The 111525-nt window shown below is 70.5% G+C and carries 106 protein-coding genes and 1 pseudogene (2 of these 107 only partly in view); 62 read left to right on the plus strand and 45 right to left on the minus strand.

The window, feature by feature from the left end; translation table 11 throughout:
* Positions 1 to 1067, plus strand: partial view of a hypothetical protein gene (locus ACIOD2_RS10005; protein ID WP_400536437.1) — the 3' portion only. The gene continues 28 nt to the left of window position 1, outside the view; only the last 1067 of its 1095 coding nucleotides appear in the window; the start codon falls outside the window, past its left edge; the stop codon is at positions 1065 to 1067.
* A gap of 31 nt (positions 1068 to 1098) precedes the next feature.
* Positions 1099 to 2328 carry a mannose-6-phosphate isomerase, class I gene (manA, locus tag ACIOD2_RS10010; RefSeq protein ID WP_400537977.1) on the plus strand — a complete coding sequence of 410 codons (1230 nt, stop codon included), beginning with the start codon at positions 1099 to 1101 and terminating at the stop codon, positions 2326 to 2328.
* Between the two features lie 406 nt (positions 2329 to 2734).
* Here manA and ACIOD2_RS10015 read toward each other — a convergent pair whose 3' ends face one another.
* The gene (locus ACIOD2_RS10015) at positions 2735 to 5704 is read right to left on the minus strand and encodes a BTAD domain-containing putative transcriptional regulator (RefSeq protein WP_400536438.1); all 2970 of its coding nucleotides are present in this window, start codon (positions 5702 to 5704) and stop codon (positions 2735 to 2737) included.
* A 201-nt stretch (positions 5705 to 5905) separates the two neighbouring features.
* Here ACIOD2_RS10015 and ACIOD2_RS10020 point away from each other — a divergent pair, with 201 nt between their 5' ends.
* From ACIOD2_RS10020 to ACIOD2_RS10030, 3 genes are all read left to right on the plus strand, one after another.
* Positions 5906 to 6823 carry a cation diffusion facilitator family transporter gene (locus ACIOD2_RS10020; RefSeq protein ID WP_400536439.1) on the plus strand — a complete coding sequence of 306 codons (918 nt, stop codon included), beginning with the start codon at positions 5906 to 5908 and terminating at the stop codon, positions 6821 to 6823.
* 95 nt (positions 6824 to 6918) lie between these two features.
* Entirely contained in the window at positions 6919 to 8445 is a 1527-nt protein-coding gene (locus tag ACIOD2_RS10025; protein WP_400536440.1) for an amino acid permease, read from the plus strand.
* Between the two features lie 267 nt (positions 8446 to 8712).
* Positions 8713 to 9408, plus strand: a complete 696-nt coding sequence (locus ACIOD2_RS10030) for an LPXTG cell wall anchor domain-containing protein (protein ID WP_400536441.1) — start codon at positions 8713 to 8715, stop codon at positions 9406 to 9408.
* A 70-nt stretch (positions 9409 to 9478) separates the two neighbouring features.
* Here the strand turns inward: ACIOD2_RS10030 and ACIOD2_RS10035 are convergent, their stop codons facing one another.
* Positions 9479 to 11737 (minus strand): hypothetical protein, encoded by a 2259-nt coding sequence (locus tag ACIOD2_RS10035; protein ID WP_400537979.1) that lies wholly within the window; start codon positions 11735 to 11737, stop codon positions 9479 to 9481.
* Positions 11738 to 11828: 91 nt separating this feature from the next.
* Between ACIOD2_RS10035 and ahcY the strand changes: the two genes are divergently transcribed.
* The 3 genes from ahcY (at position 11829) to ACIOD2_RS10050 (ending at position 14133) form a co-directional block, all read left to right on the plus strand.
* Positions 11829 to 13301: an adenosylhomocysteinase gene (gene ahcY / locus ACIOD2_RS10040; RefSeq protein WP_400536442.1), complete on the plus strand. Its 1473-nt coding sequence runs from the start codon at positions 11829 to 11831 to the stop codon at positions 13299 to 13301.
* Between the two features lie 101 nt (positions 13302 to 13402).
* Complete coding sequence (locus tag ACIOD2_RS10045; protein ID WP_400536443.1) at positions 13403 to 13690, plus strand: FitA-like ribbon-helix-helix domain-containing protein; 288 nt, start codon at positions 13403 to 13405, stop codon at positions 13688 to 13690.
* The gene (locus tag ACIOD2_RS10050) at positions 13687 to 14133 is read left to right on the plus strand and encodes a type II toxin-antitoxin system VapC family toxin (RefSeq protein ID WP_400536444.1); all 447 of its coding nucleotides are present in this window, start codon (positions 13687 to 13689) and stop codon (positions 14131 to 14133) included. The genes ACIOD2_RS10045 and ACIOD2_RS10050 overlap by 4 nt, the downstream gene beginning before the upstream one ends.
* Before the next feature lie 193 nt (positions 14134 to 14326).
* On the opposite strand, the gene ACIOD2_RS10055 is transcribed toward ACIOD2_RS10050, so the two are convergent.
* The gene (locus tag ACIOD2_RS10055; RefSeq protein WP_392773833.1) at positions 14327 to 15325 is read right to left on the minus strand and encodes a hypothetical protein; all 999 of its coding nucleotides are present in this window, start codon (positions 15323 to 15325) and stop codon (positions 14327 to 14329) included.
* Positions 15326 to 15572: 247 nt separating this feature from the next.
* On the opposite strand from ACIOD2_RS10055, the gene ACIOD2_RS10060 reads away from it, so the two are divergent.
* From ACIOD2_RS10060 to ACIOD2_RS10070, 3 genes are all read left to right on the plus strand, one after another.
* Positions 15573 to 16148 (plus strand): papain-like cysteine protease family protein, encoded by a 576-nt coding sequence (locus tag ACIOD2_RS10060; RefSeq protein ID WP_400536445.1) that lies wholly within the window; start codon positions 15573 to 15575, stop codon positions 16146 to 16148.
* The gene (locus ACIOD2_RS10065) at positions 16145 to 16912 is read left to right on the plus strand and encodes a hypothetical protein (RefSeq protein ID WP_400536446.1); all 768 of its coding nucleotides are present in this window, start codon (positions 16145 to 16147) and stop codon (positions 16910 to 16912) included. Before ACIOD2_RS10060 ends, ACIOD2_RS10065 begins: the two co-directional genes overlap by 4 nt.
* Before the next feature lie 171 nt (positions 16913 to 17083).
* Positions 17084 to 17725: a dTMP kinase gene (locus ACIOD2_RS10070; RefSeq protein ID WP_400536447.1), complete on the plus strand. Its 642-nt coding sequence runs from the start codon at positions 17084 to 17086 to the stop codon at positions 17723 to 17725.
* On the opposite strand, the gene solA is transcribed toward ACIOD2_RS10070, so the two are convergent.
* From solA to ACIOD2_RS10085, 3 genes are all read right to left on the minus strand, one after another.
* Complete coding sequence (gene solA / locus ACIOD2_RS10075) at positions 17722 to 18864, minus strand: N-methyl-L-tryptophan oxidase (RefSeq protein ID WP_400536448.1); 1143 nt, start codon at positions 18862 to 18864, stop codon at positions 17722 to 17724. The two genes, ACIOD2_RS10070 and solA, sit on opposite strands and share 4 nt — an antisense overlap.
* Positions 18861 to 21044 carry an FAD-dependent oxidoreductase gene (locus ACIOD2_RS10080; RefSeq protein WP_400536449.1) on the minus strand — a complete coding sequence of 728 codons (2184 nt, stop codon included), beginning with the start codon at positions 21042 to 21044 and terminating at the stop codon, positions 18861 to 18863. The genes solA and ACIOD2_RS10080 overlap by 4 nt, the downstream gene beginning before the upstream one ends.
* 87 nt (positions 21045 to 21131) lie before the next feature.
* A complete protein-coding gene (locus ACIOD2_RS10085) occupies positions 21132 to 21581 on the minus strand; it encodes a hypothetical protein (RefSeq protein ID WP_400536450.1) in 450 nt (149 codons plus the stop codon).
* A 64-nt stretch (positions 21582 to 21645) separates the two neighbouring features.
* Between ACIOD2_RS10085 and ACIOD2_RS10090 the strand changes: the two genes are divergently transcribed.
* On the plus strand, positions 21646 to 22608 hold the full coding sequence (locus tag ACIOD2_RS10090) for a helix-turn-helix transcriptional regulator (protein WP_400536451.1): 963 nt from the start codon (positions 21646 to 21648) through the stop codon (positions 22606 to 22608).
* 6 nt (positions 22609 to 22614) lie between these two features.
* On the opposite strand, the gene ACIOD2_RS10095 is transcribed toward ACIOD2_RS10090, so the two are convergent.
* Positions 22615 to 23400 (minus strand): IclR family transcriptional regulator, encoded by a 786-nt coding sequence (locus ACIOD2_RS10095; protein WP_400536452.1) that lies wholly within the window; start codon positions 23398 to 23400, stop codon positions 22615 to 22617.
* 164 nt (positions 23401 to 23564) lie between these two features.
* Between ACIOD2_RS10095 and ACIOD2_RS10100 the strand changes: the two genes are divergently transcribed.
* The 8 genes from ACIOD2_RS10100 (at position 23565) to ACIOD2_RS10135 (ending at position 35309) form a co-directional block, all read left to right on the plus strand.
* Entirely contained in the window at positions 23565 to 23882 is a 318-nt protein-coding gene (locus ACIOD2_RS10100; RefSeq protein ID WP_323323265.1) for a bifunctional 3-phenylpropionate/cinnamic acid dioxygenase ferredoxin subunit, read from the plus strand.
* 178 nt (positions 23883 to 24060) lie between these two features.
* Positions 24061 to 24738 (plus strand): MtrAB system response regulator MtrA, encoded by a 678-nt coding sequence (mtrA, locus tag ACIOD2_RS10105; protein WP_005150760.1) that lies wholly within the window; start codon positions 24061 to 24063, stop codon positions 24736 to 24738.
* A 7-nt stretch (positions 24739 to 24745) separates the two neighbouring features.
* Positions 24746 to 26470, plus strand: a complete 1725-nt coding sequence (gene mtrB / locus ACIOD2_RS10110) for an MtrAB system histidine kinase MtrB (protein ID WP_400536453.1) — start codon at positions 24746 to 24748, stop codon at positions 26468 to 26470.
* A complete protein-coding gene (locus ACIOD2_RS10115; RefSeq protein WP_400536454.1) occupies positions 26467 to 28179 on the plus strand; it encodes an LpqB family beta-propeller domain-containing protein in 1713 nt (570 codons plus the stop codon). The genes mtrB and ACIOD2_RS10115 overlap by 4 nt, the downstream gene beginning before the upstream one ends.
* An 897-nt stretch (positions 28180 to 29076) precedes the next feature.
* Positions 29077 to 29400: a hypothetical protein gene (locus ACIOD2_RS10120; RefSeq protein WP_400536455.1), complete on the plus strand. Its 324-nt coding sequence runs from the start codon at positions 29077 to 29079 to the stop codon at positions 29398 to 29400.
* 839 nt (positions 29401 to 30239) lie between these two features.
* Positions 30240 to 30926, plus strand: a complete 687-nt coding sequence (gene hpf, locus ACIOD2_RS10125; RefSeq protein ID WP_400536456.1) for a ribosome hibernation-promoting factor, HPF/YfiA family — start codon at positions 30240 to 30242, stop codon at positions 30924 to 30926.
* A 205-nt stretch (positions 30927 to 31131) separates the two neighbouring features.
* A complete protein-coding gene (gene secA / locus ACIOD2_RS10130) occupies positions 31132 to 34017 on the plus strand; it encodes a preprotein translocase subunit SecA (RefSeq protein WP_400536457.1) in 2886 nt (961 codons plus the stop codon).
* A gap of 92 nt (positions 34018 to 34109) precedes the next feature.
* The gene (locus ACIOD2_RS10135; RefSeq protein ID WP_400536458.1) at positions 34110 to 35309 is read left to right on the plus strand and encodes a cytochrome P450; all 1200 of its coding nucleotides are present in this window, start codon (positions 34110 to 34112) and stop codon (positions 35307 to 35309) included.
* Positions 35310 to 35410: 101 nt separating this feature from the next.
* Here the strand turns inward: ACIOD2_RS10135 and ACIOD2_RS10140 are convergent, their stop codons facing one another.
* Positions 35411 to 35872 carry an Rv3235 family protein gene (locus ACIOD2_RS10140; RefSeq protein WP_392773781.1) on the minus strand — a complete coding sequence of 154 codons (462 nt, stop codon included), beginning with the start codon at positions 35870 to 35872 and terminating at the stop codon, positions 35411 to 35413.
* Between the two features lie 211 nt (positions 35873 to 36083).
* Between ACIOD2_RS10140 and ACIOD2_RS10145 the strand changes: the two genes are divergently transcribed.
* Positions 36084 to 36458, plus strand: coding sequence for an HAD-IA family hydrolase (locus ACIOD2_RS10145; protein ID WP_400537981.1), 375 nt, complete (start codon positions 36084 to 36086; stop codon positions 36456 to 36458).
* On the opposite strand, the gene ACIOD2_RS10150 is transcribed toward ACIOD2_RS10145, so the two are convergent.
* Complete coding sequence (locus ACIOD2_RS10150) at positions 36452 to 37219, minus strand: TrmH family RNA methyltransferase (protein ID WP_400536459.1); 768 nt, start codon at positions 37217 to 37219, stop codon at positions 36452 to 36454. The two genes, ACIOD2_RS10145 and ACIOD2_RS10150, sit on opposite strands and share 7 nt — an antisense overlap.
* A 34-nt stretch (positions 37220 to 37253) precedes the next feature.
* On the opposite strand from ACIOD2_RS10150, the gene ACIOD2_RS10155 reads away from it, so the two are divergent.
* Together ACIOD2_RS10155 and ACIOD2_RS10160 are read left to right on the plus strand one after the other, a co-directional pair.
* A complete protein-coding gene (locus ACIOD2_RS10155) occupies positions 37254 to 38660 on the plus strand; it encodes a wax ester/triacylglycerol synthase family O-acyltransferase (protein WP_400536460.1) in 1407 nt (468 codons plus the stop codon).
* Positions 38657 to 39148, plus strand: coding sequence for a DUF6912 family protein (locus ACIOD2_RS10160; RefSeq protein ID WP_400536461.1), 492 nt, complete (start codon positions 38657 to 38659; stop codon positions 39146 to 39148). The genes ACIOD2_RS10155 and ACIOD2_RS10160 overlap by 4 nt, the downstream gene beginning before the upstream one ends.
* A gap of 575 nt (positions 39149 to 39723) precedes the next feature.
* Here ACIOD2_RS10160 and ACIOD2_RS10165 read toward each other — a convergent pair.
* The 4 genes from ACIOD2_RS10165 to rsgA form a co-directional block, all read right to left on the minus strand.
* Positions 39724 to 40587: an NAD-dependent epimerase/dehydratase family protein gene (locus tag ACIOD2_RS10165; RefSeq protein ID WP_400536462.1), complete on the minus strand. Its 864-nt coding sequence runs from the start codon at positions 40585 to 40587 to the stop codon at positions 39724 to 39726.
* Between the two features lie 52 nt (positions 40588 to 40639).
* Positions 40640 to 41404: a hypothetical protein gene (locus ACIOD2_RS10170; RefSeq protein ID WP_400536463.1), complete on the minus strand. Its 765-nt coding sequence runs from the start codon at positions 41402 to 41404 to the stop codon at positions 40640 to 40642.
* Between the two features lie 70 nt (positions 41405 to 41474).
* Positions 41475 to 42371, minus strand: coding sequence for a hypothetical protein (locus ACIOD2_RS10175; RefSeq protein WP_400536464.1), 897 nt, complete (start codon positions 42369 to 42371; stop codon positions 41475 to 41477).
* A gap of 101 nt (positions 42372 to 42472) precedes the next feature.
* On the minus strand, positions 42473 to 43495 hold the full coding sequence (gene rsgA / locus ACIOD2_RS10180) for a ribosome small subunit-dependent GTPase A (protein WP_400536465.1): 1023 nt from the start codon (positions 43493 to 43495) through the stop codon (positions 42473 to 42475).
* Between the two features lie 175 nt (positions 43496 to 43670).
* Between rsgA and ACIOD2_RS10185 the strand changes: the two genes are divergently transcribed.
* The 3 genes from ACIOD2_RS10185 to ACIOD2_RS10195 are packed head-to-tail and all read left to right on the plus strand — an operon-like array spanning position 43671 to position 45803.
* Positions 43671 to 44429, plus strand: a complete 759-nt coding sequence (locus ACIOD2_RS10185) for an SOS response-associated peptidase (protein ID WP_400536466.1) — start codon at positions 43671 to 43673, stop codon at positions 44427 to 44429.
* Positions 44426 to 45034, plus strand: a complete 609-nt coding sequence (locus tag ACIOD2_RS10190) for an alpha/beta family hydrolase (protein WP_400536467.1) — start codon at positions 44426 to 44428, stop codon at positions 45032 to 45034. The genes ACIOD2_RS10185 and ACIOD2_RS10190 overlap by 4 nt, the downstream gene beginning before the upstream one ends.
* A gap of 10 nt (positions 45035 to 45044) precedes the next feature.
* Positions 45045 to 45803, plus strand: coding sequence for a phosphotransferase (locus tag ACIOD2_RS10195; RefSeq protein WP_400536468.1), 759 nt, complete (start codon positions 45045 to 45047; stop codon positions 45801 to 45803).
* Between the two features lie 18 nt (positions 45804 to 45821).
* Here ACIOD2_RS10195 and ybaK read toward each other — a convergent pair whose 3' ends face one another.
* The gene (gene ybaK, locus ACIOD2_RS10200; RefSeq protein ID WP_400536469.1) at positions 45822 to 46298 is read right to left on the minus strand and encodes a Cys-tRNA(Pro) deacylase; all 477 of its coding nucleotides are present in this window, start codon (positions 46296 to 46298) and stop codon (positions 45822 to 45824) included.
* Between the two features lie 194 nt (positions 46299 to 46492).
* Here ybaK and ACIOD2_RS10205 point away from each other — a divergent pair, with 194 nt between their 5' ends.
* Together ACIOD2_RS10205 and rsrA are read left to right on the plus strand one after the other, a co-directional pair.
* Complete coding sequence (locus ACIOD2_RS10205) at positions 46493 to 47116, plus strand: sigma-70 family RNA polymerase sigma factor (protein ID WP_400537983.1); 624 nt, start codon at positions 46493 to 46495, stop codon at positions 47114 to 47116.
* Complete coding sequence (rsrA, locus tag ACIOD2_RS10210; RefSeq protein WP_323323223.1) at positions 47113 to 47433, plus strand: mycothiol system anti-sigma-R factor; 321 nt, start codon at positions 47113 to 47115, stop codon at positions 47431 to 47433. Before ACIOD2_RS10205 ends, rsrA begins: the two co-directional genes overlap by 4 nt.
* Before the next feature lie 65 nt (positions 47434 to 47498).
* Here the strand turns inward: rsrA and ACIOD2_RS10215 are convergent, their stop codons facing one another.
* Positions 47499 to 47573, minus strand: a complete 75-nt coding sequence (locus ACIOD2_RS10215; RefSeq protein ID WP_371827656.1) for a 50S ribosomal protein bL37 — start codon at positions 47571 to 47573, stop codon at positions 47499 to 47501.
* Between the two features lie 138 nt (positions 47574 to 47711).
* Here ACIOD2_RS10215 and ACIOD2_RS10220 point away from each other — a divergent pair, with 138 nt between their 5' ends.
* Both ACIOD2_RS10220 and ACIOD2_RS10225 read left to right on the plus strand, forming a co-directional pair.
* Positions 47712 to 47924 (plus strand): biotin/lipoyl-binding carrier protein, encoded by a 213-nt coding sequence (locus tag ACIOD2_RS10220; RefSeq protein WP_392758676.1) that lies wholly within the window; start codon positions 47712 to 47714, stop codon positions 47922 to 47924.
* A 2-nt stretch (positions 47925 to 47926) separates the two neighbouring features.
* The gene (locus ACIOD2_RS10225) at positions 47927 to 49447 is read left to right on the plus strand and encodes a sensor histidine kinase (RefSeq protein WP_400536470.1); all 1521 of its coding nucleotides are present in this window, start codon (positions 47927 to 47929) and stop codon (positions 49445 to 49447) included.
* 305 nt (positions 49448 to 49752) lie between these two features.
* On the opposite strand, the gene ACIOD2_RS10230 is transcribed toward ACIOD2_RS10225, so the two are convergent.
* Positions 49753 to 50007, minus strand: a complete 255-nt coding sequence (locus ACIOD2_RS10230; RefSeq protein ID WP_247057443.1) for a WhiB family transcriptional regulator — start codon at positions 50005 to 50007, stop codon at positions 49753 to 49755.
* Between the two features lie 275 nt (positions 50008 to 50282).
* Positions 50283 to 51209, minus strand: coding sequence for a diacylglycerol/lipid kinase family protein (locus ACIOD2_RS10235; protein WP_400536471.1), 927 nt, complete (start codon positions 51207 to 51209; stop codon positions 50283 to 50285).
* A gap of 337 nt (positions 51210 to 51546) precedes the next feature.
* On the opposite strand from ACIOD2_RS10235, the gene ACIOD2_RS10240 reads away from it, so the two are divergent.
* Positions 51547 to 52017 (plus strand): hypothetical protein, encoded by a 471-nt coding sequence (locus tag ACIOD2_RS10240; RefSeq protein ID WP_400536472.1) that lies wholly within the window; start codon positions 51547 to 51549, stop codon positions 52015 to 52017.
* A 387-nt stretch (positions 52018 to 52404) separates the two neighbouring features.
* Here the strand turns inward: ACIOD2_RS10240 and ACIOD2_RS10245 are convergent, their stop codons facing one another.
* Together ACIOD2_RS10245 and ACIOD2_RS10250 are read right to left on the minus strand one after the other, a co-directional pair.
* Entirely contained in the window at positions 52405 to 52887 is a 483-nt protein-coding gene (locus ACIOD2_RS10245; RefSeq protein WP_400536473.1) for a GNAT family N-acetyltransferase, read from the minus strand.
* A gap of 1 nt (position 52888) precedes the next feature.
* Positions 52889 to 53479 (minus strand): acid phosphatase, encoded by a 591-nt coding sequence (locus tag ACIOD2_RS10250; protein WP_400536474.1) that lies wholly within the window; start codon positions 53477 to 53479, stop codon positions 52889 to 52891.
* Positions 53480 to 53559: 80 nt separating this feature from the next.
* On the opposite strand from ACIOD2_RS10250, the gene ACIOD2_RS10255 reads away from it, so the two are divergent.
* Positions 53560 to 54033, plus strand: coding sequence for a hotdog fold domain-containing protein (locus ACIOD2_RS10255; protein WP_400536475.1), 474 nt, complete (start codon positions 53560 to 53562; stop codon positions 54031 to 54033).
* Here ACIOD2_RS10255 and ACIOD2_RS10260 read toward each other — a convergent pair.
* Positions 54030 to 54707, minus strand: a complete 678-nt coding sequence (locus ACIOD2_RS10260; protein WP_400536476.1) for a hypothetical protein — start codon at positions 54705 to 54707, stop codon at positions 54030 to 54032. The two genes, ACIOD2_RS10255 and ACIOD2_RS10260, sit on opposite strands and share 4 nt — an antisense overlap.
* Positions 54708 to 54842: 135 nt before the next feature.
* Between ACIOD2_RS10260 and ACIOD2_RS10265 the strand changes: the two genes are divergently transcribed.
* Complete coding sequence (locus tag ACIOD2_RS10265; RefSeq protein ID WP_400536477.1) at positions 54843 to 56453, plus strand: GMC oxidoreductase; 1611 nt, start codon at positions 54843 to 54845, stop codon at positions 56451 to 56453.
* Here ACIOD2_RS10265 and ACIOD2_RS10270 read toward each other — a convergent pair.
* The 3 genes from ACIOD2_RS10270 to rfbC form a co-directional block, all read right to left on the minus strand.
* Complete coding sequence (locus ACIOD2_RS10270) at positions 56443 to 56877, minus strand: MarR family winged helix-turn-helix transcriptional regulator (RefSeq protein WP_400536478.1); 435 nt, start codon at positions 56875 to 56877, stop codon at positions 56443 to 56445. The two genes, ACIOD2_RS10265 and ACIOD2_RS10270, sit on opposite strands and share 11 nt — an antisense overlap.
* Positions 56874 to 57284, minus strand: a complete 411-nt coding sequence (locus ACIOD2_RS10275; RefSeq protein ID WP_400536479.1) for an SRPBCC family protein — start codon at positions 57282 to 57284, stop codon at positions 56874 to 56876. The genes ACIOD2_RS10270 and ACIOD2_RS10275 overlap by 4 nt, the downstream gene beginning before the upstream one ends.
* A 65-nt stretch (positions 57285 to 57349) precedes the next feature.
* A complete protein-coding gene (rfbC, locus tag ACIOD2_RS10280) occupies positions 57350 to 57955 on the minus strand; it encodes a dTDP-4-dehydrorhamnose 3,5-epimerase (protein ID WP_400536480.1) in 606 nt (201 codons plus the stop codon).
* Positions 57956 to 58325: 370 nt separating this feature from the next.
* On the opposite strand from rfbC, the gene ACIOD2_RS10285 reads away from it, so the two are divergent.
* Positions 58326 to 59507 (plus strand): NADP-dependent malic enzyme, encoded by a 1182-nt coding sequence (locus tag ACIOD2_RS10285; RefSeq protein ID WP_400536481.1) that lies wholly within the window; start codon positions 58326 to 58328, stop codon positions 59505 to 59507.
* A 52-nt stretch (positions 59508 to 59559) separates the two neighbouring features.
* On the opposite strand, the gene ACIOD2_RS10290 is transcribed toward ACIOD2_RS10285, so the two are convergent.
* Entirely contained in the window at positions 59560 to 60972 is a 1413-nt protein-coding gene (locus ACIOD2_RS10290) for a bis-aminopropyl spermidine synthase family protein (RefSeq protein ID WP_400536482.1), read from the minus strand.
* 93 nt (positions 60973 to 61065) lie between these two features.
* Here ACIOD2_RS10290 and ACIOD2_RS10295 point away from each other — a divergent pair, with 93 nt between their 5' ends.
* From ACIOD2_RS10295 to ACIOD2_RS10310, 4 genes are read left to right on the plus strand one after another with little or no spacing between them, the layout of a single operon-like run.
* Positions 61066 to 62151: an ABC transporter ATP-binding protein gene (locus tag ACIOD2_RS10295; protein ID WP_400536483.1), complete on the plus strand. Its 1086-nt coding sequence runs from the start codon at positions 61066 to 61068 to the stop codon at positions 62149 to 62151.
* Complete coding sequence (locus tag ACIOD2_RS10300) at positions 62148 to 62831, plus strand: ABC transporter permease (RefSeq protein ID WP_400536484.1); 684 nt, start codon at positions 62148 to 62150, stop codon at positions 62829 to 62831. The genes ACIOD2_RS10295 and ACIOD2_RS10300 overlap by 4 nt, the downstream gene beginning before the upstream one ends.
* The gene (locus tag ACIOD2_RS10305; RefSeq protein ID WP_392758703.1) at positions 62828 to 63520 is read left to right on the plus strand and encodes an ABC transporter permease; all 693 of its coding nucleotides are present in this window, start codon (positions 62828 to 62830) and stop codon (positions 63518 to 63520) included. The genes ACIOD2_RS10300 and ACIOD2_RS10305 overlap by 4 nt, the downstream gene beginning before the upstream one ends.
* Complete coding sequence (locus ACIOD2_RS10310) at positions 63517 to 64404, plus strand: ABC transporter substrate-binding protein (protein ID WP_400536485.1); 888 nt, start codon at positions 63517 to 63519, stop codon at positions 64402 to 64404. Before ACIOD2_RS10305 ends, ACIOD2_RS10310 begins: the two co-directional genes overlap by 4 nt.
* On the opposite strand, the gene ACIOD2_RS10315 is transcribed toward ACIOD2_RS10310, so the two are convergent.
* Together ACIOD2_RS10315 and ACIOD2_RS10320 are read right to left on the minus strand one after the other, a co-directional pair.
* Positions 64394 to 65692 carry an erythromycin esterase family protein gene (locus ACIOD2_RS10315; protein WP_400536486.1) on the minus strand — a complete coding sequence of 433 codons (1299 nt, stop codon included), beginning with the start codon at positions 65690 to 65692 and terminating at the stop codon, positions 64394 to 64396. The genes ACIOD2_RS10310 and ACIOD2_RS10315 overlap by 11 nt on opposite strands.
* A gap of 145 nt (positions 65693 to 65837) precedes the next feature.
* Entirely contained in the window at positions 65838 to 66770 is a 933-nt protein-coding gene (locus ACIOD2_RS10320; protein WP_400536487.1) for an NADP-dependent oxidoreductase, read from the minus strand.
* A gap of 91 nt (positions 66771 to 66861) precedes the next feature.
* On the opposite strand from ACIOD2_RS10320, the gene ACIOD2_RS10325 reads away from it, so the two are divergent.
* The gene (locus tag ACIOD2_RS10325; protein ID WP_400536488.1) at positions 66862 to 67437 is read left to right on the plus strand and encodes a TetR/AcrR family transcriptional regulator; all 576 of its coding nucleotides are present in this window, start codon (positions 66862 to 66864) and stop codon (positions 67435 to 67437) included.
* Here the strand turns inward: ACIOD2_RS10325 and ACIOD2_RS10330 are convergent.
* A complete protein-coding gene (locus ACIOD2_RS10330; RefSeq protein ID WP_400536489.1) occupies positions 67434 to 68411 on the minus strand; it encodes an LLM class flavin-dependent oxidoreductase in 978 nt (325 codons plus the stop codon). The two genes, ACIOD2_RS10325 and ACIOD2_RS10330, sit on opposite strands and share 4 nt — an antisense overlap.
* A 14-nt stretch (positions 68412 to 68425) precedes the next feature.
* The gene (locus tag ACIOD2_RS10335) at positions 68426 to 68944 is read right to left on the minus strand and encodes a GNAT family N-acetyltransferase (RefSeq protein ID WP_400536490.1); all 519 of its coding nucleotides are present in this window, start codon (positions 68942 to 68944) and stop codon (positions 68426 to 68428) included.
* A gap of 120 nt (positions 68945 to 69064) precedes the next feature.
* Here ACIOD2_RS10335 and ACIOD2_RS10340 point away from each other — a divergent pair, with 120 nt between their 5' ends.
* Complete coding sequence (locus ACIOD2_RS10340; RefSeq protein ID WP_400536491.1) at positions 69065 to 69766, plus strand: hypothetical protein; 702 nt, start codon at positions 69065 to 69067, stop codon at positions 69764 to 69766.
* A gap of 54 nt (positions 69767 to 69820) precedes the next feature.
* Here the strand turns inward: ACIOD2_RS10340 and ACIOD2_RS10345 are convergent, their stop codons facing one another.
* Entirely contained in the window at positions 69821 to 73537 is a 3717-nt protein-coding gene (locus ACIOD2_RS10345; protein WP_400536492.1) for a multifunctional oxoglutarate decarboxylase/oxoglutarate dehydrogenase thiamine pyrophosphate-binding subunit/dihydrolipoyllysine-residue succinyltransferase subunit, read from the minus strand.
* A gap of 258 nt (positions 73538 to 73795) precedes the next feature.
* On the opposite strand from ACIOD2_RS10345, the gene ACIOD2_RS10350 reads away from it, so the two are divergent.
* The gene (locus ACIOD2_RS10350; protein ID WP_400536493.1) at positions 73796 to 74068 is read left to right on the plus strand and encodes a hypothetical protein; all 273 of its coding nucleotides are present in this window, start codon (positions 73796 to 73798) and stop codon (positions 74066 to 74068) included.
* On the opposite strand, the gene ACIOD2_RS10355 is transcribed toward ACIOD2_RS10350, so the two are convergent.
* The 5 genes from ACIOD2_RS10355 to ald all read right to left on the minus strand — a co-directional run bounded on the left by ACIOD2_RS10355 (position 74065) and on the right by ald (position 82571).
* Positions 74065 to 74670 carry a DUF4291 domain-containing protein gene (locus ACIOD2_RS10355; RefSeq protein WP_400536494.1) on the minus strand — a complete coding sequence of 202 codons (606 nt, stop codon included), beginning with the start codon at positions 74668 to 74670 and terminating at the stop codon, positions 74065 to 74067. The two genes, ACIOD2_RS10350 and ACIOD2_RS10355, sit on opposite strands and share 4 nt — an antisense overlap.
* A 255-nt stretch (positions 74671 to 74925) precedes the next feature.
* Complete coding sequence (locus ACIOD2_RS10360; protein WP_400536495.1) at positions 74926 to 78669, minus strand: ABC transporter ATP-binding protein; 3744 nt, start codon at positions 78667 to 78669, stop codon at positions 74926 to 74928.
* A gap of 96 nt (positions 78670 to 78765) precedes the next feature.
* Positions 78766 to 79647 carry an ABC transporter permease gene (locus ACIOD2_RS10365; RefSeq protein WP_400536496.1) on the minus strand — a complete coding sequence of 294 codons (882 nt, stop codon included), beginning with the start codon at positions 79645 to 79647 and terminating at the stop codon, positions 78766 to 78768.
* Positions 79647 to 80741, minus strand: a complete 1095-nt coding sequence (locus tag ACIOD2_RS10370; RefSeq protein WP_400536497.1) for an ABC transporter ATP-binding protein — start codon at positions 80739 to 80741, stop codon at positions 79647 to 79649. The genes ACIOD2_RS10365 and ACIOD2_RS10370 overlap by 1 nt, the downstream gene beginning before the upstream one ends.
* Before the next feature lie 714 nt (positions 80742 to 81455).
* The gene (gene ald, locus ACIOD2_RS10375; RefSeq protein WP_400536498.1) at positions 81456 to 82571 is read right to left on the minus strand and encodes an alanine dehydrogenase; all 1116 of its coding nucleotides are present in this window, start codon (positions 82569 to 82571) and stop codon (positions 81456 to 81458) included.
* Positions 82572 to 82743: 172 nt separating this feature from the next.
* Here ald and ACIOD2_RS10380 point away from each other — a divergent pair, with 172 nt between their 5' ends.
* On the plus strand, positions 82744 to 83676 hold the full coding sequence (locus ACIOD2_RS10380) for a zinc-binding dehydrogenase (RefSeq protein WP_400536499.1): 933 nt from the start codon (positions 82744 to 82746) through the stop codon (positions 83674 to 83676).
* Positions 83677 to 83751: 75 nt separating this feature from the next.
* On the opposite strand, the gene ACIOD2_RS10385 is transcribed toward ACIOD2_RS10380, so the two are convergent.
* Entirely contained in the window at positions 83752 to 84651 is a 900-nt protein-coding gene (locus ACIOD2_RS10385; protein WP_400536500.1) for a zinc metalloprotease, read from the minus strand.
* Positions 84652 to 84799: 148 nt separating this feature from the next.
* The gene (locus ACIOD2_RS10390) at positions 84800 to 86350 is read right to left on the minus strand and encodes a PucR family transcriptional regulator (protein WP_400536501.1); all 1551 of its coding nucleotides are present in this window, start codon (positions 86348 to 86350) and stop codon (positions 84800 to 84802) included.
* A gap of 50 nt (positions 86351 to 86400) precedes the next feature.
* On the opposite strand from ACIOD2_RS10390, the gene ACIOD2_RS10395 reads away from it, so the two are divergent.
* Positions 86401 to 87021 (plus strand): class I SAM-dependent methyltransferase, encoded by a 621-nt coding sequence (locus tag ACIOD2_RS10395; RefSeq protein WP_400536502.1) that lies wholly within the window; start codon positions 86401 to 86403, stop codon positions 87019 to 87021.
* Here ACIOD2_RS10395 and rdmE read toward each other — a convergent pair.
* Entirely contained in the window at positions 87018 to 88541 is a 1524-nt protein-coding gene (gene rdmE / locus ACIOD2_RS10400; RefSeq protein WP_400536503.1) for an aklavinone 12-hydroxylase RdmE, read from the minus strand. The genes ACIOD2_RS10395 and rdmE overlap by 4 nt on opposite strands.
* Before the next feature lie 191 nt (positions 88542 to 88732).
* On the opposite strand from rdmE, the gene ACIOD2_RS10405 reads away from it, so the two are divergent.
* Together ACIOD2_RS10405 and ACIOD2_RS10410 are read left to right on the plus strand one after the other, a co-directional pair.
* Positions 88733 to 90043 carry a bifunctional o-acetylhomoserine/o-acetylserine sulfhydrylase gene (locus tag ACIOD2_RS10405; RefSeq protein ID WP_400536504.1) on the plus strand — a complete coding sequence of 437 codons (1311 nt, stop codon included), beginning with the start codon at positions 88733 to 88735 and terminating at the stop codon, positions 90041 to 90043.
* A complete protein-coding gene (locus ACIOD2_RS10410; RefSeq protein WP_400536505.1) occupies positions 90040 to 91155 on the plus strand; it encodes a homoserine O-acetyltransferase in 1116 nt (371 codons plus the stop codon). Before ACIOD2_RS10405 ends, ACIOD2_RS10410 begins: the two co-directional genes overlap by 4 nt.
* On the opposite strand, the gene ACIOD2_RS10415 is transcribed toward ACIOD2_RS10410, so the two are convergent.
* Both ACIOD2_RS10415 and ACIOD2_RS10420 read right to left on the minus strand, forming a co-directional pair.
* Positions 91106 to 91363, minus strand: a complete 258-nt coding sequence (locus tag ACIOD2_RS10415; protein WP_400536506.1) for a hypothetical protein — start codon at positions 91361 to 91363, stop codon at positions 91106 to 91108. The genes ACIOD2_RS10410 and ACIOD2_RS10415 overlap by 50 nt on opposite strands.
* Positions 91364 to 91377: 14 nt before the next feature.
* Positions 91378 to 92256 (minus strand): diiron oxygenase, encoded by an 879-nt coding sequence (locus tag ACIOD2_RS10420; protein WP_400536507.1) that lies wholly within the window; start codon positions 92254 to 92256, stop codon positions 91378 to 91380.
* Between the two features lie 80 nt (positions 92257 to 92336).
* Here ACIOD2_RS10420 and ACIOD2_RS10425 point away from each other — a divergent pair, with 80 nt between their 5' ends.
* Positions 92337 to 92963: a TetR/AcrR family transcriptional regulator gene (locus tag ACIOD2_RS10425; protein ID WP_400536508.1), complete on the plus strand. Its 627-nt coding sequence runs from the start codon at positions 92337 to 92339 to the stop codon at positions 92961 to 92963.
* A gap of 7 nt (positions 92964 to 92970) precedes the next feature.
* On the opposite strand, the gene ACIOD2_RS10430 is transcribed toward ACIOD2_RS10425, so the two are convergent.
* Entirely contained in the window at positions 92971 to 93468 is a 498-nt protein-coding gene (locus tag ACIOD2_RS10430) for a hypothetical protein (protein WP_400536509.1), read from the minus strand.
* A 46-nt stretch (positions 93469 to 93514) separates the two neighbouring features.
* A complete protein-coding gene (locus ACIOD2_RS10435) occupies positions 93515 to 94105 on the minus strand; it encodes a TetR/AcrR family transcriptional regulator (RefSeq protein ID WP_400536510.1) in 591 nt (196 codons plus the stop codon).
* A 188-nt stretch (positions 94106 to 94293) separates the two neighbouring features.
* Here ACIOD2_RS10435 and ACIOD2_RS10440 point away from each other — a divergent pair, with 188 nt between their 5' ends.
* The 8 genes and pseudogenes from ACIOD2_RS10440 to ACIOD2_RS10475 all read left to right on the plus strand — a co-directional run bounded on the left by ACIOD2_RS10440 (position 94294) and on the right by ACIOD2_RS10475 (position 102851).
* Entirely contained in the window at positions 94294 to 95106 is an 813-nt protein-coding gene (locus ACIOD2_RS10440) for an SGNH/GDSL hydrolase family protein (protein WP_400536511.1), read from the plus strand.
* Between the two features lie 138 nt (positions 95107 to 95244).
* The gene (locus ACIOD2_RS10445) at positions 95245 to 96858 is read left to right on the plus strand and encodes a carboxyl transferase domain-containing protein (protein ID WP_400536512.1); all 1614 of its coding nucleotides are present in this window, start codon (positions 95245 to 95247) and stop codon (positions 96856 to 96858) included.
* 2 nt (positions 96859 to 96860) lie between these two features.
* On the plus strand, positions 96861 to 98846 hold the full coding sequence (locus ACIOD2_RS10450) for an acetyl-CoA carboxylase biotin carboxylase subunit (RefSeq protein WP_400536513.1): 1986 nt from the start codon (positions 96861 to 96863) through the stop codon (positions 98844 to 98846).
* Positions 98843 to 99997, plus strand: a complete 1155-nt coding sequence (locus ACIOD2_RS10455; protein WP_400536514.1) for an acyl-CoA dehydrogenase family protein — start codon at positions 98843 to 98845, stop codon at positions 99995 to 99997. Before ACIOD2_RS10450 ends, ACIOD2_RS10455 begins: the two co-directional genes overlap by 4 nt.
* Before the next feature lie 101 nt (positions 99998 to 100098).
* Entirely contained in the window at positions 100099 to 100275 is a 177-nt protein-coding gene (locus tag ACIOD2_RS10460; protein WP_400536515.1) for a hypothetical protein, read from the plus strand.
* A gap of 57 nt (positions 100276 to 100332) precedes the next feature.
* Complete coding sequence (locus ACIOD2_RS10465; protein ID WP_323323130.1) at positions 100333 to 100845, plus strand: GNAT family N-acetyltransferase; 513 nt, start codon at positions 100333 to 100335, stop codon at positions 100843 to 100845.
* A gap of 87 nt (positions 100846 to 100932) precedes the next feature.
* Positions 100933 to 101647, plus strand: a pseudogene (locus ACIOD2_RS10470) (SDR family NAD(P)-dependent oxidoreductase).
* Between the two features lie 133 nt (positions 101648 to 101780).
* On the plus strand, positions 101781 to 102851 hold the full coding sequence (locus ACIOD2_RS10475) for an alpha/beta fold hydrolase (RefSeq protein WP_400536516.1): 1071 nt from the start codon (positions 101781 to 101783) through the stop codon (positions 102849 to 102851).
* Here the strand turns inward: ACIOD2_RS10475 and ACIOD2_RS10480 are convergent.
* Both ACIOD2_RS10480 and ACIOD2_RS10485 read right to left on the minus strand, forming a co-directional pair.
* Entirely contained in the window at positions 102840 to 103703 is an 864-nt protein-coding gene (locus ACIOD2_RS10480) for an N-acetylmuramoyl-L-alanine amidase (RefSeq protein WP_400536517.1), read from the minus strand. The genes ACIOD2_RS10475 and ACIOD2_RS10480 overlap by 12 nt on opposite strands.
* Positions 103704 to 103705: 2 nt before the next feature.
* Entirely contained in the window at positions 103706 to 103927 is a 222-nt protein-coding gene (locus ACIOD2_RS10485) for a hypothetical protein (protein WP_400536518.1), read from the minus strand.
* A 743-nt stretch (positions 103928 to 104670) separates the two neighbouring features.
* On the opposite strand from ACIOD2_RS10485, the gene ACIOD2_RS10490 reads away from it, so the two are divergent.
* A complete protein-coding gene (locus ACIOD2_RS10490) occupies positions 104671 to 106065 on the plus strand; it encodes a hypothetical protein (RefSeq protein WP_400536519.1) in 1395 nt (464 codons plus the stop codon).
* Between the two features lie 147 nt (positions 106066 to 106212).
* Here ACIOD2_RS10490 and ACIOD2_RS10495 read toward each other — a convergent pair whose 3' ends face one another.
* Both ACIOD2_RS10495 and ACIOD2_RS10500 read right to left on the minus strand, forming a co-directional pair.
* Positions 106213 to 106683, minus strand: a complete 471-nt coding sequence (locus ACIOD2_RS10495; protein WP_400536520.1) for an NUDIX hydrolase — start codon at positions 106681 to 106683, stop codon at positions 106213 to 106215.
* An 8-nt stretch (positions 106684 to 106691) separates the two neighbouring features.
* A complete protein-coding gene (locus ACIOD2_RS10500; protein WP_400536521.1) occupies positions 106692 to 107435 on the minus strand; it encodes a DUF5919 domain-containing protein in 744 nt (247 codons plus the stop codon).
* Between the two features lie 236 nt (positions 107436 to 107671).
* On the opposite strand from ACIOD2_RS10500, the gene ACIOD2_RS10505 reads away from it, so the two are divergent.
* The 7 genes from ACIOD2_RS10505 to ACIOD2_RS10535 all read left to right on the plus strand — a co-directional run.
* A complete protein-coding gene (locus ACIOD2_RS10505; RefSeq protein WP_400536522.1) occupies positions 107672 to 107896 on the plus strand; it encodes a hypothetical protein in 225 nt (74 codons plus the stop codon).
* Between the two features lie 22 nt (positions 107897 to 107918).
* Positions 107919 to 108365 (plus strand): hypothetical protein, encoded by a 447-nt coding sequence (locus tag ACIOD2_RS10510; protein ID WP_392767775.1) that lies wholly within the window; start codon positions 107919 to 107921, stop codon positions 108363 to 108365.
* Positions 108366 to 108611: 246 nt separating this feature from the next.
* Positions 108612 to 108878: a hypothetical protein gene (locus ACIOD2_RS10515; protein ID WP_400536523.1), complete on the plus strand. Its 267-nt coding sequence runs from the start codon at positions 108612 to 108614 to the stop codon at positions 108876 to 108878.
* A complete protein-coding gene (locus ACIOD2_RS10520; protein ID WP_400536524.1) occupies positions 108859 to 109110 on the plus strand; it encodes an AMED_5909 family protein in 252 nt (83 codons plus the stop codon). The genes ACIOD2_RS10515 and ACIOD2_RS10520 overlap by 20 nt, the downstream gene beginning before the upstream one ends.
* A 334-nt stretch (positions 109111 to 109444) precedes the next feature.
* The gene (locus ACIOD2_RS10525) at positions 109445 to 110998 is read left to right on the plus strand and encodes an FtsK/SpoIIIE domain-containing protein (protein ID WP_400536525.1); all 1554 of its coding nucleotides are present in this window, start codon (positions 109445 to 109447) and stop codon (positions 110996 to 110998) included.
* Positions 110995 to 111381 carry a hypothetical protein gene (locus ACIOD2_RS10530; RefSeq protein ID WP_400536526.1) on the plus strand — a complete coding sequence of 129 codons (387 nt, stop codon included), beginning with the start codon at positions 110995 to 110997 and terminating at the stop codon, positions 111379 to 111381. The genes ACIOD2_RS10525 and ACIOD2_RS10530 overlap by 4 nt, the downstream gene beginning before the upstream one ends.
* On the plus strand, positions 111381 to 111525 hold the 5' portion of the coding sequence (locus ACIOD2_RS10535; RefSeq protein ID WP_400536527.1) for a replication initiator. It continues 1451 nt past the right edge of the window; only the first 145 of its 1596 coding nucleotides appear in the window; the start codon lies at positions 111381 to 111383; its stop codon lies off the right edge, out of view. The genes ACIOD2_RS10530 and ACIOD2_RS10535 overlap by 1 nt, the downstream gene beginning before the upstream one ends.

Raw genomic sequence — 111525 nt, forward strand, 5'->3', positions numbered from 1 at the left:
TCGACGACCCCGCGCGCCTGGCCGAGGCCGACAGCGCGGGGCTGCTCCGCGCCGCCGCGATGGCGGGCGCCCAGGTGCGGGCGGCCGCCGAGCTCGCGGCCGAGCTGGGCCTGGCCGACCGCCTCGACGTGGGCCGGCCGCGCGCCGTCGTGCTGATCGACCGGCCGGGGGTGAGCCGGACGCTCACGCGGCTGCTGGCGGCGCTGCTGGCGCCGTCGTGCCCGGTGCCGGTGGTCGTCGCCGAGGTGGTGCCGAGCTGGATCGGCGCGCTCGACGTCGTCTTCGCGCACACCGACGACCCCGGCGACCGCGAACTCGCCGCGTCGCTGGAGCGCGCCGCGCGCTTCGGCGCGGCCGTGGTGCTCTCCGCGCCGGCCGAGGGCCCGGTGGCGGCCGCCGTGGCCGGCAAGGGCGTGCTGCTCGCGCCGCGGATCCCGGTGCCGCCCGAGCTGGCGTTCCCGCGCGGCCTGGCCGCCGGCCTGCTCACCGCGAACGCGCTGGGCCTGCTGGTGGCCGACGTCGAGGTGCTGGCCGACCAGCTCGACCTGGAAGCCGAAAAGGACTACCTGGCCCGCGACTCCTTCGCGAACCCGGCCAAAGCGCTCGCGCTGCGGGTCGCCGACCGCGTGCCGCTGCTGTGGGGGCTGGACCCGGTCGCGGTCGCCGTCGGCGAGCACGCTGCGCACGCGTTCGCCGCCCACGCTGCTACTGTCTGTGACGTCGAGGATTACCGTCAGGCGTTGGCGCGCCCCGCATTGCGGCGGGCGGCGATATCAGGTGGCGCGGAGCGTGACATCTTCGCCGATCCGGACGATCCATCAGGTGACATCCCTACTCGGGTGCTGCTTCTCTCGGTGCGAACCGGTCCGGCCACGGACGCGGCGCGCTTCCAAGCCGAGGATCTGCTGCCGGGTGCGGACGTCATCGCCCCGGCCGAGGAGTTCGAGGCGGACGAAATCGTGCGGGCCGCGGTGCTGGCGCTGCGGTTCGAACTGGCGGCGGTCTATCTCGGGCTGGCGGCGGGCAGCATCGGCGGCGCGGGCCGCTTCGAGCCCGTGACGGCCTGAGAGCCGCCGAAGGAGTGGAGTTGAGGTGACAGTGGAGCTGCTGCGCAACGCGGTGCGGCCCTACGCCTGGGGATCGCGGACGGCGATCCCCGAGCTGCTGGGCCGCCCGATCCCCGCGCCGCACCCCGAGGCCGAGCTGTGGATGGGTGCCCACCCGGGTGACCCGTCGCACGTCATCGGTCCCGACGGGACCGAGCGAAGCCTCCTCGAGCTGGTCGAAGCCGACCCGGTGAACCAGCTCGGCGAGCGCTGCGCGAAGCGGTGGGGCGGGCGGCTGCCGTTCCTGCTGAAGATCCTCGCCGCGGAGGAGCCGCTGTCGATGCAGGCGCACCCGTCGGCGGCGCAGGCCGCGGAGGGGCACGCCCGCGAGGAGCGGCTGCGCATCCCGCGGGACGCGGCGAACCGCAACTACCCGGACCCGACGGCGAAACCGGAGCTGGTCTGCGCGCTGACGGAGTTCCACGCGCTGGCCGGGTTCCGTGAGCCGGAGCGCACGGTCAAGCTGCTGAAGGCGATCGAGACGCCGGGGCTGGGCAAGTACACCGGGCTGCTCGAGGCGCAGCTGGACCCCTCGGGGCTGCGCGCGCTGTTCACGACGTGGATCACGCTGCCGCAGTCGTCGCTCGACTCGCTGCTGCCGGAGGTGCTGGACGCCTGCGTCCGGCACGTCCAGGAGCACGGCGAGTTCGCGGTCGAGTGCCGGACGATCCTGGAGCTGGGCGAGGCGCACCCGCGTGACGCCGGGGTGCTGGCGGCGCTGCTGCTCAACCGCCTGACGCTGCGCGCGGGCGAGGCGATCTACCTGCCGGCCGGCAACCTGCACCTGTACCTGCACGGCACGGCCGTGGAGATCCTGGCCAACTCGGACAACATCCTGCGCTGCGGGCTGACGCCGAAGCACGTGGACGTCCCGGAGCTGCTGCGGGTCGTCGACTTCGCGTACGGCGAGATGCCCGTCCAGTGCGGCGACGCGGGCGACCGCATGGCGATCTACCGCACGGACGCGCCGGAGTTCGAGCTGTCGCGCGTCGAGTGGACCGAAGGCCAGGACGACGAGGTGACGGTCGACAGCGTCGGCCCCCAGATCCTGCTCTGTACCTCGGGTGACCTGCTGGTGACGGCCGACGACGGCGAGAAGGTGGAGCTGCGCCGCGGCCAGTCGGTGTGGCTGCCCGCCGCGGACCCGCCGGTGAAGATCCGCCCGCTCGACGGGTCCGGCGCCCAGCTGTTCCGCGCGACCGCCGGCACCTGCGAAGACTGACACCCGCACCCGGACGGTCGGCCTGCGTACCCGGACGGTCGGCTCGCGTACCCAGGCAGTCGGTTCGCGTACCCGGACGGTCGGCCCGCGTACCCAGGGAGTCGGCTCGCGTACCCGGACGGTCGGTTCGTGAGCCGACCCTTCAGGTACGTGAGCCGACTGTGCAGGTACGTGAGCCGACCCTTCGGGCACAGCCGTGCGTGCGGCGTTCTGTGTGCGTTCCGTGTGGTGCCTTCCGACACGATCCTCACCAGGGGGTGACCCTGGTGCGCTGGTGCGCGCCGCCGGCCTGCTGGGGGTGGCGCCGGTCGTTCCGCGCCCGGCGTCCGTGGGCTCGAGGGGGCTCAGGGGGGCTCGAGGGGGGGCTCGGGGTGGTGTCGCGAGGGGGCGGCACCACCCCGCTTTGTCAGGCCGGCTCGGTGAGCGCCAGCAGAGCCCGGCGGAGGGCGGCCGCGCTGGCGTCGCGCGGGTCGGCGAGCTCCGCCGTCTCCGCGGCCGCTTCGGCCGCCGCGGCGGTGTCGCCGACGGCTTCGTAAGCCCGCTGCAATACCAGCGACGTGAGGCTCGTCGCGGGCCGCCCGCCCATCTCGCGGAACTCGTCGAGGCACGCGCGCAGCACCGGGATCGCCTGCGCCGCACGGCCTTCGCCGATCCAGCTCGCGGCGATGGCGCGGGTGCACGACAGCTCGCGGGGCCGCTCGTCCAGCTCCTGCGCGAGGTCACGGGCCTGGCCGAACGCCTCGACGGCCTGCTGTCTTCGACCCCGGAACGCCTCGATCGCGCCCAGCGTGCGCAGGGACTTCGCCAGCGCCGAACGCGCCGGTGTCGTCCGCAGCAGCGTCACCGATTCGGTGATCGCCGTCGCGGCTTCGGCGGCCCGCGCACTGAGCAGCAACGACCACGCGACGCCGTGAAGCGCGATCCCCAGCTGCCGTGGATCGCCGGATTTCCGGGCCAGCACCACGGTTTCCTCGTCGACGGCCAGTGCGTCGCCGACCCGGCCCAGCCGGTGCAGGGCGGCCGACTCCGCCGCCCGCACCCAGTGCAGCTCCGCCGCTTCACCGTCCACAGTGAACAGTTCGCGCGCGTCCGCGGCGGTCTGCAGCGCCTCTTCCGCGCGGCCGAGCCCGATCAGGCAGTGCGCCAGGTTCGCCGAAACCCACGCGTGCGTCCGGCGATCGCCGTAGGACTCCAGCTCCTTCGCGCATTCGCGGTAGCGGACGGCGGCTTCTTCGTACTGGCCGCGGGCGTGCCGCAACAGCGTCAGGTTGGCCTCGGCGACCGCCGCCAGCGGCCGGTCTTCGCCCGCGGCCGCCAGCACCGTCTCGTACGCCGCGCGCATGTCCGCGTAGTGCCCTTGCAGGTACAGGTGGCCGCTGAGCCTGTCGAGCAGCAGGAGCGCGTCGTGTTTGCGGCCCAGCTCGCACAGCGTGCCGACGAGCAGGAGCAGGTTCGCGCGCTCGGCGGCGAACCACCTCTCCGGCCGGGCCAGCAGCCGCTCGACGAGCTCACCCGGCAACGGCTGCGCGGGTGCTTCCCGCGCCAGCGCGGGCATCGGCACCGTGCGCGGCAGCCGCGCCGCCGCGGTGTCGGCCAGCGCGAGGGTCGCGGCCAGCACCGTGCGCAGGCCGCCGCCGTCGGGCGCTTCCAGCTCCGTCGCGTAGAGCCGGACGAGGTCGTGCAGCCGGTAGCGGCCTTCGCCGGTCTCGTCAGGACCGCCGGACTCCAGCAGGCTGGCCTCGACCAGCTCCTCGACGGCTTCGTCGGCTCCCGGGTCGTCGATCAGCGCGGTGACGGCCCAGGCGGGCAGGTCGAGGTTGTGGCAGCGGCCGATCAGCCGGAACGCGCGCCGGGTGAGGGGGCGCAGGCCGTCGTAGCTGAGCGCGATGCTGCCGCGGACACCCAGGTCGCTCACGGTCAGCTCGTCGAGCCGGCGGACCTCGTCCTCCAGCCGGCCGGCCAGCTCGGCGAGCCGCAGGTGCGGGCGGATCGCCAAGCGGCTGCCCGCGATCCGCAGCGCCAGCGGCAGGTGGTCGCACGCCGCGACGATGCGCGCCGCGTCGGCGGGCTCGCGCGCCACCCGGTCGCCCGCGAGCCGGGTCAGCAACCGCGTCGCGTCCGCGTCCGGCAGCGGCCCGAGGGCCAGCCGGTGCGCGCCCGCGAGGCCGCTGAGCCGGCGCCGGCTCGTGACCAGGACGGCGCAGCCCGGCGTGCCCGGCAGCAGCGTGCGGACGTGCTCGGGATCGGTGGCGTCGTCGAGCACCACCAGCACCCGGCGGTCGGTGAGCCGCCCGCGGAACACCGCCGCGCGGGCGTGGACGTCGTCCGGGATGGCCGGGCCGGTGACGCCGAGCGCGCGCAGCAGGTCGGCCAGGACGTCACCGAGGTCGCGCGGGCCGGACGGGACGTACAGCTGACCGTCCGGGAACCGCGCCCGCAGCCGGTGGGCGGCGCGCACGGCCACGGTGCTCTTGCCCGCGCCCGGCTCGCCGCTGAGCACCGCGACCGGGACGCCGGAGCCGCTGCCCAGCACCTCGGTGAGCTCGGCGAGCTCGGCGTCGCGGCCGGTGAAGTCCGCGGTGTCCGGCGGCAGCTGGCACACCGGCCAGACCGGCGCGGGCGCGGCGGGCAGCCGCGGCACCGGGTCCTCGCCGCGCAGCACGGCCGCGTGCACCCGGCGGGCCTCGGCGCCCGGTTCGACGCCGAGCTCGTCGATCAGCGTGGTCCGCAGTCGCCGGTAGGCCTCGAGCGAATCACCCTGCCGCCCGGCCCGGTGCAGCGCGATCATCAGCTGCGCGGCCGGCCGTTCGCGCAGCGGGTGTGCGGTGACCATGGCCTGCAGCTCGCCGATCAGCTCCCCGTGCCGCCCGGCGGTGAGTTCGGCGTCGACGCAGTCCTCGAAGACGGCGAGCCGCTCGGACTCCAGCCGCGCGACGTCGGCGTCGAGCCGCGGCACGTGCAGCCCGGCCAGCACCGGCCCCCGCCACTGCGCGAGCGCCCGCCGGTAGTGCCACGACGCGGTGACGGCGTCCCCCGCCCGCGCGGCGACCTGCCCCTCGGCGGCGGCGGACCGGAAGACGAGCAGGTCCAGCTCGTCCGGCTCGGCCCGCAGCCGGTAGCCGAGCGGCCCGTGCTCGACACGCAGGCCGTCGATCCGCTCGCGCAGCCGCGAGAGGTAGGTGTGCAGGTTCGAGGCGTACGACTTCGGCGGCACGTCCGGCCACAGCGCTTCGACCAGCACGTCCGCGTGGACGTGCTGGTTGGCGTTCAGCAGCAGCACGGCCAGCAGGGTGCGCTGCCGTGCTCCGCGCAGCACGGCCCACCGCCCCGGCGGGCTTTCGACCGCGAGCGTCCCGAGCACGGCGAAGTGCGCCATGTCACCTTCCCAGACCGGCGAGCAGGGAGGGCCACGGTAGCGGAGGGCACCGACAGAAACGGGCGCGATCGCGCGGATCGACTGGGCCGGGCACGCATCGGCCGGGACGCCGTCCGATCGAATTTCCGGCCGGTGGCGACCCGGCGCGACCCGGCCTATTACGCTCCACCCGGACATTCAGGACCTACCCGGGGAGCGGTCGTGTCAGCTGGAGGCGGAACCAAGGCGATCATCGCCGCGCTCGGAGCCAATGCCGGGATCGCGGCCGCGAAGTTCGTCGGCTTCCTCGTCACCGGGTCGTCGTCGATGCTGGCGGAGTCGGTGCACTCGCTGGCCGACACCACGAACCAGGGCCTGCTGCTGCTCGGCCAGAAGACGTCGAAGCGCGAGGCGGACCAGGACCACCCGTTCGGCTACGGCCGCGACCGGTACTTCTACTCCTTCATCGTCGCGCTGCTGCTGTTCACCCTCGGCTCCGCCTTCGCGATCTACGAAGGCATCCACAAGATCGGCGAGCCGGAGCCGCTGGAGTCGCCGATCGTCGCCGTGGTCATCCTGCTCGTCGCGGTGGGCCTGGAGGGCTACAGCTTCTACACCGCCGTCGGCGAGTCGAAGAAGATCAAGGGTGACGTCAGCTGGTGGGGCTTCATCCGCCAGGCCAAGGAGCCGGAGCTGCCGGTCGTCCTGCTGGAGGACGCCGGCGCGCTGCTCGGCCTCGTGCTCGCGCTGCTGGGCGTCGGGCTGTCGGTGGTCACCGGCGACCCGGTCTGGGACGGCGTCGGCACCCTCGGCATCGGCCTGCTGCTCGGGGTCATCGCGATCATCCTGATCGTCGAGATGAAGAGCCTGCTCATCGGCGAAGGGGCCAACCCGGGCGTCCTCGCGACGATCGTCGACGAGCTGGCCGCGGGCAAGGTCGAGCGCGTCATCCACATCCGCACCCAGTACCTCGGCCCGGACGAGCTGCTCGTCGCGGCGAAGCTGGCGCTGGTGCCCGGCCTCGACACCGCGCAGGTGGCGACGGCCATCGACGACGCCGAGGCGCGTGTGCGCTCGAAGGTGCCCGTCGCGAAGCTCATCTACCTCGAGCCGGACCTGGACCGCAGCCTCGCCCGATGACCGGCTGCCACGTTTCTGGCAAGCCGACCAGTCCCTGACCCGTTAGGGTGACCTACTGCGATGCATGCAGGCCAGCCAGCCGCAGGAGGTCAACGGTGCCCGGAACGGGATTGTGGCGCACTAAATCCATCGAGCAGTCCATTTCGGACACTGACGAGCCGGATACCAAGCTCCGGCGCAACCTGAGCGCCTGGGACCTCACGGTCTTCGGCGTCGCGGTCGTCATCGGCGCGGGCATCTTCACGCTCACCGCGCGCGCGGCCGGTGACTACGCCGGCCCGTCGGTCTCGCTCGCGTTCGTGTTCGCCGCGATCGCGTGCGCGCTGGCGGCGCTGTGTTACGCCGAGTTCGCCTCGACCGTGCCGGTCGCGGGCAGCGCGTACACGTTCTCCTACGCCACCTTCGGCGAGTTCATGGCGTGGATCATCGGCTGGGACCTGATCCTCGAGCTCGCCGTCGGCGCCGCCGCCGTGTCCAAGGGCTGGTCGGTGTACCTGGAAACGGTGCTGGGCTACCTGTTCGGCAAGGGCGCGAAGACGACGTTCGACATCGGCAGCGTCACGGTCGACTGGGGCGCGCTGGTCGTCGTCGCGATCCTGACGACGCTGCTGGCCGTCGGCACCAAGCTTTCGTCGCGGGTCTCGATGGTGATCACCGGCATCAAGGTCGCCGTGGTGCTGTTCGTGATCATCCTCGGCATCTTCTACATCAAGGGCGCCAACTACTCGCCGTACATCCCGCCGGGCTCGACCGGCGGCGCCGGCGAGACCGGGGTCGACCAGTCGCTGTTCTCGCTGATCGCGGGCGGCGCGAGCAGCTCGTACGGCGTCTTCGGGCTGCTGGCCGGTGCCTCGCTGGTGTTCTTCGCGTTCATCGGCTTCGACATCGTGGCGACCACCGCCGAGGAGACGAAGAACCCGCAGAAGTCCGTGCCGCGCGGCATCTTCGGCTCGCTGATCATCGTCACCGTGCTCTACGTCGCGGTCTCGCTCGTGGTCGTCGGCATGACGTCCTACAAGGACCTGGCCACCGATGCCGGCGACGGCAGCCACAAGACGCTCGCCACGGCGTTCTCCGCCAACGGCGTCGACTGGGCGGCCAACCTCATCTCCTTCGGCGCGCTGGCCGGCCTGACCACCGTCGTCATGGTGCTGATGCTCGGCCAGGTCCGGATCATCTACGCCATGTCCCGCGACGGCCTGATGCCGCGCGGCCTGGCCAAGACCGGCGAGAACGGCACGCCCAAGCGCGCCACGATCATCGTCGGCGGCCTGGTCGCCCTCGCGGCGACGTTCTTCCCGGCCGACAAGCTCGAAGAGATGGTCAACGTCGGCACGCTCTTCGCGTTCGTGCTGGTCTCGGCGGGCGTCCTGGTGCTGCGCAAGACCCGGCCCGACCTGCCCCGCGCGTTCAAGGTGCCGCTGGTGCCGCTCATCCCGATCCTGGCCATCCTGGCCTGCCTCTGGCTGATGCTGAACCTGACCGTGCTGACCTGGCTGCGGTTCATCGTGTGGATGGTGATCGGCGTGGTCCTCTACTTCGCCTACAGCCGCCGGCACTCGCTGCTCGGCAAGCGCCAGTCGGGCGAACTGGAAGATACGGTCAATTCGCCCAAGGAGTGAGGTCACCCACTCGATCGTGTACGCCCCGCCGACCTGCTTTCCGCAGGTCGGCGGGGTTTTTTTGAAGCTTCGCGGAACGGGCACCGCGAGACGATCTTGCCGATCGTGCCCAAAAGGGGACCCGGTGTAGCGGGCCGAGTGACGTGCGATACCTTTCGATCCTTCGTGTGCCACTGACGGGTGAATTACAGCAGTGCGATTTGCACGCTTAGTGGTGCCGCGATCACAGATTTCAAGGTGTCTCCCCGCCTGGCACAGGAGTTTTGAATGCGTAGTCGTACCCTCCGCGGCTCGGCCGCGATCATCGCCCTCACCACCGCCGCTCTCATCGGCACCGCCGGTTCCGCGCTGGCCTGCTACAGCGACGACCACCGCTCCAACCCGGTTCCGGACCGCAACCACAGCAAGTGCGCCGACAACCAGGTCAAGATCACCCCGAAGGACAACCTCGTCGACTTCACCGGCGGCGTCGGTGAAAAGACCCTGACGATCAACAAGGTCCACGACGGTGTGACCGTGAAGCGCATCATCGTCATCGGTGGCGACGACGGCTTCAACGAGTACGTCCCGGGCAAGAGCGGCCAGAACGGCCCGAAGCTGTCCGAGACCGCGCCGTGGAAGGACCTGCAGGCGACCCTGACCTTCGGGCACAAGCAGCCGAAGATCGACGACTGGTACATCTGCGGCACCAAGAGCACCAAGCCGACCGAGACCGCGCCGACGACCAAGCCGACCGAGACCTCGAAGCCGACCTCGAGCTCCCCGGCCCCGTCGGAGACCGTGAAGCCGACCAGCACCACGTCCGCGGCCCCGGTGCCGGCGGGCAACGAGTCGGGCACCGGTGGCGGCCTGGCCAACACCGGTTTCGACAACATGTGGCTGGTGTGGATCGCCGCGCTGCTGCTGCTCGGTGGTGGCGGCCTGCTCGCGCTGCTGAAGTTCCGCCGCAAGGCTTCCGAGTGAAGCTGAGCTAGCTAGCTCGAAGTGCTCGTGAGGGGCACCTTCAAGGAGTTCAAGTCCTTGAAGGTGCCCCTCACGCTTTTCCCGGGAAGTCCCCGAAGAGCAGGCCCTGTTCACCGCCGGACGGCTTGCCCAGCCCGGCCGCCATCGCGACGGCGTGGTCCCACTCCGCGTCGACGACGTAGTCCTGGTGCCTGAGCACCCCCGGCGCCCAGCGGTGCCGGCCGGTCGGGCCGCGCAGCGGGTCCGGCAGCCAGTGGTCGCCGCCGAGGATCAGGACGCCGTTCTCGTCGGCCTTCGCCTTCAGCGGACCGCAGCCGCCTTCGGGCAGGAACCCGACGCCGTAGAGCTGCCGGTCGGAGACCTCGTGCCGCCACGTCGTCACGCCTCCGCCGAAGATGTCGGTGCCCCGGCACAGCGCGCGCCACCGGCCGTCGAGGCTTTCGAAGAGCTGCTCCAGCGACTCCTGGGGCAGCAGCGCGGGGAACGCCCGCTGGTAGCCCCACTGCAGGGGTGACCCGGCGGTCAGCACGCCGACGCGCTCGAGGTCCGTCTTCGGCAGCTCGGCCGAGAGCCGCGCGGCGGCCATGACCGTCAGCAGGCTGCCGAGGCTGTACCCGGACAGCACCACCCGCGTCCCCGGCTCGGCGAGGTGCTCGCGGACCCGCGCGGTCAGCTCGGGGACGACCTTCAGCGCGTAACACGGCGGCACGGTCGGGTGCGCCGCTCGCGGCCAGAAGCAGACCAGGTCGGCCAGCGCGCCGAGGTGCCGGCTGCGCTGCGGGGTGCGCGCGGCCGTGTAGACCACCCGCAGCAGCCCCGCGGCCAGCGCGCCGAGCGCGAAGACACCGATCGCGGACAGCGGCCCGAACCAGCCGGGCGCCAGCCCGAAGCCGAACCGCAGCACCAGCAGCGCCGCCCCGCCCGCCGACATCGCCGACGCGACCGTGAGGGCCAGGTGGTGCAGGTGCCGCCGTTCCCACGCCGAGCGGGCCCACGCCGCCGCGGCCTGGGCCTCCTGCTGCTCGTCGTGCTCCATCAGCCCGACGATCGCCGGGACGCCCCGGCGCAGCCGCCGGATCGGGACGGCGACCGCGAAGCCCAGCAGGGACAGCACCGCGGCCAGCGCCAGCCCGGCGCCCCACAACACCGTGACCAGCAGGTACGTGTCGGGCACCTGCAGGTGGTCGGCGCCGGAAAGCCGTCGGACGGCTTCGGCCAGGCCGGCGCCGAACCCGCCGCCGAGCAGCCCCGCGAGCGCGAGCACCGGCGCGGCCGCCCAGCCGCCCGCCCACGGCCGCAGCCGCCGCGGCTTGTGCTTCCAGGCGGGCCGGGCCAGCAGCGCGGCCGGGGCCAGGAACACCGCGAACAGCACGGTGACCGCGACCAGCGACGCGCCGAGCCCTTCGACGACGCCGTTGGTGCCCGGCAGCCGGCCCGGGCCGGGGCGCAGCCGCACCGCGGCCACGACGACCAGCAGCGCGGCGAACCCGATCAGGCCGCGGCGGGCGATCCGGCCGGCGTCCGTGCCGATGGCCGCGGCGACGATCGCGGCGAGCACCAGCGCCAGCGTGGCGATCCAGACGACCAGGTCGAAGACGGTCCCCGGCACCCGGAACGGACCGCCGAGCAGCAGCAGCGCGACCGACGCGAGCGCCGCGACGGTGTGCAGGCCGCGCAGGGACGGCGTCCCGGAACCGGTGCGCATCCGCAGCGGGCCTTCGACCCGGTCGCTCTCGGCGTGCACCGCCCAGCTCGCCGAGGAGATCCGGTGCAGCACGAAGATCACCAGCAGCAGCGGGAGGACGCCGACCGTGACGCGCGCGGGCACCGTGCGGAGGCCGTCGGGGATCGACGGGAGGCAGCCCGAGCCGGGCGCGAGGCACTGCGCGGCGAACAGGTCGAGCGCGATCGCCGCCAGCTGCCCCATCAGCAGCATGGTCAGCAGCAGGGCCGCGACGCGCAGCAGGCCGCGGCACACCGCGCCGAGGACCCGGGGGAGGCGGCGGCCCGGCGGCACCGGCGGCAGCATCCAGAACGCGACGTTGGCCAGCGAGAACGGGAACAGCAGCGCCCAGGTGGCCTTCGCGGCACCCCCGGACGTCATGCCGTGCCAGAGGTAGCCTTCGAGGGTCCGCGGGATCGACCGGCCCAGCGCCGGCAGCACCGGACCCGGCGCCGGCCGCCGCAGCCGGTCGGCCGGGCGGACCACGCGGCCCAGCCCGTCGCCGGCGACGTCGACGGTCGCGACGGCGTCGAGCAGCGTCTCGCCGCTGGTGCCGACCAGCCCGGCGACGCGGATTTCGACGACGCGGGTGTCCGGGCCGGGCATGGGCACGGTGAGGGCCTCCTGCGCTTCTAGGGAAGGTCGAGCGGACAACGGTAGTGTTCGGAAGTCATCGAGCCTTGGAGGAATCGCCACTATGACCCCCGAAAGCGTTGCCAAGCGGCACGAGACCCGCAACGGCATCGAGTTCGCCGTCGCCGACCTCGAGGCCGCCGAGTTCGGCCGCAAGGAGATCCGCCTCGCCGAGCACGAGATGCCGGGACTGATGGCCCTGCGACGCGAATACGCGGAGGTCTACCCCCTGCGCGGGGCGCGGGTCTCCGGTTCGCTGCACATGACCGTCCAGACGGCCGTGCTCATCGAGACGCTCGTCTCGCTGGGTGCGGAGGTGCGCTGGGCGTCCTGCAACATCTTCTCGACGCAGGACCACGCGGCGGCCGCGGTCGTCGTCGGCCCGCACGGGAGCACCGAGGAGCCCAAGGGCGTCCCGGTCTTCGCGTGGAAGGGCGAGTCGCTCGAGGAGTACTGGTGGTGCACCGAGCGGATGCTCACCTGGGACGGCGAGGGTCCCAACATGATCCTCGACGACGGCGGCGACGCCACCATGCTGGTCCACAAGGGCACCGAGTTCGAGAAGTCCGGCGTCGTGCCGACCCCGGACGAGAACACCTCGGACGAGTTCCGCGTGTTCCTCGAGCTGCTGCGCGCTTCGGTCGCTTCGGACACCGGCAAGTGGACGAAGATCGGCGAGGGTATCCGCGGCGTCACCGAGGAGACCACCACCGGCGTGCTGCGGCTGTACCAGCTGGCCGCGGCCGGTGAGCTGCTGTTCCCGGCGATCAACGTCAACGACGCGGTGACGAAGTCGAAGTTCGACAACCGCTACGGCATCCGCCACTCCCTGATCGACGGCATCAACCGCGGCACCGACGTCCTCATCGGCGGCAAGGTCGCGGTCGTCTGCGGCTACGGCGACGTCGGCAAGGGCGCGGCGGAGTCGCTGCGCGGCCAGGGCGCCCGCGTGGTCGTCACCGAGATCGACCCGATCTGCGCGCTGCAGGCCGCGATGGACGGCTACCAGGTCCGCACGCTGAAGAACGCGCTGCCCGAGGCCGACATCGTGATCACGACGACCGGCAACAAGGACGTCGTGCTGGTCGAGGACATGGCGAAGATGAAGCACCAGGCGATCCTGGGCAACATCGGCCACTTCGACAACGAGCTCGACATGGCCGGTCTGCAGCGCTACCCGGGCATCAAGCGCATCAACATCAAGCCGCAGGTCGACGAGTGGATCTTCCCGAACGGCAACACGATCATCGTGCTGTCCGAGGGCCGCCTGCTGAACCTGGGCAACGCGACCGGCCACCCGTCGTTCGTGATGTCGAACAGCTTCTCCAACCAGGTGATCGCGCAGGTCGAGCTGTTCACCAAGCACGAGGAGTACGACAACGAGGTCTTCCGCCTCCCGAAGAAGCTCGACGAGAAGGTCGCCAAGATCCACCTCGACGCGCTGGGTGGCGAGCTGACCAAGCTCACCAAGGAGCAGGCCGAGTACATCGACGTCGACGTCGAAGGCCCGTTCAAGGCGGACCACTACCGCTACTGAGTCTTCGCAGGTCAGGCCGCCCCGGACGAGTCCGGGGCGGCCTTTCTGTTTTGCTCCGCGGACAGTGATAGCACGAATGGGTGAAGTGCTATCATGGTGAAGTGAAGCAACTGATCACCCGGATCGACGACGAGCTGCACGCCCGGCTGAAGGCGAGAGCCGAGGCCGAGGGGCGCAGCATGAACGACCTGGTCACCGAGGCCCTGCTGGAGGTGGTGGCGCACACCGAAAGCCATGCGGACTGGAAACAGCGCCTGATCCTCGACGGCCGGATCGCGCACGTCGAGCCACCCGAAGGCGTCCCGACCCTCGACGAGATCGAGGAGCTGTCCCGGGGCTGGGGCACCACGGTCACCGAGGCGCTCGACTGGACGCGGGGCGAGCGGTGACCGCGTTCTACGCCGACACCAGCGCACTCGTCACGGCGTACCTGCACGACGAACCGGGGCACGGCAAGCTCCGGGAGCTGCTGCTCGAAGGGGACGACCTCGTGCTCAGCAGCGACCTCACCCGGATCGAGTTCGCCAGTGCGTTCACGGCCGCGAGGCGGACCGGGCGCATTCCCGACCCGGCTCCGGTGCTCGCGCACTTCGACCACCTCGCCTCGCCACGGGGTGCGCTGGCCCTCATCCCGTTCGACGCGAAGAGCGTGATCCCGGCGGCGCGGCGGCTCGTGATCGAGAACTACCCGCTTCGCACCCTCGACGCGATCCACATCGCCGTCGCGATGCACGGCGTCGCCGAGGTGACCGGCGGCGCGCCGGTCACCTTCGTGACCAGGGACGACCGCCAGGCGGAAGCCGCCAAGGCCAACGGGTTCGAGGTGCTGTGACGGCCGGCCCCTGTGCCGGGATCACCCGTGCCGACCCTTGAATCACGAGAGTCGGCTCGCCGATCACAGGTGTCGGCCCGCCAATCACGCGAACCCGGGTTCGAACCGGCGATCACCCGTGATCAGGTCGGCGTCTCACGTGATGGGGGAGCCGACACGTGTGATCGGGGCGACGACACGCGGCGACGGCCCCTCAGTTCCACTCCACCGCGACCCCGGCCAGCCCCGGCCCGGCGTCGTTGAAGAAGGCGCTGCTCACGCCGCCCATGTCGCACGCCAGCTCCTCCGCCACCACCGGCAGGGCGTCGTCGCGGGCGCGGACCTGGCGGGTGCAGCGGGCCGGGAGGGCGTTGCGGTCGAAGCGGAGCTGCACGAGGTAGCTCGCGCAGCGGTCGCGCAGCATCCGGTAGTACCCCGGGGACGCCGAGCCGGAGTCGTCGCGGACCTCGTAGCAGAACACGTGGATGTCGCCCTCGGCGAGCTTGCGGTCGAACAGCAGCTCCGTCGCCATCGTGTCCGCGTCGGGGTTGCGGCGCATCCGGCCGATCCGGCAGCCCTCGTCGGTGATCAGCTCGACGTCGTCGATGCGGCAGCCCGGGTCGCCGTTGTAGACCGTCAGGTAACGATCCGGGCCGTGCCGCCGGGCGCGGGTCACCAGCCGCGTCCGGAGGCTGACTTGGCGGTGTTCGGCGTCGAACGTGATCGTGTCGTGCACCGACAGCAGTTCGAGGTCGGCGTTGTAGTGGTTCGACGACGGGTACGCGCCGAGCTCGGCGAGCAGGTCCTCGACGATCGACCCCATGTCACCGGAACGCAGGTCGTGGAACGACGCCGCCGGCTGGTGCCCGCGGCGGACCAGTCGCGGTCCGATCAGCACCACCAGGGCGTCCGCGGGCAGCTGGAGGACCGATTCCAGGGCCCGGACCGCCGGGAGCGCCTTGGGCACCTCGGGCTGCCGGAGCCCGCGCTGCCAGTAACTCAGCGTCGACTGTCCGATTTGGACGCCGCGCAGGGCCAAGTGGGCGCGAAGCCGCGCCAGAGAGAGGCCGCGGTAGGCGATCGCCAGTCTCAGGGCGTGGTGGAACTCGCCGGTCCGGAGCGCTTCTGTCAGCTCTTTCGGCAGTTCGGCGACCGATGCCCGCGTCGCGCGGGCGCCATCGATGATCAGTGGGAGGTTCCCGTCTTGTACCACCGCTCGTCCCTTCACCCGACCAGTGTGTGCGCTGGGCGTGAACACCGCGGAACGTTCACGTTAGCAGCGTAGATGGGACGTGCCGACCCCCGTTCAGGGTGGTTGGCCACGTGATGCTGACTGTTCCGCGTTCCGGCTGTCCCCCGGAACGGTCCGTTCCTCCAGATGGCGTTCTTGCTCCTTGTGACCGGGTTGTTCACCGTTGTGACCACCGCTGGTTCGCCCACGTTCGAGCAGGAGGCCGTCCGTGCTGGTGAAGTCGAGCAGGGTCCACGCCGTACTGGCCGTGAGCCTGATGTTGTGCCTGGTCGCGCCGGCCACCGCCGGAGCCGCGTCCGGCGCGCCGTCGAGCTTCCGGAACCCGATCTCGATGCAGGCCCAGCAGCGGAACCAGTGGTGCTGGGCGGCTTCGGGCAACACCATCGCGGCCTACCACGGCGTCACCGTCAGCCAGACCCGTTTCTGTCAGCTCGCTCACAACTCGGCCGGGACCGACTGCGCGAACCTGCCGGGCACGCTCGCCGATCCGCAGCGCGCCTTCGCCCGCCTCGGCTTCACCTCACCCGGCCAATACCTCGACAGCCGGATCACCTACGCCGCCATCCGGACGCAGACCACGGCGAACCGGCCGGTCGAGACCCGGGTCGGCTACCGCGCGGGCGGCGGCCACACGCACGTCCTCTACGGCTACGACACCAGTGGCGACTGGGTGTACTGGGGCGACCCGGGACCGGCCAAGCGCTACAACTGGTCGACCTACGGCTACTACACGCACAACTCGTCCTTCACCTGGACGCACACGCTCACGGGGGTCTCCCGATGAGCAGGCGAGTGCTGGCCCTCGCCGTGCTGACCGGCGCGGCGCTGCTGATGACGGCACCGGTGTCAGGCGCGGCCCAGGCCGCCGGCATCAGCAGCGCCGACGCCGTGGCGGCCCGGAGCGCGGCCGCCGCGCCCGGTCTCCAGGACACGCTGGTCAAGTTCTTCGCCCAGGCGCCGGGCGCCGCGGGAGCTCCGGTGTCCGTCCGGATCGCGCCGGAGGCCTACCCCGTCTACGACCTGTCCGCGGACTTCGTCGTCGGCAAGCCGGGCGCCGCACCGGGCGAGTTCTCCTACTTCGCCGTGCCCGTCCAGGCTTCCGACGGCCGGACCGCGACCCTCTGGTCGGTCCGCGGTGACGACGGCGCCTGGCAGGTCGGCAACATCGCCTCGGGCGACGTCGAGACGGCCTACGCCCGCAAGCTCCCCGCCGGGGCCCAGCTACTGCACGAGCCGCAGGTCGACGCCTGGTACGCGGTCGGCGACGGCCGCGTCACCCCGCTCGCCGGCGGTGCGGCGGTCACCGTCGCCGACTACCAGCGGACGGTCCAGGGGAAGTACGCCGACAAGCTCCCGGGTTCGGCCTACGACCGCGACGGCGAGGCCGGCGGTTACGGCGCGACCGGGGCGGTCATGCCCCGCGGCGACGGCAGCCCGGCGCCCTCCAGCAACGACACCGGCTGGATCCCGCTGCTGATCCTGGCCGGCGTCCTGCTGGTCAGCGGCGCGGGTTACTACGTGCTGCACCTGCGGCGGACGACCGCCTAGACGTACCGGCGGGCTCGGCGTCGATCCCTTCCACCGAGCCCGCCGGTCCACCACCATTACTGTGCCGTTCGTTACTAATCCGACCACAGTCACGGCCGATGGCCTCGTAGCAACGGTCACTTGTCGCTCGAGGGTCGGCCTGCTTTTGGCCGGATTAGTACTGTGTGCCGCATGGGGCGACTCGTGGTCATCGAAGGGCTCGACGGCGCGGGCAAGCGCACGCTGACCGAAGGGCTGACGAACGCGTTGCGCGCGAAGGGCGCGAGCGTGGCGAAGCTGGCTTTCCCGCGCTACGGCGAGAGCGTGCACGCGGACCTCGTCAAGGAGGCGCTGCACCGCGGCCACGGCGACCTCGCCGACTCGGTCTACGGCATGGCCGTGCTCTACGCGCTGGACCGCAGCGGTGCCGCCGACGAGATCCGCGCGCTGCGTGACGCGCACGACGTCGTCCTGCTCGACCGCTACGTCGCGTCCAACGCCGCGTACGCGGCCGCGCGCCTGCGCCAGGACGCGGCCGGCGACGTCGTGAAGTGGGTGTGGGAGCTGGAGGTCGGCCGCTTCGGCCTGCCCCGCCCGGACGCGCACCTGCTGCTGCGGGTCGCCGCGTCGGTCGCGGCGGAGCGCGCCGAACGCCGGGCGGCGGCCGAGACCGACCGCGAGCGCGACGCGTTCGAGACCGACGACGGCCTGCAGCGGCGCTGCGCGGCGGTGTACGACGAGCTGGCCGCCACGGGCTGGCTCGCGCCGTGGCACGTCCTGGACGGCGTCGCGGGCGTCGACCAGGAGTCCCTCGCCGCGACGCTGCTCGGCTAAGCGCTCTTCGGCTGGGAGAGCCGCGCCGGGTCGAACTGCGCGATCGGGTGCGCGGTGGCGCCGTCGACCACCAGGTCCGCGACGATCTCCCCGACGACGGGCGCGAACTTGAAACCGTGGCCGGAGAAGCCGCACGCCAGCACGACCCGGTCCTCGGCCGGGTGCGGGGCCAGCACGAAGCTCTCGTCCGCCGTGTCGGTGTACATGCAGGTCACCGCGCGCAGGAATCCGCCGGGCAGGGTCGGCAGGTGGCGCTTGACGACGGTGGCGATCTCGTGGACCTCGTCGTCGGACACCGTCCGGTCGACGCCGTCGGGTGCGCACGTCCGGCCGCCGCTGTGGAACGCCACCTTCACGCCGTCACCGGGCGCGTTGTGCGCCGGGAAGCCGTAGAACGTGTAGCCGTCGCCTTCCCAGATGTAGACGGGGTGCCGTCGGAACGGCTCGACCCCGCCTGAAGGCGCGAACCAGAACTGCACCTGCCGGCGCACGGTGAACTCGACGCCGAGATCGCCCAGCAGCTCGGCGGCCCACGCGCCGGGGCACAGCACGAGCCGGTCGGCCGTGTAGTAGTTGTGCGACGTCCCGACGCGCACGCCACCGGCCATGGTGCTCCAGGTGAACACCTTCTCCTCGTGGTGCAGTTCGGCGCCGCACCGCGCGGCGAGCTGCAGGTGCGCGGCGACGCTGCCCTCGGGCGACACCAGCCCGGCGCCCGGCTCGTGGAGCGCGACTTCGTCGGAGGCGGGGGAGGTCGTCGGGAACCGGCGGCGCAGCTCGCGGGCGTCGAGCAGCTCGTGCGGGATGCCGAACGCCTTCGCGGACGCGACGCTGCCGGTGATCGTCCGCGACTCCGCCGTGCCGACCATGAGCCCGCCGCAGCGGGTGAACAGCCGGCGTCCGCTGTCGCGCTCGAGACCGTCCCAGAGTTCGTGCGCACGCAGCAGCAGCGGGACGTACTCGGGGCCTTCGAGGTAGGCCTGGCGCGTGATCCGCGAACCGCCGTGGCTCGACCCGCGGTTGTGCACGGGCGCGAACTGGTCGAGGCCGAGCACCCGCTGCCCGCGCTGGGCCAGCCGGTACGCGGCGGCGCTGCCCATCCCGCCGAGGCCGAGCACGATCACGTCGTAGTGCGTCAAACGACCCTCCCCGGGACCCGCGTGCCGAAGTACTCGATCTCCACCGCGATCCCCGGCACGCTGTACTCGACCGGCAGCCAGGCGTGGGCCAGCCCGTCGGCGGCGCTGGTGACGTGCCCGGCCGCGTGCCCCCGGACGTACACGGGTTCCTTGCCCAGCACGACGCCGTCGACGCTCAGCCGGGTCAACCGGCGGCCGGTGAGGGCGTCGCTACGACCGGCGAGGGCGTCGCGGCCGAGGAAGTAACCCTTGTCGAGCCGGACGAGGGACCCGAGCCCGGCTTCGTACGGATCGTGCTCGGCGGTGACGTCGACCCCCGGCACGGGGACCCCGGCCTCCAGCCGCAGGGCGGTGTACGCCTGATGTCCGGCGGCGGCGATCCCGCGTGCCCGCAGCGTTTCCCACAGGCGACGGCCCAAGTCCGCGGTGGTTTGGATTTCCCAGGACACAGTGGACAGTCGCAACGCGACGACCGGGACGTCTCCCACGTACGTCTCTTCGGCCGAGTAGTCCGTTGTGGACAGTTCGGGTAGGACGTCGTCGGCCAGCGGTCCCCGGACGTCGACGCAGCACGTCCCGGGGGTGGTCTCGTGGACCTGCACCGCCCCGTCGCCCGGCAGGTGCCGCCGCAGCCAGTCGAAGTCCAGCCGGCTGCCGGCGCCGACGTGGAACCGCTCGTCGCCCAGCCGGGCCACGGTCAGGGCGCCGCGCACCCCGCCGTCCTCGCCGAGCAGCAGCGTGCGGGTGACCGAGCCCGGCGGCTTCGCCAGGTCGTTGGTCGTCATGGCCTGCAGGAACGGCAGCGCGCCCGGGCCGGTGACGGCCAGGCGCGCCGCGGCGGTCAGGTCGAACATCGCGACGCGCTCGCGGGCCACGAGGGCCTCCGCGGTCCCGATCGGCGACCAGTGCCGCGCGGCCCAGCCGTCGCGGGCCGAGATGACGGGCAGGCTCTCGTTCGCCTGGTACCACTGCGGCCGCGCCCAGCCGTCCGACGGCAGGAAGCACGCGCCGAGAGCCGTCTGCTGCTCGAAAAACGGACCGTTCCGCAGTGGCTGTTCGCGGGGTGCCAGCGGGTGGACGATCTCGTGGGCCTCCGCGAACGGGCGGCCCCGCGCGGAAACGCGGTCGAACCGGGCCAGGTCGCAGCCGTGGACGGCGAGCGACGGCTGCCCGTCGACGAGCCAGCGCGCCAGCTCGCGCGCGACCCCGGCGGAGTGCTCGTGCCGGACGGCCTCGGCCACCCAGAAACCCTCGAGGTCCGGATGCTCGCCCAGCAGCGGCCGGCCGTCCGGGGTGCCCGGGAGCACCACGGTCGTCACGGTCTCGGCCTTGGCGTCGCGCAGCGCGGGCAGCAGGATGGCCGCCGCCTCCCACGCCGGTTCGAAGTCCTCCGAGCTGACCTCGAGCGCCCCGACGCCGAGCCGGTCGACGTGCTCGCGGACGTACAGCGCGCGGTCGTGGTGGCGCAGCACGGGCTTGCCCGCCTGCGCGTGGTCGTCGTTGTCCCCGGCCAGCTCGGCCAGCGGCGACGTCTGCGCGTACCGATGGGGCAGCGGCGTGTGCGGCACCGCCAGGCCGACGAGCCCGCCGGCCCCGGCGCACGACACGACGACGTCGGCGCGCAGCCGCCCGGAAGCCGTGACGACGCCGGTGACCCGCCCGCCGGCCCGGTCGATCGCCACGACGTCCTCGTCGAGGAACTTCGCGCCCCGCCCGGCGGCCCGCCGGGCCTGCGCTTCGGCCGCGTTGCGCGGGTCGGCGAGCCCGTCACCCGGGACGTGGAACCCGCCCAGGACCCGGGTTTCGTCGAGGAGGGGGTGCAGGTCCGCGCATTCGCGGGGCGTGCGCGGGAAGCCGCGCACGCCCCACGACGTCGCCCAGCCGTGCCGCCGCTTCAGGTCCTCGAGCCGCTCGGGTGTTGTCGCGATCTCCAGGCTGCCCACCGGGTTGAAGCACCACCGGCCGTCGACCGTCAGGCCGCTGTACTTCGCGACGGTGTACTTCGCGAACTCCGTCAGCGTGCGGTCCGCGTCCGTCCGGAACACCAGCCCGGGTGAGCCGGGCGCCTCGCCGCCGCCCAGCACGGTGACGTCGGTCCAGCCACGCTCGGTCAGCTCGTCGGCGAGCGCGCAGCCGACGAGGCCGGCGCCGAGGACGACCACCCGGGGCGGTGCGGCCATCGCGGGATCCCTCCGGGCGAAGTTGCGTCTTCGGCAACAACGTGCGTCATGCGCGACTTGCTGTCAAGCGCCCGAAAAGGTGCCGGTTCAGGCCCGGGTGAACTCCATGACCCAGTTGGATTCCCAGGTCTTCCCGCCGTCGGCGGAGAACTCCTGCTCCCATCGCGGCGACGGCCCGGTGGTGCCCGACCAGATGTAGTGCGCCCGGATGGGCCGCCCCTCGTGGGTGTCGTCGCCGTAGAAGTCACCGCGGTTGTCGGCGAACGTGCCGACGACCGGTGGCTGGAGCAGTCCGGTGCGGTCGTTGGCCCAGTAGATCGACCACTCCTTCCGGTCGACGTCGAACAGGCGGAGCGTGAAGCCGCGGAAGCCCCGGTCGGGGAAGAGGATCTCTTCGGTGTTGCCGCCGCCTTCGAAGATCGGCGCGCAGGTGGTGGTGCCGGGGAAGACGTCCCAGTCGTCGCCGCCGGCGAAGACGGTGCGAAGCCGCCGGCTGACGACGGTCCAGGAGCCGTGGAGGAAGTCGAAGTCGTTCATGCAGGTGATCCTGGGCCGTGATCACTGACACCTTCTGTCAGTGGTGGCTGGCAGACTTCGCCGCGTGCGTGCGAGCCGGCTGGTGTCCCTGCTTCTGCTGCTGCAGAACCACGGCCGGATGAGCGCGTCCCGGCTGGCCGCCGAGCTGGGCGTGACCGCCCGGACCGTCTACCGCGACGTCGAGGCGCTGGCCGCCGCGGGCGTCCCGATCTACGCCGAACCGGGCCCGGCCGGCGGCTACCAGCTGGTGGACGGCTACCGCACCCGGCTGACCGGCCTGACCGCCGACGAGGCCGAGTCGCTGTTCCTCACCGGCATGCCGCAGCCCGCCGCCGAGCTGGGGCTCGGCGCCCAGGTGGCCGCGGCCGAGCTGAAGCTGATGGCGGCGCTGCCGACGCCGTACCGGGACGCGTCGACGCGCATCCGGCAGCGCTTCCACCTCGACGCGCCCGGCTGGTACCGCGAAGCGGACCCGGTGCCGCAGCTGCTCGCCGCCGCGGAAGCCCTGTGGCAGGACCGGGTCGTCGAGGTCCGCTACCGCCGCTGGTCACCGCGCCCGGGTGTCGTGACGCGGCGGCTGCACCCGCTCGGCCTGGTCCTCAAGGCCGGCGTCTGGTACCTCGTCGCGTCCGGCCGGACCTACCGCGTCACGAACATCGAGGCGCTGACCCCGCTCGACGAGACGTTCACCCGGCCCGCCGGCTTCGACCTCGCGGAGTTCTGGCGGGAACACGTCGAGCGGTACGAGGAAGCGGACCTCGACGGGACGGCCGCCGTGCGGCTCTCACCGGCGGGAATCGCGGCCCTGCCGGACATCCTCGGCCCGAAGGCCGCCCGGCTCGTCTCGCGCACCCTCGAACCCGCGGACGCCGACGGCTGGCGGCGCGCGGCCGTCCCGCTGGAGAACGTGCCGCACGCCGCCGCCGGCCTGCTGCGGCTCGGCGCGGACGCGAAGGTGCTGGCGCCCCCGGAACTGGTGGCGCACATGGGAAGGACGATCCGGGCGATGGCCCGGCTCTACGACTAGTCCCGTTCAGTCCCGGAAGTAGCCCAGCTGCGCGGAAAGGTCGTCCGCCGCCTCGGTCATCGGCCGGACGATCTGCTTCACCCGCTGCTTCGAAAGCCGGTACGACGGCCCGGACGCGCTCATCGCGGCGACGACGTCGCCGCCCGGCCCGTGGATCGGCACCGCCACCGCGTGCATGCCGAGCTCGAACTCCTCGTAGCAGGCCGCGAAGCCGTCTTCGAGGATCCGTTCGAGCTCGGTCATCAGCTCGTCGGGCTCGACCGTCGTGCGCGGCGTGTACTGCTCCAGCTTCCGCTTCAGCACGCGCTTGCGTTCGGCTTCGGCCATGTAGGCCAAGAGGATCTTGCCGCTGGAGGTCGCGTGCAGCGGCGTCCGCTGGCCCGTCCAGTTCTGGGTGGTGATCGCGGCGGCCCCGCGGGCCTGGCTGATGTTGATCGCGACGCCGTCGTCGGCGATGGCGATGTTCACGGTCTCGCCGAGCTCCTCGGCGAGGCTCAGGCAGCTGGCGCGGCCGAGCTTGGCCAGGTCCATCCGCCCGGTCGCGGCGCCCGCCAGCCGCACGATGCCGAAGCCGATCGCGTACTTCCCGCGTTCCCCGAGCTGTTCGACCAGGCCTCTCGACTCCAGGACGCTGAGCAGGCGTGACGCCGTGGACTTGTGCACGCCCAGTTCGCCCGCGATCTCGGTGATGCCGGTTTCGCCGTTGCGGGCGAGCAGCTCCAGCACGCTGATCGCACGGTCGACCGACTGCACCTGGCTCTGAGTTGCGTTGCCCGAGTCCTGGTTCCGCATAGCGCAACACTATCCGTTTTGCGCCCTCCCTATCGGCTGGTCGGGCGAATCTCTTGACGCGACCGCCCGTCGAACCGGATTGTTGCGCAGGAAGCGCAGCGTCGCGCCATGCGCAACTTTCACCAACCGTCCCGGTTTCCTGTCATCCGTTCCCGGAGGCCCCGATGATCCGAGCCTGCGCCGTCGCCGACCTGCCCGAGGGGGAGTCCCTCCGCCTCGACGGGCCCGTCCCCATCGCCGTGTTCCACACCGAAGCCGGTTTCTTCGCCGTCGACGACACCTGCACCCACCAGGACGCATCCCTGGCCGACGGCTGGCTGGAGGGCTGCTTCGTCGAGTGCCCGCTGCACGCCGCGCAGTTCGACCTGCGCACCGGCGCGCCGACCTGCCTGCCGGCCAAGAAGGCCGTGCGCACGCACCGGGTGGCCGTCACCGACGGCGTCGTCTACGTGGACGCGCCCGTCCCCGCCGTGGCTCCCTGAGCCCTTCTCCCAGGTCCGTGAAGGCCACCTTGAGGGACTCAGAGTCCCTGAACGTGGCCTTCACGGACCGCCCAGCGGCACCCGGATGGAGCAGGGACCGGTGCGGATCTTGATCTTTCTGGTGGTCAAACACGCGGGTCGCGCGTCCGGCCGCCGGAACTAGTGCGAATATGTGGTCATGAAGGCACGTGTTCTCGTGGTCGACGACGACCCTGCACTCGCGGAGATGCTCACCATCGTGCTCCGTGGGGAGGGGTTCGACACGGCGGTGGTCGCCGACGGCTCACGCGCGCTTCCCGCGCTGCGTGAACTGAAGCCCGACCTCGTCCTGCTCGACCTGATGCTGCCCGGGATGAACGGGATCGACGTCTGCAAGGCGATCCGCGCCGAGTCCGGGGTGCCGATCGTCATGCTCACCGCCAAGAGCGACACCGTCGACATCGTCCTCGGCCTGGAGTCCGGCGCCGACGACTACGTCGTCAAGCCGTTCAAGCCGAAGGAACTGGTCGCCCGGGTTCGCGCCCGGATGCGCCGCACCGAGGCCGAGCCGGCGGAGTCGCTCACGATCGGCGACCTGGCGATCGACGTGCCGGGCCACGAGGTCACCCGTGAGGGCAAGGCCATCCCGCTGACCCCGCTGGAGTTCGACCTGCTGGTGGCGCTGGCCCGCAAGCCGCGTCAGGTGTTCACCCGCGAGGTGCTGCTCGAGCAGGTCTGGGGCTACCGGCACGCGGCCGACACCCGCCTGGTGAACGTGCACGTCCAGCGGCTCCGCTCGAAGGTCGAGAAGGACCCGGAACACCCCGAGGTGGTGTTGACCGTTCGTGGCGTCGGGTACAAGGCCGGACCGCCGTGATGGCTCCATGACGACGGAGACCGGCAGACGGCTCCCCGCGTTCGCGCGTTCGACGGCACGCCTGGTGCGGCGTGTCGTCGTTTTCACGCGCCGTCGCGCGGTCGCGTTCAACGAGCTGTGGAAGCACTCGCTCCAGTTCCGCGTGACCGTCTCGACGCTCGCGCTGTCCTCGGCCGTGGTGTTCGTGCTGGGCATGGTCCTGCAGAACCAGATCACCGAACGGCTGCTGGACACCAAGCGCGACGCCGCCACCGCGCAGACCCGCGCGGCCGCGGAGACCGCCGCCGGTGAGCTGGTCGGCCTCGGCGGCGAGACGCCGGACGCGATGCGCAACCGCCTCGAAAACGCGTTGAAGAAGATCGCGATCACGCCGACCAGCCAGGACGCGGCGGGTTCGGCGGCGGGCACGTTCATCCCCGTGCTCGCCAGCGGCGGCCACGACCAGTCCCGCGACGAGCCCTCGTTCGCCGGGCCGTTCGAGAACGTGCCGCCCCGGCTGCGGCAGTTCGTCGAGGCCGAGCAGACGAGCTACCTCGAGCACACCGTCCCGGACGCGAACGGCGGGCGCACGACGTACCTGATCGTCGGCACGCCGCTCAAGACCGTCGCGGTCCCGCTGCAGCTGTACCTGCTGTTCCCGTTGACGACCGAGCAGAACACCGTCTCGACCGTGCAGAACACGCTGCTGGTCGGCGGCCTCGTCCTGCTGCTCCTGCTGGCCGGCATCACGAACCTGGTGGTGCGGCAGGTGGTGCGGCCGGTCCGGTCGGCCGCCGCGGCGGCGGAGCAGTTCGCCGGCGGCGACCTCGACCAGCGCCTGGCCGTGATCGGCGAGGACGACCTGGCCAAGCTCGCCGGGTCCTACAACGGCATGGCCGCCAGCATCCAGCGCCAGATCCGCCAGCTCGAGGAGTTCGGCGGGCTGCAGCGCCGGTTCACCTCCGACGTCTCGCACGAGCTGCGGACCCCGCTGACCACCGTCCGGATGGCCGCCGACGTGCTGCACGCCTCCCGCGAGCAGTTCCCGGCCGGCCTCGCGCGGTCCACCGAGCTGCTGGTCGACGAGCTCGACCGGTTCGAGGCCCTGCTCGGCGACCTGCTCGAGATCAGCAGGCTCGACGCCGGCGTCGAAGAGCTGTCGGCGGAGTTCATCGACGTCCGCCCGATCGCCACCCGCGCGGTCGAGCAGGTGCGGGTCATCGCCGGCAACGCGGGCAGCTCGGTCGAGCTCGTGCTGCCCGACGAGGACGTGCCCGCCGAGGTCGACTCGCGGCGCGTCGAGCGGATCCTGCGCAACCTGCTCGGCAACGCCGTCGACCACAGCGAGGGCAAGCCGGTGGTGCTCACCGTCGCGGCCGACGAAACCACCGTCGCCATCACGGTCCGGGACCACGGCGTCGGCCTGCGGACCGGCGAGGAGGGCCTGGTGTTCAACAGGTTCTGGCGCGCCGACCCGTCACGCAACCGGCGCACCGGCGGCACCGGGCTCGGCCTGGCCATCAGCCTGGAGGACGCGCGCCTGCACGGCGGCGAGCTCGACGCGTGGGGCGCGCCCGGCCGGGGCGCCTGTTTCCGGTTCACGTTCCCGCGTCACCAGGACATCCCCGCCGGGGAGCCGCCGCTGGCCCTGCCACCGCCGGACCACATCCCGGGCGAGGTGCCGCTCGGGATCATCGAGGTGACGCCGGCGCCGGAGGCGATCTTCGCCGAACGTGAGGAAGTCGGTCAGTGAAACGGGTTCTGCTCGCAGTGTTGTGCCTGGTGGTGCTGGCGGGCTGCGCCAACGTGCCGCTCGAGTCCCAGCCCGTCGTCGTCTCGGGGGAGCGCCAGGGCCAGGGCCAGAACGCCGAGGCGCCCGAACCCGAGCAGGGCATCGACTCGCTGACGCTGGTGCGCGAGTTCATCCGCGCCACGCTCAAGCCGGGCCAGAACAACGCGGCCGCCCGCGCCTACCTGGACGACCAGGGCCGGGCGAACTGGCGGCCCAGCCGCAGCCTGACGATCATCCAGGACACCTTCGGCACGGTCTACGACACCGAGCCGCAGCCGGACCCGAACACCCAGGTCGTCAACGTGCGCGGGATCGACATCGGCACGCTGGACCAGAACAGCTCGTTCGTGCCGGACTACAGCTCGGCGCTGCTCCACGTGAAGGTGCGCAAGCAGCAGAACGGCCAGTGGCGGATCGTCGACCCGCCCACCGACCTGTACGCGACCGAGGCCGACTTCAGCGAGAACTACACCGCGGTGCCGATCAGCTTCTACTCGGAGTCGTCCAACGCCTTCGTCCCGGACCGGCGCTACGTCGTGGCGAAACCGCAGTCCGGGCTGCCGGGCCGGGTGATGGACCTGCTGGTCGACGGCCCGTCCACGAGCCTGGCCGGGACGGTGAAGAACCTGCTCGGCGAGCCGGTGGAGATCGACACCAACGTCAAGAGCCTCGACGACGGGACGCTCGTGGTGCCCTTGACCGGGCTCACCGGCGTCGGCGAGAACATCCGGAACCTGATCGCCGCGCAGATCGTGCTTTCGCTGCAGTACGTGACGTCGGCGCGGATCCGGATCCTCGCCGACGGCGCCCCGCTGGTGCCGAACCACCCGGACTGGCGGCTGAACGAACTGCCCGCGTACGGCGCGTCGCTCTCGCTGAGCCTGGACCTGCCGGGGCTGATGACGGTCGACGGCCGCGTCCGCTCCCTGGGTGACGGCGCCCCGGTGCCCGGCCCGGTCGGCAACGGCGGCTACGACGTCGTCAGCGCGGCCCAGTCGACCGACGGCAAGCGCCTCGCGGTGGTCGACCGCACCGGCGGCCAGGTCCACCTGCGCATCGGCGACCTGGGCCGCGACCTGCCCCTGGTCAGCCTGGCCGGCAACACCCTGAGCCGCCCGACGTGGCGCCCCGGCGCGTCCGAGGTGTGGACGGTGGCCGACCAGCTGACGGTGGCCAGGATGGTGCTGACCCCGAACGGCCAGTGGACCCCCCTGACGGTCAACGCCACCGACCTGACCCAGCAGGGCGGCATCTCCGAGCTGCGCTTCTCCCGCGACGGCGCCCGCGTCGCCGCGGTGATCGCCGGCCAGCTGTGGGTGGCGTCGGTGGTCGGCGGCACCGGCGATTCGATCGCCCTGCGCGAGCCGCGGCACCTGCAGCCCCACGACCTCCAGAACGTCGTCGACGTCGACTGGCTGTCCCAGGACACGCTGGTCGCGGTGACGACGTCGACGTCCCAGCCGGTGATCAAGGTGACGGTGGACGGCCAGCGGATGGACGCGTTCAACAGCTCGAACCTGACACCCCCGGTCCACGGCGTCACGGCGGCCCCCAGCCGCCAGATCGTGGTGGCCGACGCGAGCGGCCTGTGGATCGCCTCGGTGCTGGGCGAGGTGTGGCGCCCGCAGAACCATTCGGCGAAGGACGCGGACCCCTTCTACCCGGGCTGATCACACTTTCGGGTGACCGGGTTCGACTGCGGCCCGGAAACTGTCGGTGGTGATGGGGACACTTTCCGTGTGTTCATCAAAGCGCTTCTCGAACTGCTGATCCCCAGCCGCTGCGCCGCCTGCGGAGCCCGCGGGGCGCCGTGCTGTGCTAGTTGTGCGGGCGTCTGGGGCGCGGCGAGGGAGGTCGTCCGCATGCCCACGGCGGGGTTGGTGCGGGTGTTCGCCCTGTCCCGATACCGCGGAGTGGGGCGGAGGTTGCTGATCGCGTACAAGGAGCGGGGGCGGCGAGATCTGGCGCCGTCGCTCGGGTGGGCTTTGGCGGAGGCGTTGGCGGTGTTGCCGTTGCAGGAAGCCGGTACCGGTGCCGCCGGGCATGGTGCCGGAACCGTTTCCGCAGGCAGGCCGCAGGACTCGGCGTTCGCCGCCGGAACCGTCTCCGGCGCTAGGTTGTCTGATCGAGCCCAGAGCACTGGATCCGGTGAGACCCACCGGCCCTCGGGACCGCTGCTCCGGGCCGGAACCGCTTTCGCCGACCGGCGGCAGAACCATTCCCCGAGTACTGAATCCGGTGGGATCCCCCGGTTGCCGGATTCGGCGCTCGACATCCGGGCCGCTTCCGCCGACTGGCCACCAGCGCAGATCCGGAGCAGCGAATCCGGTGAGGTCTGGCGGTCACCGGGCTCCGCGCGCAGCACCGGAACCGTTTCCGCCGATCGGCTACCGGGCCAGGTCGGCAGCAGCGGAATCGGTGAGAGCTACCTGCCGCCGGATCCGGCTCTCAGCACCGGGACCGCTTCTGCCGACCGACCCCAAGGCCATTCGCCGAGCACCCGACCGGCCTCCGCAGCGCGCAAACTCTGCCTGGTCCCGGCCCCCAGCCGCCCCTCTGCGTCCCGGGTGCGAGGCGGTCCCCACGTCGAACGCCTCGCGGAGGCCGCGGCAACCGCCCTGGCCGGCCGCGGCTTCGAAGTGGCCGTCGCACCCGCCCTCGAACTGGCCGGCAGCGCCCGCGACGCCGTCGGGCTCGGCCACGCCCAGCGCGCCGCCAACCTGGCCGGCCGCCTGCGGTTCCGCCACGCCGGACGCCCGCCACCCGGCTTCCCGGTGGTGGTCCTGGACGACGTGGTGACCACGGGCGCCACCGCCGCCGCATGCGCGCACGCACTGGCGGCGGAAGGCATCGCGGTCTCGGCGGTCCTCGCCCTGCTCGCGGCCGGGTGAACCGCAATCGCCGAGTTCGATGAGCCGGCGATCAAGAGCCGTGGGCTGCACTTCGGCGAGCGGCAGTTCACCTGCGAGCGACTGGAGAATCGCTGAGCGCGCAGTCACAGGCGCGCTCCGGCAGGTAACTCAACCGACCTTCACGACCACCACCCTCGAGAAGCAGCTCACCGAGAAGGAACCACATCACCCGGTTTCCCCAGCTCACCAAGGGACCACGCACCCCACCAACCCCGCGCACAACACCAACACCCGGCCACCGAACGCATCCACCCCCGCCGACCCCCGCGCCCGGGTGACCCGGGTGTCACCTACACGAGTGACATCCGGCGGGAACGCGAGCAGGTCCGCGGCCGTTGTCCGGGCATGAGGGTGTCGATCAAGACCACTCGGCTGCCACACCACCCCACCGGGGTGGCGGCTGCGGCCGAACGGGCCGTCACCCTCGGCGCCCGTCCAGCTGAAGGGATGCGCCGTCCGTGTGACGCCACGGCAATCGGCGCGCGTCCGACCAGCGGGTGTTTTCTGGTGTTCACCCCCCGCTCACTGCGCGGGGTGACGGAGTCTCATTCCCCGACATCCCCCGGCTCGGGGGCTGTTGTAACGGGCGTGAGGAAGCTAACGTGCTCCGCTATCAGCAATCCCCGCAGGCAGGGAGGTGACGAGCCCATGTCCCTGGCGCCGGAGGTGCGCTGAGTCCGCGCTCGGGCATCCGGCACGAGACGTCGTGAACCGATCCGAGTTCCTTCTCAGCCCGCGATCCGGGCTTACGTCCCCGCAATACCGGCGCCGTGTGTGAACTCAACAGCTCGCAGTCATCTCAGCGAGGGAGGTCGTGTATGGACATCGTCGTTAAGGGCCGCAACGTGGAGGTGCCCGACCACTATCGGGCACTCGTCAGCGAAAAGCTGGCCCGCCTCGAGCGCTACGACAGGAAAGTCATCCGGTACGACGTGGAGCTGTTCCACGAACCCAATCGTCGCCAGGCCAAGAGCTGCCAGCGCGTCGAAATCACCGGAAAGGGGCGTGGCCCGGCCGTACGCGCTGAAGCGTGTGCCGCCGACTTCTACGCAGCGCTCGATTCCGCAGTCACGAAGCTGGAGAACCGGCTGCGGAGGACACACGACCGGAGGCGCGTGCACTACGGGCGCAGCCGTCCGGAGTCGGTCGCCGAAGCGACCTCGGCACTGCCGGGTGGTACCTCCCCGGCCGCAGCCGGTCCCGCCGCGCGTACCGCGGTGTTGGACGCACCCGAAGCCGAACCGCAGATCAACGGCTTCGCGAGTGCCGACGAGATCACCCTGCCCCAGCAGCAGAGCTGGGCCGACGACGACCTGGGCCACCAGCCCGGCCGCGTCGTCCGCGAGAAGCAGCACACCGCTGATCCGATGACGGTGGACCAGGCTCTCTACGAGATGGAGCTGGTCGGCCACGACTTCTACCTCTTCAACGACTCCGACGCGGGGCGGCCCAGCGTGGTCTACCGGCGGAAAGGCTTCGACTACGGCGTGATCCGGCTCGGCTGAGCCGGCTCTAAGGAGGCCTCCGCCGATGGCCCGCACGCGCCCGCGTGCGGGCCATCCGCATGTCAGGACGTACGGCGTGTGCACACCACGCCCCGGGTTCCCTACGATGGGGTGGAACGGTGGCGCCGACCACGGCCGCCGCCGTGGGAGAACCTGCCCGGGACCGGCCTGGGCGCGCTCATGATCAGCTAGTGAGGTCGACCGGATGGTGCTGAACCGCCTGCTCCGCGCGGGCGAGGGCAAGATGGTGAAGCGGCTGCGCAACATCGCCGATCACATCAACACCCTCGAAGACGACGTCAAGGACCTGACCGACGCCGAGCTGCGGGCCAAGACGGACGAGTTCCGCAAGCGGCACGCGGACGGGGAGTCCCTGGACGACCTGCTGCCGGAGGCCTTCGCGGTCGCCCGGGAGGCGGCCAAGCGGGTGCTCGGCCAGCGGCACTTCGACGTCCAGCTGATGGGTGGCGCCGCCCTGCACCTGGGCCAGGTCGCCGAGATGAAGACCGGTGAGGGCAAGACCCTGACCTGCGTCCTCCCGGCCTACCTGAACGCCATCCCCGGCAAGGGCGTGCACGTCGTCACGACGAACGACTACCTGGCCAAGCGCGACTCGGAGTGGATGGGGCGCATCCACCGCTTCCTCGGCCTCGAGGTCGGCGTCATCCTGTCCGAGCAGGCGCCGGACGTCCGGCGCAGCCAGTACAACGCCGACATCACCTACGGCACGAACAACGAGTTCGGCTTCGACTACCTGCGTGACAACATGGCGTGGAGCCTCGACGACTGCGTGCAGCGCGGGCACCAGTTCGCCATCGTCGACGAGGTGGACTCGATCCTCATCGACGAGGCCAGGACGCCGCTGATCATCTCGGGCCCGGCGGACCAGTCGTCGCGCTGGTACGTCGAGTTCGCGCGGCTCGCCCCGCTGATGAACGGCATCGACACCACCACGATGGGGTCGCGCGAGCGGGTCGAGAAGACGAACCTGATCAACTCGAAGTACCACTACGAGGTCGACGTCCGGAAGCGCACGGTGGCCGTCACCGAGAAGGGCGTCCGGTTCGTCGAGGACCAGCTCGGCATCGAGAACCTCTACGAGGCCGCGAACACCCCGCTGGTCGGGTACCTGAACAACGCGCTGAAGGTCCAGGAGCTCTTCCACCGCGACAAGGACTACATCGTCCGCAACGGTGAGGTCGCGATCGTCGACGAGTTCACCGGCCGCGTGCTGCACGGCCGCCGCTACAACGAGGGCATGCACCAGGCGATCGAGGCGAAGGAAAAGGTCGAGATCAAGGCCGAGAACCAGACCCTCGCCACGATCACGCTGCAGAACTACTTCCGCCTCTACGGGAAGCTGTCCGGGATGACCGGTACGGCCGAGACCGAGGCCGCCGAGTTCCACCAGACCTACAAGCTGGGTGTGGTGCCGATCCCGACGAACCGCCCGATGGTCCGCGCCGACCAGCCGGACCTGATCTACAAGACCGAAGAGGCGAAGTACGAGGCGGTCGCCGAGGACATCGCCGAGCGGCACGAGAAGGGCCAGCCGGTCCTGGTCGGCACGACGAGCGTCGAGAAGTCCGAGCGCCTGTCGAAGCTGCTGGTCAAGCTGAGCGTGCCGCACGAGGTGCTGAACGCGAAGCACCACGACCGGGAGGCGCTGATCGTCGCCCGCGCCGGCCAGAAGGGCGCCGTCACGGTCGCCACGAACATGGCGGGCCGCGGTACCGACATCGTGCTGGGTGGCAACCCCGACCTGATCGCCGACCAGGTGCTGCGCGAGCAGGGCCTGGACCCGGTCGAGCACTCCGAGGAGTACGAGGCCGCCTGGCCCGCCATCCTGGAGAAGGTCAAGGAGGAGTCGAAGGCCGAGGCCGAGGTGGTTCGCGACGCGGGCGGCCTGTACGTGCTGGGCACCGAGCGGCACGAGTCGCGCCGCATCGACAACCAGCTCCGCGGCCGGTCCGGCCGTCAGGGCGACCCGGGCGAGTCCCGGTTCTACCTGTCGCTCGGTGACGAGCTGATGCGCCGCTTCAACGCGACGATGGTCGAGCGCGTCATGACGACCATGCGGCTGCCCGACGACGTGCCGATCGAGCACAAGATGGTCTCCAAGGCCATCAAGAGCGCGCAGACCCAGGTCGAGCAGATCAACATGGAGCAGCGCAAGGACGTCCTCAAGTACGACGAGGTCATGAACGAGCAGCGCAAGGTGATCTACGCCGAGCGCCACCGCGTGCTCGCCGGCGAGAGCCTGCGCGACCAGATCGAGGGCATGCTCGTCGACGTCGTCAACGCCTACGTGGACGGCGCGACGGCCAACGGCTACGCCGAGGACTGGGACCACGAGAAGCTGTGGACGGCGCTGAAGACGCTGTACCCGGTCAGCCTCGACTGGGACGACCTGCTCGAGGACGGTGACCTCGACGCGAACGGCCTGCGCGAGGCCTTGCTGCAGGACGCCCGCAGCGCCTACGACAAGCGTGAAGCGGAGATCAACGCGCTCGTCGGCCCGGACGGCATGCGGACCCTGGAGGGTCAGGTCATGCTGACCGTCCTGGACCGCAAGTGGCGTGAGCACCTCTACGAGATGGACTACCTCAAGCAGGGCATCGGCATGCGGGCGCTCGCGCAGCGCGACCCGCTGATCGAATACCAGCGCGAGGGCTTCGACATGTTCCGCGCGATGCTCGACTCGCTGAAGGAGGAGGCCGTCGGCTTCCTGTTCAACCTGCAGGTCGAGCGGGCCGAGGCGCCGCCCGCGGAGGACGCCGCCGCGCTGCCGGCGGGTGTCGGCTCCGGCAACGGCCAGGCCGTGCCGGAAGGCCGCCACGCGCGGCCGGCGCCGCCGCAGCCGCCGACGACCGACACCGAGTCCGTCCCGGCCGCGCTGCGCGGCAAGGGCCTCGGCGGCAACAACCAGCAGTCGGGGCTGACGCTGTCCGGCCCGGGTGAGGACGGCGAGGTCGAAGCGCACGCCGAAGAAGCCGGCGGCGGCGCCGGCGGAAGCGGTGCCACCCGCCGGGACCGCCGGGCCGCCCAGCGCGACGCGGCCAAGAAGGGCAAGAAGGGCCCGCGTCGCTGACGTGAGCCGTTGATGTGAACCGCTGAAGTGCCCGAAAGCCGGGGCGCGTGGAGTTTGTCCACGCGCCCCGGTTTCGTGAACGGGGGAAAACCGTGACGACGTTGTCGGCTGTGGTGGATCCGCAGGAATTCTTCGCGTTGTTCGCCGCCGAGCGGCGGCCGGACCCGTATCCGCACTACCGGCGGTGGCGGGAAAGCCGTCCGGTCGCGGTCCTGGCCGAAGGAATGTTCGCCGTCAGCGGTATGGCGGAAGCCACGCAGGTGCTGCGCGACCCGGCGTTCGGCCACCCCGAACCCGAATACCTGGACCCGGCGGACCGGCTGCCGGACCAGCCGGTCGACGAGTCAGGACGCGTGGTCCGGGCGTTCCTGTCGCTGAACCCGCCCGACCACACGCGCCTGCGGCGGCTGGTGTCGAAGGCGTTCACCCCGCGCATGGTCGAGCGGCTGACGCCGCGGATCGAGGAGATCACGTCCGAGCTGATCGACCGCGCGCCACGCGAATTCGACCTGATGACGGCGCTCGCGAAGCCGTTGCCGGTCGAGGTGATCGCCGAACTGCTCGGTGTCCCGCTGGACGACCGCGAGCGGTTCGCCGCGTGGTCGCACGCGATGGCGCGGGCGCTGGACCCGGCGTTCCTGCAGAGCCCCGAGACGGTCGAACCGGCGGTCCGGGCGCGCCAGTCGTTCGTCGGCTACTTCCGCGAACTCGCGGCCCGGCGCCGGGACGAGCCCGGTGACGACCTGCTGTCCGCGCTGGTGGCGGTGTCGGATGCGGGTGACGTCCTCAGCGAGGGCGAGCTCTTGGTGACGCTCACCCTTCTGCTGATCGCGGGCCACGAGACGACGACGAACCTGATCGGCAACGGCGTGCTGGCGCTGCTCCGCCACGGCGGCCTGCGCCCGGCCGCGGACGCGCCCGACCGGGTGGTCGAAGAGGTGCTGCGGTACGACTCGCCGGTCCAGCTGACCGCCCGGACGGCGGTGCGCGACACGGTGCTCGGCTCGCTGGCGATCCCGGCGGGCAGCCAGGTGATCGTCCTGCTCGGCGCGGCCAACCGCGACCCCGCGAACGGCCCGGAACCGTTCGACCCGGCGCGCACGCCGGGCAAGCACCTGGCGTTCGGGCAAGGCATCCACTTCTGCCTGGGCGCGCCGCTGGCCCGCCTCGAAGGCCGCATCGTGTTCCGCGAACTGGCCCGCCGTCTCCCGGACCTCGCGCTGAACGGCGACCCGGGGTGGAACCCGACGACCACGCTGCGCGGCCTGTCGACGCTGCCGGTCCGGTCGTGAGTGGCCAAGAGGGCCAGCACCCGTAGTGCCACTCACGACCGTCCACCTGCGACCGTCGCGACGGGACTCCGCCGGCGGCGCCCGGGCCGCGCCCGCCCGCCTCACGCCGCTGCTCGCAGGGCCGGCCCGTCGAGCCGCCGCGGTTTCAGCAGCGCGAAACGCACGCACTGCCACCCCGCCGCGCTACGGGTGAAGCGGGCCGCCAGCGCGAACGACCGGCCGTCGGCCTCCACACGGGCGCACGCCTCGATCACCCCCGGCACCGGATTGCACGTGTGGACACTGTGCGTCCGGTGCCGCGGCCGGGGCAGGCGCGGTCCGCTGAGACCCGCGTACACCTCCGGCGCCACCAAGCCGCGGATCTGCGGCACCGCGCGGCGTCCGTCGTAGGCCTCCAGCAGCATGTTCAGCAGATGGCCCACTTCGGACGCTTCGAGCTGCCTCGACGCCGGCCATCGTGCGCCGGCCCGGCGGTGCTCCTGCGGTGTCACGGCTTCGAGCCGCTCGGCCCGCCGCGGTGCTTCGTAGCGGATCAGCGTCCTCAGGCGATGTTCCTCGGACATTTCCTCCCCTCCCGGACTCGGCATTTCGCCGCGTCTGCTCGCTTAGAGGGAGGAACCGGCCCGAATCGCGTCAGGAATCGCACGATTCGGCAGAGAACCGCCGAAGGGATGGCTTCGGCGGCGCCGGTGCGCTAGTGCACATCGCATTGTTGCGCCGTGAGAGACATCGCTCCGTCACCCGACTATGGTGTGCCGGGTGTTGAAGGGGTTATTGGTCGATTTCGCCGGAGTTCTCACCGATCCGGACGCCGGCCGGTTCTACGACTACCTGATGGCCGCGCGGGAGCGGGGTGTCCGCACCGCGCTGCTGTCGAACGCGCCCGGGGCGTCGGACCCGGTCAAGAAAACGATGTTCGACTATTTCGACGCGCTGGTGTTCTCCGGTGAGGTCGGTGTCGCCAAGCCGGATCCGGCGGTCTACCTGATCGCGGCGGACCGGCTCGGCCTGCCCGCCGTGCACTGTGCGTTCGTCGACGACTCCGCCGCGAACATCCGCGGCGCCGTCGAGGCGGGCATGGTCGGGGTCCACCACCGGTCGGTCAGCGAAACGCTCGCCGAGCTCGAGGTGCTGTTCCCGGATCAGTGAGCGGCGGCGCGGCGGACCAGTTCGAACGAAAGCACAGCGGCGGCCGCTGAGACGTTCAGGGACTCGACGTCACCCGGCATCGGGATCGACACCCATTCCGTGACGAGCTCGCCGACCTCCGAACCGACACCGTCCGTTTCGCCACCAAGGACAAAAGCCGTGCGCTGCGGCAGGTCTATGTCGAATATCGTCGTCTTCGCGGACGACCCCAGCGCGTAGAGGCTGTAGCCCGCTTCGGTGAGCATTTCGGCCGCTTCGCGCGCGGAACCGCAGCGCAGCACCGGGGCGCGGAACGCGACCCCGGCCGAGGCCTTGACCACCAGCGGGTCCAGCGCCGCGACACCGCGGCGCGGCACGATCACGCCCTCGAGCCCGGCCGCGGTCACCGTGCGCAGGATCATGCCGACGTTCGCCGGCGTGGTGATGCCGTCCAGCAGCAGCACGCGTGACGGCGGCCGCCGGTCGGCGAGCGCGGTGTCCAGCGCGCGCATCCGCGGGGCGACGACGTCGGCGAGCACCCCCTGGTCCTGCTTGCCGTTGCCGGCGAGCACCTTGACCCGGTGGGCGCTGGCGCGCTGCACCGGCACCCCGGCGTCCTCGGCCGCGCGCTGGATCTCGGCCGCGCCCGGCCCGCGGGCGGTGTCGGCGAGGATCACCTTGTCCACGTGCAGGCCGGCGTCGGCCAGCGCTTCGAGCACCGGCTTCCGGCCGTACACGGTCAGAAAGCGGTCTTTCGGCGAGACAGTCGACTCATCACCCACACCGGGCAGTCTCGCATTGTGTAAGGATCGGCCCATGCCCGACCGCCTCTCCGCGCTGGACGCCTCGTTCCTCTACGTGGAGGACCACGCGACCCCGATGCACGTCGGCGGGGTGGCCATCTTCGAACGGCCGCGGTCCGGGTTCAGCTACGCGCAGCTGCTCGACCTCGTCGGGGCGCGGCTGGCGTACCTGCCGCGGTACCGGCAGCGCGTGGCCGAGGTGCCGGGGCACCTGGCGCGGCCGGTGTGGGTGGACGACGTCGACTTCGACCTGAACTACCACGTCCGGCGCTCGGCGCTGCCACACCCGGGCAGCGACGACCAGCTGTTCGACCTGGTGGCACGGCTGATGTCGCGCCGGCTGGCGCCGGAGCGCCCGCTCTGGGAGGCCTACTTCATCGAGGGCCTGTCCGGCGACCGGATCGCGCTGGTCACCAAGACCCACCAGTCCGTTGTGGACGGTGTCGGCACGATCGAGCTCGGCCAGCTGATCCTGGACCCGACCCCGGCCGAGCCGGAGCCGTTCGAAGACATCTGGACGCCGCGGCGCGAGCCGAGCCGCACCCAGCTGGTGCTCGACGCGGTCAGCGAGGGCGTCCAGCGGCCGGGCGAGGTGGTGGAGAACGTCCGGTCGGCGGCCAACGACGCGGCCGCGGCGGCCGGCAAGTTCGCCGAGACCGTCGGCGGGGTGGCGTCGGCGCTGCGCACGCTGGTCAACCCGGCGCCGCCGGGACCGCTGAACGTCCGGGTGTCCGGCGGGCGGGTGTTCTCGGTGGTCCGCACGCGGCTCGAGGACTTCCGGAAGATCCGCGCCGAACACGGCGGCACGGTCAACGACGTCGTCCTCGCGGCCATCACCGGCGCGCTGCGCGGGTGGCTGCTCTCCCGCGAGGAGACGCTGACCGCGAACGCGACGGTCCGCGCGCTGGTGCCGCTGGCGGTGCGCGACGCCGATACGGCGGAGTACTCGACGCCGGCCCTGATCGGCAACCAGGTGGCGGCCTACCTGGTGGACCTGCCGGTCGGCGAGCCCAACCCGGTGCTGCGGCTGCAGCACATCGGGCACGCGATGACCGAGCACCTCGACTCGGGCCGCTCGGTCGCCGCGCGCGGGCTGCTCAAGGTCGGCGGCTTCGCCCCGGCTACCCTGCACTCGCTCGGCGCGCGAGCGGCGGGGTCGCTGTCCGGGCGGATCTTCAACGTCATGGTGACCAACTCACCGGGCCCGCAGATGCCGATGTACGCGGGAGAGGCGAGACTGGTCGAGATGTTCCCGGTGATGCCGCTGATGCGCACCCAGGCGCTGGCGATCGGGGTGACGTCGTACCACGGCGGCGTCTACTTCGGACTCAACGGCGACCGCAAGGCCGCCTTCGACGTCGACCTGCTGGCCGGGATGATCGAAGAGTCGCTGGAAGAGCTGAAGGGTGCGCACTGGTGAGGGTCTATCTGCCTGCGACCATCGCGATGCTTCGCGATCTGGAATCGTCGGGGGAGTTCCGGGCGCGCAGCGGGACGGCGTTCGCGCTGACCCCGGCGTTGCGCGAGGCGTACGTGAGCGGCTCGGACGAGGAGCTCGAGTACGCGGCACTCCTGGACGCGGCGCGCGCTTCGCTGCGCCTGATCGCGGCGGAGGAGAAGGGCGAGCCCCGCCGGGTGGTGGTGTCGGCGGACGTCGAGGGCATCACCCTGCGCCCCGACCTGGACGCCCCGGTGGTCCGCATCGGCGGCCCGATCCCGTTGTCCGCGGTGGCGGCGATCCACGTGGACTCCGCGGAGGCCGCGGACGCGGTCTCCGCGGCAGCAGCGGTGATCGACGCGGCGGATCTGGGCGACATGGACGCGGAGTTCGTCCTCGGCGACGCGGAAGACCACGAGCTGGCCTGGTACGCGCCGCAGGAGCTGCCGTTCCTGCTGGAATTGCTCTGAGGTCTCTCGGTCCGGGCTGAGTTGGGGGCTTGGTGTCTCGCTGAGCTGTTTCGAGGTGCCTGGCTGAGTCGCCGAGTTTCGAGCGCCGCCTTGCCGAGCTGCTCGGTCGGACGGTCCGCTGGGTGCTTGCCAAGGTGCCCAGCTCAGACGCTCTGCTGGGTTGCAAGTCTCCAGCTCAGGCGCCCTCGCTGAACGCTCGGCAAGCCGCCGGCTCATCCGCCCTGCTAGGTGCCGCAAGTCTCCAGCTCAGGCGCCCCTGGCTGAACGCTCGGCAAGCCGCCAGCTCATCCGCTCCACTGAACTTCCCCGAACCGCCAGCTCACCGCCCCACTGAGGCCACCAGCTCAGCCGCCCCCGTTGAGCGCCCGCCAGATCGCCCAGGTCAGGCACCCCGCCGAGGTGCGGCGGACCGCTGTCACCAAGTTGTCCACAGGTCGATCCGCATGTGGACAACTTCGGCTCGGAGCGGCTGATCAGGCGTTTCTGTCAGGGGCGGCCGATAGACTGGACCAGGGGACGCCCCCCAGGGATAGGGCGGGGGCCGGTCTCCTCCGGCCCCCGAACCCGAAAAACCCTCAGGACTTCTCGAACCACTGCGGGCCAGGCACCGGCAGCTGGCACCGCCACCCGGTCGCCTCCTCCAGCTTCCGCGACACCACCCGCTGCGACCGCGCCAGCGGCTCCGCCAGCGACAGCCGCGACGCCAGCCACTTCGGCACCATCCGGGCCTTCCGGACTCCCGCCGCCTCCGCCAAAACAGCGCCCAGTTCGGCCTTCGTCACCGGGGTCGCCCCCACGTTGTAGACCCCCGAAGGCGCCTCCAGCGCGGCCACCGCGCCCGCTGCCGCGTCCTGTGGGTGGATCGCTGTCGTCCAGTCCTTTCGCGAGCCCAGGACGAGCGGGGACAGCAGCGCGCCGGAGCCCACCAGGTTCGCGATGCGCAGCCTGATCACCGTCCGGCCCGCCGCCTCCAGCGCGGCGACGTTCGCGTGTGCCGTCACTGAAGACGCCGTCACACCCCGCGGACGCAACGGTGCTTTCTCGTCCAGCTCGCGGTCGCCGCCGTCCGCGTAGACGAACGAAATGCCCTCCTGGACCACGATCCGCAGCTCGTCCACCTGGCGCACCGCCGCCGCCAACGCCGCGCTGCCCGCCAGCCGGACGCGGTCGTTCGGGGCCCACGCCGCCTTGCGCGTCATCTCGTCCGGGCCGGGGATGCGCGTCGCCAGGTTCAGGACCGCGTCGTGCCCGCGTAGCGCCGTGGCCAGTGAAGTCGCGTCGAAGAGGTCACCTGGTACCGGCTTTGCGCCGGTCGCAAGAATCGCCGGCTCCCGGTCGGCCGCGCGGGCCAGCCCGCTCACTTCGTGGCCCGCCGCCAGCAGCCGCGCCACCGCCGGGACGCCCAGCACACCCGTCGCCCCGATCACCATCACCCGCATGTCCCTGACTCCTCTCGTCAAGGCGTGGACGAGACGGCGCCCGGGAACGTGACTAGCCCGTGAGCTTCCCCACCTGATCCGGCGGCGGGGCCTGGACGTCGACCTGGCCGCCCCACTCCGTGTAGCGGGTGGTGATCTTCGCGCCCGAGCCCGCCAGGATCGGCGAAAGGTCGAGCACGATCTGCAGCGGCCGGTGCGCGTCGTCGAGCCAGAGCTCGACCGGGAACTTGCCGCCCAGCTGCCCCACCTCGTCGGTGGACAGGCCCGCGGGCAGATCGGCGCCGAGCTTCGCCAGGTCGAGGTCGACGCGGTAGTGCTCCGCGGCCGTCCCGCCGAGGTCGGTGCGCTCGGCCGAGACGATCGTGCCCGCCGTCCGCACCTCGCCCAGCGTGTGCGCCGGGTCGTTCTGCGCCGCCAGCTGCCCGAGGCTGCCGCCGAGCACCTGGGAGAACGGGTCCGTGCCGTCCGGGGCCACCTCGACCCACGGCTTCCCGGCGCCGACCTGGTCGCGCGAGCCCTCCGGCACCTTCGCGTACAGCTTCCCGGCCACCAGCCGCAGCTCCATCGGCTCGCCGATGAAGTCGGTCGTCATCACCTGGGACGTCCCGCCGGCGCCGAAGCGCGCCTGGCCCTGGCCCTTCGACCGGACCGAGCCGACGGCGACGTCCGTGCCGAACTTCGCCGACCCGCCGCTCGTGGTGGCCGCTGTGGCGGCGTCGGCCAGCGCCCGCGCGTCACTGAACGCCGGTGGTGGTGAGGCGGGGGAGCACGCACCGGCGAACAGGGCGAGCAGCAGCACGACGGCGGCTTTGCGCATGGCACACACAAACACAGCGGCTCCCCCGAACCCGTTCGGGGGAGCCGCTGCTACGCACAGTCGCTGCTGGTCAGCGGCCGGCCTTCTTCATCAGCTCGCCGAAGTCGACGACCTGGTCGGCCGGCGGGGCCGCCACGTCGACCGTGGTGCCCCAGTCGCTGTACTTCATCGTGAACTTCGACTCGCTGCCGCCGGGCATGCCCAGCGCCTGCATCATCGCGGTCTGGTCCATCGTGACCTGCACCGGCAGGTTGTCCTTGTTCAGCCACAGCTCGGCCGGGATCTTGAGGTCCTTGCCCTTGAGCATCTCGGTGAGCTTGTCGCGCGCCGCGGCCGGGACCTGGCCGGTGAACTGGTCGACGGCCTTGGCGACGTCGAGCTCCACCTTGTAGTGGTTGACCTGCTCGCCGTTCAGCTGGGTCTGGTCGGACGAGATGATCCGGCCCGCCTTGGAGACCTGGTCCAGGACCTTGCTCGGGTCGCTCTGCTCCGCCGACTGCGACAGCGCGCTCCCCATCGCCTGCGAGACCGGGTCGGTGCCATCGGCCGAGATCTTGGCCCACGACTTGTCGGTGCCCATCTGCTTCTGCTGCTCGGCGGGCAGCTTGATGTACATGACCTTGTCGACCATCCGCATCTCGGTGGTCTCGCCGGCCGCGGTGCTGGTCATCGAGAACGTGGTGTTCGCGCCGTCGAAGGCCATCGCACCGGTCGCGGTCATGGTCTGCCCGGCGACCGAGCCCTCCATGGAGAACTTCGCGGACTTGGACTTCTCGGTGCCCTGCTTCGACGCCGACGCGAGCTGGATGGCGTCGGTGAACGGCGAGGCGAGGCCGCTGCCGCCGTCGGACTGCGACTGGCCGTTCGCACCGGCGGGCTGGGCCGTGCCGGTGGCGGAGTTGCCGCCGCACGCCGTCAGCGTGAGCACCAGCGCGGCGCCCGCGGCGACCAGGGTGGTCTTGCGCATTCGAATCCCCTCAGAGTCGGATCTTCCGCTCGGCATATCGCCTGATCGGGTGATTGGTTACCGATGTGACGATGACGACGGGGCGGCGGTTCCCGGTTGTCTCAGTCCTCTGTGGGGCGGGTCACATCAAGACCGCCGCGCGAGGCCAGCAGCCGTCGCAGCGACCCGAGGCGCTCGGCGCCCGCGCGGCCCTCGGTGACGACGTCGTCGAGCGCGCAGTCCGGGTCCTCCGGCGGGCCCAGGTGCCCGCAGCCCGACGGGCACTCCTCGGCGGCTTCGGCGAACTCGTCGAAGGCGTCGACGATATCGTCCGCGGTGACGTGCGCCAGCCCGAACGACCGGACGCCCGGCGTGTCGATCACCCAGCCGCCGCCGGGCAGCGGCAGCGCCACCGCGGCGACGGACGTGTGCCGTCCCTTGCCGACGCCGCTCACCACGCCGACGGCCAGGTCGGCGTCCGGGACCAGGCGGTTGACCAGAGTGGACTTGCCGACGCCGGAATGCCCGACCAGGGCCGTCACGCGGTCCTTGAGCATCTCGGTGAGACCTTCGGGCGTTTCGTCGTGACGGGAGACGATCGCCGGGATGTCGAGGCCCGCGTAGCCGGCCAGGAGCTCGTCGGGGCTGGCCAGGTCGGCCTTCGTCAGGCACAGCACCGGCTCGACGCCGCCCGCGTAGCAGGCGACGATGCAGCGGTCGATGAACCCGGTCCGCGGCGGCGGGTCGGCGAGCGCGGTGACGATCAGCAGCCGTTCGGCGTTGGCGACGACCAGCCGCTCGAACGGGTCGGTGTCGTCGGCCGTGCGCAGCAGCGAGCTGCTGCGGTCGTCGACGCGGATGATCCGGGCGAGGGTGTCCGGCTTGCCGGAGACGTCGCCGACGACGCCGACCTGGTCGCCGACCACCACCGGCGTCCGGCCCATCTCGCGGGCCCGCATCGCGGTGATCACCTGGCCGGGATCGGCGTCGATCGCGCAGGTCCAGCGGCCGCGGTCCTTGCCGATGACCATCGCGGAGACGGCGTCGGCGTGCTCGGGACGGCGCTTGCTGCGGGGGCGGGTGCCCTTGCCGGGGCGTACGCGGACGTCGGACTCGTCCAGCTTGCTCCAGTCGTTCCGCGCCAAACCGTCCGCCTCCTGTGCACCGGTGCCACCCGAATGATCCCATGCCGCTCGCCAGCGCCCTGGCCTGCGTGTAACCATGGCGTCCCGGACGTCTCCGGCCGGTAGTTCGCCGGGGCTCCGCCCCGGGCCGGGGGCTCCGCCACCCGGACCCCCTGAAGCAGGAGGGAGGTTGGCCATGTGCGGCCGCTACGCCGCCACGAAGGACCCGGCGAAACTGATCGAGGAGTTCGAGGCGATCGACCTCACCGAAGGCCGCGCCCGGACCGACCACAACGTCGCGCCGACGAAGAACGTGGTCACCGTCGTGCAGCGGCACCCGCGTGACGACGAGGGCGAGGTCCTCGAGGACGAGCCTGCCGAGCGCTCGCTGCGGCTGATGAAGTGGGGCCTGGTGCCGTTCTGGGCGAAGGACCCGTCCGTCGGCTCACGGATGATCAACACCCGCGCCGAGACGGCCGCCGAGAAGCCGGCCTTCCGCCGCGCGCTGGTGTCCCGCCGCTGCCTGGTGCCGGCCGACGGCTGGTTCGAGTGGCGCCGCACCGGCAAGGAGAAGGAGCCGTTCTACATGACCGGCCCCGGGGACGAGTCGCTTTCGTTCGGCGGGATCTGGGAGAGCTGGCACCCGAAGGACGACAAGGACGCGTCGCCGCTGATCACGTTCTCGATCATCACGACCGACGCCGCCGGCCAGCTCACCGACATCCACCACCGGATGCCGCTGATCGTGCCCCGGTCCCACTGGGACGGCTGGCTGGACCCGGACCGCGACGACGTCACCGACCTGCTGGTGCCCACGCCCGACGACATCGTCGCGTCGCTGGAGCTGCGGCCGGTGTCGAGCCAGGTCAACAACGTCCGCAACAACGGGCCGGAGCTGCTGGACCGCGTCGACCCGCAGCACGAAGCCGCGCTCTTCGACCCGCCGAAGTCATGACGGCCCTGCCGATCGACACCGCGTACGGCCCGGCCCGGGTCTACCTGCACTGCGCCGAGGAAGGCGTGGCGGTGCTGATGCTGGGCCACGGCGCGGGCGGCGGCATCGGCGCCAAGGACCTGGTCGCGGTGACGCGCGCGGCGACCGCGGCCGGGGTGCACGTGGCGCTGGTCGAGCAGCCGTACCGGGTGGCGGGCCGCCGTGCCCCGGCCCCGGCGAACCAGCTGGACGCGGCCTGGCTGACGATCGCCGACGAGCTGTCGGAGCGTTTCGACGGCCTCCCGTTCGTCTTCGGCGGCCGCTCGTCGGGGGCCCGCGTGGCCTGCCGGACGGCCTCCGCCGGGCAGGCGGTGGCGGTGCTGTGCCTGGCGTTCCCCGAGCACCCGCCGGGCCGCCCGGAGAAGACCCGCCAGCCGGAGTTCGACGCGGTGGACGTGCCGACGCTGGTGATCCAGGGGGAGCGCGACCCGTTCGGCCGCCCGAAGCCGGGACCGCACCAGGAGCTGGTGCTGGTGGACGGTGACCACAGCCTGGGCAAGGACCTGGATTCGATCTCCCGGGCGGCGACCGAATGGCTGTCCCGGGTGCTGCGCCCGCTGGGCTGAGCGCGTTCTCGTGGAGGAAGTTCCGCTGACCGGCGGGAACATGAACGCCGGTGTCGTCCGGGCCGGCAACACCGTGCGCCGCCCGGCCGGTCCGTGGACGCCGTCGGTGCACGCCCTGCTCGCGCACCTGCACTCGGCCGGCTTTCCCGGTGCGCCCCGGCCGCTGGGCCTGGACGAGCGCGGCCGCGAGGTCCTCGAGTTCATCCCCGGCGAAGTGACCTGGCCCGGCCGGATCGACCTGCTGGAACCCGGCGCGGCGATGGTCGCGGTCGGCCGCCTGGTCCGCGACTTCCACGACGCGGTCACCGGCTTCGTGCCGCCGCCGGGGGCGGCGTGGCAGGTGCTGATCCCCGCGGACGGCGCCGAGATCATCGCCCACCACGACCTCGCGCCGTGGAACCTGGTGGTGGACGGCCCGCGCTGGGCGTTCATCGACTGGGACACCGCGGCGCCCGGCACCCGGCTGTGGGACCTCGCGTACACGGCGCAGACCTTCGCGGTGCTTCCGGAAAGGGAGCTGCCGGCCCAGGCCGCCCGCTTGCGGCTGCTGGTCGACGCCTACGGCCTGGACGAGCGGCAACGCCGTGAACTGCTGCGCCTGCTCGCCCCGCGCACGCGGTCGATGCGCGACTTCCTGGCCGTTCAGGCCGCCGCCGGCAACGACCCCTGGCTGCGGCTCTGGAACGAAGGCCACGGCGACGACTGGCAGGCCCAAGCCGACCACCTCGAACAGCACCACGACACCTGGGAACGCGCACTGCTCGCCTGAGCCGTCCTCCTGCTCAGGTCAGGCCGCGATCGGTGCCACCGCCGCGCCGGTCAGCCGGATCAGATCGCCCGGTGCCAGCTCCATCTCCAGCCCCCGCCGGCCGGCCGAGCAGAACACCGTCTCGAACTTCTCCGCCGACGCGTCGATCACCACCGGGATCCGGCTTCGATGGCCCAACGGTGAGATGCCGCCCAGCACATAACCCGTGGCTCGCTGGGCCGCCGCCGGGTCCGCCATCTTCGCCTTCTTGCCGCCCGCCGCGGCCGCCAGGCCCTTCAGGTCCAGCTGGCCGGTGACCGGGACCACGCCCACCGTCAACCGGCCGTCGACCTCCGCGACCAGGGTCTTGAACACCCGCGCGCGGTCCAGGCCGAGGGCCTCGACGGCCTCCAGGCCGTACGACTCCGCGCGCGGGTCGTGGTCGTACGCGTGCAGTGTGTGCGCCACCTTCTGCTTCGTCAGGAGTGCGGTCGCCGGGGTGCCCTTGCCAGCCATGGCACGGAAGTCTAGGGAATGCCCGCGTAGTCCGATCGGTTGTAAGGGACGTGACCACAACCCTCGCCACCACGCGCTCTCGCAGCAGCCGCCGCCCTGAGGCACCGGCGACCCGCGGCGTGCCCGGCCCCCGCGTAAACTCGACGTCGCCGTATGCGTACACGCGCATCGACGCCGAGCGGGAAGGGAACGGTTTGCCGAGCACGCAGAACGCAGCGCCGGAAGAAGCGACCGAGGCGGAGCGCGCCGAGCGCTTCGAACGGGACGCCATGCCGCTGCTCGACCAGCTGTACTCGGCCGCGATGCGGATGACCCGCAACCCCGCCGACGCCGAGGACCTGGTCCAGGAGACCTACCTGAAGGCGTACGCCGCCTTCGCGTCCTTCAAGGCCGGCACGAACCTCAAGGCCTGGATGTACCGCATCCTGACCAACACCTACATCAACGGCTACCGCAAGCGGCAGCGGCAGCCGGTCCAGCAGCCCACCGAGGAGATCACGGACTGGCAGATCGCCAAGGCCGAGGCCCACACCTCGAGCGGGCTGCGGTCGGCCGAGGTCGAGGCGATGGACAACCTGCCCGACACCGACGTCAAGGCCGCTCTGCAGAAGCTGCCCGAGGAGTTCCGGCTGGCCGTCTACCTGGCCGACGTCGAGGGCTTCGCCTACAAGGAGATCGCCGAGATCATGGACACCCCCATCGGCACCGTGATGTCCCGCCTGCACCGCGGGCGCGCCCAGCTGCGTGACCTGCTCGCCGACGTCGCTCGCGAGCGCGGGTTCATCCGGGGAGCCAAGGAAGAGGTGGCCGGGCGATGAACGACATGTGCGAAGGCGCGTCCGACAAGGTCCGCTGCGAAGAGGCGCTCGCCGACATCTACCTGCTCCTCGACCGCGAGTGCAGCCCGGAGCGGGACGCCGCGCTCCGCCAGCACATCGACGACTGCCCGCCGTGCCTCGAGGAGTACGGCATCGACGAGCACATCAAGCAGCTGCTGCACCGCAAGTGCGGGGGCGATCTGGCCCCGGACGAGCTGAAGACCCGGCTGCGCGCGTCGATCCGCCAGACCGTCGCGTCACGCGGCGGGGTGACGGTCGAGCGCACCGAGATCAGCATCGAGCAGCGCTCCGAATAGCGCCCGAGCACGACGAAGGCCCCCGCGCGAGAGTGCGGGGGCCTTTTGCGTGCCGACGCCGGGATTCAGGAGTTGGGCTTACCGCCGTGGTTCGCGCTGTTCTTCTTCCGGCTGCGACGCTTGCGGGCGCGCTTCGACATGATTACTCCTCGTCGTCAAAAAGTGGCCACGGCCGCGGCGCTGGCGCCTGCCGGGCTGGGGTCAACCTCTCAAGTGTGTCATGGTGCGTGGTTCTGGTTGGATGGGGTGGTCCGGGCGGCGAGCGAGGAGGGGCGTCGATGGCCGAGATCAGGGCCGAAATGGTCGGCACCGTGCTCCAGGTCGTCGCGGAGCCGGGCGCCGCGCTGGCCGCCGGCGACACCGTGGTGATCCTGGAGTCGATGAAGATGGAGCTGCCCGCCGTGAGCGAAAAGGCGGGCACGCTGACCAGCCTCGCCGTGGCGAAGGGCGACAGGGTCCAGCAGGGCGACGTCCTCGGGACGGTCGAGTAACGGTGTCCACGCTCGCCGAACTGCTCGCCGACAACACCGGACTGCCCGGGGAGGCGGCCGACCACCTCCAGACCGTCGTCGCCGAATGGCAGCTGCTGGCCGACCTGTCCTTCGCGGACTTCCTGCTCTGGGTCCCGGTGACCGAGGAGCTGCAGCCCGACGGCGGCGACTTCGTGTGCGTCGCGCACGCGCGCCCGACGACGGCGCCGACAGCGCACCCCGAGGACGTCGTCGGCACGCGGTTCACCGTCCAGGAGCACCCGCAGCTGGCGAAGGCCATGCGCGAGGTCCGGATCTGCCGCGAAGAGGACCCGCACTGGTACCGCGACCTGCCGATGCGCCGCGAGGCGATCCCCGTGCGTTTCCACGACGACGTCGTCGCCGTGATGAGCCGCGAGACGAACCTGGCCGCGCCGCGGGTGCCGTCGCCCCTGGAGATCGCGTACCTGGGCAGCGCCGGCGACCTGTGCCAGATGATCGTCGACGGCACGTTCCCGCCGAGCGGCACCAACGCCACCGACACGCACACGTCGCCGCGGGTGGGCGACGGCCTGATCCGCCTCGATTCGAGCGGCACGGTCGTGTTCGCCAGCCCGAACGGCCTGTCCGCCTACCACCGGATGGGGCACGAGTCCGACCTGGTCGGCACGCGCCTGGCGCCGCTGACGCGGTCGCTGATCCGCGACCCGTTCGACGCGACCGAGGTGTCGCACCGGATCATCGAAGCCCTCGACGGGAAGCCGTCGAGCCGCACCGAGGCCGATTCGCGGCGCGGTGCCGTGGTCCTGTTCCGCGCGCTGCCGCTGCGCCCGGCCGGGCAGGCGGCGGGTGCCCTGGTGCTCGTCCGCGACGTCACCGAGGTCAAACGACGTGACCGCGCGCTGCTGTCGAAGGACGCGACGATCCGCGAGATCCACCACCGGGTGAAGAACAACCTGCAGACGGTGGCGGCGCTGCTGCGCCTGCAGTCCCGGCGGACGTCGTCGGAGGAGGCGCGGCTCGCGCTCGCCGAGTCGGTGCGGCGCGTGACGTCGATCGCGCTGGTCCACGAGGCGCTGTCGATCTCGGTCGACGAGCGCGTCGACCTCGACAAGCTGCTGGACAACGTGCTGCCGATGGTCGGCGAGGTCGCGACGGCGGAGTCGCAGGTCGGGCTGTCGCGCAAGGGCTCGTTCGGGGTGGTGGTCGCGGAGATCGCGACGCCGCTGGTGATGGTGCTGGCCGAGCTGGTGCAGAACGCGATCGAGCACGCCTTCCCGGCCGGCCGGTCGGGCAAGGTCGAGCTGATCGTCGAACGCTCGGCGCGCTGGCTGGACGTCGTCATCCGCGACAACGGCCGCGGTCTGCCCGCGGGGTTCTCGCTGGAGCGGTCCGACGGCCTGGGCCTGCAGATCGTCCGGACCCTGGTCGAGTCGGAACTGCGCGGTTCGCTTTCCCTGCGGAAGGTGCGCGTGGAGGAGTCGTCGACCCGGGTGACCGGGACGGAAGCCGCGCTGCGGATTCCCCTTTCGAGGCGCTTGTAGACCGTCGCGTTTGGACTTGATCATCACCGGGCATATCCGGTGCGGCGAACGTGATCGGGTGCGGATTGCGTAGCGAAATACTCCGGACGCGATGAAGGCCCGGCACCTGGGTGCAGGTGCCGGGCCGTTCAGCGTCTCGCGGGAGGACTTGAAGTCCTTGTGAGGTTTCAGCGCACCCGTCGCCAGGTGGTTTCGCCTCGCTTGTTAAACTTGAACCGGGTAGGTATCACCCCAGACGGCCTGGACACAACAGTGCCAGCCCGGGCGAATTGCCTACGTGGCTCGGGTGTAGCTTGGGTTAAGCGTCAGGCGTTGGTACGCGTGCCGATGTGCGTGCGGCGGCGCTTGACTGCGCGTCGCTCGTCCTCGCTCATGCCGCCCCACACGCCGGCGTCCTGACCGCTGGCCAGAGCCCAGGCCAAGCAGTCGGAAGCGACGGTGCAGCGGTGGCACACGGCCTTGGCCTGACTAACCTGCGACAGAGCAGGACCGCTGGTTCCCACCGGGAAGAACAGCTCGGGGTCCTCGTCTCGGCAGGCCGCGTCGTGGCGCCAGTCCATGTTCGTGAGCTCCTTCATATGGCGCGGGAGAGAGCCGCGCCACAGTCGTCATGGCGGTCGTGTTTTTGGGTGCTTGTGAATGCTTTCACGAAGCACTGCGTTCGACAAGTGTTTCTTGAAGATCGGTGAGTCAGCTCACCCGGCTGAGCGACACGTCTGACCTGCGGTTTCTCTCCGAAACAGCCACCCGAAGGGAAGGCTGATGCGGTGAGTGGAGCTTCTGCGTCGACGAACGGCAGGTTGCACTTTGCCGCAGGCGATCAACGGTCCTGCCGTCACACGATTACTGTGAGTGCATCCGGGACGCTGAAGAACTCCACCCTGGTCCTCTGGCCGACGAGATCGCCGTCCACCTGGAAGTTTACCGGTTCAGCTGCGTCGATGCGGATCATCGGCAGGTCGTCGTGACGCACGAGACGGTTGCCCTTTTGGTTGCTCTTCGTAGCCAAAGCGCGGCGTACATGCTTGAACACCGTGGGCAACCCCAGACCGTTCAACGCGAACAGACCCAATCCCGTCTCGAACGAGCAACCCGGGTTGAGGTGGACCGGACGCTCGCCCAGGTAGCTCCACGGATCGGTGTTCGACACGAAAGCGGTCAGCGCTTCGGCGGGTTCCGCACCCGGGATGCGGATCGTGAGGTCCGGCCGGCCCAGCGGCGGCCGGAAGTAGGAGCGGACGGCGGCCCTCATGTAGAGGCCGGCGGTCGTCTGCTTGCCCCGGCGCTTGGCGACGCGGCCGACGACGTCGGCGTCCCAGCCGAGGCCGGAGTTGAAGGTGAACCAGTGCCCGTCGGCCAGGCCGAGCCCGACGCGGCGGGAGCGGTCGTTCTCCAGCGCGTTGAGCAGCTGGTGGGTGGCCTCGACGGGATCGGCCGAAATACCGAGGGCGCGGGCGAAGACGTTGGCCGAGCCGCCGGGCACGACACCCAGGGCCGGTACGCGCCCGATCTGGGTGGGATCACCGTCGGCGTCGGCCAGCAGGCCGTTGACGACCTCGTTGACCGTGCCGTCGCCGCCGTGGGCCACGACCAGGTCGATGCCGTCCCGCGCGGCCGAGCGCGCCACGGCCATCGCGTGGCCGCGGTAGTCCGTCTCGACCACGTCGAGCTTGACCTGGCTGGCGAGGGCGTGCGCCAGGACGTCCCGGCCACCGGCGGTGGTCGAGGTGGCCTGGGGGTTCACGACGAGGATTGCGCGCACTACCGCAGGGTAAGTGACGCCCACCGCCCCGAGAACCTCTCGACGGCCCAAGGTGACCGGAAGCACCGGTCGCGGCGACCCATTCGAACAGCACCGGTAACCCTGTGGCGGGCGGCCCTCCTTCACGTGGCGAGTGTCCGCGCGTCGTGACAAGTGCACCCGGGCCGACCGCCCGCTCATCGACGACACCTGAATTCTCAGCGCCCGGGCGGTCCCGGGAAAACGGCCGACCGGGTGGCATACGATCGAATCAGCTCACGCACGGTGACTCGCCCTGGTGGAGTCCACTGTGCTCACGCAAAGCACCTCGGCAAATCACCTCCGGAAGGTCCCCGCTGTGAAGCTCTCGCCCGCTCCCCGTGAGGTCCGGCTGGCCGGCGCGGTCATCGCGGTGCCGTCGCTGGCGCTGCTGGTGTTCGGGGTGATCGTGCTGGTCAACGGCCTGGGGTCGCCGGCGCAGCCGGGCAACAACGTCTACGTCGAGTCCGGCACGTTCATCGTGGTGGCGCTGGCGTTCCTCGCCGCGTCGGCCGGGCTGGTCCTCGGCCAGACGTGGGCGCGCTCGCCGGGCGTGGTGATCGCGCTGATCGTGGTCGGCCTCAGCTGGTACCTGCTCGGCCCGTCCGGCGAGCCGGTGTGGGGCGTGCCGATCGCCCTGTTCGGCATCGCGACGCTGGTGCTGCTGTTCCGCGCCCCGTCCCGCGCCTGGGCGCTGGGCCTGCGCGAGGGCGAGACGGAGACGGAAGCCGCCGAGCGCGGCGGCCTCGCCGGCCGGCGCGCGGAGCGCGAAGGCCAGGACGAGGACTGAACCCGCGATCCGCGTGATCGGCCCGCATCTCGCGTGGCCACGACCCGCAGCTCGCGTTCCCTTGGCCGGAACTTGCGTGACCAGGTTCGTGAGTGCGTGATCAGGCCCGCGATTCGCGTGACTTAAGCCGGAACTGCGTGATCAGGCTCGCGACTTGCGTGGCTGAGGCCGGAACTTGCATGGTGAGGCTGGAACCGCGTGATCAGGCCCCCGACTTGCCTGGCTGAGGCCGGACCCGCGTGATCAGGCCCGCGACTTGCCTGGCTGAGGCCGGAACTCGCGTGACTGAGCCCGTGGCTCGCGTGATCGGGACCGATCACGCCGGATCCGGGACCGAGCGCGCCGGATCCGGATCGGATCACGCGGTCCCGGGTTGCAGCACGTGAGTTACGCCTGGTCGGCCAGGGCCTGCAGGGGCGCGTCCGTGAGGCGGTTGACCGTCCACTCGTCCATCGGGACCGCGCCGAGGGCCTTGTAGAACTCCGTTGCCGGGTTCCAGTCCAGGACCGACCACTCGAGGCGTCCATAGCCGTTCGCGACGCACTCCGCGGCGAGCGTCGCCAGCAGCGCTTTGCCCAGGCCCGAGCCTCGGTGGGGGGGGAGGACGAACAGGTCCTCCAGGTAGATGCCGTGCACCCCGCGCCAGGTCGAGAAGTTCAGGAACCAGACCGTGAACCCGGCGATCTCGCCGTCCACTTCGGCCACGTGGCCGAACAGCTTGGGTGCCTCGCCGAACAGGGCTTCGTGCAGCTGAGACGCGGTCAGGTGGCATTCGTCCGGCGCGCGCTCGTACTCCGCGAGGGCGTACGTCAGGGCGACGGCGGCCTCGACGTCTTCGGGCCGGATGCGGCGGATGCGGTCGTCGGGCACGTCAGTCCTCCAGCGAGGGCGGCAGGTTGAGGTGTTCGATCTGCGGTTCGCCGCGCTCGTCGCCGAGCACGGCGATGCCCGCCGCGTCCAGTCCGAAGTGGACACCGGACGTCGCGGGCAGGCCCAGCCAGCGGGCCACCATGACCCGGCTGAAGTGCCCGTGGCCGACCAGGATCACGTCACCGATCTCGGTGTCGCGGCGCGCTCGCGTGAGCACCCGGTCCGCGCGGGCGCTGACCTCTTCGGCGCTCTCGCCACCGAGTACGGGGTGCGTCCAGACCGTCCAGCCCGGCACGGTCTCGCGGATCTGGGGCGTGGTGATGCCTTCGTAGTCGCCGTAGTCCCACTCGGCGAGGTCCTCGGTGACGTCGTCGACGCGCAGGCCGGCCAGCGCGGCCGTTCGCAGCGCGCGCTTGCGCGGGCTCGAGAGCACCAGCGACGGCCCGCCGAGCAGGCTCCGGAGCGTGCCACCCGCCGCGAGGGCCTGGCCTTCACCCGCCGGGGTCAGCGGGATGTCCGTGCGCCCGGTGTGCCGCCCGTCGACCGACCATTCGGTCTGGCCGTGGCGGAGGAGGAACAGCCGATTTGCCACGCGCCGACTATATGCGGCCGTTTGCGCCACGGCCGGGCGCATGCTTGGCTACTGGCCAGTAGGCAAGCCGAGGGAGACGCATGGCTGAGACGCCGACGTTCGCGATGTGGCACAAGCTGGCCGCTAAACCGGGCGGGAAACAGCTGTTCAGCGCCGCGATGTGCCTGCGCGTGCCCTACTTCGGCACGGTGCTGCCCTCGGTGCGCGAGCTGCGACCCGGCCACTGCGAGGTGAGTGCCCCGAAGTGGTGGGGTGTTCACAACCACATCCGCACGTTCCACGCGATCGCGGCCTGCAACCTCGCCGAGATCGCGATGGGCATGCTCGCCGAGGCGACGGTCCCGCCGACGCACCGCTGGCTGCCGAAGGGCATGAACGTCGAGTACGTCGCGAAGGCCGAGACGGGCCTGCGCGCGGTGGCGTCGCTGCCCGAGCTGCCGGAGTTCGGCGACGAGGGGTTCGAGCTCCCGGTCCCGGTGACCATTTCCGACACGCGTGGCAAGCCGGTGGTCACCGGGACGATCACCATCTGGGTGACCCCGAAGCGGCGTTAGAGCGGCTTGTACTGCACGTACGACGCCTGCTGGAACGTGTTCTCGCCGGACGGCGACGGCAGGCCCAGCTTCCGGTCGGCGAGCTTGCCGAGCGGGCCGCAGCCCTGCGTCGCCGGCAGCGCCAGGCCGGAGTCGATGACGCCGCGGTAGGCCGTCACCGGGTTCTGGGAAATCACCCTGGGCGGGACCGCCGGGTCGTCGTGGACGACGGTGTGCAACGGCTTCGCCGCGGTGCCGATGCTGCAGTCCTTGCCCAGCAAGGGATGCCGGAGCACGGCGTAGACGTCCAGCTCACCCCGGCGCTCGTCGTTGCTCTGGAAGTCCGAGAAACCGCCGTAGCGCAGCTGGATCGTGGTGCCGGCCAGGCCGGGGACGCGCACCGGAGCGTGCCGCAGCGCGCCGAACTCCTGGGCGTACTGGCCGTTCACCTGGCCTTCGCTGAAGGTCAGGCGCACTTCGCCGAGCGGGATCTCCTGTCCGCCGATGGTGAGTTTTCCTTGGGAGACAAAGGCTTCACAGCGCCACGTGCCCGGGTCGGCGTTCGCGGGCGGCGCCGGGCAGTCGGTGAAGTCGAACGTCGGCAGTTCGTCGGCGTGCGCCGGTGAGGCGAACGCGAGGGTGGACCCCAGTGCGGCCACGGCGACCCCGGCCGCGGCCCATGCGAGAAGTTTCATGGCGTCAGCCTGGCGAGGACGTCCGATGGGGACATCCGGGATCGCCCCCAGGGGAAGGCCCGAGATTTCCCTCGACCGGGTGAAACAGAGTCCATTTAGTTAACACCGTTCACTCGATCCGTCACGATCGTGATCATGTCCCCCTTCACCCGCCGCCGCTTTCTCGGCCTCTCCGCGCTCAGCTCCGCCGCCGCCCTCGGGCTGACCACCGTCTCCACGCGGTCCGCGAGCGCCACGCCGTTGCCCGGGTACGTCCCGGCCGTGGTGATCGGCACCGGCTACGGCGCCGCGGTGACGGCGTTGCGGCTCGGCGAGGCCGGCGTGCCCACCCTGATGCTCGAGATGGGCAAGCTCTGGACCACCCCGGGCGCCGACGGCAAGGTCTTCTGCCCGATGCTCACCCCGGACGAACGGTCGATGTGGTTCAAGAACCGCACCGAAGCGCCGCTCGCGTCGTTCCTCTGGCTCGACCTCGCCAACCGCGACATCAAGCGCCACGCCGGGGTGCTCGACCGCGTGAACCACGGCGACATGTCCGTCTACCTCGGCCGTGGTGTCGGCGGAGGTTCCCTGGTCAACGGCGCGATGGCGGTGACGCCGAAGCGCTCCTACTTCGAGGAGATCCTGCCGCGGGTCGACGCCGAAGAGATGTACGGCAAGTACTTCCCGCGCGCCCGGGCCGGGCTCGGGGTCAACGTCGTCGACCCGCGGTGGTTCGAGACGTGCCGGTCCTACCGGTACGCCCGCGTCTCGCGGAAAGCCGCGCGCAAGGCCGGGTTCGGCACCGTGTTCGTGCCCAGCGTCTACGACATGGACTACCTGCGCCGCGAAGAGGCGGGCACCGTGGCGCGCTCGGCCGACGCGTCCGAGGTCATCTACGGCAACAACCACGGCAAGCGCTCGCTCGACAAGTCCTACCTCGCCGCCGCGCTCGGCACCGGCCACGTGACCATCCAGACGCTGCACGAGGTCCGCGAGATCATCCACCAGCCCGACGGCGCGTACACCCTGGTCGTGCGCGAAATCGACGAACACGGCACGGTCCTCGCCACCAAGCACGTCACCACGAAGCACCTGTTCCTCGGCGCGGGCAGCCTCGGCTCGACCGAGCTGCTGGTGCGCGCCCGCGACACCGGACGGCTCCCGGCGCTCGACGAGCGGGTCGGGCAGGGCTGGGGCACCAACGGCAACGTCATGCTCGGGCGCGCCAACCACCTCTGGGACACCACCGGCAGCCTGCAGGCCGGGATGCCCGCGCTCGGCATCGACAACTGGGCCGACCCGGTGCACCCGGCGTTCGCCGAGATCGCGCCGGTGCCGGCCGGCATCGAGACCTGGGTGAGCCTCTACCTGGCCATCACCAAGAACCCCGAGCGCGGCCACTTCAGCTACGACGCCGCGAGCGACTCGGCGAAGCTGCACTGGACGGCGTCGCAGGGGCAGCCGTCGATCGACGCCGCGAAGGCGTTGTTCGACCAGATCAACCGGGCGAACCGGACGATCTACCGGTACGACCTGTTCGGCGACACCCGCCCGTTCGAGAACCGCTTCACCTACCACCCGCTCGGCGGGCTGGTGCTGGGTGAGGCGACCGACGACTACGGCCGGGTCCGGGGCTACCGGAACCTGTACGTCACCGACGGCTCGCTGATCCCGGGCAGCACCGGCGTCAACCCGTTCGTGACGATCACGGCGCTGGCCGAGCGCAACATCGAGCGTGTCCTCGCCGAAGACGTCAAGGGCTGAGCTTCGCCAGTGAGTCGGTGAAATCGCTGCCGACGCCGTCGAAGAACGACGCGTCGGCGGCCTCGACGTCCTTCAGTGCCTTCGCGACCAGCTCCAGGCCCGGCGCGGTGATCTGGAGCCGCTTCGCGCGGGCGTCGGCCGGGTCGTCCGCACGCTCCAGCAGCCCCCGCTCGGCGAGCTTGCGGACGACCTGGCTGGTCATCATCGTGTCGGTGCCGGCCTGCTCGGCCAGCTGCCGCTGGGTCGGCGCGTTGCCGGAGCGGGTGAGCCACCACGTGGTGGTCAGCAGCACGAACTGGACGTGCGTGAGATCGTGCGGGGCCAGCGCGGCCCGCATCGCCCGCTGCCAGGCCAGCGTCACGCGCCACAGCAGGAAGCCGGGGCTGCGGTCGGGGCCGGGCAGGCGGGACTCCGGGGCTGTCATACCCGCGATGCTTCAGCAAGCCGCGCGAGCGCGCGCATCGCGTCCGGAGTGTCTTCGGTGACCTGCGGACCCAGCTCCTCGGGACCGTCGATGGTGACGCGGTAGGTGATCTCCGTGCCGCCGTCGACCTCGGTGAGGACGTGCTCGAACCGCAGCAGCGCGTCCGGTAGGCGAGTCTCGTCGGTGAAGCTCCGGCCGTCGGTGACCTCGGTCAGGGTGAACGGGATCGGTGGCATGCCGTCCATCGTCATCGTGCCGCTGACGCCGGCCTCGAACGGGCCGTCGAGGACCACCGAGCGCACGCCCTCGTCCCACTCCGGCCAGCGGGCGGTGTCCGCCCAGAGTGGCCAGATGGCGGCGGCGGGCGCGGTGGACGTCTCGGTGTGGGTGTACTCGTAAAGTGTCATGCGGGCAGACTATATGCGCGCATACTAAGTCGGCAAGTTCTCCGCCCGAGGCGGAGCGAAGGCGGTCAGTGCGCGGAGCGCAGCTTGTCGTAGTAGGCGACGCAGTCGTCGTACGCCGGGAGCAGGCCCTGCTCCTGCGCCTCGGCCAGCGTCGGCGCGTTGCGGTCCTTCTCGGACAGGACGTGCGCGATGTCCGACGGCCACGGCAGGTCCAGCGCCGGGTCGAGCGGGGTGATCCCGTGTTCGCCGCCCGGGTTGTAGGGCTCGGAGCAGAGGTAGGCCATCGCGGTGCCGTCTTCGAGCGCGATGAAGCCGTGCCCGAGGCCTTCGGCGAGGTACACGGCGTTGTACCGGTCGGCGTCGAGCCGCACGGCGTCCCACTGGCCGAACGTCGGCGAGCCCGTCCGCACGTCGACGATGACGTCGAGCAGCGAGCCGTTGGCGCAGTAGACGTACTTCGCCTGGCCGGGCGGGGTATCGGCGAAGTGGATGCCGCGGATCGTGCCGCGGCGGGACACGCTGTGGTTGGACTGGCCGAGCCGGAGCGGGTGGCCGGCCGCTTCGCGGAAGGCGTCTTCCTGGAAGGGGGCGGTGAACAGGCCCCGGTCGTCGGGGAACGCCCGGGGGGTGAACTCGAAGGCGTCCGGGACGCGCAGCCGGCGGAATTGCATGGCGTCACCTTATCGGGCGCCAAGAAAACCGGACGGACGTCTTGGGAATTGGGGAAACTGGGGAATGTGTGACGTCAACCGCACCGAGGGGTCACCGGTGGCAAGGCTCCTGTCACAATGACGGGACCGCCGCGTCCGCGGCCATCGCCACACCCACGGCACCGATGGCCGACGAGACGCTTCGCCGACAGGCCGGCGCTACCGCGCTGGGCTGCCGTGCCGGAGGAGAACACCAGGTAGCCGGGTGTGTCTTCGCCTGCTGCCTGGTCCCCCCGCTCGCAGGCCCAGGAGAATTCCAGTGACCCACGTTCGAACCGCGAGTTCCGTCATTCCCACTGAAGGAATGACGGAAACGACGACAGGAAACCCCATGAACGACCCCTCCGGCACCGTTGCGCCGGTCACCGACGAAGAGATCTTCACCGGGCACGAGGGCGGCAAGCTCTCGGTGGCGGCCACCCGCCCGATTTCCAGCCCGCGTGACCTTTCGATCGCCTACACCCCCGGTGTGGCGAAGGTGAGCCGCGCGATCGCCGAGGACGCGGCCAAGGCCAAGCGGTACACGTGGGCGGACCGGCTGGTCGTCGTGGTGAGCGACGGCACAGCGGTGCTCGGTCTCGGCGACATCGGCGCCAGCGCGTCGCTGCCGGTCATGGAAGGCAAGTCGGTCCTCTTCAAGACCTTCGGCGGGCTCGACTCGATCCCGCTGGTGCTGGACACCACCGACGTCGACGAAATCGTCGAAACGCTGGTGCGGCTGCGCCCGTCGTACGGCGCCGTCAACCTCGAGGACGTCTCCGCGCCGCGCTGCTTCGAGCTGGAGGACAAGCTCAAGGAGGCGCTCGACTGCCCGGTCATGCACGACGACCAGCACGGCACGGCGATCGTCACGCTGGCCGCGCTGCGCGGGGCGAACCTGGTGCTGGACCGGGCGATCGCCGACCAGCGCGTGGTCATCTCCGGAGCCGGCGCGGCGGGTGTGGCCTGCGCGCGGATCCTGCAGGAGGCCGGCATCGGCGACGTCACCGTGCTCGACTCGCGCGGCGTCATCCACACCGGCCGTGACGGCCTGAACCCGATCAAGGCGCACCTGGCGCAGACGACGAACAAGGCCGGGATCCAGGGTGGCCTGGCGGACGCGCTCGAAGGCGCGGACGTCTTCCTCGGCCTGTCCGGCGCGACGATCGACGAGACGCTGCTGGGCCGCATGGCGGGCGGCGGCATCGTGTTCGCACTGTCCAACCCGGACCCGGAGGTCCACCCGGACGTCGCGGCGCGCTACGCGTCGATCGTGGCGACGGGCCGCAGCGACTTCCCGAACCAGATCAACAACGTGCTGGCGTTCCCAGGTGTCTTCCGCGGCGCGCTGGACTCCGGCGCGCGGGCGATCACCGAGAACATGAAGCTCGCGGCCGCCGAGGCGATCGTCTCGGTCGCGATGGACGACCTGGGCCCGGACCGCATCGTCCCGAGCCCGCTCGACCCGCGCGTGGCCCCCGAGGTCGCGGCCGCGGTGGCGAAGGCCGCGGAAGCGGACGGCGTCACCGCCTGACAGTCCCTGTCAAAAGCGGCACTTTCACGTGAAAGTGCCGCTTTTGGCGCGTTCAGAGGCCGAGCAGGGCGGGGAGGCGGTGGCGGGGGACGTCGACCAGGCGCAGGTCCTGCAGGTCTTCGGGGACGTCGAGGGAGACGTTCGCCAGGCGGGCGTGGGCTCGGGTCAGCACCTCGCTCTGGTGCTCCACCGCGTCCGCGACCACCACCGCGTGCCGGTTGTCCGGCGTGCTCCGCAGGTACCGCAGCGCGTACTTGCCCGCGACCAGCGCCGCAAGGGCCGTCTGGGACGCCTGGTCCGCCAGGTCCGGGTGCGCGTTCGGCAGCAGCATCGCGAGCCGCCGGGCGTTCGTGCCCAGGAGGGTGCGCAGCAGCCACGGGCCCGGGTCGGCCGAGAGGTCCATCGCGACCGCGTCACCCTCGGGCCCGGAGATCGACCAGTCCACCGGGCGCGACTCGAACGACAGGCCGTCCGCGACGGCGATCTCCTTCAGCTTCTCCAGCAGCGCCGGTTTTGTCCCGGCCGCTTCGACCGATTGCGGTCCGTGCGTGTAGATCGCCTTGCCGCTGCGGACTTTCTTGGCCTTCGCCGTCGGCTGGCAGACGTACAGGTCGGCCGCGCTGCCGATCGCCTGCGCGCCGAAGTAGCTGTTGAAGCCCGGCAGGATCGCCTCGAACGTCAGCCCGAGCGTCGCCAGCGAACGCTGCACCTGCGCGCCCAGCGCCGGGTGCCGCGGGCTGTAGCCGTAGGCGAACAGCAGCCGTCCCTCGCTCGGCTCCCGCAGCGCCTGCACCCCGCGCGCGGCGAACAGGCCCATGCCCTCCGGCGTGTACGGCGGGTCGCTGAACACCAGGTCGGCGCGGCCGGCCACGGCGGGCGGCAGGCCGACACGCAGGTCCGCGTGCGCGGTCCGGATCTCCCCGGCCCCGCGGTCGTCCAGGTAGGCGAGCACCCGCTCGTCGAGGTCCACGACGGTCAGCGACGCCGACGGGCAGACCGCCCGCACCGCCAGCGACGTCAGGTCGTGGTCGCCGAGGAACAGCAGGTTCGCCGACGCCAGGTCGTAGCGCGCGTCGAGCCACAGCGCCCGGCGCAGCACCGTCTCCGGCGTGGCCTGCACGTGGTCGAGCGCGGCCAGCGGCGGCGGCACCTCGGCCACCCACTCGGCGACCTTCGGCAGCAACTCGTGCGTGGCCACGGCTTCGTCGAGCGGGTCGGCGTAGCGGGGGGTGCTGTACCGCAGGTACGACGCGGCGACGCCGGGGGACAGGCGCAGCCGGTCGCCGCTGCGGTCGAGGTCGTCACCCAGCGCCGCGAGCACGTCCTCCACGCTGCGGCGCGGCGCCGTGCTCAGCCGGACCAGCTCGCCGAGGTCGTGGTCGCCGGTGCGCAGCAGGTCGATGACGCGGTACAACGGGCGGACGCCGACGCCGTGCGCGGCGAGGACGTCGTCGAGTGCCTTCACGGGCCACAACCCTAGTCACCACCTGCCGGAACAGCGTGCCAACCACCGCCGACTCGGCTACGGTCGATTGGACCTGACACGGGGAGTGGGCAAGTGACGATCGAATTCCGCGACGTGACCAAGCAGTATCCCGATGGGACGGTCGCCGTCGACAAGCTGAACCTGACGGTCGAGGACGGCACGATCACCGTGTTCGTCGGCCCGTCCGGCTGCGGCAAGACGACGTCGCTGCGGATGATCAACCGGATGATCGAGCCCACCGGCGGCCAGGTGCTGCTGGACGGCAAGGACGTCGCCGAGGGCGACCCGGCCCTGCTGCGCCGCGGCATCGGCTACGTCATCCAGCACGCCGGCCTCTTTCCACATAGGACGGTCCTGGACAACATCGCCACCGTGCCCCTGCTGTCCGGCTGGGACAAGGCGAAGGCCCGCAAGCGCGCGGCCGAGCTGCTCGAGACCATCGGCCTGCCGGTCGAGGTCGGCAAGCGGTACCCGGCGCAGCTCTCGGGCGGTCAGCAGCAGCGTGTCGGCGTCGCCCGCGCGCTCGCCGCGGACTCGCCGGTGCTGCTGATGGACGAGCCGTTCTCCGCGGTCGACCCGGTCGTGCGCGAAGGCCTGCAGGACGAGCTGCTGCGGCTGCAGTCGCAGCTGGGCAAGACGATCGTGTTCGTCACGCACGACATCGACGAGGCCGTCCGGCTCGGCGACAAGGTCGCGGTGCTGCGCGTCGGCGGCGTGCTCGCCCAGTACGGCACCCCCGCCGACGTGCTGCGCCACCCGGTGGACGACTTCGTCGCGTCGTTCGTCGGCCGCGACCGCGGTTACCGCGGGCTGTCGTTCCTCTCCGCCGACGGCGTCGAGATCAAGGACCTCGAGCTGGTCGAGATCGGCTCTTCGGTGCCCGCGAGCGACGGCTGGCGCCTCGTCGTCAACACCGACAAGCAGCCGCGCGGCTGGCTGCCCCCGAACTCCACAGTGGACGGCGCACTGTCCGAAGACGACCTCGTCGCCGGCGGTTCACTGTGGATCCGCGGCACCCCGATCCGCGGCGCGCTCGACGCCGCGCTGTCGTCGCCCGCCAGCCTCGGCGTGGTCGTCGACGACGACCACCGCGTGCTCGGCGGGGTGCTCGCCCGTCAAGTGCTCGACGTGATCGAGGCGACCCCGCAGGCGTCATGAGCTTCTTCGACGAGCTCGGGCGGTACCTGGGCAGCGGCAACAACCGCGAGCAGATCCTCGGCGACCTCGGTGATCACGTCTACCTCGCGCTGCTGCCGCTGGTCATCGGCATCGTGCTGGCGATCGCGGCCGGCTGGCTCGGGCACCGCTGGGCGCCGGCGCGGTCGGTGCTCATGGTGCTGGCCAACCTGCTCTACACGATCCCGTCGCTCGCGCTGTTCGTCGTCATCCCCGGCCTGATCGGGTCGAAGATCCTCGACAGCATCAACGTCGTCGTCGCGCTGACGATCTACACCACCGCGCTGCTGGTGCGCCCGGTGCTCGACGCGCTGGACGCGGTGCCGCCGTCGGTGACCGCCGCGGCCACCGCCGTCGGGTACAAGCCGGTGCGCAAGTTCTTCGCCGTGGAGCTGCCGCTGTCGGTCCCGGTCCTCGCGGCCGGCGTGCGGGTGGCGTCGGTCAGCAACATCAGCCTGGTCAGCGTCGGCGCGCTGATCGGCACCGGCGGGCTCGGCGTGCTGTTCACCGACGGCTTCCAGCGGGAGTACTTCTCGCCGATCGTCGTCGGCATCGTGCTGACGCTGGTGCTGGCCCTGGTCGTCGACCTGGTGCTGGTCGGGATCCGGACCCTGCTGACCCCCTGGGAACGCGCCGGGAACACGGGGGTGGCCGTCGCATGATCACCGATCTCTTCCACTGGTTCGGCGACCCGGCGCACTGGTCCGGCCCCGACGGCATCCCGCAGCGGCTGCTGGAGCACCTCGGTTACACGTTGCTGGCCCTGGTGATCGCCCTGGTGATCGCCGTCCCGTTGGGACTGTTCGTCGGCCACACCGGACGCGGCGGAGTCGCGCTGGTGAGCGCCGGCAACGCGATCCGCGCGCTGCCGACGCTGGGGCTCGTCACGTTCCTGTTCCTGCTCTTCACCGAGAGCGTCACCTCGACGATCATCGGCCTGGTCGTGCTGGCCGTGCCGCCGATCCTGGCCGGCACGTACGCCGGGCTGCAGGCGACCGACCACGGTGTCGTCGACGCGGCCCAGGGCATCGGGATGACCGGCTGGCAACGGCTGTGGAAGGTCGAGGTCCCGATCTCGCTGCCGCTGGTGCTGGGCGGCATCCGCAACGCCGTGCTGCAGCTCGTGGCGACCGCCGCGGTGGCCGCGTACGTCGGACTCGGTGGCCTGGGCCGGTTCCTGCTCGACGGACTGGCCATTTTGGACTATTCGGAGGTGATCGCCGGCGCGCTGCTGACCACGCTGCTGGCGATCGTGCTCGACGTCCTGTTCGCGCTGCTGAACCGCGCGCTGGTCCCCAAGGGGGTCCGGCTGGCGACGGCGGCGGCGACCGGCAAGAAGGTGGCGGCATGAAACGGCTGGCCGGTGTGCTCGCCGCCTTGGTGCTGGTGGCCGGCTGCGGCAACCCGCTGGCGGGCGGCGGTGAGGGCGGCTCGAACGGCGACATCATCATCGGCGCGTCCGACGTCGGGGAAAGCCTGCTGCTGGCCCAGATCTACGCCGGGGCGCTGAAGAACGCGGGTGCGGAGAACGTCACCGTGCGGCCGCCGGTGGGCAGCCGCGAGGTCGTGGTCAAGGCGCTGCAGGACAAGTCGCTGTCGGTCGTGCCCGACTACAGCGGGAACCTGTTGCGGTACTTCGACAAGGACACCCAGGCGACCACGCCGCAGGACGTCTACACGCAGCTGAAGCAGAAGGTGCCGGCCGGCTTCGAGGTGCTGGACCAGGCGCCCGCCGAAGACAAGGACCTGCTGGTCGTCGGGCCGGAGCTGGCGTCCTCCGGGGTGAAGACGTTCTCCGACCTGGGAAAGCGCTGCAAGGACCTGGTGTTCGGCGGGCCGGGCCAGTGGAGTAGCCGCTGGAAGGACAAGATCAAGACGCTCTACGGCTGCGAGTTCAAGGAGATCCGGACCACCGACACCGGCGGCCCGGTGACGGTGGCGGCGCTCAAGTCCGGTGACGTCCAGGTGGCGGACCTGTTCAGCACGTCGTCCACCATCAAGGCCAACGGGTTCGTCCCGCTCACCGACGACAAGAACATGTTCCCGGCGCAGAACATCGTGCCGCTCGTCGCGAAGGGAACGCTGTCCCCGGCGGAGGTGGCCGCGCTCAACCGCGTCTCGGCGGCGCTGACCACCGACCAGCTCACCCAGCTGAACGTGGAGTTCACCGAGGAGAAGCGCAACCCCCTCGACATCGCCGAAGACTTCCTGGCCCGCAACAACCTCAGGGCCTAGCCACCGCCGCCTCGTGGACGTCGTGGAGGTGGGCGAGCAGGTCGTAGGACCGGGCGAGCGCGATGTCCGCCGGGTCGACGGGGAACGCCGTCCCGATGTCGTAGGTCGGCCGGGCGACGTCCAGCCAGGCGCGGGCCGCGGCCGGCGCGGTCCGCATGTCGAGGTAGTAGTCCTGGTAGCGGACCTGGTCGAGGGTGTACTCGTTCGATCCGGGGCCGGCGGCGCCGACCGTGAACTTCTGCCAGGTACCGGCTTCGTCCTGCGACAGGAACGAACCGCGGTCGAAGGTGAAGCCCGTGGCGACGTAGTTCGCGCCGAGCGTGTCGCGCAGGAACGAGCCCTGCGTCTTGGGGTACCGCCCGGGATCGCCGGAGACGTAGCCGACGTGGCCGTTGTGCGCGGACAGCAGGATCTTGTCGCCGGTGTGCCGCTGCCACCAGACGACGTTCTGCGCCATCACCTCGTCGCGGAAACGCTGGGACGTCGCGACCGAGGCCGGATCGGCGAGGTCGATCGTGAGGAACTTCGCGGTCTGGGCGATGGACCGGGCGTCCTGCGCCACCCAGTCGTCGCCGAGGCCCTGCACCAGATCGAGGGCTTCCTGGGCCTGGGCCGCGAGCCGCTGGCGCTCCGCGAGCGGCTTGGCGAGGTAGGCGTAGACGTCGTCGATCGGGCGCAGGCCGGTGTAGAGCTCGTTCAGCCGGGCCAGTGACTCGGGGTGGGTCCGCTGGACGTAGCCGGTCACCCGGCCGAAGAACTCGTCGTCCACGGTCGGGGCACTGAGGTCGTCGCCGAGGAGGTGGACGGGCCGGGCGGGGTGGTGACGGTTGTAGTCGCGCATCCACTCGACGAGGTGGACGAACTCCTCGCGGTCCCACGGCGAGCCGGCGAGGGCGGCCTTGGTGACCGTGCGCGCGTCACCGGTGCCGGTCTGGAGGAACTCGTCGATCCGGAGGCCCGCGGACCAGCTCATTTCGAGGGCGAAGGTGGTGAAGCCCTTCTCCTCGACGAGGTAGCGGAAGAGCCGCTCCTTCATCGCGAAGAACTCGTGGGAGCCGTGGGTCGCTTCGCCGAGGCCGGTCACCTGGGCGTCACCGATCATCGCGCCCAGCGCCCGCAAGTCGCTGGTGTCGCGGCCGGGTTCGGTGGTGCGCAGGGGAAACGCCGCCTGCGTCAGCGCGCGGACGGGGTCCGGCTGGGCCGCTTCGGCGGCCGCCGGGGCGAAGAGCGTGCCGGTCGCGATCGCCGCGACGGCGAGGACGGCGGTGGTTTTCCGGTTCCTGGTCATGGAAGCGATCCTGGCCGGGGCGGGGGCACCCCACCCTGGGGCCGGCCGCCGACTTCGGGGTAGTGCAGGCGCTACCCCGAAGTCAGTGGTCGAGGGCCGGCCGGGACGGCGACGAGGACACGCGGCCCACGCCGTTCCCCTTGGTCTAGAGGTCGATGACGACCTTGCCCTTCACGTGCCGGCCGGCCTGCAGTTCGGCCGCGTTGCGGATCTGCTCGATCGGGAAGCTCGCCGCGATCGGCACCCGGAGCCGGCCCGCCGCGACCAGGCGGGCGAGCTCTTCCAGGGCGCCGGGAGCGGCGTTCGCGCCGTTGGCCGCGGACACGCCGTCGAGCTGCGCGGCGATGGTGCAGATACGGCTGTCCGGGACACCGAGTTCCCGTGCGGTGTGCACGGTGTCCGTCCCGTGCAGGTCGAGGGCGGCGGTGATCCCGCCGGGCGCGAGGGCCCGGACCCGGTCGGCCAGGCCGTCGCCGTAGACGACCGGCTCGGCTCCGAGCTCGCGCAGGAAGTCGGCCGAGGACGCCGATCCCGTGCCGATCACGCGCGCTCCCGCGATCCGGGCCAGCTGGACGGCGAACACCCCGACCCCGCCCGCCGCGCCGCCGATCAGCACCGTGTCGTCCGGGCCGGGGCCGACCACGGCGAGGGCGGCGGACGCCGTGCGGCCGGCGATGGCGAGGGTGGCGGCGGTGCGGTCGTCGACGCCGTCGGGGGTGTGGTGGGCCTCGTTCGCCGCGACCGCCCCGGCCGGGTCGACCACCACGAAGCCGGCGACCGCGCGGGACAGCGCGCCCCCGAACACCCGGTCACCCGGCGCGAAGCCGGTCACCCCGTCGCCGACCTGGTCGACCACACCCGCGTAGTCGGTCCCGAACCCGGCCGGGAGGCTCAGGCCGAACCGGGCGGCCGTGTCCGCGTCGGCGGTCATGATCCAGTCCATCGGGTTCAGGCCGGCCGCGGTGACCCGCACGCGGAGCTGTCCCGGACCGGCCTGCGGAGCGGAGACCTCGCGAACGTCCAGGACCTCGGGGCCGCCGAACGCGTCGAGCTGGACCGCCCTGCTCTGTTCCTGCATGTGGATCTGTCTCCTTGGCACCGAGGGAAGATGAAACGGACTATGCTCCGTTTACCTGGACCACCCTAACACAATCGGAGCATGTTCCGTTTTGGCTGAGTCAGAGACGCGCACACCACGGGCCGACGCGACCCGCAACCGCGACCAGCTGCTCGCGGTGGCGACCCGCATGTTCGCGGCGGCCGACGCCGAGCCGTCGATGCGGGCGATCGCCCGCGAGGCCGGGGTCGGCATCGCCACGCTGTACCGGCACTTCCCGACCCGCGAGTCGCTGGTCGACGCGGTCTACCGCGACCAGGTCGTGCGGCTGACGACCGGCGCCCGCGACCTGCTCGGCCAGGTGCCCCCGGCCGCGGCGATGCGGCGCTGGATGGACCTGTTCGGGGACTGGATCGCGACCAAGAACGGCATGCTCGACACGCTGCTCGCGATGATCGAGTCGGGCGAGATCGCCCATGCCCAGACCCGGACCGAGCTGCTGACGGCCATCACCACGATCCTCGACGCCGGTAGTGCGGCGGGCGACCTCCGCTCGGACGTCACCGCCGAAGACATCGCCGCGTCCCTCGTCGGCATCTTCACCGTGGCGCCCCGGCCCGAGCGGGAAGCCAAGGCCGCTCGCCTGCTGAACCTCCTGATGGACGGCCTCCGCCCGGCCGGGCACTAGCGCAGGGCGGCCGCCACCCGGCCCGCGTCCTCGATGCCCCGCTCCGGCGGCTCCTCCGGCAGTGGCAGCAGGACCACCGACCCGCTGCCGGCTTCGTGCAGCGCGCGGACCCGGGCCACGCACGACGCCAGGTCGCCGCAGACGGCCAGCTGCTCGATCCACTCCGGGCGCAGGCCCGCCGCCAGTTCGTCCACTGTGGACGCCGAGTCCACCAGCCCGAGCAGCTCCGTAGCGAACGGCAAGTCCGCCACCTGGACCCGGGCGCCCGGCGTCAGCGACTCCGCCACCGTGAGGCGCGCCCGCTCGGGATCGCCCAGCGCGAGCCAGTTGTACGTCACCACCGTGTGACTCGCCGGGGCGCCCGCCGCCGAACGCCCGGGTTCGATGGCCGCCCGAGCCGAGCGGACGTACTCCGGAGGTGACGGCTCGGCGAGGATCGTGCCGTCCGCCGTCGCACCCGCGATCGCCAGGGACTTCGGGCGCCGGACGCCCGCCACCAGCGGCGGCGCCTCGGCCGGCGGGAACACCAGCTCCACCTCGTCCAGCGAGACGTGCCGCCCGGACACCGAAACGCGCTCGCCCGCGAGCAGGCGCCGGACCGCGACGAGCGTCTCCTCCAGCGCCGCCAGCGGGGACGCCGGGTACGCGCCGATCTGCTTCATCCACGACGGGACGCCGTGACCGAACCCGGCGATCAGCCGTCCCGGGTGCAGCTCCGCCAGCGCCGCGAGCTCCATGGCCGCGATCGCCGGGTTGCGCGCCACCACCGGCATGACCCCGATGCCGACCTTGATCGTCGACGTCGTCTCCAGCGCGGTGGCGATCGTCGCGATCCCGGCCGCCCAGAAGCAGTCCTCGACCAGCCACAGCTCGTCGAGCCCGGCCGCCTCGGCCTGCCGGGCCAGCTCACGCAGCCGCGACGGCGGCTGCTCGCGGTTGATCCGGACACCGACCGACGAGCGGGGTTCGTACATGCGCGGGCTCCTGTTCAGATCCGGGAAAAGGCCGGCGCGTACTCGAACGCGCCTCGGTGCGTGGGCTGGTACGCCGTGAGCGTGCGCGCCTGGAAGTGCTGGGCCCAGCCCGGATCCGGCGGCGTGACGCCGAGCGCCGACGTGAGCACGAACCCGAAACGCGAGTAGTAGGCCGGGTCGCCGAGGAGCACGACGAGGCCGTAACCCAGGGCGTCCGCCGCGCCGAGAACCGTGTGCACCAGCGCCGAACCGACGCCGGTGCGGTGGTGCGCGGGCAGCACGCCGAGCGGGCCGAGACCGACCGCGACGCCGGTGTCGTCGCCGAGCCGCGCCGTGCTGCAGCAGACGTGCCCGACGACCTCGCCGTCGCGGACCGCGACGAACGACAACGCGCCGATCAGGTCCCCCTCGGCCCGGAGCTCGTCGACGAGCGGGGCTTCGACGGGAGTCACGCCCGCCTCGCGGCGGAAGGCCTCGGCGTGGACGGTGTGGACGGCGGCCCGGTCGTCGGGCGACTCGCGGCGGATGAGCATGGGCGTCAGCATGCCGTGCGAAGCGGGCGTCGGCGAACTCCTTTTCGCGAGCCCCGACCGTCCGAGTGGTTCTTCCCGAAACGCCCACTCCGGGCACGCGCATCACTTACCCTCCGAGAGGTGCAGCAGGGACCGCAGTACCCGTACCAGCAACAACAGCCGTACTACCCGGGTTACCCGCCACCGCCCCAGCGCGGCGGCGGGAAGACGGCGCTGGTGATCGTGCTGGTCGTGGCCGGGGTGCTCGTGGTCGCCGGGCTGGGTGTGGGCGCGTTCTTCCTCCTCAAGCCGGACAAGCACACGGTGGCGGCCCCGCCGTCGTCGACCTCGGCGCCCGCGGAGCCGGACAAGTACACGTCGCTGCCGCGGTGCCCGGAGGTCGGCAGCCGGATGGACGGCCTGCCGCCGCTGCTGCGCGACGACGCGCCGGAGCCAGCCGGCACGTCGAACGACGACGTCACGATGACCCAGCTGAGCTGCTCCTGGATGAAGTCCGGGTCGTCGTCGGGTCAGGTGACGATGTACCTGTCGGAGTCGAAGACACCCGGATCGGGCGCGGGCACGAGGTGGTCCGCCGCGGGGTACGACAACGCGGTGGAAGACGGCGGCAAGCCGATCACCGCCGGGATCGGGCAGGCGACGAAGGCCGCGGACGTCGACTTCCACGCCAGCAGCAGCCTGCAGTGCGGGGTGCACTTCTACCAGGGCAACGTCGAAGCCATCGTGATCGTCCAGGCGGCCGACGAGCAGGACCGGAACATGGATCGCTGCCGGCGGAACGCGCACAAGCTCGCGGAGGCGGCGTCGGAGTCGATGAGCTAGCACGGAAAAGGCCCCCGCACACGAGGTGCGGGGGCCTTTTCCGTGGTCAAGCGATCAGTCGAACGCCTTGGAGATCAGCGCCTTCTGCTCCACCTCGTGCACCTTCGACGAGCCGGCCGACGGCGCCGCCATCGGACGCCGCGAGACGACCTGCAGGCCCGAGAGCACCTCCGGGAACTTCCGGGGCAGGTTCAGGCCGAAGAACGGCCACCCACCCTGGTTCTCCGGCTCCTCCTGGACCCACGCGACCTGCGTCGCGTTGGTGTAGCGCTCCAGCGCCGCCAGCAGCTTCTTCTTCGGCAGCGGGTAGTACTGCTCGATCCGCACGATCGCGACGTCGTCCGCCTCGCGCTTCGTGCGCTCGGCCACCAGCTCCCAGTACAGCTTCCCGGAGGTCAGCAGCACCTTGCGGACCTTCGCCGGGTCCGGCGTCACGTCGTCGATGACCGACATGAACCGGGACTGGCCGGTGAAGTCGCTCGTCGCCGACGTCGCGGCCTTGTTGCGCAGCATCGACTTCGGCGTGAAGACGACCAGCGGGCGCTGGATCCCGTCGAGGGCGTGGCGGCGCAGCAGGTGGAAGTAGTTCGCCGGGGTGGAGGGCACCGCGACGGTCATCGAGCCTTCGGCGCACAGCGCCAGGAAGCGCTCGATGCGGCCGGAGGTGTGGTCCGGGCCCTGGCCCTCGTGGCCGTGCGGCAGCAGCAGCACGACGTCGGAGCGCTGGCCCCACTTGGCCTCGCCCGAGGAGATGTACTCGTCGATGACGGTCTGCGCGCCGTTGACGAAGTCACCGAACTGCGCCTCCCACATCACGAGCGCCTCGGAGTTCGCCACCGAGTAGCCGTACTCGAAGCCGACGGCCGCGTACTCCGACAGCGCCGAGTCGTAGATCATCACGCGGCCCTGGCCGTCGGCCAGGTTCTGCAGCGGCGAGTACTCCTGGCCGGTCTTGCGGTCGATGAACACCGAGTGCCGCTGGGTGAAGGTGCCGCGCCGCGAGTCCTGGCCGGACAGCCGGATGAGCCGGCCTTCCAGCGCGAGGGACCCGAACGCCAGCAGCTCGCCGAACGCCCAGTCGATGTCGCCTTCGCGCGACATCTTGTGGCGGCGCTCCATGACCGGCTTGACGCGCGGGTGCGGCGTGAAGCCCTCCGGCACGTTCACGAACGCGTCGCCGATGTGCTCCAGCGTCTCGCTCGAGATCGACGTCGTCACCTTCGCCGGGACCTGCTGCTCCTCCTCGACCGAGGGGCTCGCCTTCGCCGGGTGCTTCTCCAGCTCGCGGACCTCGTTGAAGACGTGCTCCAGCTGGCTCGAGAAGTCGCGCAGCGCGGCCTCGGCCTCCTCGACGGAGATGTCACCACGGCCGATCAGCGACTCGGTGTAGCCCTTACGGACCGAGCGCTTCGTGTCGATGATGTCGTACATCGCCGGCTGCGTCATCGAGGGGTCGTCACCCTCGTTGTGGCCGCGGCGGCGGTAGCAGATCAGGTCGATCACGACGTCCTTGTGGAACGCCTGCCGGTACTCGACGGCCAGCTTGGCCACCCAGTGCGCGGCCTCCGGGTCGTCCCCGTTCACGTGGAAGATCGGCGAGCCGATCATCTTCGCGACGTCGGTGGCGTACTGGCTGGAGCGCGAGTGCTCCGGCGCGGTCGTGAAGCCGACCTGGTTGTTGACGATCACGTGCACGGTGCCGCCGGTGCGGTACCCGCGCAGCAGCGACAGGTTCAGCGTCTCGGCGACGACGCCCTGGCCCGCGAAGGCCGCGTCGCCGTGCATCAGGACCGGCAGCACGGTGTAGCCCTCGCCGCCCTTGTCCAGGAGGTCCTGCTTCGCGCGGACGATGCCCTCGAGCACCGGGTCCACGGTCTCCAGGTGCGACGGGTTCGCCGTCAGCGACACCTTCGTCTCGCCGTCGCCGAACATCCGGAAGTACTTGCCCTCGGCGCCGAGGTGGTACTTCACGTCACCGGAACCGTGCGCCTGGCCCGGGTCGAGGTTGCCCTCGAACTCCTGGAAGATCTGCGAGATCGGCTTGCCGACGATGTTCGCGAGCACGTTCAGCCGGCCGCGGTGCGGCATGCCGATGACGACCTCGTCGAGCTCGTGCTCGGCGGCCTTGTCGAGCAGCGTGTCGAGCAGCGGGATCGCCGTCTCGCCGCCTTCGAGGGAGAACCGCTTCTGGCCGACGTACTTGGTCTGCAGGAACGTCTCGAACGCCTCGGCGGCGTTCAGCTTCGAGAGCACGTACTTCTGGACCGCGGGGTCCGGCTTCTCGTGCGGGATCTCGACGCGCTCCTGGATCCAGCGGCGCTCCTCGGGGTCGAGGATGTGCGTGTACTCGATGCCGACCGTGCGGCAGTACGAGTTGCGCAGCACGCCGAGGATGTCGCGCAGCTTCATCCGCTCCTGGCCGGCGAAGCCGCCGACCGGGAACTCGCGGTCCAGGTCCCAGAGCGTCAGGCCGTGGGACAGGACGTCCAGGTCGGCGTGGCTGCGCTGGCGGTAGTTCAGCGGGTCCGTGTCGGCCATCAGGTGACCGCGCATCCGGAACGCGTCGATCAGCTCGATCACGCGGGCGGTCTTGTCGACCGGGCCCTCGGGGATGTCGGCGACCCAGCGGATCGGCTCGTACGGCAGGCGCAGGCTGGTGAAGACGTCGTCGTAGAAGCCGTCTTCACCGAGCAGCAGCTGGTGGATGCGCTTGAGGAACTCGCCGGACTCCGCGCCCTGGATGATGCGGTGGTCGTACGTCGAGGTCAGCGTCATGATCTTGCTGATGCCCAGGTCGACCAGCGTCTTCTCGCTGGTGCCCTCGAACGCCGCCGGGTACTGCATGGCGCCGACGCCGATGATCGCGCCCTGACCGGCCTGCAGGCGCGGCACCGAGTGGTTGGTGCCGATGCCGCCCGGGTTGGTCAGCGAGATGGTGGTGCCGGAGAAGTCGTCCGCGGTCAGCTTGTTGTTGCGGGCCTTCTTGACGATGTCCTCGTACGCCTGCCAGAACTGCAGGAACGACATGTCCTCGCAGCCCTTGATCGAGGCCACGACGAGGGTGCGGGAGTCGTCCTTGCCCTTCATGTCGATCGCGAGCCCGAAGTTGACGTGCTCCGGCGTGATCGCGAACGGCTTCCCGTCGATCAGCTGGTAGTGCCGGTTCATGTTCGGGAAGTTCTTCAGCGCCCGCACCATGGCGTAGCCGATGAGGTGCGTGAAGGAGATCTTGCCGCCACGGGTGCGCTTCAGGTGGTTGTTGATGACGATGCGGTTGTCCGCCATCAGCTTCGCCGGCACCGCGCGCACGCTGGTCGCGGTCGGCACGGACAGCGACGCGTCCATGTTCTTGGCGATCGCCGCCGCGGCGCCACGGAGCTGCTTCGACTCCGGCTCGTCCTTGGCCTGCGGCTTCGCTTCGGTCTTGGCGTCCGTCTTCGGCGCGGCCTTCACGGGAGCCTTCGGAGCCGGCTTCGCGGGCGCGGCGGCCTTGGTGGCCGGCGTCGACGTCTGCTTGGCGGCGGACTCGGCGTTCTGCACCGCCTTCGACGACGGCGCCGCTGCCTGGCCGTTGGTGGCGGGCTTGGCGTCGGCCTGCTTCTGCCGGGCGTTGTCCGCCTTGGCCTGAGCGTTCTGCGTCGGCTTGAAGTCCGCGAAGAAGTCGTGCCACGCGGCATCGACTGAACTGGGGTCTGCGAGGAACTGGTCGTACATCTCTTCGACCAGCCACTCGTTGGGGCCGAACTGTGACGCAGGGCTGCTGCTGGACACGGCTTGGGCTCGCCTCTATCCGTCTCGATCTCGATCTTGAATCCGTTGATGCGCCTACCAGGCTAACCCCCTCGGTGAGCGCGATGTGATGGAACCGGCCTGTGTGAGGCGTGGCGCACTAGGGCATCGGTCACTGACACGATCAAGATGTGCTAAGGGAACCTTAAGTCCTGGACCCGGTACAGGGTTTTCGCGGGGTTGTCCCGGTTGTGGCCGGGCGCTCCGCGGCCGTTCACCCGGGTCGGTTCTCCTGGGTGGATGTGGCTGGTGGAGTGTCCGTCGTTCTGGGACCAGGGCCTGGTCAGGCCGCTGGTGACCGAGTCCGGCGCGGTCGTGCTGCGGTGCGATTCGTGCGAGGCCGTCTGGCGCACGCTCGCCGATTTCGAGGAGCAGGAGCACGTCGAGCCGGACGAGCCGGACTGGCTGGTCGGCGCCGGCGTGCACGTCCGGCCGGGGACGTTCCGCTGGGCGGGGCGCCCCGATGTCGAGGCCGCGGGGCTGGGTTCGCTGCGGTGGCGGGCGCTGCCCTAACCGTCGGCGTCGATGGCCCGCGCGAGGTCTTCGGGGAGCTCGTACGGCGGCTCGTGCGGGACGAGTTTCACGGCCTTGTGCAGCTCGTGGTCCCGCAGGTGCCCGTGGATCTGCCGCATCACCGGTGTGACGTCGGTGATGGCGGTGATCCACTCGTCGACGTAGCGGTCGACGGCTTCGCCGCTCAGCCCGACCTGGATCGCGCGGAAGTTCAGAGCCTGGTGGTCGAGGTCACGTTCGGGGTCCCACTGGATCCGCACCGGACTGGTCTTGACCAGCTGCTCCCAGGCCTTCTTGTCCTGGTCAGGGCGGGGATGGCTCAGCGCGGCGTGGGCGAGGGCCCACTCGAAGCCGTCCCGGGTGATGTCGATCGCCAGGACGACCTCCTGGCCGGGCTTGGTCCCGTAACCGCACCGGTAGGCCATCCACCGGAACGACGGCTTGATCCACGTCATCCGCTCCCGCTTGAACGGCGCGACGAAAGTCTGCTTCGCCAGCGCCGGCTCGGCGATCTCGGGTGAGTAGGCCTGGTAGACCCGGACGGTCGTCTCGGTCTGCACGGCGCGGATCTGCCGGTCGGGCGCCCGCTGTTGTTCGAACATCCCGCCATGCTCCCGCGCCCCGGACGCCCCGGCGAGCCCTTTCCCGGCGAGCGAACCCGCACCTCGCGAGATTCCCGACGTAAGTCGGGTGATCCGGCCCGGAACTCACGTGAACGAAACCGGAACTCGCGTGATTGAAGGGTCAGCACGCGTGATTGGCGGGTCGACACGGCGGGGCCGGCCTCGAACCGGCGTGTCGACTCTTCAATCACGCGAGTCGACCTCTGGATCACGCGTGTCGACCCTCTGATCACGTCAGCCGAGGGACCAGAGGCGGGCGTAGTGGCCGTCGGCCGCCAGGAGCTCGGTGTGGGTTCCGGTTTCGACGATGCGGCCGTGGTCGAGGACCACGATGCGGTCGGCGCGGGCCGCCGTGGCCAGGCGGTGGGCGACCACGAACGTCGTGCGGCGGCGGGCCAGGTGCTCCGTCGCGCGCAGGACCGCGGCCTCCGTCGACGGGTCGAGCGCCGCCGTCGCCTCGTCGAGCAGCAGGACGTCCGGGTCCACCAGCTCCGCCCGGGCCAGCGCCACCAGCTGACGCTGCCCGGCCGACAGCGACCGCCCGCGTTCGCCCACCGGCTGCAGGAACCCGGCCGACAGCGCCGCGACGCCGTCGAGCGCGCCCACCGCGCGGACGGCCTCCTCGACCTCGGCGTCGGTCGCCGCCGGGCGGCCGTACCGGACGTTGTCCGCCACCGTGCCGGAGAACAGGTGCGCCTCCTGCGGCACGACGCCCATCCGCTGGCGCAGCCCGGCCAGCTCGTACTCGCGGACGTCGGTGCCGTCGATCCGGACCGTGCCGCCCGTGGCGTCGTAGAAGCGCGCGACCAGCTTCACCGCCGTCGACTTGCCCGCGCCGGTCGCGCCGACCAGCGCGATCGTCTCCCCGGCCGTGACGTCCAGCGTGAACTGCGCCAGCGCCTTCGCTTCCGCGCCGGCGTAGGCGAAGTCGACCTCCTTGAAGCTCACTTCGCCGCGCAGCCGCTCCGGGATCGCCAGCGGGTGGTCCGCCGCCGGGACGGACGTCGGCGTGCGCAGCAGGTCGCCGATCCGGTTCAGGCCGACCCGGGCCTGCTGGTAGCCGTCGAACACCGACGACAGCTGCTGGATCGGCGAGAAGAACTGCTGCAGGTACAGCAGGAAACCGAGCAGCACGCCGGCGGACAGCGTGCCCGCCGACACGCGGTTCGCGCCCGCGACCAGCACGGTCGTCGTCGCCAGGTCGGACATCAGCGCGACCAGCGGGAAGTACGTCGCCACGTACCGCTGCGCCCGCAGCCGCGAGCGGCGGTAGTCGTCGCTGCGCGAAGCGAACGCCGCGGCGGAGCGGTCTTCGCGGGTGTACGCCTGGGCGACACGCAGGCCGCTCATGTTCTCCTGCATGTCCGCGTTGACCAGGCTGACCCGTTCGCGGGCCTCGTTGTAGGCCTTCGACGCCGCCCGCCGGAAGATCACCGTGGCCACGGCCAGCACCGGCACCATCGCCAGCGCGTACAGCGCCAGGCCGGCGTCGGTGACCAGCAGCGCCACCGTGATCCCGGCCAGCGTCAGCGCGCTGACGACCGCGGTGGCCAGTCCGGTCTGCAGGAACGTCGACAGCGCGTCGACGTCCGTCGTCATCCGGGTCATGATCTTTCCGGACAGCTCCCGCTCGTAGTAGTCGAGCCCGAGCCGCTGCAGGTGCGCGTAACTGCGGACGCGCAGTGCGTACAGCACGGTCTCGCCGACCCTCGAGGTCAGCCGGGTCTGCGCGAACACCACCACCCAGTCGGCCGCGATCACCGCGGCGCCGATGCCGGCGGCGAGCCAGATCATCCACTCCGCACCGGTGCGGACGCCGTGGTCGACGCCGAACTGGTAGAGCGCAGGCAGCGCGATCGAGGCCAGCGCGTCCGCCGCGACCAGGCCGATCACCACGGCCAGCGGCCAGCGGACCGGCCGCAGCAACCCCGCGAGCCGGAACCGCGGGTCGGGCGCGGTGACGTCCACATCGGACAGCCGGGGCTCGTCCGTGGCGGGTGGCAGCTTCCGCACGCCTTCGATGAGCTCCGGTGTCGGCGGCACGTCGAGACTTCCACTGCCCGCGAACCCGCTGCTGTTCGGGTTGGCGCTGCGCTGCTGCGCGGCCTCGGCCAGCGCGTCGACGTCGTCCTTGCTCTCGTCACGCGGCCAGAGCGCCGGGGTGACGCCGGCCGCGTCGCGGTCGAGGCCCTCGCAGCGGACCTTCTCCTCGACGTCGTCACCCGGGCCCGCGATCAGCTCGCGGAACAGCGGGCAGCGCGCGGTCAGCTCGGCCTCGGTGCCGACGTCGATCACCTTGCCGTCGTCGAGCACCGCGATCCGGTCGGCCAGCGCGAGCGTGGAGCGCCGGTGCGCGATCAGCAGGGTCGTGCGGCCGGCCGTGACCGAGCGCAGGGTGTCGTAGATCGCCGCCTCGGTGACGGTGTCGATGGCCGACGTCGCGTCGTCGAGGACCAGGATCCGCGGGTCGGTGATCAGGGCCCTGGCCAGCCCGAGCCGCTGCCGCTGGCCGCCCGAGAGCGTCAGCCCGCGCTCGCCGACCAGGGTGTCGTAGCCCTCCGGCAGGTCGCGGATGAACTCGTCCGCCTCCGCCGCGCGCGCCGCCGCGAAGATCTCGTCGTCACTCGCGTCCGGCCTGCCGTAGGCGATGTTGTCGCGGATCGAGGTGGAGAAGAGGAACGCCTCCTCGAACACGACGCCGATCGCCTGGCGCAGCTGCCGCAGCGGCACGTCCCGGACGTCGAGGCCGCCGACGCGCACCGCGCCCGCGTGCACGTCGTAGAAGCGGGGCAGCAGCAGCGAGATCGTCGACTTCCCGGAGCCGGCGGTGCCGACCAGCGCGAGCGTCTCGCCCGGCCGGGCCTCCACCGACAGCCCGTCGAGCACCGGCTCGCTGCGGGTGTAACCGAACCGGACGTCGCTCAGCTCGACGCCGAGCGGCCCGCTGGGCAGCGGCCGCGCGCCGGGGGAGTCGACGACCTCCGACTGCGCGTCGATCAGCTCGTAGACGCGCTCCGCGCCGGCGCGGGTCAGCTGCGCCTGCACGACCAGGCCGGACAGCATCCGGGCCGGGCCGATCAGCGTCGCGAGGTAGGTCGCGAAGGCGAGGAAGGTGCCGAGCGTGATGGAGCCGTTCAGGGCGAGGACACCGCCGATGCCGAGCACCGCGACCTGGCCCGCGGCGGGCAGTGCCGCCGTGGTCGCCGTCGGCACCGCGGCCAGTTTCGCCGCGCGAAGGCGTTCACCGAACAGCTTGCGCGCCGTCCGCTCCAGGCGGCCGACCTCACGCGACTCCTGGCCGAACCCCTTCACGACGCGCACGCCGGTGACGGTCTCCTCGACCTGCTGCGCGACGTCCGCCGCGCGCTGCTGCGCCGACCAGGTGGCCGGGAACAGCCGCTTCCGGCTGCGGGTCACGACGATGCCGACCGCGGGCGTGACGACCAGCGCGATCAGCGTCAGCATCGGCGACATCCACAGCATTGCGACGAACGACAGCAGCGCGAAGATCACCGAACCGAACGACAGCGGGATCTGCATCAGGATCCCGGTGACCAGCTGCAGGTCCGAGATCGCTCGCGAGACGACCTGGCCGGTGCGCAGGGCGTCCTGCTTGCCACCGTCGAGCCGGGAAACCGCGTTGAACACCCGTTGCCGCAGGTCGTGCTGGACGTCGAGGGCGAGCTTCCCGCCGAAGTACCGGCGCAGGAACGCCGTGGCGAACGCGACCAGCTGCAACGCCACCAGGAACACCGCGATCCCGGGCAGCGCCCCGGTCTGCCCCGCCACCGCGTCGTCCACCGCCGCGCGCACCAGCAGCGGGCTGGCGGCCTGCACACCGACGCTGAACACGGCGGCGACCAGCGACAACACGACTGTCGCGCGGTGCTCCCACGCCGCCGCGGACAGCCGGCGGACCCAGCCGACGGTCTCGGCAGGTGGGAGCTCTTGACGGGGACGAGGCGGAGCGATGGTCACGTAGCAACACTAAGCGCCGCCACCGACAGAATATTTCCTCCAGCGCGAGAGGGCCCCTTCCCGACGTCGGGAAGGGGCCCTCTCGGGATCGCTCGATCAGGTGATGTCGCGCTTCTGGTTGCCCGCCCAGCCGAGGCCGAAGAACACCATCGTCCAGGCGAAGAAGATCAGCGCCGACGCCCACCACGAGATCACGCCGGGCGAGCCCGCCGCAAGCTGCAGGCCCAGCTGCGTCCAGTGGTCGACGTTGCCCGGCAGGTTCAGCGAGTTGATCCCGAACGCGCTCGCGGCGATCCCGCCGACGATCCCGTTGGCGGTGCCGTTCGGCAGGATGCCGCCCAGGATGTCGGTGGTGCCCCAGAGCGCGAACACCAGCACGTTCTCGATGATGAGGAACCACACGAGCAGCAGCACCACCGCGAGCGGCACGCTGCGGAGCACCGCGCCGAACCCGATGCCGAACAGCGTCACCAGCACCGCGGCCAGCACCGTGCCGCCGAGCGCCGCCAGCCACTGGCCGGCGGTCGGCCAGCGGCCCGCGTCCACCGACAGCATCACCGCGACGGCCGAGACGCCGAAGCTGATCAGGCCGTAGATCGCGCCCCACCCGACGTAGGTGAGCATCTTCGCGGTCAGCGCCGAGATCCGGTTGGGCGCGGTGAGGAACGTCGTCGTGATCGTCTTGCTGCGGTACTCGCCGGCGAGCGCGAACACGCCGAAGAGCGCCGGGATCAGCTGGGCGATGTTGACGCCGTGCGCCAGCGCGAGCAGGCCCACCGGCAGCTTGTCCGGGTCCAGGCCGATCGGCCCGGAGATGTCCCGTACCTCGCTGGACCCGATGAAGTCCGCGAAGTCGTTCGTGATCTTGCCCCAGACGAACGTCAGCCAGAACGCCACCAGCACCAGCGGGATGATCAGCACCCACCACGTGTTCAGCGAAAGCGTCTTGCGGAACTCCGCCTTGACCAGGTTCCCCATCACTGCTGCGGACCTCCCCAGCCCTGCGGCGGACCTTGTTGGTACTGCTGCTGTTGCGGCCCGGACGGCGGGCCCTGCTGGTACTGCTGCTGCGGCGGGTACCCGGGCGGTGGCGGGCCCTGCTGGTACGGCGGCTGCGGGGGATACCCCGGCGGCGGGCCCTGCGGCGGCATGCCCGGCGCACCCGCGAACTGACCCTGCGTCAGCTGGAAGAACATCCGCTCCAGGTCGGCGTGCTCCTCCTGCATCCCGTACACCGCGATCCCGGCCTTCGCGGCCAGGTCACCGATCTGCTGCACCGACGAGCCCGCGACGGCGACCCGGCCGTCCGGCGTCGGCGACACCTGCTGGATGCCGTTCTCCTGCAACGCCTTCACCAGCGCCGCGGGGTCCGCCGGCTGCACGAGCACCCGGGACTGCTGGCCCTTGCGGAGCTGGTCCAGCGACCCGTTGTAGCGCGTGACGCCCTGACTGATGATGACCACCTGGTCGATCAGCTGCTCGACCTCGTTGAGCAGGTGGCTCGACACCAACACCGTGCGGTGCTGTTCCCGCGCGTAGGCCCGCAGGAAGTTGCGCAACCAGAGGATGCCCTCCGGGTCGAGGCCGTTCGTCGGCTCGTCCAGCACCAGCACCTGCGGATCGCCCAGCAACGCCGTCGCCAGCGCCAGCCGCTGCCGCATGCCGAGGGAGAACCCACCCGCCTTCCGGTCGGCGGCACTGCCCAGCCCGACCAGGCCCAGCACCTCGTCCGCGCGGGCGTCGGGCACGCCGATCGCCGCCGCGTAGACGCGGAGGTGGTTACGGGCCGTCCGGCCCGGGTGGAAGCCCTCGTTCTCGAGCACCGAACCCACCACGCGCGCCGGGTTGCCCAGCTGCGAGTGCGGCCTCCCGTTGATCGTCGCCGACCCCGAGGTCGGCGTCACCAGCCCGAGCAACATGCGGAGCGTCGTCGTCTTCCCGGCACCGTTCGGGCCGAGGAAGCCCGTCACAGAACCGGCTTCGACCGTGAAACTCAGGTTCTGCACGGCGTTCACCATGCCGAACTGCTTGCTCAGGTTCTGCACCACAATCCGGCCACTGCCGTCGTGCATACCGTCCCCTTACGTTCCCGCTGATGGGGCGCATCCTGCCCTAACCGGGCGCCGCGCGCGCACGGAACGGGTGAACCGGCCGGGAGCGACCTTCGTCACGTTCCGCAACCGGTTCCGGGCACGGGTGGTAGTCAGGACAAGGCTCTGACCAGAGGGTTTGCCCGGGGGTCCGGGGCGAGTTGATAAAGAATTTGCCAGACTTGCCGACCCGGTGCAGCAAAGTCTTCCCAAGCCCTCTAAGCTAGGACTCGGCGGCCCGCTCCCAATGACCCCCAGGTTGGTTGAGCGGGCCGCCGCTACGTCTCCGCTTCGCTTCGCCTCCGCCGTGTCTTCCGGGGGCCGAGCCCCCGGACCCCCACGGTGCCTTTGGTTCGGCTTCCAGCGTGGTTTGGGGCCTTCGGCGCGTCTTTGGTCTCTGTGGCTCTTGGCTTGATGCGGATCTTGCCGAGCTTGCCGGGAACTACCACTCCGGCCGGCTTGCCTACGTGATGCCGTTCTGCCTTGTCTGGCTGCGCTGCTCCTGATGGCGTCGTTCGCTTGCAGCGGGGAAACCGGGCTGTGCCTCATGTTCGGCGCCGGTGTGGTCGTTGTGCTGCAGTTCTTGATCGAGCCGCTGGGTGAGCTGCCCGCATCGCGTACGGGCGGCGGTTCCTGGTCAAAGGAGGGCGGGCCCCTGTCGGAGAACGACAGGGGCCCGCTCGGGTTGGGTGGTGGTCAGGCGAGGACGGTGGCCAGCGGCGTGTGCGGCAGGTCGTGGGCGACCGCGACCGGGCCGTTGGTCAGCACGCCGGCGTGGGTGTTGAGGCCCTTCGCCAGAGCCGCGTCCGCCTGCAGCGCCGTCTTCCAGCCGTGCTCGGCCAGCTGGACCGCGTAGGGCAGCGTGACGTTCGTGAGGCCGTAGGTCGACGTGCGGGGCACCGCGCCCGGCATGTTCGCGACGCAGTAGAAGACCGACTCGTGCACGGTGTAGGTCGGGTCGTCGTGCGTGGTCGGGCGGGAGTCGGCGAAGCAGCCGCCCTGGTCGATCGCGATGTCGACGAGCACACTGCCCGCCTTCATCCGCGAGACGAGCTCGTTCGAGACCAGCTTCGGGGCCTTCGCACCCGGCACCAGCACCGCGCCGACGACCATGTCGGCCTGCAACACGGACTCCTCGACCGACAAGCGGTTCGACGTCACGGTGCGGATGCGGCCGCCGAAGTCGTTGTCGATCTGGCGGAGGCGGTCGACGTTGGTGTCCAGGATCTCGACGTCCGAGCCCAGGCCGAGCGCGACGCGGGCGGCGTTCAGGCCGGCGACACCGCCGCCGATGACGACGACGCGCGCCGGGTGCACGCCGGGGATGCCGCCGGGCAGCACCCCGCGGCCGCCGCTCGGCTTCATCAGGGAGAACGCGCCGACCTGCGGGGCCAGCCGGCCCGCGACCTCGGACATCGGGGCGAGCAGCGGCAGCGCGCCGTTGGCGGTCTGGACCGTCTCGTAGGCGATCGCGGTGGTGCCGGCGGCGAGCAGCGCGTCGGTCAGCGGCCGGTCGGCGGCGATGTGCAGGTAGGTGAACAGCACCTGGTCGGCGCGCAGGCGCGGGTACTCCTCGGCGATCGGCTCCTTGACCTTGAGCACCAGCTCGCCCTGGGCCCAGGTCTCGTCCGCGGTGGCGAGGATCTTCGCGCCGGCGGCGACGTACTCCTCGTCGGTGATCGAGGAACCGACACCGGCACCGGTCTCGACGAACACGTCGTGCCCGCGGCCGACCAGCTCGTGCACGCCCGCCGGGGTCAGCGCGACCCGGTACTCGTGCTTCTTGATCTCACGGGGAACGGCGATACGCACGGTCGGCCTCCTGGGTCGGTCTGCGTCCGGATTCGGTGCGGTGGTTCCCCTCACGGTGAACCACCCGGACGGCGGTGTCATCGTGCTGAGCGGACAGTTCTTCGACACTTTCATGGTGCTGAGCCGACAGGCCATTGACCTCGACCGGACTCGAAGTTGCAGCCTGTGCCGCATGCGCGTGGTGTGGATGAAGGAGTTCGGCGGTCCGGAAGTGCTCGTCCCCGGGGAGGCCCCGGACCCGGTCGCGGGGGACGGCCAGGTCGTGGTCGAGGTGGCGTTCGTGAACACCACGTTCGTCGAGACACAGGTGCGGGCCGGGACGGGACCGTTCCACCCGGAGCTGCCGATCGTGCCCGGCAACGGCGTCGGCGGCGTGATCAGCACGGTCGGCCCGGGGGTGGACCCGGACCTCGCCGGGCTTCGGGTGGTGACCTCGACCGGGGGTTCGGGCGGGTACGCCCAGCGCGTCGCGGTGGCCGCGTCGGCGGTGTTCCCGGTGCCGGACGGCCTGGCGCTCGACGCGGCGGTGGCGCTGCTCGCGGACGGCCGCACCGCGACCGCATTGGTCCATGCGACCAGTGTCCGGCCGGGCGATCGAGTGCTGGTCGAAGCGGCGGCGGGCGGGGTCGGCGGCCTGCTGGTCCAGCTGGCGAAGGCAGCGGGCGCGTCGGTGGTGGGCGCCGCGGGCGGTCCGGCGAAGGTGGCCCAGGTGCAGGGTGCCGACGTCGTCGTGGACTACCTGGCGCCGGACTGGACGTCGTCGGCCGGCGAGGTCGACGTGGTCTTCGACGGCGTGGGCGGCGAAATCGGCACGGCGGCGTTCGGCCTGCTGCGCCGCGGCGGCCGGATGGCGAGCTACGGCCTGGCGGGCGGTTCGTGGTCGGAAGTGTCCGAAGAGGACGCCGCGGCCCGGGGCGTCACGCTGGTCCGTTCCCTCGGCGGCGCCGAAGACCTGCGCACGTTCACGAAATCGGCGCTGGCGGAGGCGGCGGAGGGCCGCCTGCTCCCGGTGATCGGCCAGCGCTTCCCGCTGGAGAAGGCGTCGGACGCCCACGCGGCGATGGAATCCCGCACCACGGTGGGAAAAACGCTGCTGGTCCCGTGAAAGCCGTGAAGGCCACCTTGAGGGACATAGAGTCCCTCAAGGTGGCCTTCACGGCACTCGAGCCGAGGGAACGCGTCAGGCGCGGTAGGCCGACCAGGAGCTGGTCATCCGCGTGCCCTGGCCCGCGGTGAACTCGTACATGCAGCCGTCGTAGCTGTAGTCCATGAAGTTGTGGATCGGGTCGCTGCCCGCGGCCGAGCAGGTGTTCTTGCTCGCCGGGCAGCCGGACGTCGCCGTCGCCTCGGCCGGGGTGTCCGAGACGTAGTCGCCCGAACCGGAGCAGCCGCCCTGGAACGTGTGGTACAGCCCCATCCAGTGGCCGACCTCGTGGGTTGCCGTGTCGCCCTCGTTGTAGTTGGTCGCCGAGCGGCCCGGGAGGGACTCGTCGAGGATGACGACGCCGTCCAGCTTCGGCGAAGCCGTGTAGTTCCACGGGAACGTCGCCCAGCCGAGCAGGTCGTCACCGAGGTTGGCGGTGTAGATGTTCAGCGCGTTCTTGCCGCCCTTGCGCAGCGCGTTCTTCATGTTGCGCTCGGCGGACGTGCCGTCGGTGATGCCGTTGTACCAGGTGGAGTTGTTCGTGTAGTCCGTGCTCACCAGGCTGAACGTGAAGCCCTTGCTCGAGTACGCGCCGTTCAGCACCGAGATCTGCTTGGTGATGGTGGCGGCCGGCAGGTTGCCGGTCGACCCGCTCGTGATCACGTGGAAGTACACCGGGATCGACACCGCCGCGGGCGCCAGCGCGGCACGCCGGCCGGCCAGCTTGCTCTGCATGTCGGCTTCGACGCGGGCGGCTTCGGCCGGCGACAGGCTGTCGGCGTGGCCGTCCTTGCTGCGGTCCGCGGACTGGGTCGGCGTGAAGCAGTCGCCGCTCGGTGCCGCGACGGCGCTCCCGGCCGTGGCGCCCGGGACGGCCAGGGAAACCAGCGAGAGCGCGGACACCGCGCCCAGCTTCAGGGCCCTGCGAAAACTCATGGACGACTCCTCTGCGACGACCCGGCCACCCCGGGTGGTGCAGCGAAAATGCGCCGCGAAACCCACGGAATCCACCCTCTTTCGGCGGGAAAGGACAATCCGTACGTTCGGCGCGATCCATGCGGACCAGTGCATAAGCCAGAACGGCTCAGCTCCAGCGCAACGCCACGAGCTGGGTGATCAGCGCGAGCCGGACGTCGGGGTCGTCGAGGTCCAGCGGGACCAGCTCCAGCAGCTTCCGCATCCGGTAGCGCAGGGTGTTGGGGTGGATCCGCAGCTCCCGGGCCGCCGCCCGCGGGTCGCCGGGGTGCCGCAGCCACTCGTAGAGCGTGTCGGCGTAGTCGGCCTTGCTGGTCTCGTCGTGCGCGCGCAACGCGCCGAGCGGGCCGAGTTCCGCGACCTTCGCCGCGGCCGCCGCCGTCGCCCCGCGGTGCAGGGCCAGCGACGTCCAGGCCTCGTCGAAGGTGATCACGCGCTCGTCGAGGATCTCCGCGCGCAGCAGGCCGAGGGCTTCGTCGGCCTGGGCGCGCGACAGCGAGAGGTCGCCGATCTCGCCGGGGGAGCCCGCGGCCGCCCGGAGGGTGCCGCCGCGCTTGGACGCCGGCTGCGTCACCAGGGCTTCGCGCAGTTCGGCCCAGCCGCGGTCGGGGACCACGGCGTACAGCAGCCCGCCCAGCTCGGTCGCCACCGGACGGCGGCCGATGCCCTGGGAAAGCCGTTCCAGCAACGCGAGCCGCAGGCCTTCGGCGTCCCGGCCGTCGCCGCCGGTGACCTCGATGACGACCACGCGGTGCGGCTCGTCGGACAGGTCCAGCTCCGCCATCGCCTTGCGCGGGTTGGCCCGGCCTTCGAGCACACCGCGCAGCAGCTCGGCGGACGCGCGGCGCTGCGCGTCCGTGTACGCCCGCCGCCGCAGCAGGTGCAGCGCGACGACCGGGGCGGCGTCGGCGAAGGCGGCCGCGCGCTCGTCGGACACCGGCCCGGCGACCACCGCCCACATCGAGCCGAGCAGCTCGCCGCCCATCCGGATCGGCACGATCAGCCGCGGCAGGGTGCCGTCGCGCTGGGCGGGCACGAAGATCGTCTGCCGCCCGCGCGACAGCTCGCGGAAGACGCCGCGCGAGCGGAACCGCGCGAGGACGTCGTCCGGGATGCGGCGGCCCATGATCGTGGCGACGCGCGCGGGGTCGGTGAGGTCCTGGCGGGCGGAGTAGGCGAGCACGCGCGAGTTGGTGTCCTCGATGGTCACCGGAGCGTCCACAACGGACGCGACGGCGTCGGCCAGCCGGAAGAGATCGCCGGAGCCGGTGTCGTTCTCGAGGTTCTCGGACTCGTCGGCGAGCGCGTCGAGGACGGTACGCAGCAGCCACACGAGCTGCGCCCACGACGTCGCGGCGTGCACCTGGATCAGCGCGATCCCGGCGGCCTTGGCGGCCCGTTTCACGGACGTCTTCCCCGCGACGGGCGGCTTGAGCAGCACCGCGGCGGCGCCCTGCCCGGCGCTCTGTTTCACCAGCTCGGCGGCGTCTTCGGGCCCGGTCGTCGCGACGCCGAGCACGAGGTCGCCGGCGGAGAGGGTGACGGCCCCGCCGGGCTCGGCGATCACGACGTCGGCGACGGCGGGCGAGTCGTCGGGCACCTGGAGCGCGTGGAGCAGCGTCGGCCCCACCCGGTCGACCACGCTGCGCACCGACACCACGGCGTCATTCTCGCCGAAAACGGATCGCCCGGCTCGCTAGGGTCGGAAGGGTGAGCGAACCCCGGGAGATCGTCGAAACCGGCTACGACAGCTCGGCGGAGCGCTACCTCGCGTGGAGCGCGCGGATCGCCGACGACTCGCGGCTGCGGTTCTTGGCCGAGCTGACCGACCGGCTGGACGACGGCGCCGCGGTGCTCGACCTCGGCTGCGGCGCGGGGGTGCCGTGCACGGCGCTGCTCGCCGAACGCCACGACGTTGTCGGCGTCGACCTCTCCGCGGCGCAGCTCGATCTCGCCCGGCGGAACGTCCCCGGCGCGCGGTTCGAGAAGGCCGACATGGCGGAGGTGTCGTTCCCGGACGAGAGCTTCGACGCCGTGACCGCGTTCTACTCGGTGCTGCACGTGCCCCGCGAAGAGCAGGGCGACCTCTTCACGCGCATCGCCGGCTGGCTCCGGCCCGGCGGCTGGTTCCTGGCCGCGCTGGGCTGCAGCGAGGCGAACGGCGTCGAGGCGGACTGGCTCGGCACGCCGATGTTCTTCAGCTCCCACGACGTGGCGGAGAACCGGCGGCTCCTCGAAGCCGCCGGTTTCACGCTGGTCGTCGACGAGCCGGTGACGATGCACGAGCCGGAAGGCCCGGCGACCTTCCACTGGGTGCTCGGACGGCGTTAACGCGACAGAACCGCGTCCAGGACCCGGCGAAGCTCGCCCGCCGCGTCCGCCACCGTCTCCTTCGCGCGCCACGCGACGATGCCGTCCGGCCGCACCAGAGAAGCGCCCCCGGCGGAAAGGCCGTACCTCGCCGCGAACTCCTCGCCCTCGATGGCGTGGCAGTCGACGTCGGCGGCGGACGCCCAGGACGAGCTGTCACCGGCGCACAGCAGCACCCACGAGTGACCCAGAAAGTCCACTGTGGACGCCATCCCGGGCGCGCGGAACCCGGGCCGTCCGGTCGGCGCGTGGACGTCCTCGACCCGTGACCCGTCGTCTGGCTCCTCGGTGAGCACCGCCGTCGAGCGGTAGCGGAAGCCGAGGACGGCGGAGAGGGGGTCCTCGGCCGGGGTGAGCCCGGAGACGTCCAGGTCGGGGTGCATGCGCTGCTTGAGGTTGTGCAGCGACATGTCGACAATCATCCGGGCGATCGGCTTCCGCTCGGCCTCGTAGGTGTCCAGCAGTGCTTCGCCCGCGTCGCCGCGAAGGACCGCGGCGAGCTTCCACGCGATGTCCGCGCCGTCGCCGACCGCGGTGTTGCCGCCCTGCCCGCCCGACGGCGGTGTCACCTTCGCCGCGTCGCCGGCCAGGAAGACGCGCCCGGACCGGAACCGCTCCGCGATCCGCGCGGCGATCTCCCACGAGCCGGTCCAGACGATCTTCGGGTCCAGTTCGGGCAGGTCGGTGGCGGTGCGGATCATCGCGACCAGCCGGTCGTGGCCGAAGTCGTCCGGGCTTTCGCCGCGTTCCGGGTGGTAGTCCGGGGCGAAGACGTACCGGCCGGCGACGTCGGTGTTCGACAGCCCGGCCGTGAACTCCGGGTGCCGCAGGTAGAACAGGTCGGTCACGCCCGCCTTGACGCGGTCGCCGAGGTCGGCGTCGAACACCACGCCGAGGCAGTGGCTGAGCCCGTCCAGCCCCTCGGTCGGAATGCCCAGCAGCTGCCGGATCCCGCTGCGCCCGCCGTCGGCCGCGACGACGTAGTCCGCGCGCACCACCGTCTCCTCGCCGGAGTCGCGGTGCCGCAGCGTCGCGGTGACGCCGTCGTCGTCCTGCACCAACCCGGTCAGCTCGGTCCGGAACCGGACGCGCGCGCCCGCCTTCTCGGCGGCGGCCAGCATGATCGGCTCGACGACCTCCTGCCCGGCCATGCCGTGCGGCATCGTGGTCGTGGCCGAGACGTCGAACTCGCTGCCGTCTTCGGCGAGCCGGTGGAAGACCTGCCCGGCCAGGCTGGTCGCGACGGTGATCCGCAGGCCCTGCGACGCTCTCGGGCTCGCGTTCAGCACGTCGTCGTCGATGCCCGCCCAGTGGAACAGCTCCATCGTCCGCCAGTTCTGCCCGGCGGCCCGCGAGTGGACCGACGTTCCGGCGTGCCGCTCGACGGTCAGCACGTCCACTCCGTCCTGCGCCAGGAACATCGACGCCGACAACCCGCTCAGCCCGGCCCCCACGACCAGCACCTGTATCCGTTCCACCATGACTCCCTCGGTTGAAGTACCCCTGTGGAAAGTATCTTAGAGACTGAGAGATTTGGTTTGCAAGGCAGTTTCCGGCGGCCACCCCGCGTACCGTGTCTCCCAGGACGTGGGAACGGTTGGGTACTCCGTTCGGCCCAAGTAGCTTCGGACGAGCAGCCCTCCAGAACACCCTTGAGCCGCAAGGAGAACCGATGAGCGCGGACGACACCTCGGCGTGGTCCTTCGAGACCAGGCAGATCCACGCGGGCGCCGCGCCGGATCCGGCGACCGGTGCCCGGGCAACACCGATCTACCAGACGACGTCGTACGTCTTCCGCGACAGCCAGCACGGCGCCGACCTGTTCAGCCTCGCCGAGCCGGGCAACATCTACACGCGGATCATGAACCCGACCCAGGACGTCCTGGAGCAGCGGCTCGCGTCGCTCGAAGGCGGCGTCGCGGCGCTGGCGTTCGCCTCCGGCTCGGCCGCCACCACGGCGGCGATCCTCAACCTGGCCAACGCCGGTGACCACTTCGTCTCCAGCCCGTCGCTCTACGGCGGCACGTACAACCTCTTCCACTACACGCTGCCGAAGCTGGGCATCGAGGTCTCGTTCGTCGAAGACCAGGACGACCTGGAGCAGTGGCGCGCGGCCGTCCGCCCGAACACCAAGCTGTTCTTCGCCGAGACGCTGGCCAACCCGGGCAGCAACGTCCTCGACATCCGGGGCGTCGCCGACGTCGCGCACGAGGTCGGCGTGCCGCTGGTCGTCGACAACACCGTGCCGACGCCGTTCCTGCTGCGCCCGATCGAGCACGGCGCCGACGTCGTCGTCCACTCGGCGACGAAGTACCTCGGCGGCCACGGCACCACGGTGGCCGGCGTGCTCGTCGACGCGGGCACGTTCGACTTCGGCAAGGACCCGGCGAAGTTCCCGGGCTTCAACGAGCCGGACCCGAGCTACCACGGCCTCAAGTACTGGGAGGCCCTCGGCCCGGGCGCGTACGCGGCCAAGGCGCGCGTCCAGATCCTGCGCGACACCGGCGCGGCGATCTCGCCGCTGAACAGTTTCCTGATCCTGCAGGGCATCGAGACGCTGTCGCTGCGCATCGAGCGGCACGTCTCGAACGCGCAGGCGCTCGCCGAGTGGCTCGAGCAGCGCGACGAGGTCGAGAAGGTCTACTACGCCGGCCTGCCGTCGAGCCCGTTCCACTCTGCGGCGCAGAAGTACCTGCCGCGCGGCGCGGGCGCGGTGCTGTCGTTCGACCTGCGCGGTGGCGTGGAGGCGGGCCGCAAGTTCGTCGACGGCACCGAGCTGCACAGCCAGCTGGTGAACATCGGCGACGTCCGCAGCCTGATCGTGCACCCGGCGTCGACCACGCACAGCCAGCTTTCGCCGGAGGAGCAGCTCGCCAGCGGCGTGACGCCGGGCCTGGTCCGGCTCGCCGTCGGGCTGGAAGGCATCGAGGACCTCAAGGCCGACCTGGAGGCCGGATTCCGGGCGGCCAAGGCGGATCTGTGACGGCTGAGCCCGTCACCGGGGCCTGGCGGATCGGTGATCCGCCAGGCCGCCGGAAGTTCGTCACCGGCCCCGAGCTCGCGCTCGAGGCCGGTGGTGTGCTGCCCGGCTACACCCTGGCGTACGAGACGTGGGGGACGCTCAACTCCGACGCGTCCAACGCGGTCCTCGTCGAGCACGCGCTGACCGGCGACAGCCACGCCGCCGGCCCGGCCGAGCCGGGGCACCCCAGCGCGGGCTGGTGGGACGGGCTGATCGGGCCCGGGAAAGCCTTGGACACCACGGAGTTCTTCGTGGTGGTGCCGAACGTGCTCGGCGGCTGCCAGGGGTCGACCGGGCCGTCGTCACCCGATCCGGACGGGACGCCGTGGGGCAGCCGCTTCCCGGTCGTGACGGTCCGGGACCAGGTCACGACCGAGGCCGTGCTGGCCGACGCGCTCAGGATTTCGCGCTGGGCCGCCGTGGTCGGCGGGTCGATGGGCGGGATGCGCGCGCTGGAGTGGGCGGTTTCGCTGCCTTCACGCGTGGCGTCGGTGCTGGTGCTGGCGTCGACGGCGCGCGCGTCGGCCGAGCAGATCGCCTGGGCGGCCCCGCAGCTGCACGCGATCCGCAGCGACCCGGACTTCCACGGTGGTGACTACTACTCGGCGCCGGCGGGGCCGTACCGCGGTCTCGGCATCGCGCGGCGGATCGCGCACGTGACCTACCGCAGCGAGCCGGAGCTGGCCGAGCGGTTCGGCCGGTCGTACCAGGGTGACGAGGATCCGTTGCGGGGCGGGCGGTTCGCCGTAGAGTCCTATTTGGACCACCACGCCGAGAAGCTGGCCGGCCGGTTCGACGCGAACAGCTACCTGGTGCTGACGGAGTCGATGAACACCCACGACGTCGGCCGCGACCGCGGCGGGGTCGCGGCGGCGCTGGGCCGGGTGTCGGCTCGCGCGGTGATCGGCGGCGTCGACAGCGACCGGCTCTATCCGCTGTACCAGTCGGCCGAAATCGCGGCCGGGATCTCCGGGGGCCTGGAACCCGCGGTGGTGTCGTCGCCGTACGGCCACGACTCGTTCCTCATCGAGACCGGCCAGATCGCGGCCCTCGTGAAGGCGCTGCTGGGCTAGCGACCCGTTCTCCCAGCCGTACCAGGCGTTCCGCCACCCGGCGGGACGCGCCCGCCGCGACGTCGCCGAGGCGTTCCGCCGCCTTGTCGGACAGCTTCGCCACCCGCCAGGCGACGTCGTCGGCGCGCTCGCCCGCTTCGTCGCCGACGGTGCTGATGCGGTCCGCGAGACGGCCGGTGCCGTGCGCGAGCAGGTCCCTGATAGCCATGACTTCCCCTCGTTTCAGAGCATTCCGGCACGGCGCCAGAGCGCGACGCTCGGCCCGCCGATCAGGTTGTTGTCCCGCAGGAACCGCACGAGCTTACGGGCGCCGAAGGCGAGCGTCTCCCGCCGGTGCACGCTCGAGCGCGCGGCCGCGACGGCCGCCGCCGGGTCGATCCCGGCGCGCTGGTACTGCCTGGGCCGGGACAGCAGCCGCGACATCAGCAGCGCGCCCACGGCGACCACGATTCGCGTGAACTCCTTGCGCCACCAGGGCGCGTGCTCCAGTTCGCGGACCAGGTCGTCCCGTGCGTACCGGACGTGCCGGGCCTCTTCGGTGACGTGGATCCGCATCACCGCGCGCACGACCGGCTGCACCGACTCGTCGTCGAGGTGCTCGCGCTGCAGCGCGTCGAAGATCTCCTCGCCGATCAGGGTCGCCACCCACATCGCGGGCCCGTGCAGGATCGACGGCAGCGCCTGCGCCGAGAGCTGCAGCCAGCGGTTGTTGCGGTACGGCCGGCCGCCGACGCGCTCGATCAGCGTCGCGAACATCGTGGAGTGCCGGCATTCGTCGGCGATCTCGGTCAGCGCGTAGTGCACGTGACGGGTGGTCGGGTCCTGCCGGTAGGACGCACGCAGCAGCATCTGCATCAGGATGATCTCGAACCAGATGCCGACGCTGACGGTGTTGACCAGCTCCTGCCGCGACAGCTCGATCCGCTGCTCGCGCGTCAGCGTGTCCCACAACGGCGTGCCGTAGAGCGAAACCAGCCGCTCCGGGATGAAGAACTGGTCCTCGTTCAGCGGCGCGGCCCAGTGGACGTCGACGTCCGGGTCGTAGGAGAGCCGGGCGCTCGACCTGAGCAACCGTTCCGCCGTGGCTTCGCGATCCGCCATTCCGCGCCTCCCTGTGTCATGCAACACTAGAACGCATGAAACATTTTCCGTCAAGTTGTAAAGGCGCCTAGGGTCGACGCATGCGCAACCTCCTGCAGCACGCGCTCGACACCGAGCTGCCCGGTGACGAGACGTCCGAACGGATCATGGGCGCGGCCCTGACCCAGGCCGAGGACTTCGGGCTGCGCCGGTTCACCGTGGACGACGTCGCGCGCCGCGTCGGGCTGTCGCGGGTGACGATCTACCGGTACTTCCCGAAGAAGGACCAGCTGCTCAACGCGCTGATCCTGCGGGAGATGAAGCGGTTCCTGACGAAGGTCGACGCCGTCGTCGACGCCCAGGACTCCCCGGAGGAGAAGCTCATCGAGGGGTTGAGCTTCTCCCTGGGGTACCTGCGCGGACACCGGCTGCTCACCCGCCTGCTGCGCACGGAACCCGAGCTGATCCTGCCGCACCTGACCGTCCAGGCCGGCGGCCTCTTCGCGGCCGCGCGGGCGCGGATCGCGGCGCACTTCCGCGCGGAGATCGCCGCGGGGCGCCTGAGCCTGCCGGACGAGGACATCGACGGCATGGCCGAGCTGCTGATCCGGATCGTGGTGTCGCTGGTGCTCACGCCGGAGACGGTGCTCCCGGTGGACGACGACGTCGAACGCCGTCGCGTCGCGGAGCTGTACCTGACCCCGATCGTGCGATCCCTGCGGCCTTGAGGCGGTCCTAGTCCGAGACGGCTTCCGAGATCCAGGGCGCCACCGGCAGGTCGCGGTCCAGGCACTCCACCGACAGCCGGATCGTCCAGCGCAGAGCCTGCAGGACCAGGCTGTCGACCTCGTCCGGCGCCGCGTTGGCGAGCGCGATCTCGACCTGCTCCTGCGCCGCCGCCGTGTTGCCGTGCACCTCGGCGAGCAGCGTCCGCACCGCGGTGCGGACCGGCGGGTCGGCCTGGTCGATCGACACCTCTTCGCCGTCCTCGTCGAAGACCTGGACCTTGACCGGCGCGCTGCCGCCGTCCCCGAGCGTGGAGACCATCGCGCTGCATTCGCCGAACAGCAGCAGCATCAGCGCCTTGGTCTCGTCCGCGCGGGCCTCCGGTTCGGCGGCCGTCGGAGCGACCTCGACGAGGGCCTCGGCGTCGTCGCCGACGCTCAGCGCGGTCAACGCGCGCTGGGCCTTCTCGACGAGCCGCTCGTTCCAGTCCGGGTCCACGTGCCCCATCAAACACCAGCGACGGCGCTCGTGGGGATACCTTGATCCGGGTCGGTCATCCGGCCGCGCGCAGAGCACCCAACGCGAGCCGGGAGAGCAGTTCGGCGAGTTCGCCGTCACCGAGATGGCGGTTGTACGGGGTCGAGTTGATCAGTCCGAACACGGCGTGTGCCGCCGACCGCGCCTGCCGTTCGCCCAGCTCCGGCATGGCTTCGCGGATCGCTTGCACCCACACCTCGACGTACTGGCGCTGCAGCGCGCGCACCTGCTTGCGGTCGGCGTCGGTGAGGTTCGCGAGGTTGCGCTCCTGGACGGTGATCAGCGCCGGGTGGTTGAGCGCGAAGCCGACGTGGAACGCGACGAGCCCGGCCAGCGTGTCGTCCGGCGTGCCGGGCCTGCCCGCCCACGTGGTGCCGCCGTCGAGCAGGTAGCGGCTGATCGAGTTCAGCATCTCGCCGAGGATCGCGTCCTTGCTCCGGAAGTGCCGGTAGAGCGCCGGGCCGGAGATGCCGACCGCGGCGCCGATGTCGTCGATGCCGACGCCGTGGAAGCCGTGGTGGGCGAACAGCTCGGCGGCCGCGGCCAGGATCTGTTCGCGTCTGTTCGCCTTCTCGCCGTTCACGAGTGGCGTCGGGTTCGCGGCCATCCGGCCATATTAGGGGCGACAGGTTAGCGAGCGCTAACAAGCACGTCCGGGGTAACGGTTAGTGAACGTTAACCGCTCGCCCGTCTTAAGTCGTGGGCCAAGAGAGTTACTTGCTGGTAATCGCTCTTCCTTGTGAGGCTTTCACCTGGTGTGCTTTTCAGGTCGGTTCTGTCACAAAGGAGTGGCCCATGGGGGTTCCGATCCGCCTGTCCCGGCGATTCTTCCTGCGCTCGATCACGGCTCTCGGGGCCGTCGTCCTGTCCACTCTCGGTGTCACGGGCCTCGCCCAGGCCGCCGGGACCGTCTACGCGGCGGTCGGTGATTCCTACTCCTCGGGAGTCGGCGCCGGCAGCTACGGCAGCTCCGGGAGCTGTTACCGCAGCTCCAACGCCTACCCGCAGCTGTGGGCCAACGCGCACAGCGGCACGTCGCTCACCTTCCTGGCCTGTTCCGGCGCCCGGACGGGTGACGTCATCAGCCAGGCCAACTCCATCCCCTCCAATGCGACCCTGGTCACGGTCACCGTGGGCGGCAACGACGCCGGCTTCAGCGACGTGATCCAGACCTGCACCCTCGGCAGCGACGCGGACTGCACCAACCGCGTCAACACCGCGAAGACCTACGTCAACAACACGCTCCCGGCGCTGCTGACGAACACCTACAACGCGATCAAGGCCAAGGCGCCGGGCGCACGCCTCGTCGTCCTGTCCTACCCGCGCTTCTACACCGTGCCCGGCTCCTGCTGGGTCGGGCTGAGCGACACCAAGCGCACGGCGATCAACTCCGGGGCCGACACCCTGGCGTCGGTCATCCAGTCACGCGCGGCGTCGGCCGGTGCGACGTTCGTCGACGTCCGGTCGGCATTCGTCGGGCACAACATCTGCTCCTCGGCCGGCGACTACCTGCACAGCCTCACGTGGCCGGTCATCGAGTCCTACCACCCGACCGTGGCCGGCCAGTCCGGCGGCTACTACGCCCCGCTGCGGGCGGCCATCGGCTGAACCCGGTCCCCTCCGGTCCGTGAAGGCCATCCCGGTGCGTCCGGGGTGGCCTTCACGGCATTCCGGCGACTGGACAGCCAGGTTAGCGGTCGCTAACATCGGCTCGGAGGTTAACGACCGCTAACTTCGAGGGAGCCCATGGACACGCCGGCACTGGGGACTTCTGCTGCCCCGGACAGCGAGGCCTACGCCCGCAATGCGACATCGCACGCGGAGCTGGTCGAGGACCTCCGCAAACGTTTGGCGAGCACCCGGCTCGGCGGGCCGGAGAAGTCGCGCGTCCGGCACGTCGAGCGCGGCAAGCTGCTCCCGCGCGACCGCGTCGACACCCTGCTGGACCCGGGTTCGCCGTTCCTCGAGCTGTCGCCGCTGGCCGCGACCGGACTCTACGACGACGAAGCGCCGGCCGCAGGCATCATCACCGGGATCGGGCGCGTCTCCGGGCGCGAGTGCGTGGTCGTCGCGAACGACGCCACCGTCAAGGGCGGCACGTACTACCCGATGACGGTGAAGAAGCACCTGCGCGCCCAGGAGGTCGCGCTGCACAACAACCTGCCGTGCGTCTACCTGGTGGACTCCGGTGGCGCGTTCCTGCCCAGGCAGGACGAGGTCTTCCCGGATCGTGAACACTTCGGCCGGATCTTCTACAACCAGGCGACGATGTCCGCGCGCGGCATCCCGCAGATCGCCGCGGTGCTCGGCTCCTGCACCGCCGGCGGTGCGTACGTCCCGGCGATGAGCGACGAGGCCGTGATCGTCCGGAACCAGGGCACGATCTTCCTCGGCGGCCCGCCGCTGGTGAAGGCCGCGACCGGCGAGGTCGTCACGGCGGAGGAGCTGGGCGGCGGCGACGTCCACTCGCGCCAGTCCGGCGTCACCGACCACCTGGCCGACGACGACGCCCACGCCTTGCGGATCGTCCGCTCGATCGTCTCGACGCTCGGGCCGCGCACGCCGCGCCCGTGGGACGTCCTGCCGACCGAGGCGCCGGCCGTCGACCCGGCCGAGCTGTACGGCGTCGTGCCGACCGACCCGCGCACGCCGTACGACGTGCGCGAGGTGATCGCGCGGATCGTCGACGGCAGCCGGTTCGGCGAGTTCAAGAAGGAGTACGGCTCGACGCTGGTCACCGGGTTCGCCCGGATCCACGGCCACCCCGTCGGCATCGTCGCGAACAACGGCGTCCTGTTCGCCGAGTCCGCGATGAAAGGCGCGCACTTCATCGAGCTGTGCGACAAGCGCTCGATCCCGCTGCTGTTCCTGCAGAACATCACCGGCTTCATGGTCGGCAAGGCGTACGAGGCCGGCGGCATCGCCAAGCACGGCGCGAAGATGGTCACCGCGGTGGCCTGCGCGCGGGTGCCGAAGTTAACGGTCGTTATCGGCGGCTCGTTCGGTGCCGGCAACTACTCGATGTGCGGCCGGGCGTACTCGCCGCGGTTCCTGTGGATGTGGCCGAACGCGCGGATCTCGGTGATGGGCGGCGAGCAGGCGGCGTCGGTGCTCTCGACGGTCCGCCGCGACTCGATCGAGGCACGCGGCGGCGAATGGTCCACGGCGGACGAAGAGTCGTTCAAGGACCCGATCCGCGAACAGTACGAGGCGCAGGGCAGCCCGTACTACTCCACCGCGCGGCTGTGGGACGACGGCGTCATCGACCCGGCCGACACCCGCACGGTGCTCGGCCTCGCGCTCTCGACCGCGGCGAACGCACCTTTGTCCGATGTCAACTACGGCGTCTTCCGGATGTGATGATGTTCGACTCAGTGTTGGTCGCGAACCGTGGCGAGATCGCGGTGCGGGTCATCCGCACGTTGCGTGACCTCGGCATCCGCGCCGTCGCCGTCTACAGCGACGCCGACGCCGAAGCGCGGCACGTCCACGAGGCGGACACCGCCGTCCGGATCGGTCCCGCCGAAGCCTCGAAGAGCTACCTGTCCATTCCGGCCATTGTGGACGCCGCCGTGTCGTCGGGGGCGCAGGCCGTGCACCCGGGTTACGGCTTCCTGGCCGAGAACGCCGAGTTCGCGCGGGCGTGCGAGGCCGCCGGGCTGGTGTTCATCGGGCCGCCGGTCGACGCGATCGACGCCATGGGCGACAAGATCCGCGCCAAGGCGACGGTGTCGAAGGCCGGGGTTCCCGTTGTGCCGGGTTCGTCCGATGTGGACATCCCGGCCGGTGGGTTCGCCGCCGCCGCGGCGGACGTCGGGTACCCGTTGCTGATCAAGCCGTCCGCCGGTGGTGGTGGCAAGGGCATGCGGCTGGTGCACGCCGAGTCCGAATTGGACGAAGCCATCGAGTCGGCACGGCGTGAGGCCAAGAGTTCCTTCGGCGACGACACCCTGCTGATCGAGCGGTTCGTCACGACCCCACGACACATCGAGATCCAGGTCATGGCCGACAAACACGGTCACGTCATCCACCTCGGCGAGCGTGAGTGCAGCCTGCAGCGGCGGCACCAGAAGATCATCGAGGAAGCCCCTTCGGTGCTGCTCGACGAAGCCACCCGCGACAAGATGGGCACGGCGGCCGCCGAGGCGGCGCGCTCGGTCGGGTACGTCGGCGCGGGCACCGTCGAGTTCATCATGTCGGCGCACAACCCGGACGAGTTCTTCTTCATGGAGATGAACACCCGGCTGCAGGTCGAGCACCCGGTCACCGAGCTGGTCACCGGACTCGACCTCGTCGAGTGGCAGGTTCGCGTCGCGGCGGGGGAGCACCTTTCCATTGCGCAGGAAGACGTCGTCCTGAACGGCCACGCCGTCGAGGCGCGCGTCTACGCCGAGGACCCGGCGCGCGGCTTCATCCCGACCGGCGGCACGGTGCTGGCGGTGCACGAGCCGTCCGGTGACGGCGTGCGCGTCGACTCGTGGATGACCCCCGGCGCGGTCATCGGCTCGAACTACGACCCGATGCTGGCCAAGGTCATCGCCTGGGGCCCGGACCGCGCGGCCGCGCTGCACCGGCTCGACCGGGCGCTGGCCGACACGGCGCTGCTTGGCGTCGGCACGAACACCGCGTTCCTGCGCGGATTGCTGGCCGACGCCGATGTGCGTGCCGGACGTCTCGACACCGAACTTGTCGACCGCCGGCTGTCCGACCTGGTCTCTTCGGAGGTGCCCGCGGAGTTCTTCGTCGCGGCCGCGCTGGACCGTCTGCTGGAACTGCAGCCGTCGGGGTCCATTGTGGACCCTTGGGATGTTCCGGACGGCTGGCGGATGGGCGCGTCCGGCGGAGTGGTGTTCCGGCTGAAGTCGGGTCAGGCGTCGGCCGTGGTCCGGGTGGAAGGAGCGCCTTCTTCCGCGAACGTCTTCGTCGACGATGCGGAGCCGGTGCACGTCTCGGCTCGGCGTGCCGGTTCCGTGCTGGAAGTCCGGCACGCCGGCCGGTTCGACCGCTACCGGCACGCGTCCGGTTCTGATCGGACCGCCTGGCTGGCCCGCGACGGACTGAGCTTTCCGTTCGGGGAGCAGGAGTTCGTGCTGTCCGCGCGGGGCGAGACCGCCGGGGCCGGGCCGGTCACCAGCCCGATGCCGGGCACGGTGCTCGTGGTGAAGGTCGCCGCAGGTGACGTCGTCCGCGCCGGGACGCCGTTGCTGGTGGTCGAAGCGATGAAGATGGAGCACACGGTCACCGCGCCGATCGACGGTGTGGTCAGCGAACTTCCCGTCCGGGCCGGCCAACAGGTCGCGCTGGACGAAACCCTTGCCGTAGTGACGCCCCAAGAGGAGCAGCAGTGATCGACTTCCGCCTGGACGAGGAGTACGAGGCCCTCCGCAAGACCGTCGAGGACTTCGCGCACGCCGAGGTGGCGCCGGTGATCGGCGCGCTGTACGAGAAGGAAGAGTTCCCGTACGCGATCGTCGCGAAGATGGGCGAGATGGGCCTGTTCGGCCTGCCGTTCCCCGAGGAGTTCGGCGGCATGGGCGGCGACTACTTCGCCCTGTGCCTGGCGCTGGAGGAACTCGCGCGCGTCGACTCGTCGGTCGCGATCACCCTCGAAGCGGGCGTCTCCCTCGGCGCGATGCCGATCTACCGCTTCGGATCGCAGGAGCAGAAGGAGAAGTGGCTCCCGTCGCTGTGCGAGGGCACGGCCTTGGGCGGCTTCGGCCTGACCGAGCCGGGCGGCGGTTCGGACGCGGGCGCGACCCGCACGCGCGCCGCACTGGACGGCGACGAGTGGGTCGTCAACGGCAGCAAGGCGTTCATCACGAACTCGGGCACGGACATCACACGCCTGGTCACGGTCACCGCCGTCACGGACGTGATGGAGAACGGCCGCAAGGAGATCTCGGCGATCCTCATCCCGTCGGGTACCCCGGGGTTCGAGGTCGCGCCGAAGTACTCGAAGGTCGGCTGGAACTGCTCGGACACGCACGAACTGTCCTTTTCGGACGTCCATGTCCCGGTCGAGAACCTGGTCGGCGTGCGAGGCCGCGGTTACGCCCAGTTCCTGTCCATTCTGGACGAAGGCCGCATCGCCATCGCCGCGCTGTCGGTGGGCCTGGCCCAGGGCTGCGTCGACGAATGCCTGCAGTACGTCAAGGACCGCGTCGCGTTCGGCAAGCGCATCGGCGAATACCAGGCGATCCAGTTCAAGATCGCCGACATGGAGGTCCGCACGCACACGGCCCGCCTGGCCTACTACCAGGCGGCGTCGAAGATGCTGCGCGGCGAGCCGTTCAAGAAGGAAGCATCGATCGCCAAGCTGGTGGCCTCGAACGCGGCCATGGACAACGCCCGCGACGCAACCCAGATCTTCGGCGGCTACGGCTTCATGAACGAGTACCCGGTGAGCCGGTTCTACCGCGACGCGAAGATCCTGGAGATCGGCGAGGGGACGAGCGAGGTCCAGAAGATGCTGATCTCCCGCCACCTCGGCGTGGGCTGACGTTCCGGGAGGGGCACCCCGTCCCTTCGCTGGGCTTTGCGCCGTGGTTTGCTGCGTTGTAGCCGGCTTCTCTTCCGAGCCAGGTCCGGAACTGGTACCAGATGGGCGGAAAAACGAAGGCCGTGCAGCTGGCGCCAGGCGTCTGGATGCCGCTGCAGGACGGGGCCGAGGTCCAGGACGCCGTCAGCGCCGAGGTGCTCGACGGCTTCTGCAGTTCTGTCAAGGCGTTCGAACGGGAGTACCGGGAGGGTCGAACCTACGGCGGCGCCTGCTGGTGACCCGTCGGCCTTGGGAAAGCACGCCCGCGCGTCCGCCTGGTCCGGTAAACAGGGGGCATGGACAACACCGTCATCCGATCGGGTGACCCCGGGGACGCCGACATACTGCTGCGCTTCTTCGACGAGGCCGTCGAGTGGCTGGTCGCCCGTGGTAGCTCCGGGCAGTGGGGAACCGAGCCGTGGAGCAACGTCCCGAAGCGGGTCGAGCGGGTCACGGGCATGGTCGCCGACCCCGGGCTGCGGATCGCGATGGTCGGCGGTGAGCCGGCCGGGGCGCTGATCGTCTCCGAGGAGCACGACCCGCACGTGCCGGCGGTCGACGAGCGTGAGCTGTACGTCCGGTTGCTGATCACGTCGCGGCGGTTCACCGGGCAGCGCGTCGGCGGGCGGCTCGTCGAGTACGCGCTCGACGAGGCGCGGCGCCGGGGCATCGACCTCGTGCGCGTCGACTGCTGGGCCGGTGGCGACGGCGAGCTGCAGCGCTATTACGAGAGCCAGGGCTTCAAGCCGACCGTGCGGTTCACCGTCGACACCTGGGTCGGGCAGGTCCTCGAGCAACGCGTGGGGTAGCGCGATCCCGGTCGAAGAGCGACACTGTTGACGCGTTGTCAACGGACGAAGGGGTCGCCGTGAAAGCTCGCGGGCAAGGTCGTCGTCATCACCGGGGGCGGGCAGGGGATCGGCGCGGCCCCGCTGGGCGCGCGGGTGGTGATCGGCGACCTCGACCAGGTCCGGGCCGAGAAAACCGCCGGTGAGCTGGGCGCCGAGGCGCTGCCGCTGGACGTCACCGACACCCGCGGCTTCACCGGGTTTCCTCGACGAGGTCGAACGCCGCTACGGCCGCATCGACGTGCTGGTCAACAACGCCGGGATCATGCCGCTCGCCGCCCTCGAGGAGGAGAGCGACGCGACGACCCGGCGCCAGCTGGAGATCAACCTGCACGCCGTCATCCACGGCACCCGCGAGGCGGTGAAGCGGATGCGCCCGCGGCGTTCCGGCCACATCGTCAACATCGCTTCCTTCGCGGGCAAGGCCGGCTTCCCCGGCGCGGCGACGTACTGCGCGACCAAGCACGCCGTCGTCGGGCTGTCCGAAGCGGTGCACCTGGAACTGCACGGCAGCGGCGTCCACGTCTCGTGCGTGATGCCGGGCATCGTGAGCACCCTGCGCAAGCCGCGGTTCGACGTCTTCGTGCCCCGGTCACTGGGCACTATGGGCAAGCTCACCCGGCTGCTTCCGCGCCGGGCGGGCGAAACGCTCGCGCGGGCGTTGAAGGCGGACCGGCTTTTGGCTTCGGCGGCCCATTCCCCGGCCCGCGCGCAGTACGAAGCGCGGGCCGCGGAGAGTGCTCCCGGGGCGGGCACGGAGTAACTCGGACGGCCTAGCGACTGTCCGAATTGGACGTGCTTGCCGGGTGCTTGCAGGTGTGGCGATGTTGAGCCGTGCATGCCCGCACTGGCAAGATTGCCTGGAGTTCGCCGGGAACCTCCAGGAGGCAGCAGAAATGGTTTCACCGCCCGCACGGCTGGCCGCCGCGGCGTCGAACGTGGTCGGCAAGGTGCTGCACGGCGGTGTCGCCGATCTCCGCCCGATGCCCCGGGTGCTGGTCGACCAGGGCCCCAACCGCTCGCTGTACCGCATGACGCACAGCGGCGGCGCGGTGTCCGGGCCGCCGGTGCTGCTGGTGCCGCCGCTGGCCGCGCCGGCGATCTGCTTCGACCTGCGCCGCGGCTGCAGCCTCCTCGAGCACCTCGTCGAGGACGGCCGCAACGCCTACCTCGTCGACTACGGCATGGTCGCGTTCTCCGACCGGCGCCTGGGCATCGAGCACTGGATCGACGAGGTGCTGCCGCGCGCGATCCGCAAGGTCAGCTCCGAAAACGGCGGGCAGGCCGTGCACCTGGTCTCGTGGTCGCTGGGCGGGATCTTCTCGCTGCTGGTGAACGCCGACCAGCCGGACCTCCCGATCGCGTCGATCACGGCGATCGGCTCCCCGGTGGACTTCACGGCGATCCCGATCGTCGCGCCGTTCCGCCCGCTGGTCGACCTGACGGGCGGCCACCTGCTGACGCCGATCTACCGCGCGTTCGGCGGCGCACCGTCCTATTTGGTCAGCCGGGTCTTCCGCGCGACGGGCATCAGCAAGGAGATCACGAAGCCGATCGCGATCCTGTCACACCTCGACGACCGCGACTACCTCGCGCAGATCGAGGCGGTGGACCACTTCATGAGCAACATGTACGCCTACCCCGGGCGCACGTTCGGCCAGCTGTACCACCGCCTGTTCCGCACGAACGACCTGGCGGAGGGCAAGGTGGACCTCAACGGCCGGGTCATCTCGCTGTCGACAGTGAAGGTGCCGACGCTGGTCGTGGCGGGCGAGAACGACACGATCGCGCCGCGGGCTTCGGTGGAGCGCGTGGTGGAGCTGCTGGACAACGCCCCCGAGGTCCGCTTCAAGACGGCGCCGGGTGGGCACCTGGGCGTCCTGACCGGCCGTAAGGCACGCGGAACGACGTGGCGCTACCTAGACGAGTTCCTCGACGACCGGATCGCCGCGGGCTCAGCCGACTAGGTCGAGGTCGAACGGCTCGGCCGCGCTGTAGCTGACATCCGCCCACACCGCGCCGGGCAGTTCGTAGCGCCGGTGCGACGTCAGCTTCGGGTCGTAGCCCGCTACCTGCGCGGGGTTGTGGCCGATGCCCACGTGGTCCGAACCCCACGCGAGGATGCCCGGTATCCACATCGGTTTCGCTGAGCCGTCACCGCCCAGTCGCGGCCGGACGACGATCGCCGAACCCGGGCTGCCGGACAGGAAGACGCGGACCGTGTGCTCACCGGCGTCCGGCGGCGTGACCGTGATGCGTTCCAAGATCTCGACTCCTGTCGTGCCGGGTGCGCCGGTGGTGGCGCGCTGGCGGAGCCAGCCGGTGTCGATACCGACCGGGTCGATCTTGCGGCCCGCGGGCACGCAGACGTCCTTGTGCCCGGCGTAGCGCTCGACACCGCGGGACATGTAGCGCAGCAGCGCGCCGACAAGCTTCGGGTACGCGTCGCGCTGCGCGTCCGTCCAGACGCCGTTGCCGGCGGACTCCGCTTCGATGCCGAGGAACTCGTCGTTCAGGTCGAGGAACCCGAGCCAGCGGGACGCGCCGGCGTGGTACGCGCAGCCGGCGGCGACGACGTAGACCGTGCCGCTGCGGCCGAGGCCGAGGTTGCACAACGGCCCGGCCAGATCGGGGCGGCCGTTGGTGACGAGGTCCAGGGAGGGGTAGTCGCCCGGCGCGGAGTCGGCGGTGGCGGTGTGGTGCCCGACAACGCCTTCGACGACGCGCATGCCGCCATGACCGCGGGTCTGCCACCCGGCGACCTCGACGACGGGGTAGCCGGTGCTGCGGGCGGCGTCGACGAGCCAGGGGACGTACACGGTCAGCCCTCCAGCGCGTCGTAGGCGCCGGAGTCGGCATCGGTGTCGGACGAGTTGTGAGCGGCGATCCGCGCAGCGAGCGCGGCGCGGGCTTCGTCGAGGGTCTTCGGGTTCTGCCGCCCGGAGTCCCACCCTTCGGCGGCCCACTCCTCGGGCGTCTTGATCGGAGTGGTGTCACCGGGCTCGTACACGACGGCGTTGTCGGTCCTGGCAGGTTCGGTCACGGTCGGCCTCCGTCGGCGAGAGTACCGGAGGCCGACCGCCGGCGACCTACTTCAGCTGAGCGCTCGTCTTCCCGAGGACCCGCCGGGCCACGATGAGCTGCTGAATCTGCTGAGTGCCCTCGAAGATGTCCAGGATTTCTCAGCCGAATTTCGTCGACCTCGCTCAGCTCGTCGTAAACGGCCTCTGACCTGCGCCAATGCGTCTCGCTAGTTCTCGTCGTCTGTCGCTGTTCCCTGGCCTCTGACGGTCTGGAGACGGCCTGGCGGGTCGGCCACACCTACCCCTGCATCCCGATACGAAGCCAGCACGCGGCCGGTGGTGCCGGGTCAAGACACGCTTCATCGTCTTGACGCGGTGCTACCGGCCGTTGTCACGATCGGGCCTCGGGATGGAGGTCCCTCACGACGGTGCGTAACGGAGATCGAGTCACGAACGACCCGTATGTCACGACCGCTCGTAGAGGAGGCCAACGTTGGCTCTGGGGATCCGCGTGCCGCCGCCGTGCGGCGCTGCGCCAGGTGACCCGCTGGCGGCCGTACCGCCCGGCCGGCGGGCGGAGCGGAGCGGCAGCCCGCCGTGTCGGAAGCGGATGCGGCCGCCCAGGCGAGGGGCTACGTAGGCGACAGGCGCGCCGCCAGCGGCGGCGCGCCCTTGATCCCATAGAGCCAAGTTCGGCAGTCGCAGAGCGGTAGATGACTTACCCGACACGACCCCGTCCAAGATATCGATCAAAGGCGGCGCAATGGCCGAGTTGAGCGAAAAGATCCACTATGGCGACTCGCGTGACGAGGTTTATCGGGCCGCCATGAATGCAGATTTACCCTGCGAAACTCATGATTTAGAAGATATCAAGAGCGGAGATCCCGACGATTTATATTTGAGTGTCGGATTTCCGAATGGTCAACGAAAAAGGCGTATATATGTCAGCTCTGAAGATGCAGACGTCCTGCGCCTTCATAGGTTTCCACTATGGACGTTTATTGGGGATTACAATGCCGTCCTTTATCGTGATAAAGATCAAATAGAAGCGGTGGTGGGCCCTGCGGTTGGCGGAGTCGGCCCTATGCTGCGCAAGCTAATGAATCTTCCGGGGGTCGAGATCCTTGATGCAAGCGGCGAACCTGTCGACCTCGATGAAATCGATGATTCGGAAGCTGTGAATAATCGAAACTCTGTTGAGCTATATAATGGGAAGTATGTCTCGCTATCCACGCCCTGGCGATTGATTCTCACGGAATCCCATGCTCCCATAAGTATGGAGATTTCTCAAAATAGCCCTGAGCTTACCTCCTTGATCGGCGGGTTCGATGCGCCAATAAACGCAGCCCTTCGACCTAGCTTGAAAATAAATGTTCAGGGAATTGAGCGCCATGATGTCGCAAAAAAGACACTTGATGAGTGCACGGCATCGCTCTTTTTTGAGATGGACGTCAAATTTGAGATAGCCCTTAGTCTGGATCGTCGACGCGCAATCTCAAGGCGAGTGCGACGAAAAATTTCCGAGGACGGCACTCAATTGCGTCCGCAGCTTCCCAGGAGAAAGTACGCACAAGAAGCAGTTACGCTGTACTCCTATGGGCGGACGGCGCTAAACATACCCTTGCTCCAGTACTTGGCTTACTACCAAGCAATCGAGTTCTTTTTTCCTTCTTTCTATGGCGCAGAAGTCATATCTAAGATCAAGAACGAACTTCGAGACCCTCGATTTGATATAGAAGATGACAACCAGCTTCAGCGCATAGTTGCTATTGCGTCTTCTTCCGGGCGAGGGGCGGGCAGTGAAAAAGATCAACTACTCGCCACTTTGCGTGGGTCGCTTGACGACGCTCACGTCCGAGAGTATATCAAGAGTGCTGATGGCATGGAGGAATTCCTGGCTCAGCAGGGGCAAATCAAGGGCGTGTCGACAATATCACTATCTCCAAATGCTCAAGTGTTGGTACAAGTAGCCGAACGAGTCTATAAAATTCGCTGTCGAATTGTCCATTCGAAAGCCGATGGCGGTCCGACTGCATCGGATGTTCTTCTGCCATACAGTGAAGAAGCGAACAAGTTGAACTACGATCTATCTCTTATCCACTATTTGTGTCAACGAGTTATTGCATGCGGAAGTCGCGGATCCCTCTGGCATGCTTGATACTTAGAAAAAGTCATCTTCGAACCAGTTGCTCATTCGACCTCTTGTGAAGCTGACAAGGGTGTCATTGATCACCTTGGCCGTTCAAGGAGCTTAGACTCTTTGCTGGCGCCTTAGTGCAAGCGATCAATTTTGCGCCTACGGTAGCTATGTGAAGTAAACGACGGAGTTCTTGTTGAGGGCATGGTTGAGGCGAAGAAGGATCGATCTGTGAATGCTTATTGTGTCGATCTGTTGGGTTGGTACCCAGAGAACTTCTTTACTTTCACTGCTTGTGCGTAGCTGGCCACCAGTTGGTTCCGCGCGAAAGCAGATCGAGAATTCCTGCCGAACCTCGCCGTCGTCGTAGGCGATTACGTGGTCGGGGTCTGAGTAGATGCCTATCACTTCGGTGACTACGCACTCGATGCCGGTCTCTTCGCGAACTTCTCGAACTGCTGCTTGAGTCAGGGTCTCGCCGAGTTCGAGCTGACCGCCGGGGATGGAGTAAAGGTCGTTGTCGGTGCGCCTGATCATCAGGATACGGCCTTCGTCGTCCTGGATGAACGCCGAGACAGCTACCGCGATGCTGTTGGCCTTGGGGGCGTTGGGGTCGTTGTAGTAGTCGACTCGGGTCATGCTGCCTCCTAGAAGGTGGCCGGCTTGGCGAGGTTCCAGACTGACTCGAAGCTCTCCGAGTACGTCTCGAAGAGGTCCCCGGCGGACAGTCTCCGCAGGTGGAGGGACGGAGCATGGGCTCCCTGGAACCCGTACACGTGCGTGTTGATGATCATCTCGTCGTCGAACCGGAAGATCGAGTTGTAGAGCGTCGTGTTGTGGAACCGCATCTCCACGCCGTCGACGCCGATCAGCGGCCGGTAGAACGCCAGGGCGTTGCGGATGCGCGCCGCAAGCGTCCCGTCGCCGAGTTGTTCTTCCTCACCCCGCAGCGCGACGCTGTCCCCCTCGGGGTCTCCGAACACGAGCCGGATCTTCGCGCCGGCCGCTGCCTTGGCTGTCAGGTCCTTGATGAACCGCGGGCGTTCGACCAGGAACAACGCCGCGTGTACCAGGATCTCGACGGTCTCCGATGCGTCCTTGATCAGCCGATCCCACAGTTCGACGGGGACGGCGTTGCGGTGCGGGAAGACCTGCACAAGCTCGGCGGCGGCCGTCTCGGCCTTGCGTTCCGGGGCTACCGAGTCCGGCCACAGGTAGGTCTCTGACTCCCGCGCCATGGCGGCGATCTTGTGCCGGTGCTTGGGGTAGGGCGTCCGGTTCTTAGTGATCCAGCGCTCGACGGTCTTCTGATCGACGCCGACGGCCTTGGCGACCTGCTCCAGCGTCAGGCCGTTGCGCAGCAGCGCGTCACGCAGGCGTTCGTTCGGCATCGGCACCCCTTGGGACGTGTAGGGACGTCTTCGACGGTACCAGGGACGTCCTGAGATGTCCTGCCGCGTGGTGATCACGTCCCGCGTTTTGGCGGAGTCTGGGTGTCAGGTTGCCGGGGCAGGCCCGGTGCCAGGACACCGAGGAGGTAGGCGTGACTACTGAAACCGCCGTTCGGCCGGCTGGCTCGGACAAGCAGGCGGTCCCTCGCCGACCTGCGGCGTAGGCGCGGCGTGGCATGCGCGACACGGTTCAGATCCACGTCACGGCTGATCTGCCGATTCGTGCCCGCGCGCTGACGTACGCAAACCGCGCGGAAGTCCGGTTCGGCAAGGCGTTCCCGGTGGTCCTGCTCGTGGACTCCGACGCCATCGCCGTACTGCGGAGGGAACTGGACAAGGCGAGTGCGGCACTGGACGCCGCAACGGCACGAGGCGGAGAACCGCCCGAAGAAACCAACTAACAGACGACACAAGGGATTCAGCATGGCTATCGACAAGGGACACCGGTTCGGCATCGACTTCGACGACGCGTTCACCCAGGGCCTCGTCATGGTGGGCGAAGTATCGCCCGACAACGAATACCAGTCGCGTGAGGACCGGGCCGCCAATCGTCCGGTGCGGCAGCGGGTTGACGAGGTGACGGGTAAGCGGCAGTGGAAGGTGATGGTCACCGACCCGGCCGAGACCCGCGCCAAGCGAGCCTCCTTCGAGATCACCCTTCTCGCCGATGTCCAGCCGGTGCCGACCACGTCGGAGGCGCTGCCGGGGATGCGGCCGATCGAGCTGGACGGCTTGACGGCGGAGCCGCGTGTCGCTGGACAGGGCGAGTTCAAGTACCAGTCCTACGTGTTCCGCGCGACCGGGTTCAAGCAGGCCGCGAGCAAGGCGTCCCGGTCCGGTGGGTCCGGTGAGACGCCGAAGGCCGCGTGAGCGAGGTGGGCTTCCGCGAGCAGGTCGAGGCGTGGGAGCGGGCGTATCGGGACTACATGGCCGCGTGGGAACACGGCCGTGCGGTGCTGTCGCCGATGAGTGCGACGAACACGGCGAATGCTGCTCGGCGGGTGTCGCGGGCGTGGCACGAGCTGGCGCAGGCGCGCGGGTTGCCGTGGTGGTGCGTGGCGGCGCTGGAGTCGGCGGCCGAGGGGTTCGCCGACCTGGCCTGGGAATGGGAACAATATGACGGCAACGTGGGACGGGCTGGGGCTCCGATGGACGGTCGGCCCGGGTACCGAGGTGACGGTGGAGGAAACCGGGACGGGTACGGCACATCCGCCGGTCTTGGTGCTGGCCGGTGGGCTGTGCGTGGTGACGCTGGTGCCGCCGGAGGACCAGACCGCCTGGACGGGATGCGCGGCGTTCCTGCGTCGTCTCCGCGACCACGCCGAGGACCTAGCGGCGTTGCTGGAAGCCCGCGCGGAGAGGCGTGATCGTGCGGAAGGCTGAGCCGAAGACGCTGCGGGAGGCCCACAAGGTCGTGATGGACCGCCGGCCGCCGAACAACGCGAACCCGTCGGTCTGGCTGGCGTTCCGCCTCGGCAACGCTCGGCTGTACAAGGCGATCGCGGACGTCGACCGGGGCCATCACCACGAGGCGCTGTACTGGGCCGGATACGAGGAACGGCAGGCAGGTGAGATCTCCGCGGAACTCCAGGCGAAAGGAAAGCCTGCTGGCTAGTCGCATGTAGACGACCGGAAAGCCAACATTACCAGCGAAAAACGCACGCTATGACGTGCGGCGATGAAGCACGTCCTGATGTGGGGGCGTGAGATCCGTAAGGCGCAGAAGCGGAACCTGGCTACCAACCTTGCCGCTCCTGCGCTGTCCACAACCAGCGGAAGTGAACAATGACAACGCTAAACGATGACAACGGGCGAGCGTCAACGGGGGTCACCCGAACGCGCTGCGCCTCCTGCAAACGCTTCGCCAAACTCCTTCCCGGCGAGACCCAATGCGCTCCCTGCTTGGGAATGCTGCCGCTGGACCTCGACGTGAAGCGGGGTGGTCGGTGATGTCTCCCGGCTTCGCGGTAGTAGCTCTGGCTGGGCTGGGGCTCGGCGTATGGGTCCTGCACAAGATCGGCCGTGCCCTGGCTTCGGTTGTCGAAGGTCTGGCTGCAGCGGCTGTGGTGTTCGTGGCGCTGTGGTGGCTGTGCAAGGCCGTGGTGTGGATGCTTGCGCAGGTCGTGACCCGGTGGCGGACCAGCTTCGCCGTGATCGCGGTGTTCGTGTGGTGTGAGCTGTTCGGCTGGCTCTCGCTGGCGATCGTTGTTGGCAGCATCGCGGTGGTCCTGGTGACGTGGTGGACGATCGCCGCCGTCTCGTTCGATCAGTGGTGTTGGCGGTTCCTGCGTTCGTGGTGGGCCCGGTGGGCGCTCTACGGGCGAAAGCTGCCGGAGTGGCTGCATGCCTGCGGTCTCTCGGTGCGGGATGAGGCGCTGCCGGTGGTGGTGAACGTGAACCTCGTCGGCCGTCGACGCGCGCTGTCCCGCTCGACGTCGAACCGGGCGAACGCACGGCTGCCCAAGGTCCTCGGCGTTCGGTCCGGCGCTTCGTGGGACGAGGTGCGGGTGGAACTCGTGGCCGGGCAGAAGCCGGAGGACTTCGACGACGCCGCCCGTGCCCTGGCCGTCGCGCGGAAGGTCGCTCGCTGCCAGGTCCGCGAACTGGCCCCCAATGTCGTGTCCATCGACTTCCAACGGCGTGACCTGCTCGGCGGCGGTGTCGCCGGCCCGCAGGTCCCGGACGGCGTCGACTCGACCGGCGTGGACCTGCGCAACGTCTGGGCCGGGCGGACTGAGTACGGCCGTGACTGGCGGGTGCCGCTGTTCGGCTCGGGCGCGCACTGCCTGACCGCCGGCGCCTCGGGCGCGGGCAAGAACAGCGTCATGTGGTGCCCGCTGGTCGCGGCCGCCTCGGCGATCCGAGCCGGGATGGTGCGCATGTCCGGCATCGACCCCAAAGGCATGGAACTCGCCTACGGGCGCGGCATCTTCACCCGCTACGCCGTCGGCGGCAAGGACGCGGTCGAGCTGCTCGACGGCCTGGTGGAGGAGATGGAATCCCGCAAGCGCGCGTTCGCCGGTCGGCTGCGCACGATCCCGGTGTCGACGGAGTTTCCGTTGGAGCTGCTGGAGTTCGACGAGATCGGGGCACTCACGAAGTACACCGACCGCAAGACGCGTGAGGCCATTGTGGAGCGAGTCGCGCTCCTGACAACACAAGGTCGGGCGTTGGGGATCTCGGTCCGTGGCTACGTCCAGGAACCGACGAAGGACACCGTCCCGGTCCGGGAGCTGTTCACCCGGCGGGTGTGCCTGCGCGTGACCTCCAAGACACACGTCGGGATGGTGCTCGGCGACGGGGCGTACGAGCGCGGGGCGTGGGCGAACCGCATCGGTGACGCGGAGGCCGGTGTGGGCTACGTGTGGGGTGAAGGCATCCGTGAGCCACTGCGCGTCCGGGCTGGCTGGGTCTCTGACGGCACGGTCAAGGCTCTGGAGCAGTACGTAACCAACGGCGGTGTCGCGGATCTGCGACACGGCGGTGAGGGGCTGGCCGCGTGAACCGGCTGATGATCTTCCTCGACGCCATCCGCGACCACCTCGACTCTTACCAGCTGCCGCCGGCCGCGTCGGTGGATGTCAACGCGTGGTCCAGCCCGATCGCCGTTCAGCTGGACGTCGATGGCCTACCGGAGGTCGCGCGGGCGTTGCTGGTGTGGACCCAGACGCTCGAGGACGTGTCGGCACGGCTGTGGCGGCTGGTCGACGGGAAGTGGGTGCACATCTCGATCACCGGTCGGACACCCTGCGGCATCCCCGTCCTGGTGTTCGGCGTGGTGCGGTTCGAGCCCAGCACCTTCCCCGACCTCCCGGTCGGAGCAAAGCAGGACATGCCCGTCTATCTGCTGCGTCGCTGGTCCTCACCTGGGGAGGTGGCGGCCTGATGAGCGAGACACGCGCCGAACGGATGCGAACCCCGCTCGCGGCCGACGTCATCCGGGCGACGGCGGAGAAGCACGGCGTCTGCGTCCGCCCGTTCACGATGGAAGTGGGCGACACGGAGACGGGCGAACTCCGTTACGTCCCGG

Source organism: Amycolatopsis sp. NPDC088138 (assembly GCF_044741685.1).
Taxonomy (GTDB): domain Bacteria; phylum Actinomycetota; class Actinomycetes; order Mycobacteriales; family Pseudonocardiaceae; genus Amycolatopsis.

Coding starts and splice junctions, on each gene's coding strand:
- ACIOD2_RS10015 (WP_400536438.1), bottom strand. CDS start 5,704: ATGGCGCACTTCGCCGTGCTCGGGACGCTCGCGGTCGAAAGCCCGCCG.
- ACIOD2_RS10030 (WP_400536441.1), top strand. CDS start 8,713: ATGCGTAGTCGTACCCTCCGCGGCTCGGCCGCGATCATCGCCCTCACC.
- ACIOD2_RS10035 (WP_400537979.1), bottom strand. CDS start 11,737: ATGCCCGGCCCGGACACCCGCGTCGTCGAAATCCGCGTCGCCGGGCTG.
- ahcY (WP_400536442.1), top strand. CDS start 11,829: ATGACCCCCGAAAGCGTTGCCAAGCGGCACGAGACCCGCAACGGCATC.
- ACIOD2_RS10065 (WP_400536446.1), top strand. CDS start 16,145: ATGAGCAGGCGAGTGCTGGCCCTCGCCGTGCTGACCGGCGCGGCGCTG.
- ACIOD2_RS10070 (WP_400536447.1), top strand. CDS start 17,084: ATGGGGCGACTCGTGGTCATCGAAGGGCTCGACGGCGCGGGCAAGCGC.
- ACIOD2_RS10080 (WP_400536449.1), bottom strand. CDS start 21,044: ATGGCCGCACCGCCCCGGGTGGTCGTCCTCGGCGCCGGCCTCGTCGGC.
- ACIOD2_RS10085 (WP_400536450.1), bottom strand. CDS start 21,581: ATGAACGACTTCGACTTCCTCCACGGCTCCTGGACCGTCGTCAGCCGG.
- ACIOD2_RS10095 (WP_400536452.1), bottom strand. CDS start 23,400: ATGCGGAACCAGGACTCGGGCAACGCAACTCAGAGCCAGGTGCAGTCG.
- ACIOD2_RS10100 (WP_323323265.1), top strand. CDS start 23,565: ATGATCCGAGCCTGCGCCGTCGCCGACCTGCCCGAGGGGGAGTCCCTC.
- mtrA (WP_005150760.1), top strand. CDS start 24,061: ATGAAGGCACGTGTTCTCGTGGTCGACGACGACCCTGCACTCGCGGAG.
- mtrB (WP_400536453.1), top strand. CDS start 24,746: ATGACGACGGAGACCGGCAGACGGCTCCCCGCGTTCGCGCGTTCGACG.
- hpf (WP_400536456.1), top strand. CDS start 30,240: ATGGACATCGTCGTTAAGGGCCGCAACGTGGAGGTGCCCGACCACTAT.
- secA (WP_400536457.1), top strand. CDS start 31,132: ATGGTGCTGAACCGCCTGCTCCGCGCGGGCGAGGGCAAGATGGTGAAG.
- ACIOD2_RS10140 (WP_392773781.1), bottom strand. CDS start 35,872: ATGTCCGAGGAACATCGCCTGAGGACGCTGATCCGCTACGAAGCACCG.
- ACIOD2_RS10155 (WP_400536460.1), top strand. CDS start 37,254: ATGCCCGACCGCCTCTCCGCGCTGGACGCCTCGTTCCTCTACGTGGAG.
- ACIOD2_RS10165 (WP_400536462.1), bottom strand. CDS start 40,587: ATGCGGGTGATGGTGATCGGGGCGACGGGTGTGCTGGGCGTCCCGGCG.
- ACIOD2_RS10170 (WP_400536463.1), bottom strand. CDS start 41,404: ATGCGCAAAGCCGCCGTCGTGCTGCTGCTCGCCCTGTTCGCCGGTGCG.
- ACIOD2_RS10175 (WP_400536464.1), bottom strand. CDS start 42,371: ATGCGCAAGACCACCCTGGTCGCCGCGGGCGCCGCGCTGGTGCTCACG.
- ACIOD2_RS10185 (WP_400536466.1), top strand. CDS start 43,671: ATGTGCGGCCGCTACGCCGCCACGAAGGACCCGGCGAAACTGATCGAG.
- ACIOD2_RS10190 (WP_400536467.1), top strand. CDS start 44,426: ATGACGGCCCTGCCGATCGACACCGCGTACGGCCCGGCCCGGGTCTAC.
- ybaK (WP_400536469.1), bottom strand. CDS start 46,298: ATGGCTGGCAAGGGCACCCCGGCGACCGCACTCCTGACGAAGCAGAAG.
- rsrA (WP_323323223.1), top strand. CDS start 47,113: ATGAACGACATGTGCGAAGGCGCGTCCGACAAGGTCCGCTGCGAAGAG.
- ACIOD2_RS10220 (WP_392758676.1), top strand. CDS start 47,712: ATGGCCGAGATCAGGGCCGAAATGGTCGGCACCGTGCTCCAGGTCGTC.
- ACIOD2_RS10230 (WP_247057443.1), bottom strand. CDS start 50,007: ATGGACTGGCGCCACGACGCGGCCTGCCGAGACGAGGACCCCGAGCTG.
- ACIOD2_RS10255 (WP_400536475.1), top strand. CDS start 53,560: ATGGCTGAGACGCCGACGTTCGCGATGTGGCACAAGCTGGCCGCTAAA.
- ACIOD2_RS10260 (WP_400536476.1), bottom strand. CDS start 54,707: ATGAAACTTCTCGCATGGGCCGCGGCCGGGGTCGCCGTGGCCGCACTG.
- ACIOD2_RS10265 (WP_400536477.1), top strand. CDS start 54,843: ATGTCCCCCTTCACCCGCCGCCGCTTTCTCGGCCTCTCCGCGCTCAGC.
- ACIOD2_RS10270 (WP_400536478.1), bottom strand. CDS start 56,877: ATGACAGCCCCGGAGTCCCGCCTGCCCGGCCCCGACCGCAGCCCCGGC.
- ACIOD2_RS10275 (WP_400536479.1), bottom strand. CDS start 57,284: ATGACACTTTACGAGTACACCCACACCGAGACGTCCACCGCGCCCGCC.
- rfbC (WP_400536480.1), bottom strand. CDS start 57,955: ATGCAATTCCGCCGGCTGCGCGTCCCGGACGCCTTCGAGTTCACCCCC.
- ACIOD2_RS10285 (WP_400536481.1), top strand. CDS start 58,326: ATGAACGACCCCTCCGGCACCGTTGCGCCGGTCACCGACGAAGAGATC.
- ACIOD2_RS10300 (WP_400536484.1), top strand. CDS start 62,148: ATGAGCTTCTTCGACGAGCTCGGGCGGTACCTGGGCAGCGGCAACAAC.
- ACIOD2_RS10305 (WP_392758703.1), top strand. CDS start 62,828: ATGATCACCGATCTCTTCCACTGGTTCGGCGACCCGGCGCACTGGTCC.
- ACIOD2_RS10310 (WP_400536485.1), top strand. CDS start 63,517: ATGAAACGGCTGGCCGGTGTGCTCGCCGCCTTGGTGCTGGTGGCCGGC.
- ACIOD2_RS10315 (WP_400536486.1), bottom strand. CDS start 65,692: ATGACCAGGAACCGGAAAACCACCGCCGTCCTCGCCGTCGCGGCGATC.
- ACIOD2_RS10320 (WP_400536487.1), bottom strand. CDS start 66,770: ATGCAGGAACAGAGCAGGGCGGTCCAGCTCGACGCGTTCGGCGGCCCC.
- ACIOD2_RS10330 (WP_400536489.1), bottom strand. CDS start 68,411: ATGTACGAACCCCGCTCGTCGGTCGGTGTCCGGATCAACCGCGAGCAG.
- ACIOD2_RS10335 (WP_400536490.1), bottom strand. CDS start 68,944: ATGCTCATCCGCCGCGAGTCGCCCGACGACCGGGCCGCCGTCCACACC.
- ACIOD2_RS10350 (WP_400536493.1), top strand. CDS start 73,796: ATGTGGCTGGTGGAGTGTCCGTCGTTCTGGGACCAGGGCCTGGTCAGG.
- ACIOD2_RS10355 (WP_400536494.1), bottom strand. CDS start 74,670: ATGTTCGAACAACAGCGGGCGCCCGACCGGCAGATCCGCGCCGTGCAG.
- ACIOD2_RS10365 (WP_400536496.1), bottom strand. CDS start 79,647: ATGGGGAACCTGGTCAAGGCGGAGTTCCGCAAGACGCTTTCGCTGAAC.
- ACIOD2_RS10370 (WP_400536497.1), bottom strand. CDS start 80,741: ATGCACGACGGCAGTGGCCGGATTGTGGTGCAGAACCTGAGCAAGCAG.
- ACIOD2_RS10380 (WP_400536499.1), top strand. CDS start 82,744: ATGCGCGTGGTGTGGATGAAGGAGTTCGGCGGTCCGGAAGTGCTCGTC.
- ACIOD2_RS10385 (WP_400536500.1), bottom strand. CDS start 84,651: ATGAGTTTTCGCAGGGCCCTGAAGCTGGGCGCGGTGTCCGCGCTCTCG.
- rdmE (WP_400536503.1), bottom strand. CDS start 88,541: ATGGTGGAACGGATACAGGTGCTGGTCGTGGGGGCCGGGCTGAGCGGG.
- ACIOD2_RS10405 (WP_400536504.1), top strand. CDS start 88,733: ATGAGCGCGGACGACACCTCGGCGTGGTCCTTCGAGACCAGGCAGATC.
- ACIOD2_RS10415 (WP_400536506.1), bottom strand. CDS start 91,363: ATGGCTATCAGGGACCTGCTCGCGCACGGCACCGGCCGTCTCGCGGAC.
- ACIOD2_RS10420 (WP_400536507.1), bottom strand. CDS start 92,256: ATGGCGGATCGCGAAGCCACGGCGGAACGGTTGCTCAGGTCGAGCGCC.
- ACIOD2_RS10425 (WP_400536508.1), top strand. CDS start 92,337: ATGCGCAACCTCCTGCAGCACGCGCTCGACACCGAGCTGCCCGGTGAC.
- ACIOD2_RS10430 (WP_400536509.1), bottom strand. CDS start 93,468: ATGGGGCACGTGGACCCGGACTGGAACGAGCGGCTCGTCGAGAAGGCC.
- ACIOD2_RS10435 (WP_400536510.1), bottom strand. CDS start 94,105: ATGGCCGCGAACCCGACGCCACTCGTGAACGGCGAGAAGGCGAACAGA.
- ACIOD2_RS10440 (WP_400536511.1), top strand. CDS start 94,294: ATGGGGGTTCCGATCCGCCTGTCCCGGCGATTCTTCCTGCGCTCGATC.
- ACIOD2_RS10445 (WP_400536512.1), top strand. CDS start 95,245: ATGGACACGCCGGCACTGGGGACTTCTGCTGCCCCGGACAGCGAGGCC.
- ACIOD2_RS10450 (WP_400536513.1), top strand. CDS start 96,861: ATGTTCGACTCAGTGTTGGTCGCGAACCGTGGCGAGATCGCGGTGCGG.
- ACIOD2_RS10460 (WP_400536515.1), top strand. CDS start 100,099: ATGGGCGGAAAAACGAAGGCCGTGCAGCTGGCGCCAGGCGTCTGGATG.
- ACIOD2_RS10465 (WP_323323130.1), top strand. CDS start 100,333: ATGGACAACACCGTCATCCGATCGGGTGACCCCGGGGACGCCGACATA.
- ACIOD2_RS10475 (WP_400536516.1), top strand. CDS start 101,781: ATGGTTTCACCGCCCGCACGGCTGGCCGCCGCGGCGTCGAACGTGGTC.
- ACIOD2_RS10490 (WP_400536519.1), top strand. CDS start 104,671: ATGGCCGAGTTGAGCGAAAAGATCCACTATGGCGACTCGCGTGACGAG.
- ACIOD2_RS10495 (WP_400536520.1), bottom strand. CDS start 106,683: ATGACCCGAGTCGACTACTACAACGACCCCAACGCCCCCAAGGCCAAC.
- ACIOD2_RS10500 (WP_400536521.1), bottom strand. CDS start 107,435: ATGCCGAACGAACGCCTGCGTGACGCGCTGCTGCGCAACGGCCTGACG.
- ACIOD2_RS10505 (WP_400536522.1), top strand. CDS start 107,672: ATGCGCGACACGGTTCAGATCCACGTCACGGCTGATCTGCCGATTCGT.
- ACIOD2_RS10510 (WP_392767775.1), top strand. CDS start 107,919: ATGGCTATCGACAAGGGACACCGGTTCGGCATCGACTTCGACGACGCG.
- ACIOD2_RS10515 (WP_400536523.1), top strand. CDS start 108,612: ATGACGGCAACGTGGGACGGGCTGGGGCTCCGATGGACGGTCGGCCCG.
- ACIOD2_RS10525 (WP_400536525.1), top strand. CDS start 109,445: ATGTCTCCCGGCTTCGCGGTAGTAGCTCTGGCTGGGCTGGGGCTCGGC.